86 protein-coding genes, 16 tRNA genes, 2 rRNA genes and 1 other annotated feature are annotated in these 85,833 nt (G+C 36.9%); of the genes, 75 read left to right on the plus strand and 29 right to left on the minus strand.

The window, feature by feature from the left end:
- The 18 genes from BLR36_RS16505 to BLR36_RS16590 form a co-directional block, all read left to right on the plus strand.
- Positions 1–145 (plus strand): 23S ribosomal RNA (locus BLR36_RS16505); the annotation flags it as partial.
- A 118-nt stretch (positions 146–263) separates the two neighbouring features.
- A 5S ribosomal RNA gene (gene rrf, locus BLR36_RS16510) occupies positions 264–379 on the plus strand.
- 8 nt (positions 380–387) lie between these two features.
- Positions 388–462, plus strand: a tRNA-Asn gene (locus BLR36_RS16515).
- Positions 463–467: 5 nt separating this feature from the next.
- Positions 468–559 (plus strand) — tRNA-Ser (locus tag BLR36_RS16520).
- Positions 560–589: 30 nt separating this feature from the next.
- A tRNA-Glu gene (locus BLR36_RS16525) sits at positions 590–664 on the plus strand.
- A gap of 53 nt (positions 665–717) precedes the next feature.
- Positions 718–793, plus strand: a tRNA-Val gene (locus BLR36_RS16530).
- Positions 794–844: 51 nt separating this feature from the next.
- Positions 845–919, plus strand: a tRNA-Met gene (locus tag BLR36_RS16535).
- Between the two features lie 3 nt (positions 920–922).
- Positions 923–998, plus strand: a tRNA-Asp gene (locus BLR36_RS16540).
- Between the two features lie 137 nt (positions 999–1,135).
- Positions 1,136–1,211: transfer RNA gene (locus tag BLR36_RS16545), tRNA-Phe, on the plus strand.
- Between the two features lie 9 nt (positions 1,212–1,220).
- Positions 1,221–1,296 (plus strand) — tRNA-Thr (locus tag BLR36_RS16550).
- 7 nt (positions 1,297–1,303) lie between these two features.
- Positions 1,304–1,387 (plus strand) — tRNA-Tyr (locus tag BLR36_RS16555).
- Between the two features lie 10 nt (positions 1,388–1,397).
- Positions 1,398–1,471, plus strand: a tRNA-Trp gene (locus BLR36_RS16560).
- Between the two features lie 25 nt (positions 1,472–1,496).
- Positions 1,497–1,572, plus strand: a tRNA-His gene (locus BLR36_RS16565).
- 38 nt (positions 1,573–1,610) lie between these two features.
- A tRNA-His gene (locus tag BLR36_RS16570) sits at positions 1,611–1,686 on the plus strand.
- Position 1,687: 1 nt separating this feature from the next.
- Positions 1,688–1,759: transfer RNA gene (locus BLR36_RS16575), tRNA-Gln, on the plus strand.
- 7 nt (positions 1,760–1,766) lie between these two features.
- Positions 1,767–1,841, plus strand: a tRNA-Gly gene (locus BLR36_RS16580).
- 10 nt (positions 1,842–1,851) lie between these two features.
- Positions 1,852–1,925, plus strand: a tRNA-Cys gene (locus BLR36_RS16585).
- A gap of 31 nt (positions 1,926–1,956) precedes the next feature.
- Positions 1,957–2,038, plus strand: a tRNA-Leu gene (locus tag BLR36_RS16590).
- Between the two features lie 200 nt (positions 2,039–2,238).
- Here the strand turns inward: BLR36_RS16590 and BLR36_RS16595 are convergent.
- Both BLR36_RS16595 and BLR36_RS16600 read right to left on the minus strand, forming a co-directional pair.
- Positions 2,239–3,087, minus strand: coding sequence for an MBL fold metallo-hydrolase (locus BLR36_RS16595; protein WP_093062852.1), 849 nt, complete (start codon positions 3,085–3,087; stop codon positions 2,239–2,241).
- Between the two features lie 203 nt (positions 3,088–3,290).
- Positions 3,291–3,695, minus strand: a complete 405-nt coding sequence (locus tag BLR36_RS16600; RefSeq protein ID WP_093062853.1) for a nuclear transport factor 2 family protein — start codon at positions 3,693–3,695, stop codon at positions 3,291–3,293.
- Positions 3,696–4,156: 461 nt separating this feature from the next.
- Here BLR36_RS16600 and BLR36_RS16605 point away from each other — a divergent pair, with 461 nt between their 5' ends.
- The 3 genes from BLR36_RS16605 (at position 4,157) to BLR36_RS16615 (ending at position 5,466) form a co-directional block, all read left to right on the plus strand.
- Positions 4,157–4,552, plus strand: coding sequence for a VOC family protein (locus BLR36_RS16605; protein ID WP_093062854.1), 396 nt, complete (start codon positions 4,157–4,159; stop codon positions 4,550–4,552).
- Between the two features lie 79 nt (positions 4,553–4,631).
- The gene (locus tag BLR36_RS16610; RefSeq protein WP_175454110.1) at positions 4,632–5,012 is read left to right on the plus strand and encodes a DUF1801 domain-containing protein; all 381 of its coding nucleotides are present in this window, start codon (positions 4,632–4,634) and stop codon (positions 5,010–5,012) included.
- Complete coding sequence (locus tag BLR36_RS16615) at positions 5,005–5,466, plus strand: SRPBCC family protein (RefSeq protein WP_093062855.1); 462 nt, start codon at positions 5,005–5,007, stop codon at positions 5,464–5,466. The genes BLR36_RS16610 and BLR36_RS16615 overlap by 8 nt, the downstream gene beginning before the upstream one ends.
- Before the next feature lie 100 nt (positions 5,467–5,566).
- Here the strand turns inward: BLR36_RS16615 and BLR36_RS16620 are convergent, their stop codons facing one another.
- Together BLR36_RS16620 and BLR36_RS16625 are read right to left on the minus strand one after the other, a co-directional pair.
- Complete coding sequence (locus tag BLR36_RS16620) at positions 5,567–5,938, minus strand: VOC family protein (RefSeq protein WP_093062856.1); 372 nt, start codon at positions 5,936–5,938, stop codon at positions 5,567–5,569.
- 165 nt (positions 5,939–6,103) lie between these two features.
- On the minus strand, positions 6,104–6,886 hold the full coding sequence (locus BLR36_RS16625) for an alpha/beta fold hydrolase (protein WP_093062857.1): 783 nt from the start codon (positions 6,884–6,886) through the stop codon (positions 6,104–6,106).
- A gap of 188 nt (positions 6,887–7,074) precedes the next feature.
- Positions 7,075–7,291 (plus strand) — a binding site (T-box leader).
- Between the two features lie 51 nt (positions 7,292–7,342).
- Between BLR36_RS16625 and proS the strand changes: the two genes are divergently transcribed.
- Together proS and BLR36_RS16635 are read left to right on the plus strand one after the other, a co-directional pair.
- Positions 7,343–8,782 (plus strand): proline--tRNA ligase, encoded by a 1,440-nt coding sequence (gene proS, locus BLR36_RS16630; protein WP_093062858.1) that lies wholly within the window; start codon positions 7,343–7,345, stop codon positions 8,780–8,782.
- Positions 8,783–9,086: 304 nt separating this feature from the next.
- Complete coding sequence (locus BLR36_RS16635) at positions 9,087–9,734, plus strand: hypothetical protein (RefSeq protein WP_093062859.1); 648 nt, start codon at positions 9,087–9,089, stop codon at positions 9,732–9,734.
- Positions 9,735–9,965: 231 nt separating this feature from the next.
- On the opposite strand, the gene BLR36_RS16640 is transcribed toward BLR36_RS16635, so the two are convergent.
- Positions 9,966–11,024 carry an ATP-grasp domain-containing protein gene (locus tag BLR36_RS16640; protein WP_093062860.1) on the minus strand — a complete coding sequence of 353 codons (1,059 nt, stop codon included), beginning with the start codon at positions 11,022–11,024 and terminating at the stop codon, positions 9,966–9,968.
- A 28-nt stretch (positions 11,025–11,052) separates the two neighbouring features.
- On the minus strand, positions 11,053–11,718 hold the full coding sequence (locus tag BLR36_RS16645) for a B3/B4 domain-containing protein (protein ID WP_093062861.1): 666 nt from the start codon (positions 11,716–11,718) through the stop codon (positions 11,053–11,055).
- 55 nt (positions 11,719–11,773) lie between these two features.
- On the opposite strand from BLR36_RS16645, the gene queG reads away from it, so the two are divergent.
- From queG to BLR36_RS16690, 8 genes are all read left to right on the plus strand, one after another.
- Complete coding sequence (queG, locus tag BLR36_RS16650) at positions 11,774–12,913, plus strand: tRNA epoxyqueuosine(34) reductase QueG (protein WP_093062862.1); 1,140 nt, start codon at positions 11,774–11,776, stop codon at positions 12,911–12,913.
- Positions 12,914–12,925: 12 nt separating this feature from the next.
- Complete coding sequence (gene trmL, locus BLR36_RS16655) at positions 12,926–13,399, plus strand: tRNA (uridine(34)/cytosine(34)/5-carboxymethylaminomethyluridine(34)-2'-O)-methyltransferase TrmL (protein ID WP_093062863.1); 474 nt, start codon at positions 12,926–12,928, stop codon at positions 13,397–13,399.
- A gap of 298 nt (positions 13,400–13,697) precedes the next feature.
- Positions 13,698–13,880 carry a hypothetical protein gene (locus BLR36_RS16660; RefSeq protein ID WP_093062864.1) on the plus strand — a complete coding sequence of 61 codons (183 nt, stop codon included), beginning with the start codon at positions 13,698–13,700 and terminating at the stop codon, positions 13,878–13,880.
- 38 nt (positions 13,881–13,918) lie between these two features.
- Positions 13,919–14,749 (plus strand): aldo/keto reductase, encoded by an 831-nt coding sequence (locus BLR36_RS16665; RefSeq protein ID WP_093062865.1) that lies wholly within the window; start codon positions 13,919–13,921, stop codon positions 14,747–14,749.
- Positions 14,750–14,906: 157 nt separating this feature from the next.
- On the plus strand, positions 14,907–15,182 hold the full coding sequence (locus BLR36_RS16670) for a hypothetical protein (protein WP_093062866.1): 276 nt from the start codon (positions 14,907–14,909) through the stop codon (positions 15,180–15,182).
- A gap of 21 nt (positions 15,183–15,203) precedes the next feature.
- The gene (locus BLR36_RS16675) at positions 15,204–15,422 is read left to right on the plus strand and encodes a hypothetical protein (RefSeq protein ID WP_093062867.1); all 219 of its coding nucleotides are present in this window, start codon (positions 15,204–15,206) and stop codon (positions 15,420–15,422) included.
- 20 nt (positions 15,423–15,442) lie between these two features.
- Positions 15,443–15,994 (plus strand): NUDIX hydrolase, encoded by a 552-nt coding sequence (locus BLR36_RS16680; RefSeq protein ID WP_093062868.1) that lies wholly within the window; start codon positions 15,443–15,445, stop codon positions 15,992–15,994.
- A gap of 408 nt (positions 15,995–16,402) precedes the next feature.
- A complete protein-coding gene (locus BLR36_RS16690; RefSeq protein WP_093062870.1) occupies positions 16,403–16,885 on the plus strand; it encodes an NUDIX hydrolase in 483 nt (160 codons plus the stop codon).
- A 209-nt stretch (positions 16,886–17,094) separates the two neighbouring features.
- Here the strand turns inward: BLR36_RS16690 and BLR36_RS16695 are convergent, their stop codons facing one another.
- From BLR36_RS16695 to BLR36_RS16705, 3 genes are read right to left on the minus strand one after another with little or no spacing between them, the layout of a single operon-like run.
- Positions 17,095–17,943: an RluA family pseudouridine synthase gene (locus tag BLR36_RS16695; RefSeq protein ID WP_093062871.1), complete on the minus strand. Its 849-nt coding sequence runs from the start codon at positions 17,941–17,943 to the stop codon at positions 17,095–17,097.
- Between the two features lie 52 nt (positions 17,944–17,995).
- A complete protein-coding gene (locus BLR36_RS16700) occupies positions 17,996–18,466 on the minus strand; it encodes a thioredoxin family protein (protein ID WP_093062872.1) in 471 nt (156 codons plus the stop codon).
- Positions 18,467–18,892: a disulfide formation protein C gene (locus BLR36_RS16705; RefSeq protein WP_093062873.1), complete on the minus strand. Its 426-nt coding sequence runs from the start codon at positions 18,890–18,892 to the stop codon at positions 18,467–18,469. It lies immediately after the preceding gene.
- A gap of 129 nt (positions 18,893–19,021) precedes the next feature.
- On the opposite strand from BLR36_RS16705, the gene BLR36_RS16710 reads away from it, so the two are divergent.
- The 4 genes from BLR36_RS16710 (at position 19,022) to BLR36_RS16725 (ending at position 24,667) form a co-directional block, all read left to right on the plus strand.
- Positions 19,022–20,563 (plus strand): carbon-nitrogen hydrolase family protein, encoded by a 1,542-nt coding sequence (locus tag BLR36_RS16710; protein WP_093062874.1) that lies wholly within the window; start codon positions 19,022–19,024, stop codon positions 20,561–20,563.
- A 19-nt stretch (positions 20,564–20,582) separates the two neighbouring features.
- The gene (locus tag BLR36_RS16715; RefSeq protein ID WP_093062875.1) at positions 20,583–22,304 is read left to right on the plus strand and encodes a phospho-sugar mutase; all 1,722 of its coding nucleotides are present in this window, start codon (positions 20,583–20,585) and stop codon (positions 22,302–22,304) included.
- 587 nt (positions 22,305–22,891) lie between these two features.
- Positions 22,892–24,007, plus strand: a complete 1,116-nt coding sequence (locus tag BLR36_RS16720; protein WP_093062876.1) for a GAF domain-containing sensor histidine kinase — start codon at positions 22,892–22,894, stop codon at positions 24,005–24,007.
- Between the two features lie 12 nt (positions 24,008–24,019).
- Entirely contained in the window at positions 24,020–24,667 is a 648-nt protein-coding gene (locus BLR36_RS16725; RefSeq protein ID WP_093062877.1) for a response regulator, read from the plus strand.
- A gap of 32 nt (positions 24,668–24,699) precedes the next feature.
- On the opposite strand, the gene BLR36_RS18630 is transcribed toward BLR36_RS16725, so the two are convergent.
- The 3 genes from BLR36_RS18630 to BLR36_RS16735 form a co-directional block, all read right to left on the minus strand.
- Positions 24,700–24,951, minus strand: coding sequence for a hypothetical protein (locus BLR36_RS18630; RefSeq protein ID WP_139185116.1), 252 nt, complete (start codon positions 24,949–24,951; stop codon positions 24,700–24,702).
- Positions 24,952–24,958: 7 nt separating this feature from the next.
- Positions 24,959–25,843: a cation diffusion facilitator family transporter gene (locus tag BLR36_RS16730; RefSeq protein WP_093062878.1), complete on the minus strand. Its 885-nt coding sequence runs from the start codon at positions 25,841–25,843 to the stop codon at positions 24,959–24,961.
- A gap of 80 nt (positions 25,844–25,923) precedes the next feature.
- Positions 25,924–27,261, minus strand: a complete 1,338-nt coding sequence (locus BLR36_RS16735; RefSeq protein WP_254771442.1) for a hemolysin family protein — start codon at positions 27,259–27,261, stop codon at positions 25,924–25,926.
- A gap of 223 nt (positions 27,262–27,484) precedes the next feature.
- On the opposite strand from BLR36_RS16735, the gene chrA reads away from it, so the two are divergent.
- From chrA to BLR36_RS16760, 5 genes are all read left to right on the plus strand, one after another.
- Positions 27,485–28,642 carry a chromate efflux transporter gene (chrA, locus tag BLR36_RS16740; RefSeq protein WP_093062880.1) on the plus strand — a complete coding sequence of 386 codons (1,158 nt, stop codon included), beginning with the start codon at positions 27,485–27,487 and terminating at the stop codon, positions 28,640–28,642.
- Between the two features lie 385 nt (positions 28,643–29,027).
- Entirely contained in the window at positions 29,028–30,770 is a 1,743-nt protein-coding gene (locus BLR36_RS16745; protein ID WP_093062881.1) for an ABC transporter ATP-binding protein, read from the plus strand.
- Positions 30,767–32,506 carry an ABC transporter ATP-binding protein gene (locus BLR36_RS16750; RefSeq protein WP_093062882.1) on the plus strand — a complete coding sequence of 580 codons (1,740 nt, stop codon included), beginning with the start codon at positions 30,767–30,769 and terminating at the stop codon, positions 32,504–32,506. The genes BLR36_RS16745 and BLR36_RS16750 overlap by 4 nt, the downstream gene beginning before the upstream one ends.
- Positions 32,507–32,894: 388 nt before the next feature.
- Positions 32,895–33,701, plus strand: a complete 807-nt coding sequence (locus tag BLR36_RS16755) for a DUF2935 domain-containing protein (protein WP_093062883.1) — start codon at positions 32,895–32,897, stop codon at positions 33,699–33,701.
- An 82-nt stretch (positions 33,702–33,783) separates the two neighbouring features.
- Positions 33,784–35,040, plus strand: a complete 1,257-nt coding sequence (locus tag BLR36_RS16760) for an MFS transporter (protein ID WP_093062884.1) — start codon at positions 33,784–33,786, stop codon at positions 35,038–35,040.
- An 86-nt stretch (positions 35,041–35,126) separates the two neighbouring features.
- On the opposite strand, the gene BLR36_RS16765 is transcribed toward BLR36_RS16760, so the two are convergent.
- On the minus strand, positions 35,127–35,330 hold the full coding sequence (locus BLR36_RS16765; protein ID WP_093062885.1) for a YheE family protein: 204 nt from the start codon (positions 35,328–35,330) through the stop codon (positions 35,127–35,129).
- A 72-nt stretch (positions 35,331–35,402) separates the two neighbouring features.
- Here BLR36_RS16765 and BLR36_RS16770 point away from each other — a divergent pair, with 72 nt between their 5' ends.
- The 4 genes from BLR36_RS16770 (at position 35,403) to BLR36_RS16785 (ending at position 38,438) form a co-directional block, all read left to right on the plus strand.
- Complete coding sequence (locus tag BLR36_RS16770; protein ID WP_093062886.1) at positions 35,403–35,792, plus strand: rubrerythrin family protein; 390 nt, start codon at positions 35,403–35,405, stop codon at positions 35,790–35,792.
- A gap of 66 nt (positions 35,793–35,858) precedes the next feature.
- Positions 35,859–37,001 carry a DUF445 domain-containing protein gene (locus tag BLR36_RS16775; RefSeq protein WP_371326743.1) on the plus strand — a complete coding sequence of 381 codons (1,143 nt, stop codon included), beginning with the start codon at positions 35,859–35,861 and terminating at the stop codon, positions 36,999–37,001.
- Between the two features lie 19 nt (positions 37,002–37,020).
- The gene (locus BLR36_RS16780; protein ID WP_093062887.1) at positions 37,021–37,365 is read left to right on the plus strand and encodes a YlbF family regulator; all 345 of its coding nucleotides are present in this window, start codon (positions 37,021–37,023) and stop codon (positions 37,363–37,365) included.
- A gap of 293 nt (positions 37,366–37,658) precedes the next feature.
- Positions 37,659–38,438: an enoyl-CoA hydratase gene (locus tag BLR36_RS16785; RefSeq protein ID WP_371326744.1), complete on the plus strand. Its 780-nt coding sequence runs from the start codon at positions 37,659–37,661 to the stop codon at positions 38,436–38,438.
- A gap of 52 nt (positions 38,439–38,490) precedes the next feature.
- Here the strand turns inward: BLR36_RS16785 and BLR36_RS16790 are convergent, their stop codons facing one another.
- Positions 38,491–38,676 carry a YhzD family protein gene (locus BLR36_RS16790; RefSeq protein WP_093062889.1) on the minus strand — a complete coding sequence of 62 codons (186 nt, stop codon included), beginning with the start codon at positions 38,674–38,676 and terminating at the stop codon, positions 38,491–38,493.
- Positions 38,677–38,813: 137 nt separating this feature from the next.
- On the opposite strand from BLR36_RS16790, the gene BLR36_RS16795 reads away from it, so the two are divergent.
- Genes BLR36_RS16795 through yhaM form a run of 3 tightly spaced genes read left to right on the plus strand, consistent with a single transcriptional unit; the run spans position 38,814 to position 43,671 of the window.
- On the plus strand, positions 38,814–40,025 hold the full coding sequence (locus tag BLR36_RS16795; protein WP_093062890.1) for a metallophosphoesterase family protein: 1,212 nt from the start codon (positions 38,814–38,816) through the stop codon (positions 40,023–40,025).
- Positions 40,022–42,736: an ATP-binding protein gene (locus tag BLR36_RS16800; protein ID WP_093062891.1), complete on the plus strand. Its 2,715-nt coding sequence runs from the start codon at positions 40,022–40,024 to the stop codon at positions 42,734–42,736. Before BLR36_RS16795 ends, BLR36_RS16800 begins: the two co-directional genes overlap by 4 nt.
- Complete coding sequence (gene yhaM, locus BLR36_RS16805) at positions 42,733–43,671, plus strand: 3'-5' exoribonuclease YhaM (protein ID WP_093062892.1); 939 nt, start codon at positions 42,733–42,735, stop codon at positions 43,669–43,671. The genes BLR36_RS16800 and yhaM overlap by 4 nt, the downstream gene beginning before the upstream one ends.
- Before the next feature lie 417 nt (positions 43,672–44,088).
- Here yhaM and BLR36_RS16810 read toward each other — a convergent pair whose 3' ends face one another.
- On the minus strand, positions 44,089–45,036 hold the full coding sequence (locus BLR36_RS16810; RefSeq protein WP_093062893.1) for a peptidylprolyl isomerase: 948 nt from the start codon (positions 45,034–45,036) through the stop codon (positions 44,089–44,091).
- 140 nt (positions 45,037–45,176) lie between these two features.
- Between BLR36_RS16810 and BLR36_RS16815 the strand changes: the two genes are divergently transcribed.
- Positions 45,177–45,284 (plus strand): YjcZ family sporulation protein, encoded by a 108-nt coding sequence (locus BLR36_RS16815; protein WP_093062894.1) that lies wholly within the window; start codon positions 45,177–45,179, stop codon positions 45,282–45,284.
- Between the two features lie 117 nt (positions 45,285–45,401).
- Here BLR36_RS16815 and BLR36_RS16820 read toward each other — a convergent pair whose 3' ends face one another.
- The 6 genes from BLR36_RS16820 to BLR36_RS16845 form a co-directional block, all read right to left on the minus strand.
- Positions 45,402–45,587 (minus strand): hypothetical protein, encoded by a 186-nt coding sequence (locus BLR36_RS16820; RefSeq protein WP_090570160.1) that lies wholly within the window; start codon positions 45,585–45,587, stop codon positions 45,402–45,404.
- 70 nt (positions 45,588–45,657) lie between these two features.
- A complete protein-coding gene (locus tag BLR36_RS16825) occupies positions 45,658–46,203 on the minus strand; it encodes a DUF3267 domain-containing protein (protein WP_093062895.1) in 546 nt (181 codons plus the stop codon).
- Positions 46,204–46,314: 111 nt separating this feature from the next.
- Positions 46,315–46,851 (minus strand): HTH-type transcriptional regulator Hpr, encoded by a 537-nt coding sequence (locus BLR36_RS16830; protein ID WP_093062896.1) that lies wholly within the window; start codon positions 46,849–46,851, stop codon positions 46,315–46,317.
- Positions 46,852–47,040: 189 nt separating this feature from the next.
- Positions 47,041–47,406, minus strand: coding sequence for a YtxH domain-containing protein (locus BLR36_RS16835; protein ID WP_093062897.1), 366 nt, complete (start codon positions 47,404–47,406; stop codon positions 47,041–47,043).
- Positions 47,407–47,517: 111 nt separating this feature from the next.
- The gene (locus BLR36_RS16840) at positions 47,518–48,042 is read right to left on the minus strand and encodes a tryptophan transporter (protein WP_093062898.1); all 525 of its coding nucleotides are present in this window, start codon (positions 48,040–48,042) and stop codon (positions 47,518–47,520) included.
- A gap of 120 nt (positions 48,043–48,162) precedes the next feature.
- On the minus strand, positions 48,163–48,588 hold the full coding sequence (locus BLR36_RS16845) for an HIT family protein (protein WP_093062899.1): 426 nt from the start codon (positions 48,586–48,588) through the stop codon (positions 48,163–48,165).
- 122 nt (positions 48,589–48,710) lie between these two features.
- Between BLR36_RS16845 and BLR36_RS16850 the strand changes: the two genes are divergently transcribed.
- Positions 48,711–49,460 carry an ABC transporter ATP-binding protein gene (locus BLR36_RS16850; protein WP_093062900.1) on the plus strand — a complete coding sequence of 250 codons (750 nt, stop codon included), beginning with the start codon at positions 48,711–48,713 and terminating at the stop codon, positions 49,458–49,460.
- Entirely contained in the window at positions 49,444–50,661 is a 1,218-nt protein-coding gene (locus tag BLR36_RS16855) for an ABC transporter permease (RefSeq protein WP_093062901.1), read from the plus strand. The genes BLR36_RS16850 and BLR36_RS16855 overlap by 17 nt, the downstream gene beginning before the upstream one ends.
- Positions 50,662–50,807: 146 nt before the next feature.
- On the opposite strand, the gene BLR36_RS16860 is transcribed toward BLR36_RS16855, so the two are convergent.
- Entirely contained in the window at positions 50,808–51,302 is a 495-nt protein-coding gene (locus BLR36_RS16860; protein ID WP_093062902.1) for an antibiotic biosynthesis monooxygenase family protein, read from the minus strand.
- A gap of 202 nt (positions 51,303–51,504) precedes the next feature.
- On the opposite strand from BLR36_RS16860, the gene hemE reads away from it, so the two are divergent.
- The 8 genes from hemE to BLR36_RS16900 all read left to right on the plus strand — a co-directional run bounded on the left by hemE (position 51,505) and on the right by BLR36_RS16900 (position 60,044).
- Complete coding sequence (gene hemE / locus BLR36_RS16865) at positions 51,505–52,557, plus strand: uroporphyrinogen decarboxylase (RefSeq protein WP_093062903.1); 1,053 nt, start codon at positions 51,505–51,507, stop codon at positions 52,555–52,557.
- A gap of 15 nt (positions 52,558–52,572) precedes the next feature.
- Positions 52,573–53,502, plus strand: coding sequence for a ferrochelatase (hemH, locus tag BLR36_RS16870; protein ID WP_093062904.1), 930 nt, complete (start codon positions 52,573–52,575; stop codon positions 53,500–53,502).
- Positions 53,503–53,664: 162 nt separating this feature from the next.
- Positions 53,665–54,603, plus strand: a complete 939-nt coding sequence (locus tag BLR36_RS16875) for a YncE family protein (RefSeq protein WP_093062905.1) — start codon at positions 53,665–53,667, stop codon at positions 54,601–54,603.
- Entirely contained in the window at positions 54,600–55,274 is a 675-nt protein-coding gene (locus BLR36_RS16880; RefSeq protein ID WP_093062906.1) for a response regulator transcription factor, read from the plus strand. The genes BLR36_RS16875 and BLR36_RS16880 overlap by 4 nt, the downstream gene beginning before the upstream one ends.
- Positions 55,271–56,665 (plus strand): sensor histidine kinase, encoded by a 1,395-nt coding sequence (locus tag BLR36_RS16885; RefSeq protein WP_093062907.1) that lies wholly within the window; start codon positions 55,271–55,273, stop codon positions 56,663–56,665. Before BLR36_RS16880 ends, BLR36_RS16885 begins: the two co-directional genes overlap by 4 nt.
- Positions 56,662–57,126 (plus strand): FixH family protein, encoded by a 465-nt coding sequence (locus BLR36_RS16890; protein ID WP_093062908.1) that lies wholly within the window; start codon positions 56,662–56,664, stop codon positions 57,124–57,126. The genes BLR36_RS16885 and BLR36_RS16890 overlap by 4 nt, the downstream gene beginning before the upstream one ends.
- Before the next feature lie 91 nt (positions 57,127–57,217).
- On the plus strand, positions 57,218–57,787 hold the full coding sequence (locus BLR36_RS16895) for a TetR/AcrR family transcriptional regulator (RefSeq protein WP_093062909.1): 570 nt from the start codon (positions 57,218–57,220) through the stop codon (positions 57,785–57,787).
- Positions 57,788–57,854: 67 nt separating this feature from the next.
- Complete coding sequence (locus tag BLR36_RS16900; RefSeq protein ID WP_093062910.1) at positions 57,855–60,044, plus strand: YhgE/Pip domain-containing protein; 2,190 nt, start codon at positions 57,855–57,857, stop codon at positions 60,042–60,044.
- 299 nt (positions 60,045–60,343) lie between these two features.
- Here BLR36_RS16900 and yhfH read toward each other — a convergent pair whose 3' ends face one another.
- The gene (gene yhfH / locus BLR36_RS16905; protein WP_093062911.1) at positions 60,344–60,469 is read right to left on the minus strand and encodes a protein YhfH; all 126 of its coding nucleotides are present in this window, start codon (positions 60,467–60,469) and stop codon (positions 60,344–60,346) included.
- 122 nt (positions 60,470–60,591) lie between these two features.
- On the opposite strand from yhfH, the gene BLR36_RS16910 reads away from it, so the two are divergent.
- The 9 genes from BLR36_RS16910 to BLR36_RS16945 all read left to right on the plus strand — a co-directional run bounded on the left by BLR36_RS16910 (position 60,592) and on the right by BLR36_RS16945 (position 70,960).
- A complete protein-coding gene (locus tag BLR36_RS16910) occupies positions 60,592–61,584 on the plus strand; it encodes a lipoate--protein ligase (RefSeq protein WP_093062912.1) in 993 nt (330 codons plus the stop codon).
- A 714-nt stretch (positions 61,585–62,298) separates the two neighbouring features.
- Positions 62,299–62,442 carry a hypothetical protein gene (locus BLR36_RS18885; protein WP_175454111.1) on the plus strand — a complete coding sequence of 48 codons (144 nt, stop codon included), beginning with the start codon at positions 62,299–62,301 and terminating at the stop codon, positions 62,440–62,442.
- A 64-nt stretch (positions 62,443–62,506) separates the two neighbouring features.
- Positions 62,507–63,691 carry a sodium/glutamate symporter gene (gene gltS, locus BLR36_RS16915; RefSeq protein WP_093062913.1) on the plus strand — a complete coding sequence of 395 codons (1,185 nt, stop codon included), beginning with the start codon at positions 62,507–62,509 and terminating at the stop codon, positions 63,689–63,691.
- Positions 63,692–63,859: 168 nt separating this feature from the next.
- A complete protein-coding gene (locus BLR36_RS16920) occupies positions 63,860–64,564 on the plus strand; it encodes a response regulator transcription factor (RefSeq protein ID WP_093062914.1) in 705 nt (234 codons plus the stop codon).
- A gap of 1 nt (position 64,565) precedes the next feature.
- Positions 64,566–65,612, plus strand: a complete 1,047-nt coding sequence (locus tag BLR36_RS16925) for a sensor histidine kinase (protein WP_093062915.1) — start codon at positions 64,566–64,568, stop codon at positions 65,610–65,612.
- Complete coding sequence (locus tag BLR36_RS16930) at positions 65,572–66,345, plus strand: ABC transporter ATP-binding protein (RefSeq protein ID WP_093062916.1); 774 nt, start codon at positions 65,572–65,574, stop codon at positions 66,343–66,345. Before BLR36_RS16925 ends, BLR36_RS16930 begins: the two co-directional genes overlap by 41 nt.
- Complete coding sequence (locus BLR36_RS16935; RefSeq protein WP_093062917.1) at positions 66,317–68,248, plus strand: FtsX-like permease family protein; 1,932 nt, start codon at positions 66,317–66,319, stop codon at positions 68,246–68,248. Before BLR36_RS16930 ends, BLR36_RS16935 begins: the two co-directional genes overlap by 29 nt.
- A gap of 158 nt (positions 68,249–68,406) precedes the next feature.
- Positions 68,407–69,954, plus strand: a complete 1,548-nt coding sequence (locus BLR36_RS16940; RefSeq protein ID WP_093062934.1) for a fatty acid--CoA ligase family protein — start codon at positions 68,407–68,409, stop codon at positions 69,952–69,954.
- A gap of 388 nt (positions 69,955–70,342) precedes the next feature.
- Positions 70,343–70,960 carry a polysaccharide deacetylase family protein gene (locus tag BLR36_RS16945; RefSeq protein ID WP_371326745.1) on the plus strand — a complete coding sequence of 206 codons (618 nt, stop codon included), beginning with the start codon at positions 70,343–70,345 and terminating at the stop codon, positions 70,958–70,960.
- Positions 70,961–71,555: 595 nt separating this feature from the next.
- Here BLR36_RS16945 and BLR36_RS16950 read toward each other — a convergent pair.
- The 3 genes from BLR36_RS16950 to BLR36_RS16960 all read right to left on the minus strand — a co-directional run bounded on the left by BLR36_RS16950 (position 71,556) and on the right by BLR36_RS16960 (position 73,090).
- On the minus strand, positions 71,556–72,050 hold the full coding sequence (locus BLR36_RS16950; protein WP_093062918.1) for an NUDIX hydrolase: 495 nt from the start codon (positions 72,048–72,050) through the stop codon (positions 71,556–71,558).
- Between the two features lie 55 nt (positions 72,051–72,105).
- A complete protein-coding gene (locus BLR36_RS16955) occupies positions 72,106–72,411 on the minus strand; it encodes a hypothetical protein (protein WP_093062919.1) in 306 nt (101 codons plus the stop codon).
- A 259-nt stretch (positions 72,412–72,670) separates the two neighbouring features.
- Complete coding sequence (locus BLR36_RS16960; protein WP_093062920.1) at positions 72,671–73,090, minus strand: hypothetical protein; 420 nt, start codon at positions 73,088–73,090, stop codon at positions 72,671–72,673.
- A gap of 269 nt (positions 73,091–73,359) precedes the next feature.
- Between BLR36_RS16960 and BLR36_RS16965 the strand changes: the two genes are divergently transcribed.
- Positions 73,360–73,935 (plus strand): dihydrofolate reductase family protein, encoded by a 576-nt coding sequence (locus tag BLR36_RS16965; protein WP_093062921.1) that lies wholly within the window; start codon positions 73,360–73,362, stop codon positions 73,933–73,935.
- Positions 73,936–74,235: 300 nt separating this feature from the next.
- The gene (locus BLR36_RS16970; RefSeq protein WP_093062922.1) at positions 74,236–76,212 is read left to right on the plus strand and encodes a S9 family peptidase; all 1,977 of its coding nucleotides are present in this window, start codon (positions 74,236–74,238) and stop codon (positions 76,210–76,212) included.
- Between the two features lie 61 nt (positions 76,213–76,273).
- Here BLR36_RS16970 and BLR36_RS16975 read toward each other — a convergent pair whose 3' ends face one another.
- Positions 76,274–77,632, minus strand: a complete 1,359-nt coding sequence (locus BLR36_RS16975) for an amino acid permease (RefSeq protein ID WP_093062923.1) — start codon at positions 77,630–77,632, stop codon at positions 76,274–76,276.
- A 136-nt stretch (positions 77,633–77,768) separates the two neighbouring features.
- On the opposite strand from BLR36_RS16975, the gene BLR36_RS16980 reads away from it, so the two are divergent.
- Positions 77,769–78,323, plus strand: coding sequence for a GNAT family N-acetyltransferase (locus BLR36_RS16980; protein WP_093062924.1), 555 nt, complete (start codon positions 77,769–77,771; stop codon positions 78,321–78,323).
- Positions 78,324–78,516: 193 nt separating this feature from the next.
- On the opposite strand, the gene BLR36_RS16985 is transcribed toward BLR36_RS16980, so the two are convergent.
- On the minus strand, positions 78,517–79,047 hold the full coding sequence (locus BLR36_RS16985; protein WP_093062925.1) for an HAD-IIIA family hydrolase: 531 nt from the start codon (positions 79,045–79,047) through the stop codon (positions 78,517–78,519).
- Positions 79,044–80,045, minus strand: coding sequence for a S66 family peptidase (locus BLR36_RS16990; protein ID WP_093062926.1), 1,002 nt, complete (start codon positions 80,043–80,045; stop codon positions 79,044–79,046). The genes BLR36_RS16985 and BLR36_RS16990 overlap by 4 nt, the downstream gene beginning before the upstream one ends.
- 386 nt (positions 80,046–80,431) lie before the next feature.
- On the opposite strand from BLR36_RS16990, the gene BLR36_RS16995 reads away from it, so the two are divergent.
- The 5 genes from BLR36_RS16995 (at position 80,432) to BLR36_RS17015 (ending at position 85,593) form a co-directional block, all read left to right on the plus strand.
- Entirely contained in the window at positions 80,432–82,276 is a 1,845-nt protein-coding gene (locus tag BLR36_RS16995; RefSeq protein ID WP_093062927.1) for an SLC13 family permease, read from the plus strand.
- Between the two features lie 130 nt (positions 82,277–82,406).
- Positions 82,407–83,045: a class I SAM-dependent methyltransferase gene (locus BLR36_RS17000; protein ID WP_093062928.1), complete on the plus strand. Its 639-nt coding sequence runs from the start codon at positions 82,407–82,409 to the stop codon at positions 83,043–83,045.
- 12 nt (positions 83,046–83,057) lie between these two features.
- Positions 83,058–83,528 (plus strand): S-ribosylhomocysteine lyase, encoded by a 471-nt coding sequence (locus tag BLR36_RS17005; RefSeq protein ID WP_093062929.1) that lies wholly within the window; start codon positions 83,058–83,060, stop codon positions 83,526–83,528.
- Complete coding sequence (locus BLR36_RS17010) at positions 83,528–84,457, plus strand: PLP-dependent cysteine synthase family protein (RefSeq protein WP_093062930.1); 930 nt, start codon at positions 83,528–83,530, stop codon at positions 84,455–84,457. The genes BLR36_RS17005 and BLR36_RS17010 overlap by 1 nt, the downstream gene beginning before the upstream one ends.
- A gap of 2 nt (positions 84,458–84,459) precedes the next feature.
- Positions 84,460–85,593 (plus strand): bifunctional cystathionine gamma-lyase/homocysteine desulfhydrase, encoded by a 1,134-nt coding sequence (locus BLR36_RS17015; RefSeq protein ID WP_093062931.1) that lies wholly within the window; start codon positions 84,460–84,462, stop codon positions 85,591–85,593.
- Positions 85,594–85,833: the final 240 nt, after the last annotated feature.

Genomic DNA, 85,833 nt, shown 5'->3' on the forward strand with positions numbered 1-85,833 from the left:
CTAAGCACGAAGCCCCCCTCAAGATGAGATTTCCCATTACGCAAGTAAGTAAGATCCCTCAAAGACGATGAGGTAGATAGGTTCGGGGTGGAAGCATGGCGACATGTGCAGCTGACGAATACTAATCGATCGAGGACTTAACCAAATTTTGTTTAACGTAACAATGTCATTTATCCAGTTTTGAAAGTACAAATAAATTATAAAAAAGCTTGTAATAATATCTAGTTTTGGTATAATAAATATTGTCTTTCAAATTAATAATGTCTAGTGATGATGGCGAAGAGGTCACACCCGTTCCCTTACCGAACACGGAAGTTAAGCTCTTCAGCGCCGATGGTAGTTGGGGGTCTCCCCCTGTGAGAGTAGGAAGTCGCTAGGCTGTATTATTCCGAAGTAGCTCAGTGGTAGAGCAATCGACTGTTAATCGATTGGTCGTAGGTTCGAGTCCTACCTTCGGAGCCATTTTTGGAGAGCTGTCCGAGTGGCCGAAGGAGCACGATTGGAAATCGTGTAGGCGGGTTAAACTGTCTCAAGGGTTCAAATCCCTTGCTCTCCGCCAGATAAGTTTTCTACAAATACATAAAAGTATGGCCCCTTGGTCAAGCGGTTAAGACACCGCCCTTTCACGGCGGTAACACGGGTTCGAATCCCGTAGGGGTCACCATTTATTTCAATGAAATTGACGCAGAGATGCGAAACTTATCGTAATTTTACCCAGGAGGATTAGCTCAGCTGGGAGAGCATCTGCCTTACAAGCAGAGGGTCGGCGGTTCGAGCCCGTCATCCTCCACCATTTCTTTTAAAAACATTGTAAGTATTATAATGTTAGTAAGTTTTATAACGTCGCGGGGTGGAGCAGTGGTAGCTCGTCGGGCTCATAACCCGAAGGTCGCAGGTTCAAATCCTGTCCCCGCAACCAAATGGTCCCGTGGTGTAGCGGTTAACATGCCTGCCTGTCACGCAGGAGATCGCCGGTTCGATCCCGGTCGGGACCGCCATTTATTATTTTTTGAGATTTAGGATAAGCAAGCAGGTCGAGGAAGCAATCGAGCAAAAGAAGGAGCGTACCCAAGTACGTGACTGATTGAGCGAGTGAAGCTGACAAAGAGATGCGCAGCTTAGCATAAATCGAAGAGGCTCAGTAGCTCAGTCGGTAGAGCAAAGGACTGAAAATCCTTGTGTCGGCGGTTCGATTCCGTCCTGAGCCACCATATTTATACGCCGGAATAGCTCAATTGGTAGAGCAACTGACTTGTAATCAGTAGGTTGAGGGTTCAAGTCCTTTTTCCGGCACCACTATAGTGGTGGGGTAGCGAAGTGGCTAAACGCGGCGGACTGTAAATCCGCTCCTTCGGGTTCGGCGGTTCGAATCCGTCCCCCACCACCAGTTTTTATATAGGGGCATAGTTTAACGGTAGAATAGAGGTCTCCAAAACCTTTGATGTGGGTTCGATTCCTACTGCCCCTGCCAAATTTTAAGTTAACTTTGAATAATGGCGGTTGTGGCGAAGTGGTTAACGCACCGGATTGTGATTCCGGCATTCGTGGGTTCAATTCCCATCAGTCGCCCCATATTCCTTTTGAGTTAGCTCTTTTTTTATTTAACTATGGCGATTGTGGCGAAGTGGTTAACGCACCGGATTGTGATTCCGGCATTCGTGGGTTCAATTCCCATCAGTCGCCCCATTGGGGTATAGCCAAGCGGTAAGGCAATGGATTTTGATTCCATCATGCCCTGGTTCGAATCCAGGTACCCCAGTTTTTTTGCGGAAGTAGTTCAGTGGTAGAACACCACCTTGCCAAGGTGGGGGTCGCGAGTTCGAACCTCGTCTTCCGCTCCAATTACTTTTCGGCGGCATAGCCAAGTGGTAAGGCACAGGTCTGCAACACCTTTATCACCGGTTCAAATCCGGTTGCCGCCTCCAATTTTAATATTACTGCCTTTAATTTTATTATGCCGGTGTGGCGGAATTGGCAGACGCGCGGGACTCAAAATCCCGTATCTTCGGATGTGTCGGTTCGACCCCGACCACCGGTATCAGTAGACGAAACGTATCTTCGTCTAATACATACTTAAAGCTCACAAACCTTTATTTCATAGAGTTTGTGAGCTTTTTGTGTTATATAAGTATTCGAATTGAGACGGTAGATTTTAAAGCGGTTTGCACTATTTATACTGCTTGAAAAAGTAAGCTTTCTTATCCGAAAAATCTGCAATGTGTAAAACATCGATACATGTTAAGCATAGCCATTTACAAAGTACCTGATTATTTCTAAATCATCTTCAGTTAAGTTACGTCCAAAACGAGAGGACATCTCTGCTGCAATTGCTTCAATTTCTCCTTTATGTTTAATTGTTAATTCAGCACTTGTCTCCAATAAAGAAACAAAGGAAGCAAATTCATCCTTTGTCAAAGGTGCTGGATGATGGGATAGGAAGTAGAGTTTGGCTTCATAATCTTTAATCTTCTCTAAAAGGTTGTGCATCTTTTCAATGGTATAATGCCATTTTTCTGCGTACATATTTGCATAAAGACAGTCACCAAGAAATAGCATTTTTTCCTCCGGTATATAAATGAGATTCGAATCAGACGAATGATCTCCCCCAACATGTTCAATGATACAGGTAACCCCACCGATATTTAGTTTTATTCGCTTTTCAAAAAGGATAGTGGGATTTGGTATGGTAATCTCTCGCATACTTCCAAGCTCTAGCTTTATCGCGTCTGCACAAAATGGAATTTCAATTCCTGCTTCGACACGTTTATCTAACTCCTTGTCTTCCCATGATAACTCTTGTAGTTCTTTTACTTTGTCATAAGTCATGAAATTGGCAATTGAAGGCATATCCATTTCACGTAAGCCAAATACATGATCCCAGTGCCAATGTGTTAGAGCCAGAATATCTCCAGTGACATCATAGGAAGCTAATTGCTCCTTAAATTGTTTTGCGTGCATAGAAGAATTCCCAGCATCAATTAATAGTGTCTGATCATCCCCTACAACAGCAACTAATATTGGTCGATCTGTTTTTTGATATGGGGGCAGGTAGAAGAGACGATCTGAAAGTTTTTCTAATGTTTGCATGAATTCATACTCCTTTAATAACGTTTCAAGGTTCATTATATATTACTAATAACAGAGATGACAAAACTATGTTAAAAGAGTTTTTAAATTTATTTTTGGCAGTTCTCTTCCACAGGTATCATTACAACAAACTAATTATTAAAAAAACACTCACAAGGTTGTTAAACCAACAATTGTAAGTGTTTTTTGTCTTTCATTTTTTATTAAAACATCCCATTCTCATTTGGAGAATCTTTAGGTATCGGTTGACCTATATCCCACATTTCAACGATTTGGTTATCTTTAAAACGCAATATATGTACTACAGCTGCTCCGGGATCTTCCGAACTTTGCTTGATGTGTGAGTAAACAGTAACCATATCTTTTTCCTGGATTGCAAGTTTTACTTCAAATCTTTTATTAGTGTTTTCGGTAGCACTTTCTTCCATCGCTATCATTAGTGATTTGGAGTCACCTGCAAAAAATGGGTTATGATGAAGAAAGTCAGGGCCAATGTATTTCTGGAATGCTTCTTGAACATTCCCTAATGCTACGTTCTGAAGAAAAGATATAGATTTCTCTTTAAGCGAGAGGGGTTTCGATTGTTGTTCAATGCTCAACTTAATCATCCTTTCATAGCTAGAGGCTAGAGTTTTAACGTTTTAGAGAAGTTTAAGTTATAGAAAAGTTTATGTCAACCCTCGTTTGGAAAAGTGGTTGGACAATAATTAAGCATTATCTTTAAAGTAATGACTACAAGGCGGTATGATATACTTCAGGGAACATTTTAAGGGGCTGTCGGCTTGAGTATTAATTTTGAAGTGAAAAGATCTACCCATATTTCTATACAGCAAGTATTGGAAGGTTTACTAGATTTAGATACTGCAAATGAAATTTGGGTAAAATGATGGCAGGTTCCTTTAAAAAAGCATCCACAAAAGATTTAGATGCGCTGATAGCATTCTTAGAGCGATGATTATAGAACTTCGATCTTAAATAAGTTTTTTATTTTAAAATTGATTTAATTTTCAAACTTAATTACAATATTAGAGACCAAAAGTTATTTGAAAGTATAAATCGGAGGGAAATCATGGGGAGATTAGTTCATTTTGAAATTCACGTGGATGACATGGAGCGTGCTAAAAAGTTTTATGGGGAGATATTTGGTTGGAAATTCGAGGATTGGTCTGAGTATGCAGGTATGCCTTACTTTGGGGCTATTACAGGGGATACAAGCGAGCCTGGTATCGATGGAGCGTTAGTAAAGCGTCAAACTCCTCCACCTGAACTAAACCAGCCAATGAATGGCTACTCTTGTACATTGGGCATAGCAGATTATGATTCAACGGAAGCTAAAATTCTTGAGCATGGTGGAAAAGTAGCTTTGCCAAAGTACGCACTACCTGGAATGGCGTGGCAAGGATATTATGTTGATACGGAAGGTAACGTTTTTGGCATTCATCAGCCTGATAAGAATGCAAAGTGAAACTTTAGTCTCTATTATCAGCGTTTGAGATTACTCTGATCTCAGGCGCTTTTCAATGCTATCATGAAGGAGGTACATAGTGGTTGATAACGAAAGAAAGATTATAGAAGTAGATCAGTTTATATTAGGTTTGCCAGAGGATACCCAAAACATTGCGAAGACTTTAAGAGAAATCATATTAGATTCTTCACCAGTGCTTGTGGAGGAATATAAATGGTCAATGCCTAACTATTCGTATAAAGGATTAGTTTGTTATCTACAAACAGCAAAAAAACATGTTAATTTAGGCTTTCAAAAAGGGAATGAACTTGTCGATAAAGACATAAACAATTTACTTCAGGGGTCTGGAAAAAATATGAGACATATTAAGATTACAAAGATAGAGGAAATTCAATCAGAGGCATTTAGATCACTTATTCAAGCTGCCATTGCTTTAAATGAAGGAGAAAATAATGACTAATTTAGATGAAATATCAATTGTAAATGTTGGTATGCTTATAAGAAAGCCAATTAATGAGGTGTTTGAAGCTTTTGTTGATCCAGCTATTACGACAAAATTTTGGTTTACTAAAAGTAATGGAAGGTTAGAAAAGGGCAAACGTATTCGCTGGGATTGGGAGATGTACGGTGTATCAGCAGAGCTTGTCGTGAAGGAAATTGAACAAAACAAACGTATTCTTATCCAATTTGATGATGATACAACGGCTGAATGGCTTTTTACACCAAGAGAATCAGAAGGTACATTTGTCGAGATCAAAAATTATGGGTTTAAGGGCAATTCAACTGAAATAGTAAATAAAGTAGTAGACTCAACAGGTGGATATACGATTGTTCTTTGTGGCTTAAAGGCATTACTAGAGCATCATATAATGTTGAATCTAGTTGCGGATAAGTTTCCTGACGCTAACGTATAAAAATTAGCAAAAGAAAGCAGGTTTTTTTGAACCTGCTTTAACACCCTTTCTTTATTCGTTTTCGTCTTTAGCTTGTACAAATAAATATTTTTCTGTTTACTCATCTATGTTGATCTATTAGAATCTGATTGCCATCTGGATCTTCGAGTGTAAAATGTGCAGGTCCCTTAGTAGTTTCATCTGCTTTGGTCTGCAGTTTCATCCCTTTTTCCTTAAGCTGCTTTTGAAGTTCTCGTACGTCAGTGTAAAATTCTAAATTCTCGGCATTGCTATTCCAACCTGGGTTAAAGGTTAGAATATTCTTCTCAAACATTCCCTGAAACAAGCCAATGATTGTATCTTCGTTTTTCATGATTACCCAATTTTGAGCAATTTCGCCACCGTATGTTTGAAATCCTAGCTTTTCATAAAATTCTTTGGAAGCATTAATATCTTTCACATTTAAACTTACTGAAAATGCACCTAGTTTCATTAGTTCTCCGCCTTCCACACTTAAATAACTGAAAGTTTAATTAACTTTTAGTATAGAGTAATTTAATAATATTTACTACATTTTTAAAAATAAGAAAAGGTTCACCGAGTAGCAGGGTAAGCTGTCAGATGAACCATTTTTATAAGTAAAATACATTATTCCTATTTATACTACAAACTGCTTTACTAGCTCGTTAAACTTTACACGTTCCTCCCAGAAAAGCCCATGGCCGCTGTTATGAAATGGAACAAGATACGAATTTTTTATCTCCTTGTTAAGTATATGAGCTTGTTCATATGGGATAACATTATCATGTACACCATGTACGATTAATGTCGGGACTGTTATTTTGGGAAGATCTGCATCAAGTTTTTCATCCCTTAGCGTTTTAATAATAGCCGCGGTGGACCATCCTGCTGCCTGTAACCCGAGTCCTGTAAACCAGTTGGAGAATGGGGTTGTAATATATTGAAAGAAAAAAGTATCTGTTATACCTTTCATCATTTTGGGGCGGTCATTTAATGTTTCTGTTAGTAGTCTGTTTGCAGTTTCCTGTGTAAATCCAGTGGGAGCTGCGGCATCAATTAGGATTAGTTCTGATATTCCATAAGCGTTATGACGAGCAGTATAGCGAATAGCAATTGCTCCTCCAGTCGAATGGCCAACTAGTGTGAAGTTATTTAGTTGGAGTGCTCTAACTACTGCATGGATATCATCTGCTAATCTATCAAAGTTATAGCCATGCATTGGTCTATCTGATTTTCCAAATCCTCTCCAATCAATTCCAATGCAGCGGTATCCCATTGAGGGTAGAACATCAAACTGATATTCGAATTGTTCGTGACTTAATGGCCAACCATGTAAAAAAACGAGTGTCTTGCTTGAACTAGAGTTGATATCCTCTACAAATAAATTTACTCCTTGCTCTACGTTTACAAAGTAACCCACACTGATTCCTCCATGAATACCATTTTAAGTATAAGATACTCAAAAGTATTTATATGAGTGAATACCTATTTCGAATGAGTAAGTTAGTTCCGAACAATGGATCATCGCAATTCAATATATAAAAAGAAATGATAGGCATACCTTAATCCACATTGTATTAAAGTAGGATATTTGGTATATTATTAGTAATACAATCTGCGAAGTGACCAAGTAAATGAGAATTGTGAAACAGAAAATATAGCAAACGCTGAGAGCTATATCACCACTTCTTGTTGAAACCTATCACGGAGATGTTATGTAAACATAACCGATTCGTTTTCGTTACAAAACGTTTAGAGGGCTTAAATTAATTTTAGGCTAAACTAAGGTGGTACCACGTCTACTCAGCACAAAGACGTCCTTTTACAAGGACAGCTTTGTGCTTTTTTAATTCAATTTTAATAGGAGGATTTTATAATGACAAATCAACAGCAAAACGATTTTACTAAATGGTATATCGATACGATTCAGAAAGCAGATTTAATGGACTATACGCCAGTTCGTGGGTGTATCGCTTTTAAACCAGATGGCTTTGAAATTTGGGAGCATATTCAAGATGAAATGAATAGACGTTTTAAAGAAACGGGTCATCGTAATGCTTATTTCCCAATGCTAATCCCTGAATCTTTCTTCCAAAAAGAGAAGGATCATATTGAAGGGTTCGCTCCAGAGCTTCCTTGGGTAACGGAGGCAGCAGGTGAAAAATTGGAAGAACGTTTAGCGTTACGTCCAACATCAGAAACAATGATTGGTCATTTATATTCGGATTGGATTAAGAGTTATCGTGATCTGCCAGTTCTTATAAACCAATGGGCAAACGTGTTCCGTTGGGAAAAGAAAACTCTTCCATTTATCCGTACTTCTGAATTTTTATGGCAAGAAGGGCATACGGCTCATGTAGATGAAGAAGAAGCACGTCACGAAACAATGCAGATGCTGAACATCTATAAAGAGGTGGTAGAGGAGCTATTAGCTATCCCTGTATACGATGGTCAAAAAACACCTTCTGAACGCTTTGCAGGAGCAGTAGACACGTATTCAATCGAAGCTATGATGAAAGATGGGAAAGCTGTTCAAGCGGGAACATCCCATTACCTTGGAACAAAGTTTGCAGAAGCGTTTGATATTAAATATTTGAACAAAGAAAATAAACATCAGCATGTGCATACAACATCTTGGGGAACATCAACTCGATTAATCGGTTCGGTTATTATGGTACATGGTGACGAGCAAGGACTTGTATTGCCACCACGTGTTGCACCAACTCAGGTAGTGCTGATTCCAGTAGGACCTTGGAAGAAGAACCCAGCAATAATGGAGAAATTAGATGAGCTGTATGCTGCATTAAAAGCAAAAGGTATACGTGTTCGACTTGATGATTCCGATCAATCTCCGGGTTATAAATTTAACGAGTGGGAGCTTAAAGGAGTACCAGTTCGTGTAGAATTAGGACCTCGTGATTTAGAAAACAACCAAGCACTAATGAAAGCACGTGATCTGACTGAAAAAGAATCAGTAGACATCGCTGTTTTAGTGGAACGTATTGAAGAAGAATTAACTACAATGCAAACACGCTTACTTGAAAAAGCTCGAGCTTTCCGTGATGAAAATTCCCATACAAATGTTGATTCTCTTGAGCAATTAAAGCAACATCTTACTGATTCAACGGAAAAAGGTGAAATACCTGGATGGATACTTGCAGGATGGTGCGGGGATGACGCTTGTGAAGAGAATGTGAAAAATGAAACGAAATTTACAACACGTAATATTCCATTCAACCCACCAGCTGAAAAAACAACATGTATTAACTGTGGTAAGGATTCGAAACATACTGTATGGTTCGGTCGTGCTTACTAATTAAATAGTAGATACAATAAAAAAATCAACCATTGTTTTTCCAAATGGTTGATTTTTTATATGGTAAGTATTTCCCCCCAAGTGTGCAAGAAATAATATCCAGATTTTAAAACAACTAGTTCACCGCATTATACTGTATGCTTAATGTTCAACTAGTATGAAATACTTACTCACTAGTTTTAAAGCCTTAATTTTTGGAAGTTTCTAAAGTACCATTTTTACCAATATCACCCATAACAGCTTGCTATGTCAGAATTTGACTGATTATAATAAAAGAAAACAAACTTGATTCGGAGATGAGTGTATGAAAAAAGTTATGTTATTTGTAGTTGCTTCAATATCACTAATGTTAGCAGCTTGTGGTGAAGATTCAGATGTTGCAACAGTAGAAAAAGAAGTGGCAGAAGCTACACAAACAGAAACAGCAAATGCTGAACAGCCAGAAAATGATACGAAAGCTACTGAAGAAAAGAAAGAAGAAAATAAGGATGAAGTTGCTAACAATCTTGCACATGGAGAAAATATACTAAAAGAAAATATCGTATTTGAATATGAAGATGGCGACGTAGTTATGACAATTGATCACGCGGAATTTACGAAAGAAGTGGCGACGTCTACAGGCGCTAGTCCACGTAATATTATTTCCGATAAAGAAATTTTTCTGCATTTAACAGGGACTATTAGCAATGATACGATGGAAGCATTCCAATATGGTCATCAACTGGCTGGTGTAAAATTTAAAGCGATTTATGATAACAAACATGAATTCGATTTCCTAGCTGATACAGAGTCACTTGACGGATCCAAGTTTCAAGGAGCGAGCATAGATCCTTTAGAGGAACAAAAGATTCATATCTATGCACAAGTACCGCTCGCAATAGCGCAGCCTGACAAATCCCTGACTCTAATTGTGCTGGACAGTGAAGGTGAACATGAGGTCTTTATTCGCTAAAATCACAATTCATCATCTTGTGGTACATATGATCCTAAGGATTATAAGTTCTTAGTTTTTGTTTAAAAGTTTATAAAGCACCCCACTTTTGTAGGGTGCTTTTCTTATTGCTCTGTTAAATTTTCGGATACTTTTTGTTCTAGTTAATGACTACCTCCCCGGTATACTCCCTGGACAGTACTAACATAGCCATAATCACGTCCACCTCAACACTATTTTAATATTGTCAACCTATACTAAAACTGCAGACTCTTCTGAAGATAGAATTACAGCCTGTTCTATATGAGTTACTTTAAGACCAAACTTAGGATAAAGAGCTTCCAACGGATGACCTAGTAATAATTTAATAGCATAATAAGGGAAGTTAATATCTGCGAGGCAGCTAATATGTAAGCCTCCACTCATACGTGGGTTAATTTCAAGTAACTTAGGGACGCCATCTTTATACTTGACTTGGATATTAAACACGTAAGGAATTTTATATTGTGCAGCCATTTTTACAGCAATTTCAATTAATTCTTCATTGTATTCAATCTCTCTGATACGCCCATTTCCTTTTTTCCTCGGTATTGCAGTAAGTAAAGTTCCATCTGCGTCGGCTAAACAATCAATGCTATACTCATAGCCATCTAAATATTCTAAAACCATTAAGTCTGGGAAATGCTCCTGCGTTTGTAAAATCTTCACTGCGGTTTCGTAGGAAATCTTTTGAGATGAAGCCGTACTGAAAATAAAAGGAATAGTATCTGCATTATTATCTATAATACGGAATCCACTTGCTCCTTCGCCAATTACAGGTTTAATACATAATTTCATATTATCCTTGCTTAATTCGGCATAAGCCTGTTGAAATTCCTTTGCGTTGTTAACAATTCGGTAGGAAGGAATAGTTACGATGAAATTACCTTCATTTTCTTCGTTCTGTAAAGATCGATACATCGCTGCTTTATCATCCATCATGGCCATTAACTCCCCATCGGGACAAACCAATATTTTTACGCCGATTTCTTCAAACTTATCTAAGTGATGGGAAATAAGTACATTTTCTTTTCTAGGAACAAATATATGAATTTGATTTTGTATACAGTAGTCTAAACAAAATTGTATATATTCTTCTCCCTCAATATCTGGCTCTGTACCAGACACATCACAATACTTAAAATATACCGTGTCTGGATTAGGATGCGTTCCGTAAATAACAAACTCCTGTTGATCGGGGTTGTGCCGGATCAACTCCATATAATGTGACACAGTGGAAAACCATCTATTGAACCAAATATTAATTACCATTATTCTTCTCCTTTAAAATTATAGTAAACTAACCGATAAATGTAGTTTCAAAACTTCCACCATGTATTTGTGTAAACATTGTCCCTATAGAAGTAATCAATTGCTGTCCATCTTCTTTGCTAATAGAGGGTCGTAAAAATACCACATGCATAGCATCGGTTGTATTTTCAGACACAGCAGTTCGAACGGAATCTACAAACGGGCTGCCGAATGGTCCCAATTCATCCTGAAGAGTAAGTATGTGTTGTAATTTGTTTTCTCGACCATTTAACCCAATATATTTTGTTTCTGCATTGCCGACTGTTAGTGTAATATCACTATGAATCTTTGCAATATCATAGATTCCCATTGGAATTTCGTATTGCAGGGAGAAGAAGTTATTTAAATCTACAGCGGAATGCATCGGTGTGATATAATTTTGTTTTGCAATCCTTCTATACATTGCTTCCATGGAGGGGCGGTAACGATTTGGATCTGCTCCGAACTTTTTCCAAAGAGCTCTCCATTCCTTTATCCCTTCAAAATCAGTTACTGCTTTGTCTTCCAGTTCAAAGAAAAGTTGTTCTTGAAATAATTGAAGGCGGCCCTTAAGCATTTGAGGCGAAGAAGTAACAACAATTTTGCTATAATGGATAATGCCTAATTTAAAGGTAGGCTCTATTTCAACTATTAAATCATCCAGTTTTACGATCATATCAACCATCCTTACACTTATTTTCTTTAGTGTAGCATAAGAAAGGAGAACATTTGTGAATATCATTCAGTTTCAACAAAACCTCATAGATTACGCTGCATCCATTGGAATTGATAAAATTGGATTTACTTCTGTTTCTCCATTTCACGAATTAAAAAATCGATTAATCAGGCAGCAGGAATTAGGGTATGCTTCTGGATTCGAAGAACCTGATATTGACAAAAGAGTGCATCCTAAAATTTTGCTAGAAGAAGCTCATAGTATCATTTCTATTGCAATTGCGTACCCTTCAAAAATGAAGAATGCACCACAAAGTGTGAAAGGTGCAAGAAGAGGAATCTTCGCACGTGCATCATGGGGTATAGATTATCATACAGTTTTACGAGAAAAGTTAGCACTATTAGAATTATATATTTTAACGCATATACCAGATGCTAAACTTCGTTCGATGGTAGATACGGGAGAACTTTCAGACCGTGCTGTTGCGGAACGGGCAGGCATAGGATGGAGTGCGAAAAACTGCTCCATTATTACCCCTGAGTTTGGTTCCTATGTCTATCTTGGAGAAATGATTACGTCTATTCCTTTTGCTCCGAGTGAGCAGATGGAAGACCAATGTGGTGATTGTCGGTTATGTTTGGATGTTTGTCCGACAGGAGCATTAATAGAAGGCGGTCAATTAAATGCACAGCGCTGTATTGCCTTTATTACACAAACGAAAACAATGGTTCCAGACGAGTTTCGAGCCAAAATAGGCAATCGAATTTATGGCTGTGATACATGCCAAACAGTTTGTCCCAAAAACAAAGGAAAGGCTAATCTTCACCAAGAAGCTTTTAAGCCTGATCCTGAATTAGTGAAGCCTTTGCTTCTACCTTTACTAAAAATGACAAATCGTACTTTCAAAGAAACTTACGGACATATGTCAGGTGCGTGGAGAGGGAAGAATCCAATCCAACGGAATGCTATAATTGCACTAGCTCATTTTAAAGAGCAGGAAGCTGTTCCGGCCCTTATAGATTTAATGCAGAATGATGTCAGACCAGTAATTAGAGGTACTGCAGCATGGGCTTTAGGTAAAATAAATACAGAAGACGGCTTGCTTGCCCTTAAGGACGCTGCACAAAATGAACAAGTTGAAGAAGTTTTAGAAGAGATTCGAAAAGGATTAGAATACTATACAATTGAGAATTAGGAAGTGGAATAATTGAGTATAAATGTAGTTTTGTATCAACCAGAAATACCTGCTAATACAGGGAATATAGCTAGAACATGTGCGGGAACAGGAGTTAAATTACATTTAATCCGACCTTTAGGTTTCTCAACAGATGACAAGATGTTAAAGAGAGCTGGACTAGATTATTGGGAGCATGTTGATATTACTTATTATGACGGCCTTGATGAATTTTTTGCTGCTCATCCAGCAGGAGAGTACTATTTAATTACGAAGTTTGGTGCTAAGCCACATACTACATTTGATTTTAGTGATTTGGAGAAAGATCACTTCTTTATTTTTGGACGTGAGACAAAAGGATTACCACGCGAGTTTATCGATGCACACCCCGACCGTGCATTAAGAATTCCTATGAATGATAATATTCGTTCTTTGAATTTATCAAATACCGCAGCAATACTAATCTATGAAGCATTGCGTCAACAAAACTATCCAAATTTACACTAAAAAAACGGACGATGTCAATATAGACTCGTCCGTTTTAATAATAGATTATTTTTCAGATGCACCTGGTTTGTCGTCGTAACCTGCTTTGAAAATTGCAGCAAGGAATGAAATACAAACACCAAGAATTAGGATTAGTTTCATATGGAGTGCCTCCTCTATAGTATTCTGCACCTAGTATACCCTAAATTGTTTGAAAAAGAAATAATACGAAAAAATGAAATTTGACGAAAATCGTTCATTTGAATGTTGCAACCTTTGGAATATTCTACTAACATAAAGAAAAGGAGTGATTTTTGGAATGAATGAATTCAAAAATGGTCCAGAGAACGGTTCAATGGCAACGAATATGGAAGAAATAAAGCTATTAGGAAAACAGATGGATAGAATGAGGGACAACAAAGAGCTAGAAGAGGATAACCGTGTATCCGATCCAGCTCAAGCTGAAGATACTTCTTCCATGAAGAAAAGAGAAAACGACTGATTTATCAGTCGTTTTCCTCATAAGAAAGGACGAGAAGCATGACTCTAAATATACATTCAACAAAACAATTAGCTAATGGAATAGAGATGCCAAGACTTGGTTTAGGTATATATAAATTGACAGAATCTGATATTGCTATTAGTGCAATAACAGCGGCGCTAGATTATGGGTATCGTCATATCGATACGGCTAGTTTGTATGCAAACGAAAAAGAGGTTGGCGAGGCTGTTCGAGCTTCTGATGTTCCACGAGAGGATATATTCATCACAACAAAAGTGTGGAATACCGATCAAGGCTACGATCAAACACTCAGAGCTTTTGAAAAATCGCTGGAGCTATTGGGTATGGACTATGTAGATTTATATTTAACCCATTGGCCAGTTAAAGAAACTTTTGTAGATACATATCGGGCAATAGAACGGCTTTATGATGAAAAGCTAATTCGTGCAACTGGAGTAGCAAATCATCATGCGCATCATTTGGAGGCGATTGCCGTAAAAGCGAACGTTAAACCAATGGTCAACCAAATTGAATGTCACCCTCGACTTACTCAGTATGATTTACGTACATATTGTGCAGAGCAGGGAATCGCGATAACTTCGTGGTCACCACTTGCAAGAGGTCGCATTTTAGAAGAGCCAACTCTTCAACGTATAAGTGGAAAGTATGGGAAGACAACTGCCCAAATAGTGATTAAATGGCATCTACAGCATGATTTAATCGTCATTCCCAAGTCAGAAAATCCATCTAGAATCGCAGAAAATATGGATGTGTATGATTTCGAATTATCATTCGAGGACATGAAAAATATTGATGCACTTAATTTAAATGAGCGTACTGGTAAAGATCCAGATAATTTTAGTTTTTAATAATATAGTCAAACATGCACGGTAGTTATACTTCGTTTCAAGAAGTTTAACTACCGATTTTTTGTATAGAATGGAAATATTGCTCAAAAATGAAACCTATTACATATTTTTACGTATTAGTAATATAGATGATTATATAATAGATGGGGTCAATTCAATGAGAATATTTTTCGAAGAGACGAGGAAGAAAAAGAGTAGTATGCCACTCTTAATACTCAAGGTGTTACTGATAGTCTTAATGATTGCAATGATAGTAATGGCCATTGTCAACGATATCGATATTATCTATGTGAAGTTAGTATTTATATTATTAGGTATTAATTTCATTGTAGAAGGAGTCGAAAGCTACTTTCAAAAAGAAGGTCAGATAATTGTAGGAAAAGAAATAGGATTAGGAATCTTGTTTTTCTTAATTGCTATTTTTCTTCAGTAACGAAATACAGGAGGTGTATATATGGGAAATTTTATGGGAACTGGAAATTGGTTAGGAATCTTTTCTACAGTATTAATTATAATGTGCTTCTATTTTACACTTACTTTTTTTCAATACTTAAAACAAGATGATGCTCGCTTAACTAAACAATCTAAATTTGGAGCGGTAATTTGCCTTGCAGCAAGCTTGCTAATCCCTACATTGTACAATCTTTATATGTTTAATGAGATGATGAAATAAAGGAATAAGCGGTGATTAATATGAATCAATGGAAAACGTTAAAATCGGAGTATGTTCATAAAAGTCCTTATGGCAATATAAGAAAAGATACTTGCGAGCTTCCTAATGGGGTTGTTATCGATGAGTATTATGTAAACGAATATTCCGATTGGGTAAATGCGATTGTACTTACAAAGGAAAATCAGGTGGTACTTGTTGAACAATATAGACATGCTGGAAATGATATTTACTTAGAAATTCCTGCAGGGAAAAAAGAAAAAAATGAGACTGACGAAGAAGGGATTATAAGAGAAATTAGAGAAGAAACTGGTTTTGTATCATATATGAAGCCAATTTTGCTAGGGGAATTTATGATAAATCCCGCTACACAAAATAACAAAATTAGAACCTATCTTCTGCTGGATGCATTTAAACAAGGTGAACAAAATTTAGATGCAACTGAAGAGATTAATGTACAGTTGATGGATTTTGAATTATTAGGTTCATTAATAAAAACGAATGAGATAAAAACCCAGCTTTTTACTGCCCATGCCTATTATATGGCAAAGATCTTCCTTTCAAAAAAACAATAGAAGTAAAGGAGGTGTTAGTATTTCTAATTTAGAAATCTTAATAATTATTGTAATTTCACTTATCTGTGTATGTATAAGTTATATTTCATCAAAAGTGAATAAAAATAAGGAAAAGATAGATAAAGGATTAGTATTTGCATATCATAAACTAACCTATAGAAGAAAGATGATTCGCACGTTATGGATAGCCCCCGTTCTAATCGGCTGTCTATTATTTATATATAAAGTTGAGGTATTGTCGACCAACGTAAATTTTTATTTCACAATTATATGCTGTGTGGGGTATGTTGGCCAATTTTTCTATAATTTTTATAAATGGAGACAGTATGAGCAGCATGTATTGGATGGAGAATTGTAAGGTTTATGCTTAAAAAGAAAGAGTAGAAATAATAAAGGGGATAGATTTGAATGATTATGCCTACACATATTGTTGCTGTTGGAGGAATTGTTGAAAATGAGCAAGGTGAAATTCTTTTAGTAAAAACCCAGCATGGAGGGTGGGTCTATCCTGGTGGACAAGTAGAGGTAGGAGAAAATCTTATAGAAGCGTTAATTCGTGAAGTGAAAGAAGAAAGTGGAATCGATATTGAGGTAGGTCACTTAATAGGAACTTATTCAAATACGGGGATATATAAATGGTATGACGAGGTTACGGATGTTCCTACAAAAGTAATGTTTGATTTTGTATGTAAGCCCATTGGTGGAGTGTTAAGTATCTCCGAGGAAACTTCAGAGAGTCGTTGGGTTAAGAAGGAGCAAGTACTAGAGTTTATTACTGCAGCTGCTATTAGAACAAGATTTGAGGTATATGAAAACTTTAATGGCACGGTAAAATATATGGAATACGTGACGAATCCTCAGTTTGAAGTAAAGTTAGATAAAAATATTTAGAATTTAAAAAAAGTAGATGAGAAACGAAAATCTCTCCTCTACTTTTTCTCTTTGCGCAACATTTGGGCATATACTCGCAACACCGGCAAGCAAATGCGCAACATTCAGCAGCTTATACGCAACTCTCAACCAATTACTCACAACATTAAGATGCTAGTGAAAAACTTTTGCAAGCTTTCTGCAATAGTCACAAATTAGTTAAACCATGTTTATCGTTTATCTTCCACAACTAGCAATTCACCTGTAATTGGATGATTAAATTGGACTTTAAATGCATGGAGCTCATACATTTTAGTAGGTGTTTTTTTAGCCCCATATAGTTCGTCGCCTACTATTGGATGTCCTAAGTGAGCTAAATGAACTCGAATTTGATGTGTTCGTCCAGTTTCTAAAATCGCATGTATTTTCGTGAACTGTTCGTGCTTTCCTACGACTTCGTAATGAGTAATCGCATTTTGTCCTGATGGTGAAACTCTTTTTCTCGTTGGATGATGGCGGTCATTACCTATCGCAGCTCGAATGGTGCCATGCTGATTTTTTACTTGTCCTTCTACAATTGCCTCGTAGGTGCGGACGATTGTTTTGTTTTCTAACATTCGGTCAAGCATGCCTTTGACAAGTGGATTTTTTGCAATGACGATTAAACCCTTTGTGCCTTCATCGATACGATGTACATGTTCTCCGTAATGATGACCTTTACTATGTAAATAATTTGTCACTGTGTTCATAAAGGTATGGTTTTGCCCCTCTTCATTTGGATGAGTTGCTACACCACGTGGTTTAGAAGCGATTAATAAATACTCATCTTCATACGCAACATACAATGGAATTTGATCGGAAAGAAGATAGTTAGAAGATTCTCCTTCCCATTTAATCACAAGTACATCTCCTTTTTTGTTAGGAAGTTTCCATTGTAGAAGTTCTCCACTTGTATTGCTGACCGCCTTTTGCATACGTAACTCATGTATTAACTTTTTGCCGAGTTTCCATTTCTTTTGGAAAAGACTATCTATTGTTAAGCCATCTTCTTGTACAGTATACGTAAATGTATGAATCATTTTTTTGCTCCTTTTAAAAAAAGGTCCTGTCTACTAGACAAGACCCTTTTGGTTATTTTAAAACGACTTGATCAAAGAATCCTTGAATTTGATTATTAGAAATAGCGCCTTCTACTCGTACAACTTCTTTGCCATTTTCAAAATAAATCATCGTTGGTGTAGCTTTGATGCCATAGACGTTCCAACCTTCTTCATACTCAAGTACATTGTATTTCACAATTTCAATATCATTTTTTTCAGCAAGTGGTGTAAGACGTGGAGTCATCTCCTGACAATGTACACATTCCGGGCTGAAGAAGTAAGCTGTAACAGGTTCTCCAGTAGCGATCTTCTTTTCCAATTCATCTGGTAAAATAATGTTTTGGTAGTTTGGATCATCGATTAAATCGATAGTAGATTGTCTTAAATCGTCGGTATCGTACGGATTATTAGCTAATGCGTCCTTGTTTTTCTGTGAGTTTAAAACAAAGATTAACACAAAGACTGCGACGATAACCCCACCAAATATAAGTAGCTTTTTCAATTAATTTTCCTCCTTGATAGTCTTCAATACGATAACACTTGTAATCGCGATCAAAATAAATGCAATAAGCGCTAAAAATGGAATAGTGATAAATCCTGCATAATTAATATATTGCCCCGTACAAGGCACTCTTCCACAGGCTGGTGCAGCTTCCTGCATAAAAGAAAGCTTTTGAATGCTATAATGATAGGCAGAAATACATCCACCGATCACCGAAAATGCAAGTGTGGTCATAGCGATTCTCGGATTTTTTTGAACATATGCAATCCCCAATACTAGCACAAGTGGATACATGAGTATCCGTTGATACCAACATAAATCACAAGGCTCGTACCCTCTTATCTCTGAAAAATAGAGAGATCCTAGTGTTGCGGTCAAGGCAACTGTCCACATAAATAGTAGTAGATTTTCTAGTTTTTTTGTCATAGGAACTCCTTTAAATTACTTTGAACTCAAATAAAAGTATAATCCTTCTTTAAATACAAGTAAAATATTTTAACTGCAGCGAAAAGAACTATATAATGAAAGTTACTTATATAAAGAGGAGCCGATAAAATGACTGAAGAATTTGATTTATCACCGTTTGAACAAAGCATGATTATAAGACAAATGTCTTTCTCCGATATAGAGTCAATTTTAGAAATTCAGCGTTTATGTTTTCCTGGTATGGAACCATGGCAGGTAGCTCATCTACGTAGTCACTTAACTATTTTTCCAGAAGGACAGCTGGTTGCTGAGTTGGATGGAAAGGTAATTGGTTCCTGTTCAAGTCTTATTATCAATTTTGATGAGTATGACGACCGCCATTCTTGGTCGGATGTGACAGACAAAGGTTATATAACTAATCATAATCCAGAAGGATATAATTTATATGGAATTGAAGTAATGGTGCACCCTGAATATAGACGTATGAAGGTTGGACAGCGTTTATATGAAGGCAGAAAAGATATTGCAAGGCAGTTTAATCTAAAGTCAATTATTATTGGTGGGCGTATTCCAAACTATCATAAATTTGCAGAAGAGATGTCTCCAAGAGAGTATGTAACATCTGTTTCTCGCCATAAAATATATGATCCAGTTTTAACGTTCCAATTAATGAATGGCTTTACGTTAATGCGTATTAACCCAAACTATCTACCGGACGATAAAGCATCTGCAAAATATGCAACTCTGATGGAGTGGAACAATATTGATTATATTCCACTTTCGAAACGACATTTCAAAACAAGCTATCCTGTACGGATTTGTGCAGTACAATACATGATGCGTAAAATTAATTCATTTGAAGAGTTCGCTAACCAATGCGAGTATTTTGTTGACGTGGCTTCTGATGCCCAATCTGATTTTGTCGTGTTCCCGGAAATCTTTACAACACAGTTAATGTCTTTCCTGAATGAGCCATCTCCTAGCCAGGCTGTTCGCAAATTGACGGAATATACACCGCAATATATGGAGTTATTTTCAGATTTATCGATCCGTTATAATATTAATATTATCGCGGGCTCCCACTTTGTGGAAGAAGAAAATGAAGAAATATATAATATCGCCTATTTGTTCCATCGAGATGGTGCAATTGACAAGCAATATAAAATCCATATTACTCCAAACGAACGTAAATGGTGGGGGATTAGTGCGGGTGATTCTGTACAAGTATTTGATACGGATTGTGGTAAAATCGCCATTCAAATTTGCTATGATATAGAGTTTCCAGAGCTAGCACGCATTGCAACTGATATGGGTGCGAATATTATTTTCTCGCCATTTTGTACAGAGGATCGTCAAGGTTATCTACGTGTTCGCTATTGTGCGCAGGCACGGGCAGTTGAAAATCAAATCTATACAGTAATTTCAGGGACTGTTGGAAACTTACCGCAAACAGAAAATATGGATATCCAATATGCTCAGTCTGCTATTTTCGCACCGTCTGATTTTGAATTTGCACGTGACGGCATTGTAGGAGAAACGGAGCCGAATGTGGAAATGGTCTTAATAGGTGATGTCGATTTAGAAATCCTTCGTCGCCAACGTCAAGATGGTACAGTCAAGCAGTTAAAAGACAGACGACGTGATATATACAGTGTGGAATATAAAAAGTGATGGAGAGGAGTTCATAAATATGCGATATAGACAACTATATGATCAGTGGAATAACTACACTGATCTAGAATCTATTTGGAAAGAGAATCTTCAGTTCATTGCAAAGGATGAAAAACAAATTGAAGATGCCTTCTACCGCGATTTAGAATTTGGAACAGGTGGGATGCGTGGCGAAATCGGAGCTGGTACGAATCGTATAAATACATATACTGTTCGAAAAGCAACTACTGGATTAGCATCTTATATAAAAGGTGCTGGAGCAGAAGCGATGGAGCGTGGGGTAGTCATTGCGTACGATAGTCGCAGGTTTTCTCCAGAGTTTGCACGTGAAGCTGCCAATACACTTGCCTCCAATGGGATTAAAGCATATTTATATATGGAGCCTAGAACGACACCCCAGCTGTCATTTTCCGTTAGACATTTAAATGCATTCATGGGAATTGTCATAACAGCGAGTCATAATCCGCCAGATTATAACGGCTACAAGGTTTACGGAGAGGACGGGGCGCAGTTGAATTTAGCTGATGCAGAAGTCGTTATCGAGCATGTGAACGATGCAGGGGATGCACTTCATATCGATCAACGAAACCCCGACAAAGAATTGATCATTCAATTAGATGGACAACTGGATCAAGCCTATATGGATGCATTAAAAACTGTGCAGGAAAACGAAGAATTCGCAACCTCTTCAGACTTGAAAGTAGTATTCACTCCTTTACATGGGGCATCTGGTACAACAGTTCAACATATATTAAATGAGGTTGGCTACAATCATATTTATTATGTAGAGGAGCAAATGGAGCCAGATGGAGAGTTTCCCACAGTAGAATCTCCAAATCCAGAGGAGCAAAGTGCCTTTGAATACGCTATATTGCACGGGGAAAAAAACGATGCAGATCTTTTAATAGCAGTCGATCCTGATGGAGACCGTGTAGGAATTGCTGTTAAAGCGACTTCCGGTTATAAGCTTTTAACAGGCAATCAAACCGGAGCCATTCTCATTGAATACTTGCTGTCACAGCTTAAAGAAAAAGGAAATATTCCAGCCAATGGACGTGTGTTTAAAACAATAGTTACCTCTGATCTAGGAAGAGTAATAACAGAATATTACGGAGTAAGCACAGAAGATGTGTTAACTGGCTTCAAATTTATCGGAGAAAAGATTAAACAATACGAAGAGACGAAAGAATTTCAGTTTTTATTTGGCTATGAGGAAAGCTATGGCTATTTGATAAAAGATTTCGCACGCGATAAAGATGCTGTGCAAAGTGTTTTAGCAATAGTTGAAGCAGCTGCCTATTATAAAAAACAAGGGATGACAATTCTCCAAGTATTGGCCCAGTTATATGAAAGACATGGTTACTATTTGGAAGGTCTTCAATCTGTTACGAAAAAAGGGGTAAGTGGAGTAAATGCTATTCAAAATTTACTAAAACAACTTCGTACAAATACTATTACAGAGATTGCAGGAATTAGTGTTCTTTCTCAAGAGGATTACTTGCATTCCGAAAGAACATTTACGGATGGACGAGAAACAGAGGAGATATTCCTGCCAAAATCGAATGTTATTAAGTACTTCCTAGCAGACGGTTCATGGGTTTGTGTAAGACCAAGTGGAACCGAACCTAAGATTAAATATTATTATGGGGTGCTTAGTGGATCAGAAGCAGAAAGCTCAGAAAAACTAAAAGCCCTCCAAGATGATTTTTCTTTGAAGATGAATCAATACTTAATAGATTAATAGAGAAACAGGAAAAGTGAAATTGCTTTTCCTGTTTTTTAATAGATTAATAAAGTATAAAATCTTGTTTCTTGAACTTAGTAATCCATAGAGCGTGATTAAGTTATTTGAATCGTTTTGAAATTGAAATGCTATTATACAAAGAAAGATAAGAAAAGAGATTTTCTTTTATAGTAGTGGAAATAAAGAAAAATAGTAAGTGTTCACTAAATACAGAAGCGAAATAGCGAACGAAATTGCATCTTCGTGAGCTTCTACTATGAATAGGAACGGTTCTTTTCTCTAGTTATCCAAAAAAGAGTTGTAGAAGTGCGACGGGCAGACCAATGCCGTAAGATTAGCGAAAAAAGAGAGGATAGTTGTGACGTCTGTTAAAACTATCCTCTCTTTTTTCACTTGGTAATCTTATAGCAAAAAGTCTGACCAAATCCTTCGAAAACGATAGAAACAGGTTTTTACCTTTAAAAAATCGAGCGTCTTTATGTCGGTTTCTTTTTCGGTCAAAAGTATGACGTCCATAATCTACAGCGAAAAGTAGATAAGTGATAATATGGAGTAAGATGAACTACTTACATGGAGGAGTTTACATGCGATCAAATGAACTCTCGAACATAGAATTATTAAAAGAAATAGCGGAATTGTTAAATGAAGAAACAGAAATGGAACAAATGCTGCAAGGAGCCCTACAGAAACTATTAGAAGGTACATTATTTGATACCGGTTGGATATTTTTTATTGATGAAAAAGGAAAGCAACAGCTAATCGCACACGAAAATTTACCGAACGCACTAAAGCAAAATGATTGCAGGTATTTGCAAAAAGGCGGCTGCTGGTGTGTTACCAGGTTTCAAAAAGGAGAGCTAAAAAAAGCTTCCAATATTATTGAATGTAAACGGATAGTCAATGCTAGAAAGCAGAGTAATGAGGATAGTGGTGGTATTACACATCATGCGACTGTACCATTACAATCAGGACAAGAAAGCTTTGGCTTATTAAATGTTGCAACACCAAACACTGTACGCTTTTCAGAGGGTGAGCTTGCCTTACTAGAATCAGTTGCATTTCAAATTGGTTCAGCCATAAAGCGAATATTACTCACTAGGCAGGAGCAGCAGGTAGCCCTAGTACAAGAACGGAACAGACTTGCACGAGATCTACATGACTCGGTGAACCAACTATTATTTTCTGTAACTTTAACTGCTCGTGGCGGGGTTGAAATGACAGAGCAGCAGGAAATAAAAAATACATTTAAAGAAATTCAATATTTAACTCAGGAAGCACTCACAGAAATGCGTGCACTCATTTGGCAGCTTCGACCAAAAGGGGTGGAATCAGGAATTATCGAAGGTCTGAAAGGGTATGGAGAAATTTTGGGACTTTCATTGACTGTGAAGGTAAAAGGGGTCATTAACCTACCGACAATCATTGAAGAAACACTGTTTCGAATTGCTCAGGAAGCACTGAATAATATTCGAAAGCATGCTGGTGTACTCCAAGCAGAACTATATTTAACTGTTACTTCTACAGATGTTTTATTGGTTGTAAAAGATGAGGGCTGTGGATTTCATATGAAAGAACCTAAAAAACTACGCTCGATCGGTCTCCAAAGCATGAAAGATCGGGCAAACTTTGTAGGTGGAACCGTCGATTGGGTAACGGAGTGGGGTAAAGGAACAGAGATATTAGTAAGATTGCCTTACTAGGAGGGAGTTATTATGATACGTGTACTTATTGCAGATGATCATCATGTTGTAAGAAGAGGGTTAATGTTTTTTCTAAAAACACAAAAGGATATGGATATTGTAGGAGAGGCTACCAATGGAAAAGAAGCTGTACAACTAACGTCAAGCTTAAATCCCGATGTAATATTGATGGATTTGGTCATGCCCGTAATGGATGGAATAGAAGCAACAAAACGCATAAAGGAAAGTAATCCTGAAATACAGATTTTAATGCTTACTAGTTTTTCGGATCGAGACCATGTCATTCCTGCTTTAAAAGCGGGTGCTGCAGGATATCAGTTAAAGGATATAGAACCTGATGACTTAGCTGACGCAATAAGAAAGCTTATGCGTGGGGAAAATACGTTACATCCTGAAGCGACAACTCAGTTAGAAAAAGAGGGGGATTCGGTGGAACTAAGTCCTCATGAGGAACATCCATTGACGCCAAGGGAGCAGGACGTATTATCCGAATTAACGAAAGGAAAAAGCAATAAAGAAATAGCTTCTTCATTGTTTGTTACGGAAAAAACAGTAAAAACACATATTTCCAACATATTTGCCAAGCTAAATGTTCAAGACCGTACACAAGCCGCTCTATATGCAGTAAAGCACGGATTAACAGAGCCGAGTGGACAATAAAAAAGCACGGAGAGTCGCAATGACAATGCGATCTACCGTGCTTTTTTGTTAGTATAGGCCATCCACCAACTAGAAATTATTCGTTCAAAAGATAGAACATTAAAAAGTTGTGCATATCGAACTGTATGTTGCACAAACGCATTCGAAAGTTGCGAATATGGCGTAATAGTCAATAATTCCTCATAATCGATCGATGAGGTGGAATAACCGATCGATGGAGTCGAATAACCGATCAATGGACCGGAATAATCGATCGATGAGCCCCAATAATCGATCGACCACAAAAACAACTTACTTTTCAGCAAACATGTCCATATTAGGTTCAATATGTACCAATACCACGGAAAACGGCTTGACCTTCATAATTCGTTGTTCTATTTCCTCTGTGATGCGATGGCTATTGACCACATTCAAATTAGGATTCACAGTTACGGTAATATCGACAAACATCAAATTTCCATGCATTCTTGCTTTAAAGTCCGTTAACTCATCGACACCCTCGACATGCCTCACTATTGTAGAGAGGGATTCGGCTTCGTCCACATTAAAGCCATCAGACAATGTATAAGCAGCATCATGAAAAATAGTATAAGCGGTATAAATAATGATAATCCCAACTAAAAGGGCAGTTATTCCATCTAAAAGTGGGAAGCCTAAAATAGATCCGACAATCCCGATAGTTGCACCGATACTGACTAATGCATCAGATCGATTATCATAAGCGGCAGCTTTTAAGGCAGCACTATTAATACGATTACTAAGCCGCAAATTATATCGATAGACAATGTACATGATAATAGCACTAAGGAGTCCAACAACTGCGGTTAAAAGTGAAGGAGTTTCCTTGATAGGGTTAGCAAGATGTTGTATCGCTTGAATAAGTACTTGGATTCCGATAAATGCCATAATGAATGCAGCAACGAGGGAAGCAATGGTTTCTGCACGTAAATGTCCATATTGATGATGACTATCTGGTGGCTTTTGAGAAATACGCAGTCCGATTAGTATAGCGACAGAGGCAATGATATCTGTAAAATTATTTAGTCCATCTGCTTTTAAGGCCTCGGAGGAACCAACTATACCAATGGTTAGCTTAATTGTGCTTAATAACAGATAAATGGTAATACTTATCCAAGCACCTTTTTCCCCTTCACGTAAGTTTGTATATAGCTCCACATTGTTTCCTCATTTCAACAATTATAGACATAGGAAAACGACCCTCAGATGAGAGTCGTTTTTGTTATCTATAATGGATTTTATTGTTCTTCTATAGGTTCAGGTTCTTCAACAGGCGGCTCACTTTTAATGATCTCTAAGTATTGAATATGATGCCCATCAATCTCTTTTATCATGAACTCAAAGCCTTGTTCTAGAATTTTTTCACCTTTTACGGTTTCATAGCTTTTGGTCATAAACCAACCGCCTATAGTATCTATATCCTCTTCGTCGATATCTATACTTAGTAAGTCGTTTACGTTTTCGATTAACATTTTCGCATCGACAATATAATGATTCTCCGCTAACTTTTGAACTTCTGGAAGTTCATCGGTATCGAACTCATCCCGAATATCGCCTACGATTTCTTCGATAATATCTTCAATAGTTACAAGTCCAGATGTTCCACCGTATTCATCCATTAAGATTGCCATATGGATACGTTCACGTTGAATCTTAAGTAATAGATCGGCGATTGGCATATTCTCAATAACACGGATAATCGGTTGCATATAATCACTTACTGGAGTGGTTGCATTTGTAGGATCTTTAATATATGCGGTTAATAAGTTTTTCATATTAACAAGTCCAATAATATGGTCTTTATCTCCATCAGTTACCGGATATCTCGTAAACTGCTCGACTCCGATAAGTTGAAATACTTCATCTAACGTAAAATCTTTATCGATTGAAGTTATCTCTGTACGTGGAACCATTATTTCTTTGGCAATGCGATCATCAAATTCGAAAATCTTATTTACGTATTTGTACTCGGCTTGGTTGATCTCTCCGCCTTTGAAACTTTCGGAAAGAATCATACGAAGCTCTTCTTCGGAATGGGCTACCTCTGACTCTGATACCGCATCTAAACCAAATACTTTAGTTGCTAAGAATCGTGCGGAACCATTCATCCCATGAATTACTGGATACATAAGTTTATCAAAAATGATAAGCGATTTTGCTACTGCTAATGTAATCTGTTCGGATCTTTGAATGGCGAATGTCTTTGGTGTTAACTCTCCTACAACTACATGAATATATGTTACAAGAGAGAATGCAATAATAAATGAAAGTAAAGAGGCAACACTCTCTGGGAGCTCAAAATAATTAAATGCCGGATGTAGAATCCGTTCTATTGTCGGTTCTCCGAGCCAACCTAGCCCTAAAGCTGTTATGGTTATTCCAAGCTGACATGCAGAAAGATATTCATCCAAATTGGAAACTACTTTTTTGGCATTTATCGCCTTAGTGTTCCCTTCAGCTATAAGCTGATCAATTCTTGTAGTTCTTACTTTTACAATTGCAAACTCACTCGCAACGAAAAATGCAGTGAATGCGATTAAGACAGCAAATGCTGTCAATCGTATGGCTATGTCCAAATAATTACTTTGTCCCTAACCCAAATGAGGGGTAAGACAAAGTGTACACCTCCTGTTTTCTAAAAAATAGTTTATACGTTTAATAATAAAATATATAAAATGAAATTACAAATCTTTCTACTTTAAATACATATATTCGATTATCAATTTTTACAAAAGCTTAATATCACTGCAATGAAGAATATTAGATAATAGAGATTAATATAATTATGGGAGGTTCTTGATGAAAAATAAGTATATAGAAATATTAAAAGCATCTACTAAGCTAGGTTTAACATCCTTTGGAGGACCAGCTGCCCATATAGGGTATTTTCGTGATGAGTATGTGGAAAAGAGAAAATGGCTAGATGACAAATTGTACGCAGATATCGTTGCATTATGCCAGTTTTTACCTGGTCCAGCCTCCTCCCAAGTGGGGATTTCAATTGGTTTATTAAGAGGAGGAATATTAGGAGGTATTATTTCTTGGCTAGGCTTTACGATGCCATCTGTAATACTTTTAATGCTATTTGCTGCAGTTATTTCGAGTTCAGGTTCTTTTGATAGTGGATGGATTCAAGGTTTAAAAATAGTGGCTGTAGCTGTTGTAGCGCATGCGTTAATTGGAATGCAAAAAACATTGGCACCAGATCGTATAAGAATTTCTATTGCCATAGCATGCGCTATACTCACGTTGCTTATTCCTACTGCGATTGGACAAATAGTAATTATTGTTGCTGCAGGCGTTTTTGGTTATATTTATTTTAAAAATGAAACAATAGAGGCTGCTCCAGAGATGAAGCTTAGCTTTGGGAAAAAGACGGGAATAATTAGCTGGAGTCTGTTTTTTCTGTTGCTCGTTTTAGTACCTTTGTTAAAGCCTTTTGTACAATCTGTCTATTACACTATTTTCGATACATATTATCGAGTTGGATCGATTGTCTTTGGTGGCGGGCATGTTGTATTACCAATGCTGCAAAGAGAGGTAGATGTATCTGCAGATATGTTCCTCACAGGGTACGGAGCGGCACAGGCAGTACCTGGTCCATTATTCACAATTGCTGGGTTTTTAGGACAAATAACTGCTGGTACAGGTGGAGCTTTATTAGCTGTGTTTGCCATGTTTTTACCATCCTTTTTGTTGGTCATTGGGACACTGCCATTTTGGTCTATTATTCGTTCTAAAAAAGGGATTCAAGCTGCATTAAAAGGCGTTAATGCAGCGGTTGTAGGAATACTTCTAGCGGCACTTTACGATCCAGTATTCACGAGTGCTGTGAAGAGTCCGATTGATTTTGTTATTGTATTAGTGACATTTACTCTTTTAGTAGTCTACAAATTAGCACCATTTAAAGTAGTAATCGTTAGTGTTTTGTTAGGTGCAATTGTTCATGCTTTATAAAAATTCAAAAAGTATTGACAATTAAATTTTCAGTATGCTACTGTTAATATACACAAAAAAATGGAAATGGAGGTATGACAAAATGATTCGTTTAAAAGTTAAAGCTAATAATACAATAAGTTTTTCATACCTACCATTAGACCGGAAATGATTTAATAACAGACATTTACGTATTCGTATTGTATTGTCTACTATTAAAGCGCATTACCTCTAGTTGGGTAATGCGCTTTTTTACGTCTTTTTATTTCCATATTTTGGTGTGAAAATTCAAAAAGGAGTGTAGGATATGAAAATTCAACGGAAAAAGCAAATTTTAATGAAGGAATCTCTTGAAGGTGGATAGCTAAGAAGTACAGTGTAGAAAGAAGAAATGAGGGATTAGACAATGTTTTCTGTTTTATTTAAATTGAAATGGTTTTTTAAAGATCATTGGAAGCGTTATACAGTAGCAGTTAGTATATTAATAATTGCTAGTGCATTTGAGGTTTTACCACCCTGGTTAGTTGGTGAAGCAATCGATTCCATAACAACGGGTGCAATGACAAAAGAGTCGTTAATGCAATATGTTCTTTATTTTGTGGGAATAATTTTTGTAGGTTATGCACTAAATTTTATTTGGCAATACCAATTATTTGGTGGCTCGATAACGATTGAGCGTATATTACGTTCGAAGTTAAACTTGAAATTTTTGAATATGACACCTACATTTTATGAAAAAAATCGTACGGGAGATTTAATGGCCCGTGCAACAAATGATTTAAATGCGGTAGCAACAACAGCAGGATTTGGAATTATGACATTGATCGATTCAACGATGTATATGGCAGCACTTATACTTGCAATGGGCTTTATCATTTCATGGAAGCTTACTTTTTTTGCAATATTACCAATACCTATTTTAGCATTTATCATGCAATATCTTGGAAAGATTATTCACGAAAAGTATATGGTTGCACAGGATGCATTTGGTGATTTAAATGACCGAGTTTTAGAATCTGTTGCTGGAGTTCGTGTTATTCGCGCATATGTCCAGGAAAGAGCGGAAGAACAAAAATTCGCCGATATGAGCGAAGAGGTTTATGAAAAAAATATGGTCGTGGAACGAATTGATGCCCTTTTTGGACCGATTACTAAGGTCGGAACTGGTATTAGTTATGTCGTTGCCTTAGGTTACGGATCTTATTTAGTATCAAAGGGTGAAATGACGGTTGGAAATTTAATCACTTTTAACGTCTACTTAGGGATGGCGATTTGGCCGATGTTTGCAATCGGTGAGCTTATCAATGTTATGCAACGTGGAAATGCCTCGCTTGATCGAGTGCAAGAAACATTAGACTACGACCAGGATGTAAAAGATCCTACTTCACCAGTACAGCTAAATAGTGTGAATTCTATTGGCTTCGAGGATGTTGGGTTCCAATACCCATTGTCTCAAGTAAAAAATTTGCAAAATATTCGAGTGAATTTACAGAAAGGTCAAACCTTAGGAATTGTAGGGAAAACCGGTTCTGGAAAAACTACCTTTATGAAGCAATTACTAAAGGAGTATCCAATTGGAGTGGGTCAGTTAACAATAGGCGATACGGCCATTTCAGCACAAACAAAAGATCAAGTACTAGAATGGATTGGTTATGTTCCACAGGACCACGTGCTGTTTTCTAGAACGATTCGCCAAAATATTCTTTTTGGTAAAGAGGATGCAACGGAGGATGAGCTAGAAGAAGCAATTCGTTTAGCACATTTCCAGCAAGATTTAATGAATTTACCAATGGGCTTAGAAACGTTAGTTGGAGAAAAAGGGGTATCCTTATCTGGTGGTCAAAAACAACGTGTATCTATAGCACGTGCACTTATTAAGAACCCAGAAATTTTACTGTTAGATGATTCTCTTTCAGCAGTAGACGCAAAAACAGAGGCTAAAATTATCGAAAATATTCAAAATGAACGTAGTGGAAAGACAACAATTATTACGACGCATCGATTATCAGGTATCCAGCATGCGGACCATATTATCGTATTAGATGAAGGTCTCATTGTAGAGGAAGGCTCTCATGAAGAACTTCTTGCACAAAATGGTTGGTACAAAGAACAATATGATCGTCAACAGCTTGAGGGGGTGTCGTCATGAGTACAGGAAAACGACTCTACCATTATGCGTTAATTTATAAAAAGCCAATTATTCTTGGTCTAATCTTTTTAACTATTGCAGTGTTCGCAGATTTAACTGGTCCATTCATTGCGAAGAAAATTATCGACGACCATATTACCGAAGGAGCTATTAATCTTCAGCCTATATTAATGCTGTTGGCTGTTTACTTCGGCTTAGCGATTGTAACAGCAGTGTTTAGATATTTTATGTTTATCAATTTACAGATTGGTGCAAACCGAGTTGTGCAAAAGCTTCGAAATGATGTTTTTCAACATACGCAAACATTGCCAATACAGTATTTTGATAACCTACCAGCTGGAAAAGTTGTAGCACGTGTTACGAATGATACAGAAGCAATTCGTAACTTGTATGTGCAAGTACTTTCTCAGTTTGCCACAAGTATTATTTCAATTGCAGGGGTTTACGTCGCTTTGTTCATCTTAAATGTACAAATGGCTGCAATGGCATTATTTGTTGTTCCAATTGTGTATGTGTGGATGATTGCTTATCGAAAATATGCATCCAAATATAATCATATTGTTCGAACAAAAATCGCTGACTTAAATGCCATGCTCAATGAATCCATTCAAGGGATGTCCATTATTCAAGCATTTAAACGCGAAAAGCAAATGGAGCACGAATTTGAGGAAATGAATGAAGAACATTATCGCTATCAGAAAAAGTTATTAACATTAGACTCAGCAACTTCATTCAACTTGGTGAGTGTGCTCCGTACGATTATGTTTGTCATGTTCATCTGGTATTTTGGAAGCTTATCTCTAGAGCCAAATACTATTATTTCAGCAGGTATGCTCTATGCATTTGTTGACTACACGACTCGATTATTTAACCCAATCACAGGGATAGTTAACCAGTTTTCGCAGTTGGAAAGATCCTTGGTTGCTGGACAACGAGTGTTCCAATTACTTGATGAAACTGGAGAAGAAGTAAAAGACGAACGTATGAAGCGTTATGAAGGAAATGTAGAATTTAAAGATGTATCCTTTGCATATAAAGCAGACGAATATGTTTTGAAGAATTTGAACTTTGTAGCAAATAAAGGAGAGACAGTGGCACTTGTAGGTCATACGGGATCTGGTAAAAGCTCTATTATGAACCTGTTGTTCCGCTTCTATGATCCTTCAAAAGGCAAAATTCTAATAGATGGCACGGATATAACAGCTTTACCGAGACAAACGATTCGAGAACATATGGGCATTGTATTGCAGGATCCTTATTTGTTCTCAGGAACGATTGAATCCAATGTAAGCTTAAACGATCCACGTATTTCACGAGAGAAAGTAGAGGCAGCTTTAGAGGCTGTTGGTGGAGAACGTGTGTTGAAAAATCTAGAAAAAGGATTGGATGAACCGGTTATCGAGAAAGGGAGCACCTTATCATCTGGACAAAGACAACTCGTTTCTTTTGCTAGAGCTCTTGCTTTTGATCCGGCGATTTTAATATTAGATGAAGCGACTTCTAATATAGATACAGAAACCGAAGAGATTATTCAACATGCAATGGACGTTTTGAAAAAAGGAAGAACGACATTTATTATTGCACATCGTCTTTCTACGATTAAAAATGCTGACCGCATTTTAGTACTAGATCGTGGGGAAATTGTTGAAAGTGGAACTCATGATGAGTTATTGCAGTTGCAAGGTCGCTATGAACAAATGTATAAATTACAAGCAGGAGTGTCTCAGCATGTGTAACACATGCGGGGATACTCCCTTTTTTTGTTCGCTTACTTATTGAACAATGTGTATTCGAGGATTGAGGGTTTCTGTAGCCTTCAATCTTCTTTTTGCAGTTAAAGTGTGGAATTAATTTCCTATTCCAACTAGAGCTATGATTATTCCAACTAAAATGATTAAAATTCCAACTAGGCTAGTCATTTTTCCAACTAAAACGGTTAGAATTCCAACTAACACAATTTACCACCCTGATTGGAGCAGCGGGCAGCGACTCAAGCGGGAACAACACATGTTTTTGTGCCTTTATAGGGGATATATGTTGAATGATACTCTTGACCCCATCGTTTGGAAATTATTTTGTGAAACGAATCATACAATGTTAGGGAGAAAACTTGGAGGTGGCTAGTTGGCGAATGAGTTTGTTGAAAGGTCATTAAATGAAATTAGATTTTGGTCAAGAATTATGAAGGAACATGCATTTTTTTTAAGCTTAGGATTTACTTTTAATGAGCAAAAGTTGATTGAAGAAGCACAACAGTACATTGCAATATTCGAAAAAATCGAAGAGCAGTTAGCGGGTTACAATGTGAATTCTGATCCACGGCAGGTCAAAGCTTTCAATACACATGTGTATCAAGCGGCAGTATCAATTTATGCGTATAAACGAAAAGTTTTAGGGCTCATCCTACGATGCGAAATCAGAACGAACAATTATCCATTATTAGTTGATCATACTAGTAGAGAGGCAGCTTACTTTGCTAAAAGGTTAAAAGAATTAAATGAAGGGAAGCTACAGCCTCTACCAGAAGCAATCATTAAGGAAAATGTATTTTTCCTTAAAATTATGGCAGACCATGCTAAATTTATTGGTCATCTTTTGGACCCAAGTGAACGAAAATTAGTCGAACAGGCAAGAGAATTTAGCCATGATTTTGATCAGTTATTATATCAAGCAATTGACTTGGAACATATGAAACCACAATCAGAGACACCTCCACTACTTGACCAGTTTATGGATCAAAATCGAGTATCTGTCGTTTCTTTAAGAGACTTTAAGAAAACGGCACGCGATTTAATTGAGGCGTGTCGTATTAAGAGCAATATTCATCCGCTATTAGCAGACCACACGTTTAGAGAAGCAGAACGTTTTATCGAAATTATCGATATGTTCGAGGCAAAACTTACTGAGGGGACCTCGTCGGCAGGTCAATAACCCTATAGCCAAAAATATAGATTGAAATTTTACTTCGAAAATCATATATTTAGAGTACCGAAATAAAGAGAAGAGGTACTCTATGTTTATTTGGTTTGCTGATTGGAAAAAGAAGATATCTTCCTTTAATAGAAATGTGAAAATGTTTATGCTTGCAAATATACTCATTCAAATTGGAATGGGTGTATTTATGGTTATGTACAACCTATATATAAAAGAGCTAGGGTTTCCTGAAACACTAAACGGTAAAATAATCTCTGTGACTTCACTTGCTTCAGCGCTTATGTTAGTGCCAGCTGGTTATTTAAGTGACCGTTTAGGTAGGAAAAGAATCATAATCGCGGGAGCTATAGTTTCTGCAAGTACACTATTCTATAGAAGTTTAGTTACGGGAGAGCAGTCTCTCATTTATGCTGCATTCTTTACAGGACTATTTATGGCATTAGTTCAAGTATCGGGCGTTCCTTTCTTAGCTGAAAATACAGATTCTAGTCAGCGAATGCATCTTTTTAGTATTCACTTTTCTTTAATGACAATTGCTAGTGTAGTGGGAAGTTTAGGGGGAGGGGTGTTAGCTGACGCTCTTCATGTTATTGGGAATATTTCTACGGTAGATTCAATTAAGTATGTCTTAATCATAGGAGCAATCATCTTTACATTTGGCTTGCTTCCTTTGTTCCAGCTTAAACCTGTAAATGTTAAAGAAGATAAAAACAACAAGGTTGAAGAATTGGAAACAAATGCACCGAGCGGATTCCGCAAAAATTTGAAGGTTATTATATTATTTGGTTTCGCAAATCTATTAATTGGAACTGGTTCAGGGCTTGTCATTCCTTATTTAAATTTATACTTTTCTAATCGCTTTGATGCATCCAATACATACATAGGACTCATATTGTCTCTTGGCTCTGCAATGACTGCGGTAGCTATGTTGCTAGGACCTGCTTTAGTGAAAAGGGTTGGGAAAGTAAAGGCATTAGTTATTTTTCAGCTAATGTCGATTCCATTTTTGTTCATCACTGGTTATACCAATTCTTTACTCATTGCCTCCATTGCGTTTTTAATGCGCCAAGCTTTGATGAATGCTGGGAATCCTATTCAAAGTGCAATTGCAATGGACCTAGTACAGGATAAATATAAGGGACTTGCCAATTCGGTAAATCAAATGGTATTCAATGTAGGATGGGCAAGTACTGGAGCTATTTCTACAGGTCTTGTAGTAACATTTGGCTTCTATTGGGGATATGCTTATACGTTTACGATTACAGGAATACTTTATATTATTGCCTCTAGTTATTTCTATTTTGTGTTTGGGCGAAAGAAGATTAGTACCAATTAAATATATCCATTTTTTTGTGGAAATAAAAAAGTGTATGGAAGTGAAGAAATCATTTCCATACAACTTGGCGTATTTATATTAATTCCTCAATCATATACATGAAATAGCATTAGCTCATGTATCATTTTTTTCACTGCTTCTTCATCAGCTGGTGTTTCACCGAGCCATTTTATATTGCCATCCTGTTCATATTCTGCAGCGTACCGTTGTTGTTTATAAAAGAAAGAGACGGACCAGCCTGGAAGTTGTTTGTTTTCATAGAGTGATTTAAAGCTAAAATGTTGTAGCAAGAATATCAACCTTTCATGTGAGGGAATTTGTTCGCATACACTAGTATAAATGACTAGTGAAGGAGCATCGAATTGTTTAATGAGCAATTAAGGCAAGCCATACTTAATGAGTATCATGATTATCATTTTTATCGTTCTATGTATAAATTGACTGATGATCCGTATTTGCAAGGTTTTATCGAACATATATATGAGGATGAAAAAAGCCATTACGAAATGTTCCAACAACTCTATTATATGCTGACTGGTACGTTTGTTCAAAACTTTCCGGAACCTCAATTATGTACAGATTTGAAGGACTGCATAAAAGATGCAATAAGGGATGAATTAGAAGGTGCCGAGGTTTATAAAGAAATGTTATTGTTAATACCAATCCAACAAGCATATGCACCGCTATTTGTTGCGATGCATGATGAGACAGAGCATGCAATACGTCTTTCCACTATGCTTCATTTTTTGTAAATTCTTTTAGTGTTTGCCTTTCCTCTGCTATAATAATCTAGAAGCTAGAGGAAAAAGGTGAAATTGATGGATTTTATATGGACAATCACATTTATGGCAGTGGTAGGAGCAGCAATCGGAGCAGTAACTAATCACCTAGCTATTAAAATGCTTTTTAGACCACATGAGGCAAAATTTATAGGCTCTTGGCGCATCCCGTTCACTCCAGGTTTAATCCCTAAAAGACGCGATGAACTAGCAAGACAATTAGGAAATACTGTTATCCAGCATTTGTTGACGCCTGATATCTTTAAGAAAAAGTATTTCAATGAAGAAATGAAAAATAAAGCAGCTCATTTCCTAACGGAGCAACTGAACGATAAAATCTTTCAATCGGATAAGTCGATAAAAGAGTGGTTGAAACTTGCTGGAATAGAAAACGTTCCAACTATTGTAAATGAAAAAATAGAAGACCAGGTGGATGTTCAATTTAGCCAATTAAAAGTTAGATTCGAACAGGAAACTATACGTCAGCTTGCACCAATCGATTGGCAACAAAAAGCTGATGCCAAAGTAGGAGAAATCGTTTCGTATATTCTAGTTAAAGGTGAAGACTTCTTTGAATCAGCAGAAGGTAAGATGACCGTAAAAAATCTTATTGATGATTTCCTTTCTACTAAAGGGACACTCGGCAATATGATTCAAATGTTCATGGGGGAATCATCATCACTTGCCGGAAAAGTTCAACCAGAAATATTAAAATTCCTAAGAGCACCTGGAACGAAAAATATGCTAGAAAAAATTGTACGAAATGAATGGGAGAAATTAAAAGATCGTCCACTTATTGAAATGATGGACGGCTTTGACTTTGAGCCAATTGTTAAAAATGTAAAGGAATATTTGACAGAACAATTGGCGATCGAAGAAAAATTAAACTATAGCTTCCTTCATTATTTTCCAGGAGCAACTGGATGGACAGAGTCATATCTTATACCAAAAGTGACATCGTTCGCATTCCAGGAAGCAGAAACAAAGCTAGAAGAAGTCTTGCGCAAAATGAAATTAGAAGATATGGTAAAAGAGCAAGTAGACACTTTCCCAGTATCTCGCTTAGAGGAAATTGTTCTTGGTATTTCGAAGAGAGAGTTCAAAATGATTACCATTTTAGGTGGTGTTCTTGGTGGGCTTATCGGTATTATTCAAGGATTGATTGTATTCTTTACTACTTAAACTAAAGGGGCTAACTAACATGATTAACATTTATGATGACATTAACAAACTAGAAAAAACACTACGCCAAACGGATGAATTTTCTAATGTAAAAACTGCAGTAGAATCTGTAAAAGCTGATGAACAGGCTCTAGCTTTATTCCAAAGCTTCCGTAAAGTTCAATTGTCTCTTCAAGAGAAGCAAATGAACGGGGAAGAAATTTCTGGAGAAGAGATTGAGTATGCACAAAAAACAGCTCAGTTAGCGCAAGGAAATGAAAAGATATTCCATATGCTTCAAGCAGAAATGGCTTTAAGCCAACTTATTGAAGAAGTAAATCGTGTCTTGATCAAGCCTGTTCAAGAACTTTATGAAGGTATCTAAGAAAACAAATGAAAGGAACTTCTCCTACTATGGAGAGGTTCTTTTTTCATTTTCTGCGAAGTGGAAAGTAAACAAAGTGGAAAATATTCCATTTTAAGAGTAAACACTCATCGAGCTTGAAGAAAATAAAAAGAAACGTCAGTAACTTAGATTTAACTATGAAAAGAGAGGATTCTTACTTGTTAAATTTAAAGCTATAAATAGTTTTCCTCTTTTTAAAAAGGATTTTAATGGTATAATGGCGAATCTATATAGAAGAATGAATGACTATTCACTTACAAAGGGGAATGTATATGTATAATACTTTATTATTAGAAAAAGAAGGTCGTATTGCGACTTTAACATTAAATCGTCCAGAAGCGATGAACTCGATGAATGGGGTAATGATGAGAGAGCTGGCAGAAAGCCTTGAATCCCTACAATCAGACAGATCGATTCAGGTGTTGGTTATTAAAGGGGAGGGGCGCGCATTTTCAGCTGGTGGAGATATTAAAGCGATGCTAGATAAAGAGAATCCTTTTGATATGGAAGAGGCCATGACCTACCTTACACGAATTGCTAAAACTTTATATACGTTACCCCAAATTACTATCGCTTCAGTACACGGGGCGGCTGCAGGGTTAGGATTTAGTATGGTGTTGGGCTGTGACATTATCATTGCAGAAGAGAATAGTAAGCTTGCTATGAATTTTATAGGAATTGGTCTAGTTCCTGACGGAGGAGGACATTTCTTCTTGAAAGAGAGGGTTGGTATTCCGAAAGCCAAACAGCTTATGTGGAGTGGCCAGCTTTTCACCGGCAAAGAAGCACAGAAAATCGGACTGGTGGATGAAGTTGCATCCGATGGTTTAGGAGCAGCAACAGCAGCATCTTATGCACAAAAGCTACTGCAATCACCAGTTGCTGCCATGATTGCATCAAAGGAAATCTTACACGCAACAAAGTTAAACGAATTACAATCCATACTAGAAAGAGAAGCTGTTACTCAATCGGCAATGCGTAAAACAGATGATCATTTAGAAGGTATTCAGGCTTTTGTGGAAAAGAGAAAACCACAATTCAAAGGAAATTAAGATAAACAAAAGGGACTTATCCAAAAAAATGGTTAAAGTCCCTTTCCTCATTTTATACGTGAAATAATACTAGTTTGCCAGAGCTATTCACTAAGCGATGTGTTTTTTCAGAAAAGCCCTTTTCTTCGATTACCGCTTCACCTTTTTTCTTTGCATCATCATCATTCTCAAATTCCCAAGTTTCTTCTAAAATTAGTTCCCCAGTTGGTTCAAATGCTGTGAATTTGTATGCTTTCATCAATCTAACACCCCTTTATTGTAATCATCTATATTATACAACAATAATAGGTTTGACTACCTATATTTAGTTGTAAACAGCCTTTTCTTTATGGTAAAATAAGAACAAATATTCTATTTTCGAATGAGGTGCACTAGATGGCAAGAATACGTTTTCTACATGTGGCAGATTTACATTTGGACAGCCCCTTTAAAGGTATCTCCTCTATTCCTAAGAGTAGATGGAAAGATATACGGGAAAGTACTTTTCAAGCATTTCAAAACATGATTAATTATGCGGTTGAAAGTAAACCTGACTTCGTATTAATAGTTGGTGATATTTATGATGGGGAAAACCGTAGTCTTCGTGCGCAGCATTTATTTCAAAAAGGAATGGAAGCATTGCATGTAGAAAATATTCCGGTATTTATTTGCCATGGTAATCATGATCATTTAAGTGGAAATTGGGTTCGTTTTCAATTGCCATCAAATGTTCATGTATTTGGTGACAAGGTAGAAACAAAAACACTCCAAATAAACGAGGAAAAAGTGCATATTACAGGATTTAGTTATCGAGAGCGTCATATTTTAGAGCCTATGCATAGTCACTATCCCTTTGCAAAGCCCAATGAGATTTATATTGGTATGCTACATGGTAGTTTAGAAGGAAACAGTGAGCATGATGTGTATGCGCCATTTCGAAAAAGCGATTTATTAGAAAAAGGCTATCAATATTGGGCACTCGGCCATATACATAAGCGCCAAATTATCCATTCCGACCCGCCAATTGTTTATCCAGGAAACACCCAAAGCAGGCATCGAAATGAAAGTGGCCTGAAAGGATTTTATGAAGTATCGTTACTTGGCAATCAAGCAGAGCTTCAATTTGTCCCATCAGCTGCTTTTATTTATGATGAGCTTACCATAGATTGTGGGGGCATAATCCACGCGAATGAATTAATCACTCATATTGAAAATGAACTGAGAAATTATAGTCAAATAAACGGAAAAGCCATCATTGAGCTTTCGATAAATGGTAAGACAGAGGAAACAATTGAATTATTACAGTCGACTCATAAGGATGAATGGCTAATATTAATTCAAGAGAGTCTCGAGCTAGCAAATGACTTTTTAATAATAAAAGAATTACATATAGAATCTCCAATTGAGCAGAGCACAGAATCTACTATGTTGCTATCTGCTTTAAAGGAGTGGGATACTTCGGGATGGAAGCACGCTTTAAAGGAACTTTATCAGCATCCTAAAGGGAGTAGGTATTTACAGCCTATTGACCTGGGCTTTATAGAGGAAGTGTTAACAGAAGCAGATTTAATAGTTTCCAAGGCTTTAGCGAGGGGGAGTAATAATTGAAGCTTACAAAACTGCATATATACGGCTTTGGGAAGCACGAGAACGTGGAAATTAATCTGATCAACGGTATCAATGTGTTCTTCGGTGAAAATGAAGCAGGAAAAACAACTATCCAACAATTCATTTTGCAAATTTTATTTGGTTTTCCACAACGAAACTCTCCATTTCTTCGCTATGAGCCTAAAAGCAGTTCCACATACGGAGGTAATGTTCAGATTATCGACCATGAGAGCCAATCTATAACAATTGAACGAGTTAAAGGGAAGGCAAGTGGAGATGTTACGGTATACTTTCCAGACGGTAGCAGAGGAGGAGAAAGGGAGCTAACCAAAATTCTGCATGGATACTCTCGGGCTGATTTTGAGGCAATTTTCTCTTTTTCCTTGCTACAATTACAGGGCTTCGAGAAGATGACAGAAGAGGAGCTAACGAGAACATTATTATCTTCCGGTACGACGGGAATAGATACATTAGCGGTCGTTGAAAACCAATTTTTAAAAGAAATGGGAGAGCTATTTAAACCAACGGGTAGAAAGCCTCTTATCAATCAAAAAATTGAAGAGCTACGTGCATTAGAAACTACCTACAAGCATCAGCTAGAGGAAGTAGAAAAATATGAACCTTCTATTAAACGTCTTAACGAGCTTGAATTAATTGTGGAGGAACTAGATCAAGAAGAGAAAGAGATTTCTACACAGTTTCAACAATATTTGGAATGGAAACAACTGAAACCATTGAAAGAAAAAGAAACAGAAATTCATCAGGAACTAGACTTAGTAAAGCATCAGCTTTTTCCCTCAGATGGTATCCGTCGATTTGAATTAATAAAAGACAAATTGAATCGTAACAATGTGGAAATGGAACAGTTAAAAAAAGAGTTGAATATGTTAACAATCCATGCAACTAGTTTAACCTCACAGCAATTAGAAGAATTACAATCTTTTCTAAATCGAGAAACAGAATGGCATCAGCTTCTTTCCAAACGAATACAAATAGAAGAGGAACAAAGTAAAACACTTCAGAACCAAATGCAACAGTTGGCACTAGTCGGAGTTGACTGGGAAAAAAGCTTGACGCATATTGTCCAAGCCGATGTTTCAATCCAGCAAGAGGATAAACTAGTTACGATTCTTCAAACAGAAAGAAACTTGGAGCTCGAGCTGCAACAGGAAAAACGATTATTACAAATGAAGGAACAGGATCTCCTTCAGCAACAACAAAGAGTGACAGAGACAAAACGAGCAAATAAAACATCTGCTAACCAAAAAGCGAATAAAATAATGTACGCAATCATAGCAGTCATAGTCATTGTTGGGATATTCATAGGGGTTACACAATCGAATTGGATGGTAGCTCTTACAGCTGTTGTCATAAGTGGAATTGTATATGTAGGCTTTACCCAGTTGATGAATACATGGAACCAATCGAATGATGTTCAAACATATGCTGATTTATTGAAAAAGGAACAGGAGTCATTACAACAAGATATTTCTATATTGAAACAACAAATTAGTGAGTTAGAAAGTAAAAAGCTAGAAATATCAAAACAAGTAAATGAGTTTTTGAATAAATACCATATTAATAAACAATTATCACCAAGTCTATTACCCGAACTATTTAAGCGTCTACGAATGATTCAGGAACAGCAAATAGAGCTTGACCAGATGGAAACTAAGCTTTATGAAGTTCGCATAAGAATACAAGAGTTGTTTAAACAAGCTGAGGAGAAAGCTCCTAAAAACCATACTGAAGATATGCTGTTTCACCAATTAAGAGAGTTTTACCTAGATGAAAAGAAAAAATCAGAAGAAGTGCAATATAAAGAGGCAAGAATTTACGAATACCAAAAGAAGCTTCAGGAACTATCGTTACTTCAACAATCCTATACCGAACAAATCTATATTTTGTTTCGGGAGGCAAATGTAGATATAGAAAGCGACTACTATTCAGCAAATTCTATCCATGAACAAAAAGTAAAGCTTGAAAAGGAATTACACGATCTTCACATGCAGTTAGATGGAAAACAAATAAATCTGAACGATTTTGATGATGTATTTGAGGACGAGTGTAAGCAAAAACTACTTCACTTACAAAATAAGAGAAATGAATTAAATGAGGAAAAAGCATCCTTGTCCTATGAAACAAAGAAATTATTAGAAGATGAAGAGATAAGTGAACAACTTCAATTACTCGAACAGAAAAAAGCAGAACTACATGACCTTGTGAAAAAATGGGCTGCGCAAAAGGCAATCGTGGAATCAATTAAGCAAATCATGAAACAGTTAAAAGAAGAGCGACTTCCAGAAGTATTAGAAAGTGCTCAGCGTTATTTTAAGCTGCTTACAAACAATTCATATGAACAATTGATATTATCGCCAGAGGGAAGCTTTGAGGCTGTTAAAGCAACTGGACAGCGATTTAAAATAGCGGAGCTAAGCCAAGCAACAAAAGAGCAGGCTTATATTTCCTTGAGACTTGCACTTGCTGTTTCTTTGCAAAGTAAAGCACCATTTCCAATCATCATGGACGATCCATTTGTACATTTCGATCGTGTCAGACTTCAACAAGTGGTACAATTAATGGCAGAGTTACAAAAAGAACACCAACTTTTGTATTTTACCTGTCATGATAATATGCAATATGAATGGGAAGATGCATCAGTCATTCAAGTGGCGACATTATTACCGAGAAAGGTAGGGGTTGTGAAATGAAAGGCATTACACAATTACGAGTAGGCGATCCAGTTGATCATTACTTACTGATAAAACAATCAACAAAAGGTGTAACAACCGTTGGAAAACCATTTATGTCACTATTATTACAAGATAAGAGCGGAGATATTGAAGCAAAACTTTGGGATACAAATGAGGAGCATGAAAAACTTTATGCTGCTAGTCAAATTGTTCGCGTAGGAGGCGAAATACAGGATTACCGTGGAAAGTTCCAACTACGTGTAAAAAGTATTCGACCGGTAAAATCAGAAGAGCCTATCTCGATTAATGACTTAGTTCCATCTTCAGCCAAACCAAAAGAAGAGTTGATGGAAGAGCTTTTACAATATTTCTTTGAAATGAAAAATCCATTAATTCAACGCATTACAAGACACTTAATGAAAAAACATCAGGCAGCATTCATGACATACCCGGCAGCAACTAAAAACCATCATGATTATGCTTCAGGCCTTATCGATCATGTAGTGTCGATGTTAAAGCTAGGAAAGGCGCTATGTGAGCTGTATCCAACGATAAACAAGGACCTTTTATACGCTGGCATCATTTTACATGATATAGGGAAGGTTATAGAGCTTTCGGGACCTGTTGCAACAACTTACACAATTGAAGGAAATTTACTTGGACATATTACGATCATGGTCAATGAAATTTCTAAAGCAGCTGAAGAGTTGGAAATTGAAGGCGAAGAGGTTATGCTTCTTCAGCATATGGTACTATCCCATCATGGAAAAGAAGAATGGGGAAGCCCAAAACGACCTGCACTCCGTGAGGCAGAGATGCTGCATTATATCGATAATATAGATGCAAAAATGAATATGCTTAATCGTGCATTAGATAAAACAAACCCAGGTGAATTCTCCGAGCGATTATTCCCACTGGAAAACCGTTCATTTTATAAGCCTACATTTGAATAAAAGAAAAAGCGTAAAGGCATGTATGAAACCTTTACGCTTTTTTTAGTATAAAATTATGTGCCTCGAACTCAGATATCCAGGTAATTTGAATAATAGGATATAAACAATGATACTGCAAATTTCCGTTTCAGGTGGAGTACAAAGGCTAAGAGCGACACCTCGTGTGCAACGCCTTTGTGACCAACATCCTGTTTGCCTCCGCGGGGTGAGCGATGAGCAGAGCGCCAGCGAGAGAAGCGGCTGAAGCCGTGCTCACGGAAAGCGTCCGCTCGGGGTGGAAATCAATGGCATATCTACATTTCATAATTAAAGGACAAGGCGTCTTTTCCGCGGTTTTTCTTAGTTAATACAAGAACCCCAATAAATAAAAAAGTTGGCCATGACCGAAGTCAGGACCAACCACCATGCTTGTCTTACTTATTTTTCATCCTCAGTTGCTTCTTTATCTGCCTCTGTATCTTCTTTAGCCTCAGCATCTTTAGCAGGTGCTTTTGTTTCAGCTGCTGCTAAAAATTGATCTAGTGATGTTTTCAGATCTTCATCTTTGATCTTGATATCAGCATCTTTCATCATTTTAGCTACTTTTGGTAACAGTGTAGATTGATCCGCTTTGTCTAGCTTCAATTGTTTTTCAATTTCAGCTTTTTTATCTTCATATGATTCTTTAATTGTACGTTTATCTGTTACTTCAATAATGTGGTAACCAAAGTTTGATTTTACTGGCTCAGATATTACGTTTTTCTCTAAACCAAAGGCTACTTCTTCAAATTCAGCAACCATTTGACCTTTACCAAACCAGCCAAGTTCTCCACCTGTTGATTGGGCAGCTTCTTCCGTAGAGTACTCTTTTGCAACTTCTGCAAAGTCTTTACCAGACTCTAACTCAGCTTTTACTTTCTTTGCAGTTGCTTCGTCTTCTACCAATACGTGACGAGCATTAATTTCATTTTTGATATTCTCATATTCTGCTTTAATTTCGTCCTCTGATACTTCAATATCCTCTATTAAAGCTTTTTCTTGCAATAGGTTTAGTTCTAAGTATTTTTTGTATGACTCTTCTGTATAGCCTTGTTGAGCAATCATAGCTTCAAAGTTCTCGCCTAATTGCGCTTTATCAGCTTCTAGTTGACTGTTTACTTCCTCTTTCGTTACTTCGTACTTATTTGAAAGTACTTTTTCAATCATTAGCAATTGGAATGCTTGATCGCCGATGGATGATTTCATCTCTTCGTACAAATCATTCTGTGTAATGTCTCCAACTTTAGATGTTGCAATTACTTCACTGCTATCTGCTGAATCCCCACTACAAGCTCCTAATGCAAGAACAGATGCTGCAAGCGTTAGTGTTAATACTGTTTTTTTCATAAGATATTCTCTCCTAACTTCTTTGTGTTGCCAGTTGTAACTATAACATAAACGAAATAAAAACAAAAATAGTTCCCGTTCATTAGCCTACCGAATATTTAAAATTGCGCATAGGATACATGGAAAAGGAGGTGTTTTAAATGAGCGGACAATATAACGGTGGCGGATATAGCAATGGCTCTGGCTTTGCATTGATCGTGGTTTTATTTATTTTGTTGATCATTGTAGGCGCAGCGTTTATCTACTAATTTAAAAAGAGAAACTAAGATTGCTTAAAAAACGATCTTAGTTTCCTTCAGTTGGTAGTGCGAAAAAAAGAAATGACCCTAAATCATAAAAAATGATTTGGGTCCACTTTTTTTCTCTTAAACTGCATAAACGAGCTCAACGTAAAAGGAAACAAGAAGAATCGTGATCAAAATATTTATTGTACGAAAAATCTTTGGATGTTTCTCTTCCGGAATTTCTTTTGACATTACTAAAGCGTATGTCATTCGGTTAATTTGTAGCAAATAAAATGCTGAGAATAGAACTAACGTGAATATAATCATGTCTAGACTCCCTTCATATCCTAATTTAGCATAACAAACAATGAGGGGCATATACAAGTGTTACATATTGTTAATAGTTTGGTTCCACTATTAAAATCTCGTACCCTGCGTCTGTTTCTTCAATATAGGCTGACTTTGGTGACTTATTTAAATTTTTCACATAGATTAAATCGATTAAACAAATGCCACAATGATAAGCAAATAACATAGTAAAGTAGTGAGCGAAATTAGGAAAAACTAAAGCACCAATTATAAGAAATATATTAACGAATATAAAGGGAGCTATTAAGATAAAGAGAAATCTACTCTTTTGAATTGGTTCTATTATACGTAAATGCAAAATAGGGATAAATCTAAATTGGTTAACGACAATGAATTTTATTTTATCTCTATGGCTAAACATAGGGATAAAATGACATAATTTATGAAGTGGATAAACACCGAAAAAAGCGATTATGAATACCCAAAAGTAATCGTCCGATTTATGCACATTATTAATAATTCCTAATAAGGCATATGCAAATGAAAAAACTAATATAACTAATAAAGAAGATAAAATAAACAATCTCTCTAATCCATATTGTTTTCTCACATTTATTGTTTTCCAGCAGTGCAATGTATGCATCTCCTATAAAAAAATGATATTAGATACATAAGATAATCCTTTTCTTACTAAAAAGCAACCACTTTAATTGTAAAGAATTATTAAACGCTTTCAAATGGAACTCTACTCTTCATGGAAGTTGAATGTATCCTCGATGTTCTTCAAAGACCTTTCAAAAATATCCATGAAATCATCCCCATAAATATTGCGAATAACGGCCGTTACATCCATGAAATCTGGGAATTTTCCATAAAGCTCTTTTATAGGAAGAGAACCTTCGAGAACAGCGTGTGGTGTGTCGTGATAATTTTCATACATCCCTTCTAAAAGCACTTTTCCTTTTTTTGTTACATCCACATATGTATTACGCTTATCCGTATCCCGTTTGGAAAAAGAAAGGAGACCTCGTTCTTCTAATTTTTTCGAAAAATTAAATGCGGTTGAAACATGCATTACACCAAACTTTGCTATATCAGAAATAGTTGCCCCTTGTAGATGATATGATATCCATAAAATATGATGTTCATTAATATTTAAGTCAAAAGGTTTTATCCATGTTTGCCAATCTTTTTCTACAGCTTTCCAAAGTGCTTTAGATAATTGAGCTATCCGCTGACTGTAGAGCATTGCTTCTTTCATCGTATAAAATTGATCTGCCATGTAACCCCTACTTTCTGTATTTATTTTCTTTCAAACATTATAGCAAGAAAGTATGTAAGTGAATACAAGTTTTAAAAACATTATTCACTTTATAATAAAAGTGTCTGTTGAATTGATTTAATATACCCTTTTCATAATAAAAAAATATACCCCGATTGAGATGGGATATATCTTTCGTTGGTATTAAACTTATGCTTCTTTTTTCTTTGGTAATTTACTTTCTAGCTCTGCCATTGCCTCTTGTATAGATGAAATTTCCTGCTGAAGATGAGCTTGTAAAGGGGCAGTTTCCGTTTTCCATTGGGCAATACTAGATTTAATATCTTCAATTGTACTTGGAACCACTTCTTTAGAAGAATTGGTTAAGTTGTTTATCGCCTGTTTCACATCTGCTAGCTGAACCTTTATGTCCGAAAGCTTGTCTCGAAAATCATTGGAGGTAGATTTTAAGGAAGAGCGAACTTCCAAACCTGATTTTGGAGTGGTCATAAGTACAGTTGAAGCCCCGACTAGTAAACCAGTTGCAATACCGCAAAATAATGGTGCTAGTTTCATAATAATTCACTCCTTTGCTTATATGTATTATTCCTTACCTTATGATAATTAAAACATAATTGTTGGCACAAAAAAAGCTTTCCTCCGAAAAGGAAAGCAGATAGTTTAATTTTAAGCTGTAAGTGCTGTATCAAAACTAGTACGTTTGATCAATTTTCCGATAATAGGATAGATGATGAAGAATGCTATTGCATTTATGGCAATGGCTGGAAGTACTACTATCACGAATAATTCCTGGAAAATGGCACCTGCACCGAATACAAAAATAGCAGTAGATAGGAAGACTGTACCTGATACTAATGTCCCTACTGCTGTAAGTACTACTCCAACTGCAACTTTATTAGCTAATTTATTCAGCAATAAGACAAGTCCTAGAAAAACAAATGCTGTTACTGCTTTATCAATGATATTTGGAACGAATCCTCCTGGAAAAGTAGAAAACAGTCCAGAAATAACTCCTGTTGAAATGCCAAGTAAGAAAGTACTTTTAACATTCGGGAACAACAGAATTCCTATGAACATCATTGTCAGCATAAAATCTGGTTTCATCCCACCATTAATCCCGGGGATAATAATGTATAGTACTGCTCCGACCCCTACTAATAAGGCCATCAAAACTAAATTCTTCGTATTCATTTTCTCATCTCTCCTCAACTTTTCTAAGCTCTGTTTGTTGTTTTCTTCTAACGTATCCTCGTGATCGTTAGCAAGAATCTTATCTATGATTGTACGTGCTCTGAGTATCAAAAGCAAGAATTACTTCTTCAATTTTTCATATAATTCCCCGGCTAAATTTTGAATGACCTCAGGAGTAAAGGTTTTCTCTTTAGTCATCCAAGTTGCGCGGAAGCCGTCTGTTTGGTCATAGCGAGGGATGAAGTGTAAATGGAAATGGAACACACTTTGCCCAGCTGGAGCACCATTATTATTTAACAGGTTCATGCCCACAGGACCAAAGCTTTCTTTTAAGGCACTTGCAATTTTTGGGACAACTTTAAACAAGTTACTAGCTTCCTCTTCAGACAAATCGTAAACATTCTCTTTGTGATTTTTTGGAATAACTAGCGTGTGACCTTTTGTTAGAGGCATAATATCCATAAAAGCGTACACATGCTCGTCCTGGTAGATTTTCGCACTTGGGATAGAACCATCAATTATTTTACAAAAAATACATTCACTCATCATACACCCTCCAAATTCATCGTTATGAAAAGTTTAACATATAATAGGACAGGCTGTGGGAAGATAGAGGATTTTTTGAAATTATTTTGGTAAACTTATTAACAAGAAGTGAGGTGCGTAAGATGACTGTGTTAGAAGTCAAAGACGTGACGGGCGGATATACTAGAAAGCCTGTTTTGCATGATTTAAACTTTTCGATTGAAAAGGGAGAACTAGTAGGGTTAATCGGGTTGAATGGTGCTGGTAAAAGTACTACCATCAAGCATATTATAGGGACAATGAACGCTTTAAAGGGTGAAATCCTACTGAATGGTAAAACGTTGAAAGAAGATCCAGCGCAATATCGTACATCATTTTCATATATACCTGAAACTCCAGTGCTATATGATGAATTAACATTAAAGGAACATCTGCAGCTAACAGCTATGGCCTACAATCTAGATGAATCTGTTTTTGAAGCGAGAAAAGAGGCTCTTCTAAAAGAATTTCGTATGGAAAAAAGGTTAAATTGGTTTCCGGCTCATTTTTCTAAAGGTATGAGACAAAAGGTTATGATTATGTGTGCGTTTCTAGTGAATCCAGCATTATTCATTATCGATGAACCGTTTGTTGGACTTGATCCTTTAGGAATTCAATCATTACTCGATCAGATGAAATCAAGAAAAGATGAGGGAGCATCTGTATTAATGTCGACTCATATATTGACTACTGCAGAAAAATACTGCGATCGAATATTGTTATTGCATAATGGGAAAATTCGTGCTCAGGGGACAATGGATGATCTACGGGCAGCATTTCAAATGCCTCATGCTACGTTGGATGATCTTTACATCGAAATGACAAAGGAACAGCAAAATGAACAATTTGCGTGAAGTATGGAGTAAACGATTTTTATTTTATATAAATGAATTGCAAAAATACTTGAAGTATATTATTTCAGGGCATATTGCAATTGTTATTGTTTTCGTAATAGGTGCTGCAGGTTACACGTATAGTGAATGGCTAAATACAGCTCCAAAGGATTTCCCTGCCTTTTTAGTTGTGGCATTCATTGTGAGTATTTTAATAGCACTGAGTACGCCAGTAACGTTAATGAAAAAAGCGGATAGTGTTTACTTTCTTCCTTTAGAAACAAAACTAGGTGAATATTTAAAGCTTGCCCTATCTTGGACATTCTTTTCATCCGTTATTGTACCGTTGGCAGCGCTAGTTGTATCGATTCCATTATTAACAAGAATAGCAGGATCCACATCTCAGGAAATCTTGTATTTCTTCGTGGCAATTCTTATATGGAAATATTGGAGTATACAAACGGAGTTCCAATATCGGTGGGCATCTAATGGTAAAAATGTTTGGATAGATTATTTCATGCGAATGATTTTATTGTTTGCAGGTTTATATTTCTTACTCAGTACAAACTATTTGTTTTTACTTGCAGTCGTTATTATTCAAGTGCTGTATTTAATAGCTTGGAAGAAGAAAAAAGCAGAAGTACCATTTCCATTTGATCATTTCATCGAAGTGGAGCAGGCACGCATGATGCGTTTTTATCGATTTGCAAATTATTTTACAGATGTTCCGCATATCCAAGGTATGACGAAGCGAAGAAAATGGCTTGATATTCTGTACAAACTTGCACCTTATGAACAAAAAAATACACAATTCTATTTAGTATTGCGTACGTTTGTCCGGACAAATGATTATTTTTATTTGTGGGTTCGTCTTACCGCACTCGCTGTTATTGGAGCTGTTTTCATACCGTTTCCAATCGTTGCGATTATTTTTACTAGTGCACTTGCGTTTGCAACAGTAATACAGCTGCGGCAATCCTTATCTTCTGGCGAGGAATTTCGAATGGATTTGCTGTTTCCTATTAACGAAGGAACGCGAAAAAAAGCGGTTGATAAATTGATCAGAGTGATCCAACTAATACAGGCAGTCTTTGTATTAATCGTAATTTTAGTACAAGCAGGGTTCATAATGGAGTTAATGCTTATACCAATTGTGATGATAATTGTTTCTGAAGTAACACTAAGGATTAGTAAAATATATGAAAAGCCGGCCAGTCCTTGAAGAACGAAAAACTAGATATGCCGTTGATTGTAGCTCCGGTCGGACGCTTTCCGTGGGCACGGAAATCCTAGGATTATTTATTCTTACAAATTCCTTATTTCCAGTGTTGACGAGTTATTTTTATATATAGAAAAGAAGAGGGAGCTTTAAAAAGCTTCCTCTTCTTCTTTGGATTGATAAGTAGCGATATATGGTGCACTTGTGAAAAGATTTTGTCTATCAGCGACCATTGAAAAATCCAGGTTGACTGATTTTTCCCAGACTTCGTAGCTACTTGGACCAGACCATTCCGATAAAATAATATATGTATCGGATTTAATAGGTTTTAACACGCGAAGTGCGATAAACCCAGGCTCTATTTGCGCTGTAGAACCAAGGTTCGTATATTTGTGCTCGAAAATAGATTTTCCTTCATCTGTAATGGGTATATGTTGCAAAACGAAGTAACCTTTATGTGAAAAATGTCCTACTGATTCCAGGATTTCATATTTTCTTGGAACTTGGAAAACTGTCTTATTGGAAGACTCTTGGATAAGAACTGAATTTCCAGTTCCGTGTAATAGAAAGAGCTGTTCGTTCGGGTATTTCTTCTTTATGGATTGCATAAATTCCGGTGTTCCGGATGTCATATATAAATACATGGAATATATCTCCCTTCTTACTTATTTATTATATCTTTCCCATAATCTAATCTTTAAAAACATAATACACAAGTATCATATAGTAATCCGAACAATTTTATGACAAATACCCTATTTTGCTATACTTTAGAAAAAAGAACGTCTATAGTGGTAACGTATAGTAAAAACAGTACGTTTATATAATGAGAGGCAGGTACCTTTAATGACTAAATTTAACGATACCCTTCTTCGCGCAGCACGTGGAGAGCAAGTAGAACACACACCGGTTTGGTTTATGAGGCAAGCTGGAAGATCACAACCCGAATACAGAAAAATAAAAGAAAAGTATTCCTTGGAACAAATTACACATGAACCTGAATTATGTGCTTACGTTACACGTTTACCAGTAGAAAACTATAATGTCGATGCAGCCATCCTTTATAAGGATATTGTTACACCGCTCGTTGGTATTGGCGTAGATGTGAAGATCAAGTCAGGAGTTGGACCTATTATCTCCAATCCAATTCGTACTGTACAAGATGTGGCTAATTTAGGCGAATTATCACCTGAAGACGATGTACCATTCGTTTTAGAGACAATAAAATTATTAACGACAGAGCAGCTAAATGTTCCACTAATCGGATTTGCAGGGGCTCCATTTACACTAGCAAGTTATATGATTGAAGGCGGACCTTCTAAAAGCTATAACAAAACGAAAGCATTTATGGTTTCCGAACCACAAGCGTGGTTTGCATTAATGGACAAGCTTGCGGATATGATTATTGTATATATCAAAGCACAGGTTAAAGCGGGTGCTAAGGCAATTCAAATTTTTGATTCGTGGGTTGGCGCATTGAATGTAGCGGATTACCGTATTTTCATCAAACCGGTGATGACACGTATTTTCACGGAGCTTCGTGAAACAGGCGTGCCGCTTATCACATTCGGTGTTGGCGCAAGTCACTTAGCAATGGAATGGCATGACCTTCCTGTGGATGTAGTTGGAATTGACTGGCGTTTATCTATAGAAGAAGCTCGTGCAAAAGGATTAACAAAGCCATTAATGGGGAATTTAGATCCTTCATACTTAATTGGCGGCTGGGAAGAGATTGAAAAACGCGCGAAAATTATTGTAGAGCAAGGTGTGGCACAGCCAGGACATATTTTCAATCTTGGACATGGAGTGTTCCCAGAAGTAGATCCAGATACTTTAAAACGTTTAACTTCTTTTGTGCATGATTATAGTAAAGAACTTATCGCAGCAAAATCAAACTAAATTTTTGAGGTGAATATGATGAAAAAGACAATGGGTTTATTAGTAATGGCTTATGGAACTCCATATTCAGAGGCAGATATTGAACGATATTATACACATATCAGACGTGGTCGTAAGCCAAGTGATGAGCAACTTGCTGATCTAACTGGACGTTACGAAGCAATCGGTGGGATTTCTCCACTAGCTAAAATAACGGAAAGCCAAGCAAAAGGATTATGTAATCGTTTAAATGAATTGCAAGATGAAATTGAATTTAAACTATATATTGGATTGAAGCATATTGAGCCTTTCTTAGAGGACGCGGTTGCAGAAATGCATAAAGACGGCATTACGGAAGCAGTATCAATGGTATTAGCACCTCACTTCTCGACTTTCTCTATTAAGTCCTATAATGGTCGTATTCAAGAGGAAGCAGAGAAGCTGGGTAACCTGAAAATTACTTCTGTAGAAAGCTGGTATGATGAACCAAAATTCATCCAGTATTGGAGCGATAAGGTTGGCGCGGCATTCGCAGAAATGTCAGAAGAGCAGCGTGAAAAAGCATGTTTAATCGTCTCAGCTCACTCTTTACCAGAAAAAATTAAAGAATTAGGCGATCCATACCCAGATCAATTGCAAGAAACAGCTGACCTAATTGCTGCGGCAGCGGGCGTGAAAAACTACGCAGTAGGCTGGCAAAGTGCTGGACAAACTCCTGAGCCTTGGATAGGTCCAGATGTACAGGATTTAACTCGTGAATTACACGAACAAAAAGGATACACTACGTTTGTATACACTCCAGTTGGATTCGTTGCAGAGCATTTAGAAGTTCTTTATGATAATGATTACGAATGTAAAGTTGTATGTGATGATATCGGTGCAACATATGTGCGCCCAGAAATGCCAAATGCTCAACCTCAATTTATCGATGCAATGGCTGATGTTGTTTTGAAGCATTTAAGATAATATTATAAGAGTTAGGTTAAACGTCTTAAACATCTTCTTGGTGTTTAGGACATTTTTTATAATATGAAACTCTTCGCAGTTGAATGGAACCTCAAATATTCAAATCTATTTCAAACTTTTTTCACATGTCCTCGTTATAATGAAAGAAATGGGGGTGGATAGGTGAAAAAGTTATATATGCTATTGTTAATTTGTTTTATTGGTGGTTGTTCAGAGACAGCTTATCCAGCCATCCCCACACATACTGATTTTGTTGCTAGCTTAAATTCATTAGGTGGTAGTATTGATTTTATTTCCGATGAGGCTGAAATATTAGAGTCTTGGGAGCTAGAGGAGGCCTATACTGGATTTGCCTTAGTAAAAGATGACTTACTCCTGCTCTACGGATATACCGTTGAACAGGCCCCTATAATTGAATTGTCAACTGGCAAACAGGTAGCTTCCATTGATGTAGGCGAGGGTACTACCTATGCATATGTATATGAAGAAAAAGTTTATATAGCAAATGCACTAAAAAATACCGTATCTGCCTATAATATAAAAGGAAAAAAACTGCAGGCTAGTTCTACTGGTAATTATCCTATGGCAATGATTTCTGATGGAAAACATATTTTTGTCGTCAACTTTAAGGATGAAGTCCTTTCTGTTCTCTCTATGAATTTGGAACAAGTGGATGAGTGGGTGATACCGACTTCTTCTCACGGTCTTTTCATACAAGACAATGAGCTTTGGCTTGGTGGTCACGGTGCAGGGAGTAGCCCCAATAGCTCTATCAAGAGAATTAATATAGAATCTGGTGAACTTATAGGAGAAATCGAAGCTCCAATAATGCCAATAAATATGGCTAGAGCATCAAATGGACATATTTTCACCGTAAGTCATGGAAGTAGTACAGTATATGAACTTTCAGAATCTGGAGAAGTGTTAAACTCACTCAAAGCTGGGGCCAACCCGTTTTGGATTAGCTCCTTTGGGGAAAGTATGGTTCTTGCTGGTTATGATGATCACCAATTATATTTTATACAATCGAATGATATTATAAAAAAATTACAGGTCGGAAAAGGCCCGTTCCAATTGGTCGTAAGGGAGGTAGAGCGATGACTACTATTTTAATCGTAGACGATGAACGAGAAATGCGTAAGCTAGTCGAACTTCATTTACTACAAGCAGGTCATCAAGTACTCCATGCAGATAACGGCGAGGTCGCTATTGAAGTAGTACATACTTCCAAAGTGGACTTAATATTGTTAGATGTAATGATGCCAGAAATGAGTGGTTTCGAGGTTTGTGAGAAAATACGAGCATTTTCATCTGTACCTATTATCTTTCTAACAGCATTAGATGCTAAGACAGATTTAGTGAAGGGGTTAAAGCTAGGCGGGGATGATTATGTTATTAAACCATTTACAGCTATTGAACTAATGGCACGTATTAATGCAATATTTCGTAGAGCTGGTATTTCTACTGTGGATGAACATCATAAAGCAGGAATTATTAAACACAATTCAGTAGGTAGAAAAATTTCAGTTAATAATGAAAAAATACAGCTGACGTTAAAGGAGTACGAACTACTTCTTATATTTATGAATCATGAAGGGAAAGCTTTTTCCAGAGAGCAGTTATTGGAACGGATTTGGGGGATAGATTATGAAGGTGGAACCCGCACTGTTGATACGCATATTAAGACGCTACGCTTGAAATTAGGAGAACAGGCAGGGAAATATATTGAGACAGTATGGGGGATAGGTTATCGATTTGAGGTTGTAGAATGAAAAAACTATCAGTGAAAATTTGGATGTTACTTCTTTTATTCATTGCTATCACGATTGTATTCTTAGTAATATTCACTAATTTTCTTTATGAGGAGCTGTATGTTGAGGATACAGAAACTTCGATGATCGAGATTGCAGTAAATTTACAAGATATGTATAATGGTGGACCTGTAACAAATGAATTCATCAAGCGAACTGAAGACTTCAATCGTTTTTCCGATATGGAGGTTTTTGCAGTTCGAAACCCGAAAGAACTTAGTGCTTGCCTCCCATTTGATATAGACTATGAATCATTGATCGGACCTGAGGAACGTGTTCAACTTATAGCAGGAGAAACAGTTATTAAACGGGGATATGAGAAGAGATTTAATAGAGAAGTTGTCTCTGTTATTTATCCTTTAGTTGATGAAAATAGGTTGGAAGGAATTATTTATGTATATGTACCTTTAACTAAAATGACAGAAATGGCTTCAAAGGATGTAATTTTTTTATTGGCAACAGTATCTCTTCTACTCCTTTTAATGGCGTGGATTAGTTTGAAAACGGTGCAAAAGGTTCTCGTACCGTTAGACAAACTTAAAGTAGCAGCAAATGAAATGGCAGTAGGGAATTATGAAACGCGAGTTAACATAAAATCCTCCGATGAAATTGGGGAACTTGCGAAAACCTTTAACCAAATGGCAACCTCTATTCAACAGGAGGATGAGAAAAAAAGAGATTTCTTATCGATTGTCTCCCATGAGTTGCGTACACCGATTAGTTATATAAAAGGCTATGGCGAAGCATTTGAACAAGGGCTCGTTACAGAAGAAAAGAAAAAAGAGATATATACCCTTATTGTGCAAGAGGCCAATCGAATGCAGAAACTGACAAATGATTTGCTCACTTTAGCACGTTCGGAACACCATCAAGAAGTTCACTTGACACCATTAGTATTATCGGAGGTTGTCCGCGAAGTATTGCAACTCGTAAAATCATTAGCAGATAAGAAACATATTAAGTTTACGGTTACCATAGACGAGGAAACAATTATAAAAGCGGATGAACAAATGACCAAACAAATATTAATAAATATTTTAGAGAATGCTATCCACTACTCGTCTGACTCTTCTACCATTATTATAGGTAATGAACTATCAAAAAAAGAGACAACCATTCATATTAAAGATGAGGGATGTGGAATTGCACCTGAGCATCTAGCTCATATAACTGAAAGATTTTATCGGGTAAATAAGGCCAGAAGTCGTTTAGATGGTGGTACTGGTCTTGGATTATCTATTGCCTCTCAACTTATTGAATTGCAAAAAGGCAAACTTGATTTCAAAAGTGAGATAAAAAAAGGAACCGTCGCTTATATAACATTACCAATTTGGGAGGATTCATTTTTATGAAAAAAACATTAGCAGTTCTTGCATTAGCAACGATGACACTTGTAGGATGTGGGGATAAAGAAGCACAGGATAGTACCTCTACTCATCATAATGAAGGAACATTAGAAGAAGTTGTAGTACATATCCAAACGGCTGAAAAACTTGCTGTAGATGAAGTTGTATTATCTGCCAAAGTATCACAATCGGATAAAGCGGTAGATGATGCTACAGTTGAGTTTGAAGTATGGGAATCAGGAAAGCGTGACGAAGGTCATATGATTGAAGGCAATTTAACGGAAGATGGCGTGTACGAAGCAAATTTTACATTTGACCATGATGGAATCTATTATATGTTTGCTCATACGAATGCAAGAGGACTTCATGTTATGCCTAAACAGGAACTGATCGTTGGAAATCCAGATATGACTAAAGTAATTCCGGATGATGCAGATGATTCGATGAGTCACATGAATCATGAATAAATACTTGCGAAATAAATAAGAGCGGTGTATTATAATGACTAGATGACCGAAAAGGTTTTCTGGTCATTTTTTTTGATTGGAGTTGAATTAAATGGATCGAAGACAGGAAATAGTAGATGCTGCAACTAAATCTTTTTCTTTATTCGGCTATAAAGCTACAACTATGGAGCAAATAGCTAAGATTGCAAATGTAGGGAAAGGTACAATCTATACTTTTTTTGATAATAAAGAAGTACTGTTTCAAGAAATTGTATTGCGTATTATTGCAGAAATGAAACAAGAAGCGACAAAAGTGATTAAAGAGGAGGCAACTTTTCAAGAAAATGCGTATGCTGCCCTGATGAAGATGCTAGAATTTCGCGAAACCCATGAGTTATTCTCAAAAATTATTGCAGAGGAACAGGAATTGAAAACTCCACAGGTTAAGCAGATGAAAGCCCAAATTGAGCAGGCAATTGTTTCTTTTATAAAACAGAAGATTGATAAATATATAAATGCAGGGGAAGTTCGTCAGGTAAATAGTGAACTCGTTGCATACTTGCTACTAAAAGGGTATTTAGCGTTCGTTAATGACTGGAACTTAACGCATGAGAAATCTCTAACAGAACAGGAAATCGCAGACTTTTTTCAAGGAACTATTTTTAAAAGTCTCATTATTTGAGGCTTATTTTTTTAAAGAAAAATGACCAAATGAACAAAGTGGTCATTTGGTATTAGGAGGATATTTTATGATTAAATCAGAATGGAAAAGTATTTTAACAAATAGGAAACTACTCATTCCAATAATTGCAGTGTTATTCATACCTGTTATGTACGCAGGAATGTTTTTATGGGCATTTTGGGATCCCTATGCAAACTTAAGTGATCTACCAGTAGCAGTAGTGAATGCAGATGAGGGTGCTACTTATAACGATACTACTTTATCGTTAGGAAATGACCTATCTGAGAAATTAAAGGAAAGTGGACAATTTAAGTTTGTTTCTGTTTCAAAGGAAGAAGCAGATGAGGGATTAGTAAATGAAGACTATTATTTATTAATCGAGATTCCAGAAAACTTTTCACAACATGCAACAACATTATTAGATGAAGAACCTCAAAAGATGGTTATTACCTACAAAGCAAATGAAGGATATAACTTTCTATCCTCTCAAATTGGTGAAACCGCAATGGATCGAATTAGGGCGGAGGTAAATAAACAAGTATCTGCAACTTATGCGGAACAATTATTTGATTCTATTACAAAATTGGGAGATGGATTTGCTGAAGCTTCCGATGGAGCAGGTGCATTAAAAGATGGTGCGGTAGAAATTAATACAGGCGCATCCGATTTAAAAGGCTATTTAGGGCAGTTGGCAAGTAGTACAATCGAACTTCGAGATGGCACTAGTACAGTTGTGGATGGTATTCAGAAGGCTACAACTGGTTCTACAGAATTAAATAAGGGATTATCCACACTTACAGATGGAACAAAGCAATTAGCAGACGGTGTTAATCAAACTGCTACAGGGGCAGATCAATTAAACAGTGGAATTCAAACGTATACAAGTGGAGTAGCTAAACTAAACGAAAGCTATCAATTATTAAGTGCAAAAGAAAAAGAATTACTTAAATCATTAGCTACATTACAGTCAAGCAGTGAAGCTATTAATAATAGCGTAATACAGTTATCTGGAGGTTCTACTCAGGTTACTGCTGGCATTCAAGCATTAGCGCAACAGTTAAACCAGCTTTCAGAATCATTACCAGCTGAACAGGCAGCAACCTTAAAAGAAACAATAAAACAGATAGAAAATGGTAGTTCCACTGTATCGGCTGGTTTAGAAAAGCTGGCAAATGGCACAGCAGCTTTATCAACAGGAACAACTCAAGTAAGCAGTGGAGCAAATCAGCTTAGTGCAGGTTATACACAAGCACAGCAGGGGATATCCCAATTGAATGGCTCTTCAAGTTCATTAATAGAAGGTTCTAAAAAATTAGCAGCAGGAACTAGTACACTAGCTTCAAAAATGAACGAATTAACAACAGGTATGCAGCAAGCATATGAAGGTTCTTCTAATTTAGTAGCAGGTCTAAATGAATTAGCTGCTGGTTCAAGTCAGTTAAAAACAGGAACTGGAACATTAGCTGAAAAATCTGGTGAATTAGCAGATGGCTCAACAAAATTAACAGAGGGAACGGAACAGTTAGCAGCAGGAACGGAGATTTTACAATCGAGCTTAAAGGATGCTAGTGAACAATCTAAAGAGGTATCAGCCAATAATTCCACATATGAAATGGTAGCATCTCCAGTAGATGTAAAAGTCGAAGGAGTAAATGAGGTACCGAACTATGGCACAGGATTTACACCATATTTCTTATCTCTTGGATTATTTGTTGGTGCATTACTTATATCAATCGTATTTCCATTTGTGCAGTCTGCGATTAAGCCTACAAGTGGAGCATCTTGGTTTATAAGTAAGATTTCAGTCCTGGGAGTAGTAGGAATTATTCAATCTCTAGTAGTTGTAGCTATCGCTTTGTTTGCTTTAAAATTGGAGACACAAAGTGTAGGATTGTTTATATTATCTACAATCATAACAAGCTTTACTTTCTTAGCTATTGTCCAATTGCTTGTAACGGTACTTGGTGATCCTGGTCGCTTTGTTGCAATTGTTATATTAATACTTCAATTGACGACTAGTGCTGGTACTTTCCCATTGGAACTAATACCTCAGCCGTTACAAATCTTTAATAAATTCTTACCGATGACTTATTCAGTCCAAAGCTTTAAAGCTTCCATTTCAACAGGAGACTTGGGCAATTTCTGGTCCACTAATAGTGTGTTATTAGGATTTATGATAGTATGTCTGGCCTTAACTTTTGGATATTTCATGCTAATATTCAAAAAACGCTACTCTAAAGAAACAGCGGAAGCATAATTTTTTAAACCCATCTCGCAAAAGAGGTGGGTTTTTGGTTAAAGTATAATTGTGATATCTCATCAGTCACATTCATCCTGCTGTAGTCGCCTCCTCCCACACAATCAATAGAGTGAGTAGAACTTAAGTTAATACAGACTCATAAAAAAATTGCACAATAATGAAATAGCAACTAGCCTGTTCTAATACTAGTGAAAACGATAGAAATAAATAATGGTTTTAAAGTGTTCGTCTGTTTTCTATAATTCATAAAAAAACCCACTAGAAAGGGGAATATCTAGTGGGATTTTTATTATTAATTAAATTTTAGTACATTTATCACAGTGGTTCCCGTAGCATTCATGTTGTTCTTCAATTGCTTCACCACATGTAGCACATTTCTTTGCGGGCAGGTTACGGAAAAATTCAATTACGTTTTCTAACATAGTTGTTCCACCTCCATCTGTTATATAACTAACTTTATTATTAGTATTGTATTATAACACAGAACAATTTGTCAACATATTATAGGAACTTTTGATAAAATAATCTTAAAGGAGAGATGAACATGTATTTTATTGATAATAAAGGAATTACAGATCCACGTATTAACTTAGCGATTGAGGAGTATGCATTGAATACAATGGACGTGGAAAAAGATTCTTTTTTTCTGTTTTACATAAATCAACCTTCCATTATTATTGGAAGAAACCAAAATACGATAGAAGAGATAAATACTGATTTTGTTGAAGCGAATGGGATTATCCCAGTCCGGAGGCTATCTGGTGGCGGTGCTGTGTATCATGACTTAGGGAACTTGAATTACAGCTTTTTAACAAAGGATGATGGAGAGAGCTTCCGTAATTTCAAAAAGTTTACGCAGCCTGTTATAGATGCACTTGCAAAAATGGGTGTAAATGCGGAGTTGTCCGGCAGAAATGATATTTTGGCGGAAGGGAAGAAAATCTCTGGGAATGCTCAGTACTCTACTAAGGGACGTATGTTTAGTCACGGAACATTAATGTTTGATACAGAAATTGACGCTGTTGTTTCAGCCCTAAAAGTAAGTAAGGATAAAATTGAATCCAAAGGCATTAAATCCATTCGGAGTCGTGTTACAAACATTAGCGAATTGTTAGAAAATCCAATGACAATCGAGCAATTCCGTACAGAACTTCTTGCTTCTATTTTTGAAGGAGAGGAAAATATTCAATACTGGGAGCTAACCGATCAAGACTGGGAAAATATCCACAAGCTTTCAGAAGAACGGTACCAACAATGGGATTGGAATTTCGGTAAATCACCTAAATTCAATATGAAGCATTCACATCGTTTCCCAGTAGGTGGTGTAGATGTTCGGTTGGATGTAAGCAAAGGAATAATAGAAGAAGTGAAAATCTTTGGAGACTTCTTCGGCGTCGGTGATATGGCAGAAGTAGAACAGCTTCTAACTGGTCAGCCTTATAGTAAAGAAGGCATTGAGGCAGCATTAGCAAACGTAGACGTACCTAAATACTTCGGTGGTATAACAAAAGAAGAGCTTGTTCAATTAATTTATTAATAAATGGAAGAGAGTCTGACTTATGTTGGGCTCTTTTTTTGAACAATGGAGTTCTGTCAAGAGACTAACCAAGGGTGAACCTCGCTAGTATAATTCGGTTTGAAAATTGCTTTCTAATATTATATTTTGGCAGGTATTTTGAATGGATTCAATCAAAGAAGAAAAAGTAGAAACTTCTAATTTTTTGGCTGCAGTTACATGAGCTTCGATTCAATAAGGACAATCCGTTACATGAGCAACAGCTATAGCTATTAGTTCAAATAAGACTTCTGCTAAAGCTAATGGAGAACCCTACCATAAATGTGTGTGATTTATAAAGAAGACCACCTGAAACGTTGATTTGACAACGATTTTGGTGGTCTAGTCTTTTATATTATGTAAATTGTAGACGAACAATCTTAAAGGAAATGAAAAGTTTAGCGAGAGCTATTTGAACGAATGAGTAAAATTCACCACTTTTTAAAAAATGTATGACGGGGACCGTCGGATTTTGTAGGATTCAATAAGGCTCCCGTAAAATTTTTAATATAACTCTATCTCCTAGTGATGAAAGCGTTTACTAAGATATGTAATATTTTCGCCTTGCCTTGTGTACGGCCATTAGTTTAGGGTGAACATTTTGTCTAAAAAAAGCGATTGCAATCTTTGAATTGACAAATCAACATTGAGACGATTGCAACACGCAAGAGCTTTTTAACCGTGGAGATGAGCTCGGTGTCACATATGTGTTTGGAGAGAACGGAATTCGAATCATGCCATGATCAGCTTGCTTCTTTCATTGGCTGCGTATGTGTAAATGAAAAAACGACAAGCTTTAACATATCCGAGGTTGATCAAAATCTTGATGAAAACGGCTGAACGGTTCGGATGTGAGAAACTTCATAAATGATAACGGTAAAGGATTTTAGAAAGGTGAAGATATATGATTGAACTCAACCAGATTACCACTCTGTTCCTCGCAGTAGCTCTCTATCTGCTTGGAATGGCACTTGTAAACCGGATTGGATTCCTTAACAGGTTCCTGATCCCGGCGCCTGTCGTCGGCGGTTTAATATTTGCCACTTTAGCGCTAATGTTGAAAACTACGGGGATTGTCGAAATTACATTGGACACATCTCTACAGTCGCTGTTCATGATCGCTTTCTTTACGACGGTCGGTCTTGGAGCAAGCTTCAAGCTCGTCAAATTGGGTGGGAAACTCTTAGTCGTCTACCTGCTCTTGTGCGGCGTCACGGTATTCTTGCAGAACGTCATCGGTGTTTCGTTTGCTCAATTGTTTGGAATTGACCCGCTATTAGGTGTCATGGCTGGGGCAGTTTCGATGAACGGAGGACATGGTGGTGCTGCGGCGTACGGACAAACGATTGAGGACTTAGGAATTTCCTCAGCTTTGACGATTGGCATGGCCGCAGCCACACTTGGCCTGATTTTCGGTAGCCTTACCGGCGGTCCGGTTGCGCGATACCTGATTAAGAAACACGACTTAAAGCCTGCATCGGGTGAAATAGAAGAGTATGTTGAGGAAGATGAGAGACCGATTCAAGAATGGTCGTTCATGGTCCAGGTCGCACTCCTCACGTTTTCCATGGCAGTCGGAACCTATCTTGGTGAATTGTTTACGAATGTTACCGGTTTCGTCCTGCCGTCCTATATAGGGGCGATGTTCGTGGCGGTCATTGTCCGGAATCTTGCCGACCGCTTTGTAAAGGGTACGGTGAACATGAAGGAAATCAACTTTATCGGTGACGTTTCACTTGCGATCTTTCTTTCGATGGCACTGATGAGCATCAAGTTGTGGGAAGTCGCAGATCTCGCTCTACCACTCATCGGCATTATACTCATACAGGTTATCGTTATCGTCTTGTATGCCATCTTTGTGATGTTCCGAATGCTTGGCAAGGACTATGATGCGGCAGTAATGATCTCTGGATTCTTAGGTCACGGGCTGGGTGCAACACCAAACGCAATGGCGAACATGTCCGCAACAGTGAGCAAGTTTGGTCCTTCTCGAACAGCGTTCCTGGTCGTACCAATTGTAGGAGCATTCCTGATTGATGTTGTATTTAGCGCACCGATTATCATCACAACGATTAACTTCTTCAAGTGAGTTATTGGAATGACTGTTTCCAAACGTAACGTACCTAAATACTTCGGTGGTGTTACAAAAGAAGAGCTTGTTCAATTAATTTATTAATAAATGGAAGAGAGTCTGACGTATGTTGGGCTCTTTTTTGATATGATAAAGAGAGAACTGTTTTTGTGAAGGGGGATTATTGTGACGACGCATCGTGTGTTAGTTGTAGAGGATGATCGAAAGATTGCATCTTTGCTTGCAGATACTTTAAGGAAATATCATTATGAAGTGCATACAATTGAGGATTTTGATCAAATAATAGATGAGTTTACTGCGTTTGATCCGCATATTGTTTTGTTGGATGTAAATTTGCCATCGTATGATGGGTATTACTGGTGTCGCCAATTGCGCCAGTTAACTACTTGCCCAATTATATTCGTTTCTGCGCGATCTGGGGAAATGGATCAAATATTTGCGCTTGAAAATGGTGGAGATGATTTTATCACGAAGCCTTTTCACTATGAAATCGTCCTAGCTAAAATAAGAAGCCATTTGAGAAGAACTTATGGTGAATATGCCGCCAAGCAAGAAGAAAGAGTTGTAAAGGTAGGTAGACTACAGCTTTATATGGAACGAATGGAGTTACATACTGTACAAGGTGAAATTCCCCTCCAAAAGAAGGAGTGTACAATTTTGGAGTTATTATTAGGGAATTATCCGAAGTTAGTGACTAGAGAACAGCTATTAGAAGAGCTGTGGGATGATCAGTCTTTTGTAGATGAAAATACATTGAATGTAAATATGACAAGAGTTCGTAAAAAGTTAAGTGATTATCATGTTTTATCAACGATTGAAACAGTAAGAGGAGCGGGGTATCGACTAATCCTAAGCCCGGAGGAGTCATAATATGATCCGATTATTCTTAAAGGAGCATTTAGTATTTTTAGTGTTTCAGGTTTTATTGGTCTTATTTGTAATGCTATTATATTGGCTAGATGGTTTCAGAAATGTAGACACTGCAGTGTATTCCATTGTTATTACTAGTATATTGACCCTCACTTTTTTAGGAACTTTATTTATAAAAAAATATGCTTTCTATAAAAAGATTCTATCCGTACCTACTGAAATAGAAGGGGTATTACAACGGGAGGCTAGGTCCCCTGAGATAAAACAGGTCGAGGCATATTTGCAGCATATTTATCGCTTATATCAAAAAGAAGTACAGCTTCTCTATGCTAGGCAAAATCGACATTTGCAATTTATGAATAGCTGGGTGCATCAGATGAAAACTCCTATATCTGTTATAGAGCTGATGACGCAAGGGAATGATCAAATAGATGCAGCTGGTGTTTCAGAGGAAATGGATCGATTGAAGCGTGGGCTGGATGCAGTTCTAATGAATGCACGGCTAGATACATTTGAAGAAGATATGCAAATTGAACAGATTGATATAAAGCTGCTTGTTACGGAGGTAGTCTCGACTAATAAGCGTTTGTTTATAGGGAGTCATGTATTTCCGGTTATTTCGATTGCGGAAGAATGTATAATTACCTCTGATCCGAAATGGCTGCGGTTTGTACTAGCACAATTTTTAACGAATGCGATCAAATATACATTTGAGGAAAACAAAAAAATATACTTTGAAACCTCCTTTGAACATAATCAAGTCGTTTTGACGGTAAGAGATGAAGGAATAGGTATTCCAGCTTCTGATATGAAACGGGTAACGAAAGCATTTTTCACTGGAGAAAATGGCAGAAAAACTGGCGAATCTACTGGGATGGGATTATATTTGGCCCAAGAGGTTTGTCATAGATTAGGACATGAGATGAAAATAGAGTCAGCAGTTGGAGAAGGAACCTCTGTATCGATTATATTTGAACAGCATGAATCTACAGAACGAGGTGAGCTCGATGTCGATATTGAAGTTGAAAGAAATAACGAAGGTGTATGAGGGGAAAGTTGCGCATTTAGCGATTAATCAGCTGAGCTTCGAGGTAGAAAAAGGCGAGTTTCTTGCAGTTATGGGTCCTTCAGGGAGCGGTAAAACAACTTTACTTAATTTAATATCAACGATAGATCAGCCTACTTCAGGAGATTTGACGATTAATGATTTAAATCCTCTGCAATTGAAAAGCAATGATTTATCATTATTCCGAAGAAGACAGCTTGGTTTTGTGTTTCAAGATTTCAACTTACTTCCTGCATTAACAGTTGAAGAAAATATGGTATTGCCATTAACTTTAGACGATCAGCCCGTAAGTATTATGAAACAAAAAGTAAATAAAGTTGCGGAGCAGTTGGGGTTAAGTTCTATTTTAGAAAAAAGACCATTCGAAATATCAGGAGGGCAGGCGCAAAGAACTGCTATTGGACGAGCTCTAATACATGAGCCTTCTATTATACTCGCAGATGAGCCAACGGGAAATCTGGATTCGAAAGCCGCAAAGGATGTATTAGAACTATTGTCCAAGGTAAACCAAAAAAGTAATACGACCATCATTATGGTGACCCATGATCCAATTGCGGCAAGCTTTTGTGATCGAGTTCTATTCATAAAAGACGGCGAGTATTTTAATGAAATTTATAAAGATGACCGAAGACAAACGTTCTTTCAACGTATATTAAATGTCTTATCTTTACTAGGTGGAAATGTAAATGACCTTTCAACAATTCGCTTATCATAACGTTATTCGAAATGCTCGCGTCTATGCTGCATTTTTATTGGCGAGTATTTTTTCTGTTTTAGTGTTCTTTGTTTATTCAATGCTAATGTTTCACCCAAGTATTGAAGATCAATTTTTGCAGAATATCGCATTTGGTGGAATGTTCATTGCACAGGTCATTTTGATTATATTCACGTTGTTTTTCTTGTTTTATTCGATGAGTGCTTTTTTGCAGGCACGTTCGCAGGAATTTGGAGTACTTCTCAATTTAGGAATGGACAAACGTCAGCTGAATCGGATGATTTTCTTAGAGACGATGATTTTAGGGTTTATCTCGATAACGGTCGGAATTTTTTTTGGATTTTCTTTTTCTAAGTTTTTCTTTATGGTCATACGAGAAATGTTTTTGTTAGATAGCTTACCGTTGTATGTTTCATGGAAGCCTTTTACATTGACTATTTTTGTGTTTTTATCATTGTTTGTCATTATTTCGATTAGTAGCTCGGTATTCATACGTAAAAAGAATATAATTCAGCTACTAAAGGGATTTGGTAAGCAAAATGAGGAAGAGGTTTATAGTAAGGGAAGGGCAATTTTAGGGCTATTCCTGCTGTTGGTTGCCTATAGTTTAGTAATTTTTTCTCTTTTTCAGCTTAAAGTATATATGAGTTTTATCATTATTGCATTAGCTATAGTAGGTACGTATCTATTTTATACAGATAGTGTTTTATATTTGTTAGGGATAATTAGAAAGCGCAAAAATTTGTATTGGCATTCTTTTCGATTGATCGCTTTTGCAGAAGGGTCTATAAAGATAAGAGAAAATGCTCGGATGTTTTTTATCGTAACCATTGTTTCCACGATCGCATTTCTATCGGTTGGTGTCGTAACCTCGTTTACTTCTTTTACAGCACAATATCGAGAAATGAATCCAATTAGTGTTTTCTACTCGAGCAATTGGGATAATCCCTTTGAGGAAGAGCATGTGATGAAAATATCCCAGGAGCTTCAAATGGAAGGGCTATCCTATGAGTTGATTAAATTTAAGGTGAAAAAACAAACTTCCTCCAATTTACGAGACAAAGTAAATCTTATAAAAGAATCGGAAGTGAATAGTTTAGCGGTTGCATTGAAATTCCCTTTGATAGACCTACAAGAAGGGGAAGCAATGATTCTACCGAATACGCAAGAGGACTTTAATGGTATTAGAACAGAAGACGAGCAAACAGTGTTGGAGGAAAGTAGTATACCAATTCAAATTAAAGGTGTCTATGAACGAGTAATATTTCCTTCACTCGCTATTAAAAATAGATCATTAATAATTAGTGATGAAGATTATGAACTTGTTACCGAACCTTTATATGGGCATGGCTTAAGAGAGTCTCACATGACATTTTATGCTTTTCACGTTTCTGAATGGCTCCGCACGAAGGATGTAGGAACTAACTTAGACAGAATTATGACACAATCTATGGGTATTTCAACTGTAAATCCGAACGCCTTCTATTTCGCCAATCCCGGCTTAAATTACTCGATTATCCGAGCTACATTTTCCTTATTGTTATTTACAGGGCTACTTGTGGCGGCTGTATTGTTACTTGCGGCTGGGAGCTTTGTTTACTTTAAGCTTTATACGGACTTGGAGCGTGATAAAAAACAATATGATGTACTTCGGAGAATGGGAGTTACGGATAGAGAGCTAGTGAAAATCGTCAATCGCCAGCTAATTCCTCAATTTTTCTTGCCATGGGGGTTAGCCATGGTGCATAGTACTTTTTCCTTTATGTTTTTACAAGCGTTTTGGGTGGACTTAGCAGCTGTTTCTATTGCGATGGAAATGTTACTCGTGTTAATAGCATTCACGATAATTCAAGTTTCTTATTTCTTTTTGATCCGTTGGAGATACATTGCACATATTCAATAAGGGAAGAAGGCTACGACAGTAGCCTTCTTTTTTATATCACCAATTTAACCTCTAGTATTCTATATTCTAGTTTTTCTTGAATTGTCAAAACTTTTCTTATATAATGAATATGGGGAAAATGAATGGTTATTCATTTAATAAAGATGGGAGACGAGAATATGACTTTAGTTCCACGTGTTCAACATATTGCCAAAGAGCATCCGGAGAAGGTTGCCTATCATTTTATGGGGAAAGATACTACATACGCAGAATTCGAACAGTCAGTGGAGTTATTTGCAGGAGCTCTAAAATCAATTGGTGTGGAAAAAGGGGATAATATAGGCTTTTTATTGGGTAACTCACCTCATTTTTTAATTTCTTTATATGCTACTATGCGTATTGGTGCTACGGCAGTTCCGATAAATCCAATTTATTCGCCAGATGAAATAAGCTATATTGTTAAAAACAGCGATGCTAAAGTAATTATTGCCCTTGATGCACTATTGCCTTTAGTGGAGAAAGCAGCTGGTATTTTTACGTCAGTTGAAAACTATATCATTTGTGAAACACAGGCAGATACTGTTCAAAAACTAGCTGCTCTCCCAGAAAACTTGAAGACAAAAGTGAAACCGTTTTCAGTAATGATTTCTTCTGCAATATTGGGTACTTCTGCAGTGGATACTGATCCAGATGATGTAGCTGTAATCTTATATACTTCGGGGACAACTGGTCATCCAAAGGGCGCAATGTTAACCTACAATAATATTTACTCCAATGCTCGAGATGTTGCCGAGTACTTGCAGATTAATACAGAGGATCGTGTAATTGCGACTTTACCTGTATTTCATGTATTTGCTTTAACAGTTGTGGTGAATGCACCATTATTAATGGGTGCAACTCTACTATTAATTCCAAGATTTAGCCCGCAAGAAGTGTTTAAAATCGCGAAAGAGCATCAAGCAACAGTGTTTGCAGGTGTTCCAACAATGTACAATTTCTTGTATCAATTCCAGGATGCAAACGAAGAGGACTTTTCAAGCATTCGCTTAGCAATTTCGGGTGGAGCTTCCTTGCCTGTAGCACTGTTGCATAACTTTGAAAAAAAGTTCAATTTACGTGTGTCTGAGGGATATGGTTTGTCTGAGGCATCCCCGGTAACGTGCTTTAACCCAATTGACAGAGATCGTAAGCCAGGTTCGATTGGAACAAATATCGTAAATGTTGAGAATAAAATAGTCAATGAGCTTGGAGAAGAAGTTCCAGTAGGAGAAGTAGGAGAACTGATCGTTCGCGGACCTAACGTGATGAAGGGCTATTACAAAATGCCGGAAGAAACAGAGAGTGCGATTCGTGATGGCTGGTTATACACTGGAGATCTTGCAAAACAGGATGAAGAAGGCTATTTCTACATCGTTGATCGTAAAAAAGATATGATAATTGTCGGTGGTTTTAATGTCTATCCCCGAGAAGTAGAGGAAGTGCTATTTACTCATCCGGGTATAGTGGAGGCTGCGGTTGTCGGAGTTCCTGATCCAAACTTTGGAGAAGAAGTGCTTGCTTTTGTTGTGAAAAAAGATTCTACTCTAACAGAACAGCAATTACATGACTATTGTGCAGAAAAACTAGCAAAATATAAAGTGCCGAAGAAAATTGAATTTTTAGAGGAACTTCCTAAAAATACAACAGGTAAAATTCTGAGACGCTCTTTAAAACCACAAACAGTTTAAGAGATAATTTTATTTGGCTATATTAAAGGGAATATTTGATTTTGTATAGAAAATGAGTTTGGAGCATTTCCAAGCTCATTTTTTGTCGTTTTTTACTAAAGCACCTGTTAGCTTAAGAAAATTGTCAGTTGAAGATTTGAAGAGGTATGAAAGATTAGCAAAAGGTCACACTGACGAAGTAGATAGAATAGAAAAGGTGAAAGGGGAACATTTAAAACGTTTAGTGTAAAGAAGGATTCAAAATATTATTTTGCAATATAAAACTAAGGTCGAATATTGAACATTAATGGATAAAATTCGCAAATTTAATTTCACAAAAACAGTACATTTATTTCGTGAAATTAACAAATAATAAATTACATCGAAATATATTGAAGGGAGTGTTTTTGTGAAAAAAGTGGTACTTTCATTACTAGGTTTGTTCCTCATAGGTGTGGCCATTTTTTACGTTAATGATAGCCAGAATAAAAGCGTTTCGGCAGACCGTGGACGAAAATTTTATGAAGAAGCAGGAATGATTATTTGGGATATTAAAACAGAGGAAAAGGTAGTTGCCTTGACATTTGACGATGGTCCACATAAAAAGTATACCACTGAAGTTTTGGATTTACTCAAACAATACAACGCAAAAGGGACTTTTTTTCTTGTTGGTGAACAAGCAGAGAAAAATCCGGAAGTTGTATTACGAATGTATGAAGAGGGACATGATTTGGCTAATCATACTTATACACACCCTTACAGTAGGAATGTTTCGATGATTATGAAAGAAATTAAACAAACAAATGACACCATTTACAGCATTACAGGTTTCACACCAACCCTATTTCGACCAGTCGAAGGACAATATACGGATGCTATGATCGAAGAAATTGTAAAAGACGGTTTTCAAGTTGTCATGTGGTCATGGCACCAAGATACACTAGACTGGAAAAACCCAGGTGTGAATAAAATTGTGAATACAGTTTTAAAAAGGAACGAAAGAAGGGGATGTTATTCTATTCCATGATGGGGGTGGAAATAGAACACAGACCGTGAAAGCCTTGGAAAAAATATTACCAGAACTTCAAAAACAGGGCTATCAGTTTGTAACTATTAACGATTTAATAAAGTTAAAAAGGCAAGCGGATGAAAAGAAAAATCTCGAAACGAACAGTGAATAAAGAGAGAAGTGGAACAACTATTAAAGTTAATAAGAAACTCTGGCTTCAAGGTTTGGCAGATTATTTCTTGTGATACTTAATAAACTTTTTAACCAATTCGTATTGAACTTTTCGTTGTTTTCCCCTTTTCAAAAGAAGGTATCTATGTTCAGCTTTTCCACTAATTTTCATGCCAAAGTAGACTTACCTTAGCCTCCCGAACTAATCATTGCAATCTTTTTCATAGTACGCCATCTCTTCGTATACTTTTTAAAATAATTGGTGCATTAGTGAACAAGAAAAAGAGCTGTATTCAACTCTATGTTTACTAAAGCACCCATTAATTGAATAAGGAATTCTGTTGAATTTCCTCTCTTATACTAAACTGCTTAGTTCAATATGAAAAAAAAGCTTTACTCCTTCTTGGAGCAAAGCAGACCATTATGTTAATAAGTTTGTATATTATTTTTTCGTCCAATTATTGTCCCACTGGAAATAAACATTACTTGAATGTTGCTTGTTAAATATAAAATCTGGATATGGTAAAGCAAGTTTCGGCTTGTTTTCTGCTTTAATAAATTGTAAATCAACAGATTCGCCATCTATTGCAGTTAATTTTCCACTTATTATATTACATTCGAAAACAAACACATTATATTCAACTTGATCTCCATGAGGATATGTAAAACGAAAACTTTCCCCACCAAATATTCCTAATAATTTATTAGGTTTAACTGTTAATCCAGTTTCTTCCCATACTTCACGAATAAGTGCTTGAGCAGGAGCTTCACCTGGTTCAATTGCTCCAGCAGGCAGACTCCAATATTCACCTTTTCCAGGATATTGGAACAATATTTCATCATTGGTATTTCTTATTATCGCAGCAACGCTCGGCATAAATATTAGGTCTTTACCAACCTTTACTCGAAGTTGTTTATAATAATCTGATATGGACATAACAAATCCCCTTTAAAAATGCTTTTATTGAACTAACCTGCCGCGTTTGTGGAAATCAATGTGCAGTTCCTAAAAAAGAAACAAATACATTTTTTTTCTGGTGATTTTCCCTAATGTCTTCTGATATTAGTCCACAAGCATATTCAATTCGGACTATATAACCAAACAATACTTTCTCGGATGTTACTACACCACATCCAACACAATTAAATCCACATCCATCAACAATGTCCTTTTGTTGGTTTTGAAATCCCGTTAATGCTCTTTTTTCAGCAATATCTTTTGTAATCCAAGGTGAGAAAGCAAACAAGATCATTGATGCAACTACAAAAATAATACTTAAGGTTAACTTCTTATGCATAGATATCACCCCTTACAATTTAATAAAGACTATTCTAATGACAGATTTAAAAATAATTGAAAAGCTTAGGAGTGAATGAACTTTGAAGAGAGTGAATGTTAAACTTCAGTTAAAAAACATTCTTCAACTAATCTGTTTCTTTAATTAAAGAAGAAAAAAGGCTTTACTCCTTCTTGAAGTAAAGCACCTGTTAGTTAAACTAGAAAAGTAAATATATGCCAATAAAGGTTCTGTTAAAATATAAACTATTATTCATGTTTTAATAATAGTGTTTATTGCTAATCTTTTCAATCGCCATACGCATGTGCGAGACGACACCGAGAAGCAATATTAACGACATTACCATTTTTTCAAAAGGTGTTCCTAACAATTGTTGTATAAACCCAAAAGACCATAGTACTACGAAAATCCAACACATCACGTTTATTCCTCTCTTGTATTTATATAACATATTTCCACCAACAATTAGCGTGAAAACTCCTCCTATTATAGAAATAATGATATTGATAATAGATATTGGTATCTGAGTTGCTAAGGATTCTGACCTTCCACCATTAACCCATGTAAATGGAATAATCCCACTAATAATAAGAACTTGTATTAAGAATGTAAAAGAGTAAAAACATATCCCCATATATACAGCCGTTTTCATATTTACTTTTCTAAGTTTTTCTAACATACGATCACCTCATTTCTTCCCGTTATCAATTTATTAAATTTGGTTTTCATCTATTCCTTAATCTTTTACCGTATTGACACGCTGCCATTTTTTTAATCAATTTCACTCTGCTCTCCCTCTTCACAATGGATTTCTGTGAAGGTTTGAAATAAGTAGCGATCTCTAAGCTAACGGGTAGTTTAAATTAGCAATCCATAAGAAATAACCCAAGCTGAAATATGCTAAAATGATTAATGTAAATATCCCTCATGAACAAAGGAGAACTGAAAATGAGAAAACTTGTTCTATTTTTGCACGCATCTCTTGACGGTTTTGTAGAAGGACCAAACGGTGAAATGGACATTGGCTGGGTTTCCTACGATGCTGATTTGGAGAAACACGCGAAAGAAATTCTGAGTACTGCCGATACTGTTATTTGGGGACGTGGGACTTATCAGATGATGCACAGTTATTGGCCTTCTGTGCCATCGAATCCATCAGCTTCGCAGCATGAAAAGAATCATGCCGAGTGGATCGAAAAGACAGCAAAAATCGTTTTTTCCACAACGCTGGAGAAAGTCGAATGGAACAATTCTAGACTGGTGAAAGAAGATGTCGAGGAAGAGATCAAGAACCTCAAAAGGCAGCCTGGCAAGGATATGGTCATCCTCGGCAGTCCTAGGCTCGCACATTACCTTATGCAGCTTGGTTTAATAGATGAGTATAAAATTACGGTTTCTCCCATCCTGATCGGAAGCGGGTTGCCGTTATTCCAAGGTCTCACGGAGAAAATCAATCTTAAACTTATCGAAAACAAGACCTTTAATTCTGGAGCCATAGGTCTCGTTTACCAAACGGTTAGATGACCTTGTTTCACTAAAGTAAATTACGATATCGAGTACGATAGTTCAATATAACAGTGGCAGTCTAGGACTTTATTTTCTCGTCCAAGGCTGCCGCTGTTTTATTTTTGTTATCAGTCTTCATTCCAATATTGAAGAAGACTTGTGTAGTAAATAGAGCGACACTACCAGTTAATAAATAACGACTATACGGATAACGAAGGTTTTGAATTATCATGATCTTTCCTTTAAAAATAGAAGGAAAAAGATTTCGAATGTCGAAATAAATAGTGATAGCATAATTAACAAGAGGGGACTATTAAAATGACTAAAAGAAAATTAGAAGCAACAGACTTATTTGCCATACAATCCATAACAAATCCTGTGATTTCACCGGCCGAAAATGAGGCTGTTTTTATTCGAACGGAGATGCATAAAGAGGATAATAAATACTATGCTTATTTATATCATGTGGATATCGAAACAAATGAAATAACACAATGGACTCATTCGAAAGAGAAAGTGTCATCTCCGAAATGGTCTGTAGATGGAAAACAAATAGCTTTTTTATCGAATCGTGACGACAAAAATCAAATTTATATAATGTCAGCTAAAGGTGGAGAAGCAAAACAGCTGACAAAATTTGAAAAAGGTGTTTCTAGCTTTATCTGGTCTCCTTGTAGTAAAAAGATTTGGTTCTCGGCTTCTTTGAAGGAAGGTAAAAATTGGTCAGATGAGGTTGAAAAAGAAGACAAAAAACTGCCAGAAGCCTATATTGTAGAAAAAATGAAGTACCATAACGACGGTGTAGGATTGTTACCAAAAGACTCCTACCGTCAAATTGGATCAATCGAAATCTCATCTGGAGAAATTACAGCATTTACAGAAGGAACATTTAATCATAGTCTTCAGGCTATTTCACATGACGGGAAAAAACTAGTAGTCGGTGTGAATCGAGATGAAAATCAAGATTTTTCATTCCGTGAACCTCTGCTATTAATTGACGTGAAGTCGAAAAAAGAAACGATTATTATTGAAGAAAATGGATATTTTGGAGGCGCAATTTTTTCAGCAGATGATCGATACATCGCTTTTAGCGGAATGCTTCGTACATTTAAAAACGCAACACATGCAGAGATATATGTATATGAAGTAAGTACTGGAAACCTTCAAATACTTACTGAAGGGATTGATGCACCAGTAGGAGATTATGCAGGAGCAGATATCCAACAAGGAGCAAATGCACCAGATGTTGTTTGGACTGATCAAAATCACTTATATTTCCAAGTATCCACCATGGGGGACGTACGTTTGTATGTTGCTTCTCTTGAAGGAGAAATTTACCCCGCAACTCCAGAAAATGAGCATGTATATGGATACGATATTACTAGAGATGGCACCTATGCTCTTGCGACAATAAGTAGTCCAATATTTCCCGGGGAATTATTTAAACTAAATTTGGCGACTGGTGAAAGAATTGCACTCACTAAATTTAACGAAGAGTTGTTAAATGAAGTAGAGCTTGTCGAACCAGAAGCCATCGTGTATAAAGGTCTTAATGATTGGGATGTACATGGTTGGTTGATGAAACCAGTAGGCTATAATGAAGGCGAAAAATATCCACTAATTGTAGAAATTCATGGTGGACCACATACGATGTACGCGAACACCTTTTTCCATGAGCTACAACTCTTATCAGCGCAGGGATACGGAGTATTGTATGTAAATCCACGAGGAAGTCATTCCTATAGTCAGCAATTTGTGGATGCTGTTCGCGGTGACTATGGTGGTGGCGACTATGAAGACATTATGGCTGGAGTAGATTATGTATTGAAAGAGAATGACTGGATTGATGAGAATCGTTTAGGCGTTACGGGGGGGAGCTACGGCGGGTTTATGACTAACTGGATTGTTGGTCATACGAATCGATTTAAAGCAGCAGTTACGCAACGCTCCATTTCTAACTGGATCAGCTTTTATGGAGTTTCTGATATTGGGTACTACTTCACACCATGGCAAATTGGCACAGATATGACGGATATCGATAAATTATGGGATGCTTCTCCTCTAAAATATGCAGCTAATGTGGAGACACCTTTATTAATATTGCATAGCGAAAATGACTATCGTTGTCCTATTGAACAAGGGCAACAGCTTTATATTACGTTAAAAGCTATGGGTAAAGAGACTAGCTTTGTCCGCTTCCCGCAGTCTGATCATAATTTATCTCGAGTAGGACTGCCAAATTTAAGGCAAACACGATTAGAACAAATCACGAGCTGGTTTGCAAAATATCTTTGAGAATAGAGAAACCCCCTTCACTTTGAAGGGGGTTTCTTTAATCGGTAGAAACCAACATACATTATCTTCTTTTATGAAATCCATTCTTGTAATATACAAATACTAGTCCGATTATCCAAATAGGACCTACTATTAGTGCAATGCGTGTATCAGGGAAATAAGCCATGAGGCCAAGTACCAAAACTAAAAAAGCTAGTGCTAAATAGGAACCTATCGGATAGAACAAAGCCTTGTAGGAAAGCCTTGATACTTCGCCTTTTGTTAGTGTTTTACGGAACTTTAATTGGGATAATAATATAATTCCCCATGTCCAAACGGCTCCGAATGTCGAAATACTCGTTACCCAAATGAATACTTTTTCAGGAACTAAATAATTTAATACAACCCCAACTAATAATAATATGGCAGAGAAGATAATTGCTTTGGAAGGCACCCCTGTACTGCCAATTTTAGCGAATGAATTAGGAGCCTGTTTTTGCTGAGCCAAATTAAATAACATACGTCCCGTGCTGAATATACCGCTATTACAACTAGACAATGCAGCCGTTAGGACAACAAAGTTTATAATACCAGCAGCTGGACCAATACCAATTTTCTCGAACATTAAAACAAATGGGCTACCATTAGCTCCTATCTCATTCCATGGATAAATGGACATTATAACAAATAGTGCACCAACATAGAAAAGTAAAATGCGCCAAAATACCGTATCAATCGCTCGTGGAATGACCGTTTTAGGGTTTTTAGCTTCACCTGCAGTTACCCCAATCATCTCTACACCCAAATAAGCAAACATGACCATCTGTAAGGACATAAATACGCCAGTAACTCCATTTGGTGCAAAGCCGCCGTTCGTCCATAAATTGCTTATACCGACTGCAATTCCATCATTACCGAGACCAAAAAGAATAACTCCTAGCCCTACAAAAATCATAGCTAATATGGCAATTATTTTAATAAGCGCAAACCAAAACTCAAATTCCCCATAAGCTTTTACAGCTATAAGGTTAATGAGTGTCATAATAACTAATGCGGCTAATGCCCATATCCAAGGGGCTGTATCTGGATACCACATTTTCATGTATACTCCTACAGCAGTAATCTCTGCCATACAAGTAACTACCCATAAAAACCAATAATTCCAACCTGTTATGTATCCAGCAAGAGGACCTAAGTAATCCTTTGCATAGCGGCTAAAAGAACCTGAAACTGGATTATGTACCGCCATTTCTCCAAGTGCTCGCATGATGATAAAAATGGCCATTCCTCCGACAATATAGGAAATCAGAATAGCTGGTCCTGCAAGCTTTATGGCCGTTGCTGAACCTAAAAAAAGACCAACTCCGATAGCTGCTCCTAATGACATTAAGGTGATATGTCGTTGTTCTAAACCTCGCTGTAGTTGCTGATTTCCACCCAAGCAATATCACTCCTTTTAAATTTAGTACTTTGTAATATAAAACTCTATCACAATAATGTGTATATTGGGAACAGTCTATCATACTGATAATGTGGTAAAATTATGTATACAAAGCATGATAGATTGGAGTTAAATAATGAAAATAGTAACAGTTCGTCCTATTCTCGAAGAAGAGCTTACTCGACTTTGGGAATTAAGTGCAAAGGAAGAAGCACCTGAATGGAAGAAATGGGATGCACCTTATTATCCTCATATTTCTATATCTTTAGAACAATTTTTAGAAAAAAAGGAACAATTGATTCATCAAGAAGATATGTGGGGGATTTATGTAAATGGCGAATTAGTTGGTTCTCTTTGTTACTATTGGGAGCACGAAGAATCCCTATGGCTTGAAATGGGGATTGTCATTTATGAGCCCCGTTACTGGAGTGGTGGAATCGGAACAGAGGCACTCCGAATGTGGATCGATCATTTATTTCAAGAACTACCACTTGTTCGAGTTGGTTATACAACTTGGTCGGGAAATGAACGCATGATTAAAGTCGGGCAAAAATTAGGAATGACAATGGAAGCAAGACTACGCAAATGCCGATTTTATAATGGAGTCTATTATGACTCTATCCGAATGGGATTATTAAGAGAAGAATGGGAAGAACGTGTATCAGAAAAGGATAAGGTCAATAAATTATAATTGGCTATTAAGCCAACCTACACATCATTTTTTACTAAACAACTTTGATATCCCCAAAAAGTTAAGTGTAGATGCAAACACAAATCTGTTTGAAAGTGCCTACGCTATCCAACTAGTGCTTACATTTTCTTTTTGTCGTACTAGTTATAGGTGACTTTATAAAAGATTGTGTTGCGCTAATTGCATCATTTTTTTATTGCACTAATAACCATTTGACGGCTTCAAGTAAATTGTCTGCAATATAATCAGGTTCTACTTCTTTCCATTCTTCTCGATACTGTGATAAGGAGTATTCTCCCCATCCAGTTAATACTAATATTTTCATCGCTCCAACAGCTTTAGCAGCTAGCATATCGGTACCACCAACATCGCCAATTACTGCACATTTATTAAGATTCAGATTGTATTTGTTGGCTGCATCAAGTAACATACCTGGGTTTGACTTGCGACACAAACAGGAATCTAGAAGACTATGTGGACAAATAAAGGCATCATCATGACCATAGGATAGGAATTCTTTTTGAAATTCCACTAACTCTGCCTCTCCTCGACTCACTCGGTGTTGATTTGTGAATCCAAACACTTTAATCCCCTGAGATTGAAGTAACCTAATTGCTTCCATACTAAAACTATAAGGAATAAAGTCATCTGGATGCATAAAATGACCAGTCCCACCTATCGTCCCATCACGATCTAGAAAAACTGCTTCTATTTCTTTATTCATTCTATCCATCGCTCCATTATAGTAATCTCTTTTTTATTGGAATTCAGCTCGACACTACATCCGATTGGCATCGTTAGCATCGGGTGAGTATGGCAGCAATCAAAGTCTGCAAGAATTGGAATCGATGTATTCCCAATCGTTTCCACTAAAATATCAGCCGGTTTTCTACCGGTTCCTTGGTCATCAAATAATTCATGTTTGCCTAATATTATTCCGGACACTCGATCAAAGACGCCATTCAACTTTAATAAGTTGAAATTTTTCTCCACTACAGATGCAGATTTCATCGTGTCTTCTATTAACAGAATGTCTCCTTCATTTATCATAGGCATATAAGGACTGCCCCATATACCGTACATAGCGTTTAGATTCCCACCTATTAATCTGCCTTGAGCAATTCCTTCATTTACGCAAATCCAATCATTCTGCCTAAGTTGCTTGTCCTCGGTTTTAATTTCCCAGTTGATTGGTTCGTCTGTCCAGTAAGGGGGTTTTGGCACAGTAAAAGGAATATGCTGCTCTTTTATTAATATGTCCTTGAAATAATCATATGTATAGTTTACGTACGGTTCAAACTCCCCAAATGACGGTACTAATGCTGGCCCATAAAACGTTGGTATTCCAGTTTGAGCATAAATTGCTAGCAAAATTGCAGTAGCATCAGAGTAGCCAATCATGATTTTAGGATTCTTTTTAAAAGCTTCATAATCTATATATGGCAAAACTGCATTAGAATTTGTCCCGCCAATCGTAGACATAATACAGTGGATTTCGGGATTACGAATAAGCTCGTTTAACTCTTCGGCACGTTCTTGGATATTCCCGGAGCGATAAAAGTCGTGTTTACCTGTTAAATTTCCTTCTAAAATTTCAAATCCCTTTGTTTCTAAAAACTTTTTTGCTCTTTCAAAGCGTACTGGGGAAGAATATGTAATAGGTGATGAAGGAGAATAAATTCCTATTTTATCTCCTTTTAGTAGTTTGTTTAAACCTCTCATAAAGAAATCATTCCTTTCAAAAATTTGTAAACTCATGCTTATCAAACAACTTATCCCAATTTCAAAAATGAAATGCAACTTTGAGGAGAACTTACTTTAAATATGTTTTTCCAAGCAGTATTAATATAGTAAAAATGATATATTTGAATATTCTATATTTAATTTAACCCATATATTATATAAATGGAACTACCTACATTAAATGAGTAGTACATAGAGGATTGAGAATAGAAAATGACGGCGGTGAAAATTGAATTTAATTCAGTTTTGAATATTATGTGACTCTTCCTAAAGAATAGACTTACACCTATGTCTTAGGTTGGGAACTTTCGGCATACTTCTTATATAATGAAATTAGAATTATGTAAGAAAGGATTCGCTCTATTATGCAATTAACGATAACATTTGTTGTTTTGGCGATAAGTATCATCCTATTTATAAGCAATCGAGTGCGCGCGGATCTAGTAGCAATTCTTGCACTTTTGGCCTTCGTTATTTCAGGTGTGTTAGAGCCGACAGAGGCACTCGCCGGTTTTTCTAATTCAGTAGTCATTATGATTGCTGGACTTTTTGTTGTGGGAGCAGGGATTGTTCGGACAGGACTTGCACAGTCTGCGGGGAACTTACTATTAAAATGGTCTGGAAAAAGTGAGATAAAGCTATTTGTCTTATTACTCATCATTACAGGTAGTGTTGGCTCGTTCATGAGTAACACGGGAGTGGTAGCACTGATGCTGCCGATTGTAATTAGTATTGCGATCAGTATTAATAGTAGTCCGTCTAAATACTTGATACCACTGTCTTATATTAGTAGCCTATCAGGTCTGATGACACTAATTGCGACACCTGCGAACTTAATCGTCAGCCAAGTGCTTGTCGATAATGGATTTAAAAAGCTTGGATTTTTTGAAATTACTCCACTAGGAATCATCGGGATAACTACTGGTATTTTATATTTTCTATTTGCTCGTAAATATGTGTTGCCGAATGATAAAAGAAAAAACAATGCAGGAGAAGGACATAAGCTATCTCCAAAGCAATTGGCAGCAGATTATGAGTTAGGTGGTAATTTGCACCGAGTTCGAGTGGTGGAAGATTCTTTAATTATTGGAAAACAGCTTTCAGAATTAAAGCTCCCAGCAAAATATCATTTAGCCATTTTAAAAATTGATCGTAAATCAACGGAAGGGATGAATATTCTACCTATCCGTTATCAGGAAATGGCTGGCCCAACGAGTGTGATTGAAGCGAAGGATATTTTATATATTCAAGGTCCACCTGAAAGTACGCTGCAGTTTGTACAGGATTTTCAGTTGGAGATAGAGGATGAAGAATCGAACGCTGAGGAGCTAGTTTCAAAACAGTTAGGTATTGCAGAAGTACTTTTAACACCACATTCTAATTTAATTAATGAAACGGTTGGTAGCATTGGTTTCCGAGAAAAATATAATTTAAATATACTTGGGATCAATCGCAAAGGGGAATATGTATTAACCGAAATGGCTAATGTGCGTTTGCGATTTGGGGATGCATTACTCGTTCAAGGTGCTTGGGAAGAGATTGAGCTACTGTCGAGAGCGGTAAAAGATGTAGTGATTATCGGTCAACCTAAGGAGCATGCTAGCATGGCCGCTGCAAGTGGGAAAGCACCAATTGCTGGAGCAATCATGTTACTAATGATCGGTTTAATGATTTTTGAAGTTTTCCCAGCAGTTATTTCTGTTCTCCTAGCAGCAACTTTAATGGTTATGACAGGCTGTCTTCGAAATATGGATGACGCCTATGGCAAGATGAACTGGGAAAGTATTATTTTGATCGCGGCCATGCTTCCTATGGCAACAGCCCTAGAAAAAACTGGCGGCATGATCATTTTATCCGAGGGGATTGTTAATCTCCTTGGTGGGTTCGGTGCAATGGGAGTATTAGCCGGTATTTATTTTATTACGATGGTATTTGGTCAATTTATAAGTAATACGGCGACCGCTGTGTTATTTGCACCAATAGCGATGACTGCAGCCATTAGCTTAGATGCAAATCCGTATACGTTTTTAATAGCTATTGCGGTTTCCTCGAGTATGGCTTTTGCAACTCCTGTAGCTTCTCCTACAAATGCGTTAGTGATGACCGCAGGGGGGTATAAATTCTTTGATTTTGTAAAAGCGGGGATTCCTCTGCAAATAATTATGTTCATCATCATGATGATTGCAATTCCTATTTTTTTCCCATTGTAATGAAAAAAGTTTCTCTTATTAGAGAGGCTTTTTTTATTTGACAATTTCTTGGAATATGATATAACTAATTTATTAAGCCTAAAACAAAGTATGCAGGTTGGAATAATATGATTCATAAAGGGGTTCTAAAATGGGGAGAGAATTTGTCAATATTTTTGATGAATGGGCAGACTCTTACGATGCGTCCGTTTCTGGAAAAGATCCGGAGTATCGAGATGTATTTGAAGGTTATGAAACTATATTAAATGAGGTAGCTAAACGTGTTACTGGTACAATTATTGAATTTGGAACGGGTACTGGAAATTTAACAGCAAAGCTAGTAGAAGCAGGTTTTTCTGTTATTGGTATCGAACCTAATAAGAAGATGCTTGAAGTAACTGCTAAACGTTTTCCTACTATTAAAGCAGTGGATGGGGATTTACTTGAATTTAGTGTAGACACTGAGAATATAGATGCCATTGTAAGCACATATGTATTCCATCATTTAACAGATGAAGAAAAGAGAATAGCACTAAAACAATATGCGAGCTTACTTCCGAAGAATGGAAAGGTTGTTTTTGCAGATACTGTTTTTCTTACCGAAGAAGCCAAACAAGCACAGATTTTGAAGGAAAGAAACCGTGGCTTTTTAAATGTAGTAGAAGATCTAGAAAGAGAATACTATACAACTATACCTGTACTTAAAGAATTATTTACAGAAGCAGGATTTCAAGTAGTATTCGTAAAAATGAATGACTATGTTTGGTTAATGGACGCAACGAAAAAATAAGGAGCGATAATGATGAAAAAAATGAATGTAGAAAGCTTTAACTTAGACCACACAAAAGTAGCAGCACCATTTGTACGCCTAGCAGGAACGAAAGTTGGGAAAAATGGCGATGAAATTCTAAAATATGATATTCGTTTTAAACAACCAAACAAAGAGCATATGGAAATGCCAGGTCTTCATTCATTAGAGCATTTAATGGCAGAAAATATTCGCAACCATACTGATCAGGTAGTAGATCTTAGTCCAATGGGCTGCCAAACTGGATTCTATTTGTCTGTTATCAATCATGATAACTTTGAAGAAATTCTGGATATTCTAGAAAAAACATTACAGGATGTTTTACAAGCAACAGAGGTTCCAGCATGCAATGAAGTTCAATGTGGTTGGGCTGCTAGTCATAGTTTAGAAGGTGCAAAAGAAATAGCAGCTGAAATGCTAGCTAAAAAAGATGAATGGCGTCAAATTTATAAAGAGGAAGCATAATGAACATATTTAGTAACGTGCAAGATTTAATAGGCAATACACCAGTAGTAGAAATTACGCATATCCCAATACCGAATAAGTGTCGTATATTTGCAAAGCTAGAATATCTCAATCCCGGTGGTAGTGTGAAGGATCGACTAGGCTTGTCTTTGATTGAGGATGCAGAGAAGTCTGGGAAGCTTGTTCCTGGTGGTACCATTATTGAACCGACAGCTGGCAACACAGGGATTGGAATTGCTTTGGCTGCTATTGGAAAAGGGTATAAAGTTATTTTTGTTGTCCCTCAGAAATTTAGTGTAGAGAAGCAAACATTAATGTGTGCATTAGGTGCTGAAATCGTCAATACAGAAACAGCACTAGGCATGCAGGGAGCGATAAAAAAAGCTGCAGAGCTAGTGGCTGAAACGCCAGATGCTTTTTCTCCGTCACAATTTTCAAATCCTGCAAATCCTGCTACGTATTCGAAGACATTAGGCCCTGAATTATGGCGAGATTTAGATGGTGAAATTGATGTTTTTATAGCTGGTGCCGGATCAGGCGGCACATTTATGGGTACTTCAACATATTTGAAAAAGCAAAATGCATCGATTAAAACGGTTATCGTCGAGCCCGTTGGATCCATATTAAATGGCGGAGAAGCAGGTTCCCATACGACAGAAGGTATCGGTATGGAGTTTTTACCGGACTTTATGGATACTTCCTATTTTAATGCGATCCATACAGTAAGCGATGAGGATGCCTTTAAACAATTAAGAGCACTTTCAAAAAACGAAGGCTTGCTAGTGGGAAGCTCGTCGGGAGCTGCTTTTCATGCTGCATTAAAAGAAGCAGAGGTAGCAAAAGAGGGTAGTCATATTGTGACGATTTTTCCAGATTCGAGCGAACGTTATTTAAGTCAGAATGTCTATGGACTATTCAAGGAGGAATAAAAATGCGCGCTAAAACGAAATTAATACATGCTGGGATTGTCGGCGACGAGGCAACTGGAGCAGTATCCACACCGATTTATCAAGTAAGTACGTATAAACAAGAGGCAGTAGGAAAATTCAAGGGCTATGAATATTCACGTACTGGAAACCCGACTCGTCATGCTCTAGAAGTATTGATCAGCGAGCTAGAAGGTGGAGTTGCAGGTTTTGCTTTTGCATCAGGAATGGCAGCAACAAGCTCAGTCATGATGCTTTTAAGCAAAGGTGACCATGTTATTTTGACAGATGATGTATATGGTGGGACCTTCCGAGTTATTTCTAAAGTATTGAATCGCTTTGGCATTGAAGCAACTTTCGTGGATACTGGCGATATTGCAAATGTAGAAACGGCAATCAATGAAAATACTAAAGCGATTTTCTTAGAAACACCGACGAATCCGTTACTAAAAGTTACCAATATAGAAGCAATCGCAAAGTTTGCAAAAGAAAAAGGATTATTAACTATTGTGGATAATACGTTTATGACTCCCTATTTCCAACAACCGATTACACTTGGCGCCGATATTGTCGTACATAGTGCGACAAAATACTTGGGTGGACATAGTGATGTCGTAGCGGGTCTCGTTGTTGTAAACTCCGATCAGCTAGCAACAGATTTACATTTTGTGCAAAACTCAGTAGGAGCAGTACTGGGACCACAGGATTCTTGGCTGCTAATGCGTGGTATTAAAACACTAGGTATTCGGATGGAAGAGCATAATTCAAACGCACAACGAATTGCAGAGTTTTTGAATAGTCATAAAGCTGTTTCGAATGTTTTTTATCCAGGATTGGCTACTCACCCTGGACATGAGTTGATGAAAAAACAGACAACAGGCTTTGGAGGAATGATTTCCTTCGATGTGGGAAGTGCTGAGAAAGCGGATGAGCTTTTGGCTAAGCTTCAATACTTTACTCTTGCAGAAAGCCTAGGAGCAGTGGAGAGTTTAATTTCCGTGCCTGCTCGTATGACCCATGCTTCTATTCCAAGCGAGCGTCGTGCAGAGCTTGGCATTACAGATGGACTTGTCCGAATCTCAGTAGGAATTGAAGATGTAGAAGACTTATTGGAGGATTTAACACAAGCACTAGCATAATTTTGAAATAGGTATACCACTTTTGCTGAGGTGGTATGCTTTTTTTGTTGCTCAAATGCATTTAGTTGGAATTTCTAGCGGCTTGGTTGGAATAAGGAAGATTTAGTTAGAATAATGGCCACTTTAGTTGGAATTTTGACCTTTCTTAGAGTTAGCATAAAAAGTGGACATGTTAAAACACGAACCTCATACTAAAAGAAAGTTAAGGGAGCGTGTGTAGGATGGCTGTATTATCAAGAG

The sequence above is a fragment of the Psychrobacillus sp. OK028 genome (assembly GCF_900103605.1).
Lineage (GTDB): Bacteria > Bacillota > Bacilli > Bacillales_A > Planococcaceae > Psychrobacillus.

Coding starts and splice junctions, on each gene's coding strand:
- BLR36_RS16595 (WP_093062852.1), bottom strand. CDS start 3,087: ATGCAAACATTAGAAAAACTTTCAGATCGTCTCTTCTACCTGCCCCCA.
- BLR36_RS16600 (WP_093062853.1), bottom strand. CDS start 3,695: ATGATTAAGTTGAGCATTGAACAACAATCGAAACCCCTCTCGCTTAAA.
- BLR36_RS16605 (WP_093062854.1), top strand. CDS start 4,157: ATGGGGAGATTAGTTCATTTTGAAATTCACGTGGATGACATGGAGCGT.
- BLR36_RS16615 (WP_093062855.1), top strand. CDS start 5,005: ATGACTAATTTAGATGAAATATCAATTGTAAATGTTGGTATGCTTATA.
- BLR36_RS16620 (WP_093062856.1), bottom strand. CDS start 5,938: ATGAAACTAGGTGCATTTTCAGTAAGTTTAAATGTGAAAGATATTAAT.
- proS (WP_093062858.1), top strand. CDS start 7,343: ATGACAAATCAACAGCAAAACGATTTTACTAAATGGTATATCGATACG.
- BLR36_RS16635 (WP_093062859.1), top strand. CDS start 9,087: ATGAAAAAAGTTATGTTATTTGTAGTTGCTTCAATATCACTAATGTTA.
- BLR36_RS16640 (WP_093062860.1), bottom strand. CDS start 11,024: ATGGTAATTAATATTTGGTTCAATAGATGGTTTTCCACTGTGTCACAT.
- BLR36_RS16645 (WP_093062861.1), bottom strand. CDS start 11,718: ATGATCGTAAAACTGGATGATTTAATAGTTGAAATAGAGCCTACCTTT.
- BLR36_RS16660 (WP_093062864.1), top strand. CDS start 13,698: ATGAATGAATTCAAAAATGGTCCAGAGAACGGTTCAATGGCAACGAAT.
- BLR36_RS16665 (WP_093062865.1), top strand. CDS start 13,919: ATGACTCTAAATATACATTCAACAAAACAATTAGCTAATGGAATAGAG.
- BLR36_RS16670 (WP_093062866.1), top strand. CDS start 14,907: ATGAGAATATTTTTCGAAGAGACGAGGAAGAAAAAGAGTAGTATGCCA.
- BLR36_RS16675 (WP_093062867.1), top strand. CDS start 15,204: ATGGGAAATTTTATGGGAACTGGAAATTGGTTAGGAATCTTTTCTACA.
- BLR36_RS16680 (WP_093062868.1), top strand. CDS start 15,443: ATGAATCAATGGAAAACGTTAAAATCGGAGTATGTTCATAAAAGTCCT.
- BLR36_RS16690 (WP_093062870.1), top strand. CDS start 16,403: ATGATTATGCCTACACATATTGTTGCTGTTGGAGGAATTGTTGAAAAT.
- BLR36_RS16695 (WP_093062871.1), bottom strand. CDS start 17,943: ATGATTCATACATTTACGTATACTGTACAAGAAGATGGCTTAACAATA.
- BLR36_RS16705 (WP_093062873.1), bottom strand. CDS start 18,892: ATGACAAAAAAACTAGAAAATCTACTACTATTTATGTGGACAGTTGCC.
- BLR36_RS16710 (WP_093062874.1), top strand. CDS start 19,022: ATGACTGAAGAATTTGATTTATCACCGTTTGAACAAAGCATGATTATA.
- BLR36_RS16715 (WP_093062875.1), top strand. CDS start 20,583: ATGCGATATAGACAACTATATGATCAGTGGAATAACTACACTGATCTA.
- BLR36_RS16720 (WP_093062876.1), top strand. CDS start 22,892: ATGCGATCAAATGAACTCTCGAACATAGAATTATTAAAAGAAATAGCG.
- BLR36_RS16725 (WP_093062877.1), top strand. CDS start 24,020: ATGATACGTGTACTTATTGCAGATGATCATCATGTTGTAAGAAGAGGG.
- chrA (WP_093062880.1), top strand. CDS start 27,485: ATGAAAAATAAGTATATAGAAATATTAAAAGCATCTACTAAGCTAGGT.
- BLR36_RS16745 (WP_093062881.1), top strand. CDS start 29,028: ATGTTTTCTGTTTTATTTAAATTGAAATGGTTTTTTAAAGATCATTGG.
- BLR36_RS16750 (WP_093062882.1), top strand. CDS start 30,767: ATGAGTACAGGAAAACGACTCTACCATTATGCGTTAATTTATAAAAAG.
- BLR36_RS16760 (WP_093062884.1), top strand. CDS start 33,784: ATGTTTATTTGGTTTGCTGATTGGAAAAAGAAGATATCTTCCTTTAAT.
- BLR36_RS16775 (WP_371326743.1), top strand. CDS start 35,859: ATGGATTTTATATGGACAATCACATTTATGGCAGTGGTAGGAGCAGCA.
- BLR36_RS16780 (WP_093062887.1), top strand. CDS start 37,021: ATGATTAACATTTATGATGACATTAACAAACTAGAAAAAACACTACGC.
- BLR36_RS16785 (WP_371326744.1), top strand. CDS start 37,659: ATGTATAATACTTTATTATTAGAAAAAGAAGGTCGTATTGCGACTTTA.
- BLR36_RS16790 (WP_093062889.1), bottom strand. CDS start 38,676: ATGAAAGCATACAAATTCACAGCATTTGAACCAACTGGGGAACTAATT.
- BLR36_RS16795 (WP_093062890.1), top strand. CDS start 38,814: ATGGCAAGAATACGTTTTCTACATGTGGCAGATTTACATTTGGACAGC.
- yhaM (WP_093062892.1), top strand. CDS start 42,733: ATGAAAGGCATTACACAATTACGAGTAGGCGATCCAGTTGATCATTAC.
- BLR36_RS16810 (WP_093062893.1), bottom strand. CDS start 45,036: ATGAAAAAAACAGTATTAACACTAACGCTTGCAGCATCTGTTCTTGCA.
- BLR36_RS16815 (WP_093062894.1), top strand. CDS start 45,177: ATGAGCGGACAATATAACGGTGGCGGATATAGCAATGGCTCTGGCTTT.
- BLR36_RS16820 (WP_090570160.1), bottom strand. CDS start 45,587: ATGATTATATTCACGTTAGTTCTATTCTCAGCATTTTATTTGCTACAA.
- BLR36_RS16830 (WP_093062896.1), bottom strand. CDS start 46,851: ATGGCAGATCAATTTTATACGATGAAAGAAGCAATGCTCTACAGTCAG.
- BLR36_RS16835 (WP_093062897.1), bottom strand. CDS start 47,406: ATGAAACTAGCACCATTATTTTGCGGTATTGCAACTGGTTTACTAGTC.
- BLR36_RS16840 (WP_093062898.1), bottom strand. CDS start 48,042: ATGAATACGAAGAATTTAGTTTTGATGGCCTTATTAGTAGGGGTCGGA.
- BLR36_RS16845 (WP_093062899.1), bottom strand. CDS start 48,588: ATGAGTGAATGTATTTTTTGTAAAATAATTGATGGTTCTATCCCAAGT.
- BLR36_RS16850 (WP_093062900.1), top strand. CDS start 48,711: ATGACTGTGTTAGAAGTCAAAGACGTGACGGGCGGATATACTAGAAAG.
- BLR36_RS16855 (WP_093062901.1), top strand. CDS start 49,444: ATGAACAATTTGCGTGAAGTATGGAGTAAACGATTTTTATTTTATATA.
- BLR36_RS16860 (WP_093062902.1), bottom strand. CDS start 51,302: ATGTATTTATATATGACATCCGGAACACCGGAATTTATGCAATCCATA.
- hemE (WP_093062903.1), top strand. CDS start 51,505: ATGACTAAATTTAACGATACCCTTCTTCGCGCAGCACGTGGAGAGCAA.
- hemH (WP_093062904.1), top strand. CDS start 52,573: ATGATGAAAAAGACAATGGGTTTATTAGTAATGGCTTATGGAACTCCA.
- BLR36_RS16880 (WP_093062906.1), top strand. CDS start 54,600: ATGACTACTATTTTAATCGTAGACGATGAACGAGAAATGCGTAAGCTA.
- BLR36_RS16885 (WP_093062907.1), top strand. CDS start 55,271: ATGAAAAAACTATCAGTGAAAATTTGGATGTTACTTCTTTTATTCATT.
- BLR36_RS16890 (WP_093062908.1), top strand. CDS start 56,662: ATGAAAAAAACATTAGCAGTTCTTGCATTAGCAACGATGACACTTGTA.
- BLR36_RS16895 (WP_093062909.1), top strand. CDS start 57,218: ATGGATCGAAGACAGGAAATAGTAGATGCTGCAACTAAATCTTTTTCT.
- BLR36_RS16900 (WP_093062910.1), top strand. CDS start 57,855: ATGATTAAATCAGAATGGAAAAGTATTTTAACAAATAGGAAACTACTC.
- yhfH (WP_093062911.1), bottom strand. CDS start 60,469: ATGTTAGAAAACGTAATTGAATTTTTCCGTAACCTGCCCGCAAAGAAA.
- BLR36_RS16910 (WP_093062912.1), top strand. CDS start 60,592: ATGTATTTTATTGATAATAAAGGAATTACAGATCCACGTATTAACTTA.
- gltS (WP_093062913.1), top strand. CDS start 62,507: ATGATTGAACTCAACCAGATTACCACTCTGTTCCTCGCAGTAGCTCTC.
- BLR36_RS16925 (WP_093062915.1), top strand. CDS start 64,566: ATGATCCGATTATTCTTAAAGGAGCATTTAGTATTTTTAGTGTTTCAG.
- BLR36_RS16930 (WP_093062916.1), top strand. CDS start 65,572: ATGTCGATATTGAAGTTGAAAGAAATAACGAAGGTGTATGAGGGGAAA.
- BLR36_RS16935 (WP_093062917.1), top strand. CDS start 66,317: ATGACCTTTCAACAATTCGCTTATCATAACGTTATTCGAAATGCTCGC.
- BLR36_RS16940 (WP_093062934.1), top strand. CDS start 68,407: ATGACTTTAGTTCCACGTGTTCAACATATTGCCAAAGAGCATCCGGAG.
- BLR36_RS16950 (WP_093062918.1), bottom strand. CDS start 72,050: ATGTCCATATCAGATTATTATAAACAACTTCGAGTAAAGGTTGGTAAA.
- BLR36_RS16955 (WP_093062919.1), bottom strand. CDS start 72,411: ATGCATAAGAAGTTAACCTTAAGTATTATTTTTGTAGTTGCATCAATG.
- BLR36_RS16960 (WP_093062920.1), bottom strand. CDS start 73,090: ATGTTAGAAAAACTTAGAAAAGTAAATATGAAAACGGCTGTATATATG.
- BLR36_RS16965 (WP_093062921.1), top strand. CDS start 73,360: ATGAGAAAACTTGTTCTATTTTTGCACGCATCTCTTGACGGTTTTGTA.
- BLR36_RS16970 (WP_093062922.1), top strand. CDS start 74,236: ATGACTAAAAGAAAATTAGAAGCAACAGACTTATTTGCCATACAATCC.
- BLR36_RS16980 (WP_093062924.1), top strand. CDS start 77,769: ATGAAAATAGTAACAGTTCGTCCTATTCTCGAAGAAGAGCTTACTCGA.
- BLR36_RS16985 (WP_093062925.1), bottom strand. CDS start 79,047: ATGAATAAAGAAATAGAAGCAGTTTTTCTAGATCGTGATGGGACGATA.
- BLR36_RS16990 (WP_093062926.1), bottom strand. CDS start 80,045: ATGAGAGGTTTAAACAAACTACTAAAAGGAGATAAAATAGGAATTTAT.
- BLR36_RS16995 (WP_093062927.1), top strand. CDS start 80,432: ATGCAATTAACGATAACATTTGTTGTTTTGGCGATAAGTATCATCCTA.
- BLR36_RS17000 (WP_093062928.1), top strand. CDS start 82,407: ATGGGGAGAGAATTTGTCAATATTTTTGATGAATGGGCAGACTCTTAC.
- BLR36_RS17005 (WP_093062929.1), top strand. CDS start 83,058: ATGAAAAAAATGAATGTAGAAAGCTTTAACTTAGACCACACAAAAGTA.
- BLR36_RS17010 (WP_093062930.1), top strand. CDS start 83,528: ATGAACATATTTAGTAACGTGCAAGATTTAATAGGCAATACACCAGTA.
- BLR36_RS17015 (WP_093062931.1), top strand. CDS start 84,460: ATGCGCGCTAAAACGAAATTAATACATGCTGGGATTGTCGGCGACGAG.